Below are 113,176 nucleotides of genomic sequence, written 5' to 3' on the forward strand. Positions count from 1 at the left end.
CCTCCGGGCGCTTCCCTTCGGTCTTTCGTGTTTCCAGCTTAGCAGATCCGTTTTCCGTTTCCGCCACCCGCTGGAGCGGGCTGCCGGGCCGTTCTTCGCTTTCGCGTTTCCCTTTCCGGCGGTTCCGACTCTATCAGATCCTTTCGGGCCTGATTCCCAGTCAGCGGGGCTGTCTTCCCGACCCGTTGGGCCGTTCCGACGTTTCAAACTCTAGCGGATTTCCCGGGCGGCTCATAATCGAGCCTTTCGAAATGCATTTCGGGCATGCCGAAAATACGTCCCGTTCGGGAGATCGTGCTGGGTTTGGTTGCCGCGTTCGCGGCGGGATCGGCTGTCGCAGAACCGTTCCGGCTCCGTGACAACTCGAAGAACCTTACGCATCGGCAAGGGGCGTGTCAAGTGACCTCTAGTCGAGGTCACTCAGCCGCCCGCCCGCGTCCGGCTGGGCGTGCTCGACCCTCCGCAGCAGGCGGATCAAGAGCTCCCCGAGCACGCCGCGCTCCTCGCTCGACAGGTCCTGGAGGAGGTCCTCCTCGAAGGCGGTCGCCATGCGCATCGCCTCCAGCCACTTGGCGCGGCCCTCGTCCGTCAGCTCGACGATGACGCGCACCCGGTTGTTCTCGTCGCGGTCGCGGGTGACCAGACCGTCGGCCGCCATGCGGTCGATGCGGTGCGTCATGGCGGCCGGCGTGAGGCCGAGCCGCTTGGCGAGGTCGCCGGGGCCCAGGCGGTACGGGGCGCCGGAGAGGACGAGGTGCTTGAGGACCTCCCACTCGGCGTTGCTGATGCCGAGCTCGGCGACCTGGCGGCCGTACGCCACGTTCATACGGCGGTTCAGCCGGCCCAGCGCCGAGACCACCTTCTCGACCTGGGGGTCGAGGTCGCGGAACTCGCGCTGGTAGGCGGCGATCTGTTCGTCGAGGGTCGGCTCCTGCGTTGCGGACATGCCGGGAGTATCCCACGGCACGGCTTGGCGTTGAAGTCCTTCCATGTGTAGAGTTAAGGATCGAACTTTAGCGTTGAAGTCTTCCGAGGTAAGTCCTCGCGAACCGAAGTAGGTGAGTGTGTCCAAGGCGATGGGCGCTGCGATGCGCCGGATCCAGGCGGGGAACGTGCTGAGCGCGTTCGGGCTCGGGTTCACCGTTCCGTATCTCTATGTGTATGTGGCTCAGGTGCGGAACCTGGGCGCCGGTACGGCGGGTGTCGTGCTGGCCGTCTTCGCCATGGCCGCACTCGTCGTGCTGCCCTTCACCGGGCGGGCCATCGACCGCCGCGGGCCGCTTCCCGTGGTGGTCGGCGCCGCGCTGCTGGCCGCCGTCGGGGCGCTGGGCATGGGGCTGGCCGGCAGCGTGCCCACCGTCGTACTGGCTGCGGCCCTCCTGGGTGCCGGTACGGCCGTGATGCAGCCGGCCCTCGCCACGATGATCGTGTGGTGCTCCTCCACGGCGACGCGCACGCGCGCCTTCGCCCTGCAGTTCTTCCTGCAGAACCTCGGGCTCGGCATCGGCGGCCTGATCGGCGGGCAGCTGGTCGACGAGAGCCGTCCGGACAGCTTCCTGCTGCTGTTCTCGATCGAGGCGGCGATGTTCCTCGTACTGGCCGTGATCGCCGCGACCGTACGGATGCCGCGTACGCCGTCGATCGCGGACGCGCGGCCGCAGACCGAAGGCGGCGGTGTGCGGGCGCTGCTCGGACACCGGGCCATGGTGCAGCTGTGCGTGCTGGGGTTCGTGCTGTTCTTCGCCTGTTACGGGCAGTTCGAATCGGGCCTCGCGGCGTACGGCACGGAGGCCGCAGGGATCGAGCCGTCGGCGCTCGGCATGGCCCTGGCCGCGAACACGGCGGTCATCGTGGTCGCCCAGTTCCTGGTGCTGCGCTTCGTGGAGCGGCGCCGCCGGTCCCGGATGATCGCGGCGGTCGGGCTGATCTGGACCGTGGCGTGGCTCTTCGCGGGGTACGCCGGGCTCGGGCACGGCAGCCAGACGATGGCGACGGCCGCGTTCATCACCACGTACGGCCTCTTCGGTCTCGGTGAGGCGATGCTGTCGCCGACCGTGGCGCCGCTGGTGGCCGACCTGGCGCCGGAGTCGATGGTCGGGCAGTACAACTCGGCGTTCGCGCTGGTCAAGCAGCTCGCGCTGGCGATCGGGCCGGCCGTGGGCGGGCCCATGGGGGCCGCGCTGCACGGCCCGTACATCGTGACCTTCGTCCTCTTCTCGCTGGGCATCACCGTGCTGGCCCTGCGGCTGGGCCGCAAGCTCACCACGGCGCAGGACCACCCGTACCTCGTGGCGAGGTCCCGGGTGGTCGCCCAGCACACGCCGGACCGGCGGGTGACCGTCCAGCCCGGCGGCTGAGCCGGCCGCCGGCCCGGCGGCTAACCCGGGAGCGCGAACTCGCACCAGACCGCCTTGCCGCCTCCCGGCGTGCGGCGGCTGCCCCAGGACGAGGCGATCGTGGCGATGATCGAGATGCCGCGACCCGCCTCGTCCTCCGTTTCGGCACGGCGGCGGCGCGGCAGGTGGTCGTCGCCGTCCGTCACCTCGATGATCAGGCGGCGGTCGGTGCGGCGGAGCCTGAGGCGCATCGGCGGGGTGCCGTGCTGGAGGGAGTTCGCGACCAGCTCGCTGGTGGCGAGCACCCCCAGGTCGCGCAGTTCGACCGGGAAGCGCCAGCTGGAGAGCACCCCGGAGGCGAAGGCACGCGCGCGGGGCGCCGCTTCCACTCCGCCGAGCAGGTCGAGCGCGGCGTTGTGGAACAGCTCCGCGTCCGGGCCCGTGCGCGTCGGGTGCTGGAGGACCAGGACGGCGACGTCGTCGTCGTGCTCCGCGGTGACGCCGAGGGCGCGCAGCAGGCGGTCGCAGACCACCTGGGGGGTGCCGGTGGCGCCGGCGAGGGCGCGCTCCAGGGCGGCGACGCCCTCGTCGATGTCCTCGCGGCGCCGCTCGACCAGGCCGTCGGTGTAGAGGACGGCGGTGGAGCCGGGCGGCAGGGCGATGGTGCCGGAGGTGTGCAGCCAGCCGCCGGTGCCGAGCGGCGGGCCGGTCGGCTCGTCGGCGCGGCGGACGGTGCCGTCCTCGTCCCTGACCAGGATCGGGAGGTGCCCGGCGGAGGCGTAGACGAGTCGGCCCTCGTTGGGGTCGTGGACGGCGTAGACGCAGGTGGCGATCTGGCTGGCGTCGATCTCGGAGGCCAGGCCGTCGAGGAGCTGGAGCACCTCGTGGGGCGGCAGGTCGAGACGGGCGTACGCGCGTACGGCGGTGCGCAGCTGGCCCATGACGGCCGCCGCGCGCACACCGCGGCCCATGACGTCGCCGATGACCAGGGCGGTGCGGCCCGCGCCCAGGGTGATCACGTCGTACCAGTCGCCGCCGACCGCCGCGTCCGTGCCTCCCGGCTGGTACGTGGCGGCGACGCGCAGGTCGTCGGGCTGCTCCAGCTCCTGCGGGAGGAGAGAGCGCTGGAGGGTGACGGCGGTCTCGCGGTGGCGGCGCTCGCTGGCGCGGAGCCGGGCCGCGGCGTCGGCGTGGTCGGTGACGTCCGCGGCGTGGACGAGGACGCCGCCGCCCTCGTGGCCGGGCGTGTCGACGGGGAGGCAGGTGACCGTGTACGAGCCGCCGTGCGTGCGGCGGGACTTGACCGTGCGGGGCTTCCCGCTGCGCAGCACCTGGTCCATGAGCGGCAGCAGACCCAGCTCGGTCAGCTCCGGGCAGTCGGCCGCGAGGGTGGTGCCGGGGGCGCGGTGGCCGAAGGCGGTGGCGTAGGCGTCGTTGACGTACGCGATGCGGTGCTCGGGGCCGTACGCGACGGCGACCAGGCCGGGGAGGCTGCTGAGGATCTCGGTGACGGAGAAGTCCTCCAGCGCGGGAACGCCGTCGGGCTGGGGCTCCGGTCGGCGGCCGGGCTCACCCGTGCCCGACTCACCGCGCGCGGCGGGGACCGAGCCGTCCCCGCGCTGCGCCGGCGCGACCCCAGGGTCGGAGCCGCGCGCGGCGGCGCGGCGTTGCGTACCGGGGAGCCGGGCGCTCCAACGGGTGAAGTTCACGGATCTGTATGCCTCGTGGTGTCGGTGCCGTGCTGGATCGCTGGGTCACTCTGTGCAGGTGTGAGCCCACCTATGGTCACACGTCCAGTGTGACCGAGCGCACTGACAATGGCGTCGGCCGATGCGTCGGCCAGTGCGTGCGATGCGTGTGGTGCCTGCGGTGCGCGTGCGGTGCAGTGCGGTGCGCGTGCCGTACGTCAGTCGGACTTCGGTGCGCCGTCCGCGGTTCCGCCCTCGGCGACCTCCCTGGGGTCGGGTGGCGGCGGTCCGGCGGCGAGTTCGAACTCGGCACGCGGGTGCTCCAGTGAGCCGAGGGACACGATCTCCCGCTTGAACAGCCCGGCCAGCGTCCATTCGGCCAGCACGCGTGCCTTGCGGTTGAACGTCGGCACCCGGCTGAGGTGGTACGCGCGGTGCATGAACCAGGCGGGGTAGCCCTTGAGTTTGCGGCCGTAGACGTGCGCGACGCCCTTGTGCAGGCCGAGCGAGGCGACCGAGCCGGCGTACTTGTGGGCGTACTGCTTGAGCGGCCGGCCCTGGAGGGAGGCGACGAGGTTCTCGGCGAGGACCTTGGCCTGGCGTACGGCGTGCTGGGCGTTGGGGGCGCACTCCCGGCCCTCCTCCTCGGCCGTGACGTCCGGGACGGCCGCCGCGTCCCCCGCCGCCCAGGCGTGTTCGACGCCCTTGACGGTGAGGAACGGCGTACACGCGAGACGGCCGCGTTCGTTGCGGGGCAGGTCCGTGGCGGCGAGGACGGGTGCGGGTTTGACGCCCGCCGTCCACACGACCGTACGGGTGGGGAGACGCGTGCCGTCGCTGAGGACGGCGACGCGGCCCTCGCACGATTCGAGGCGGGTCTCGAGCCGTACGTCGATGTTGCGGGCGCGCAGCTCGCGCACGGTGTAGCGGCCCATGTCCGCGCCGACCTCGGGGAGGATGCGGTCGGTCGCCTCGACGAGGACCCACTTCAGGTCCGCCGGCTTGATGTTGTGGTAGTACCGCGCGGTGTAGCGGGCCATGTCCTCCAGCTCGCCGAGGGCCTCCACGCCGGCGTAGCCGCCGCCGACGAAGACGAAGGTGAGGGCGGCGTCGCGGATGGCGGGGTCGCGGGTGGAGGAGGCGATGTCCATCTGCTCGATGACGTGGTTGCGCAGGCCGATGGCCTCTTCGACCGTCTTGAAGCCGATGCCGTAGTCGGCGAGGCCCGGGACCGGGAGGGCGCGCGAGATGGAGCCGGGCGCGATGACCAGCTCGTCGTAGGGCAGCTGGACGGGGCCCGCGCCCTCCTCCTCGGTGGCGAGGGTGCTGACGGTGGCGGTGCGCTTGGCGTGGTCGACGGCCGTGACCTCGCCGATGAGGATCCCGCAGTGGTTCAGGACACGGCGCAGCGGGACGACGACGTGGCGGGGCGAGATGTTGCCGGCCGCCGCCTCGGGGAGGAAGGGCTGGTACGTCATGTACGGGTCGGGCGTGACCACGGTGATGCGGGCCGTGCCGCTTCTCAGCCGGTCCTTGAGGTGCCGCTGGAGGTGCAGCGCGGTGTACATCCCGACGTAGCCACCGCCGACAACGAGAATGCGCACAGGTTCGGTCACCATCCCATGACGCAACGGGCTCCGGGGTTTGTCCACAGGCCCGACAACTTGTATGACCGGAGAGCGAGGCGGGCGCGGGGCGCCGCGGCGGGGCGGGGGCGGCGGCCGGGCCGGAAGGTGCGCAGGTCAGGGGAGGGGGCGCGGGTGCGGACGGGGTGGGGTGGGGGGCCGGAATCGGGAGTGTTCCGGTCCTTGCTCCGATCGGGGGGCGCACCGGACGGAACTGCCCCTTCTGAATTGACCCCGACTCAACTATGTTCGTATGTCGTCGGGGTGTCCGGTCGTCGCGCGTGACCTGAGCGATGGATCCGGTCCCCGATCGTCAGGGCGGGGAGTCTCCGGGGGGAGACGTCATAACCGGGGGAACACATGCATGTTCAGGATTCGCATTTGCAGGCCGTCGTCGCGTCGTCGGCGGCGGACGGGACCGTACGGGCGATGGCCGACGGGCGCTCGATGACCGGCGGGGGCGCCATGCCGGGCGGCGGCTCGCTGACCGGCGGGGGCTCCCTGTCCGCCGGGACCGGGCGTACGGCGCCGCTGCGCGTGGACGCGCAGCGGAATCTGGAGCACGTGCTGCGGGCGGCCCGCGAGGTCTTCGGCGAGCTCGGGTACGGGGCGCCGATGGAGGACGTGGCGCGCCGGGCCAGGGTCGGCGTCGGCACGGTCTACCGGCGCTTCCCCAGCAAGGACGTGCTGGTGCGCCGCATAGCCGAGGAGGAGACCTCCCGGCTGACCGAGCAGGCGCGCGCGGCGCTGGGCCAGGAGGAGGACCCCTGGTCGGCGCTCTCCCGCTTCCTGCGTACGTCGGTGGCCTCGGGCGCCGGGCGGCTGCTGCCGCCGCACGTACTGCGGGTGGGCGTGGACGACGCGCCCCAGGGAGACGTGCTCGGTGGTCCGGGCGACCTCGGCGAGCTGGGTGAGCTCGGTGGGTTCGGCGACTCGCGGGTTCCGCACCAGCGTGCGGTGCCGGCGGCGGAGCTGGACGACCCGGGCGCGGCGGAGCTGCTGGAGGTCGTGGGCCGGCTCGTCGAGCGGGCGCGGGAGGCGGGCGAGCTGCGCGGTGACGTGACGGTCGCCGACGTCCTGCTGGTCATCGCGACGGCGGCGCCCTCGCTGCCGGACGCCGCCCAGCAGAGCGCGGCGTCGGCACGGCTCCTCGACATCCTGCTGGAGGGGCTCCGCTCCCGGCCCGCGTAACGGCGGACAGGCGACGCCCGCGCCGCACCGGCTCCGTACCGGCTCCGTACCGGTCCACACCCGAACGGGTGAGGCCTCGTGCGCCGATTCGGGCCGGTTCCCCGGATGAGTGGTCAACGGGCCAACGGCCCCGGGCGGGGCCGGCCCCTGTGGCACGCTTGCCCGGAGGTTCGGTCCGAGCAGTGGTACGGGGGCTTCCGCCATGAGCGGTGAGGGTCGAGACGAGCCGCCGAGCGGCGGCGTGGCCGATGCGGACACCGGTGCGAGTGTGCCCGCGCAGCGCGCGGGCGGATCCGCTAGGGCCTCCGGAGTCTCAGCGGCATCGGAGGCACCGGGGTCCGTGCTGCCACCGCCGGTCGAGCTGCCCCCCTCGGACGCCGAGCTGGTGCGGCGCATGCGCTCCGGCGACGACGGCGCGTACGAGGAGCTGTTCCGCCGCCACGCGGAGGCGGTGCAGCGGTACGCCCGCAGCTGCTGCCGGGACGGGCACACGGCCGACGACCTCACCGCCGAGGTGTTCGCGCGGACGCTGCAGGCCGTGCGCGGTGGCGCGGGGCCGGAGCACGCCGTGCGGGCGTACCTGCTGACGACCGTGCGGCGGGTCGCGGCGGCCTGGGCGAAAACCGCCAAGCGGGAGCAGCTCGTCGAGGACTTCGCGGTGTTCGCCGCCCAGGCGGCGCGTACGGCGGAGGTGTCCGAGGAGGACACCCTCGAGCTCGGTGCCGAGGTGCGGGCGATGCAGGAGGCGGAGCGCTCGCTCGCCATGCGGGCGTTCCGTTCGCTGCCCGAGCGGTGGCAGGCGGTCCTGTGGCACACGACGGTCGAGGAGGAGTCACCGAGCGAGGTGGCACCCCTCTTCGGACTGACCCCCAACGCCACGGCGGTGCTGGCCAGCCGCGCGCGCGAAGGCCTCAAGCAGGCCTACCTCCAGGCGCACGTGAGCCGGGCGCTCACCTCCGGCGGTGACTGCGCGCGGTACGCCGACCGGCTGGGCGCGTACGCCCGGGGCGGGCTGCGGATGCGCGCCGAGCGGGGGTTGCGCAGGCACCTGGAGGAGTGCGCGAAGTGCCGCGTGGCGGTGGGCGAGCTGGAGCAGGTCAACGCCGGGATCCCCGCGCTCCTGCCGGTCGCCGTCATCGGCTGGTTCGCGGCCGGGGCCTCCCTCAAGGCGGCCGGTGTGGTGGCGGCCGGCGGGGCGGCGGGCGCGACCGGCGCCGCGGCGGCGGCCACCGGAGCAGGTACCGGGGCGGGAGCAGGGGCCGGTGGAGCCGCGGGCGGGGCCGCTGCCGAGGGGCTGGGGGCACCGGTGAAGGCGGGCATCGCGGCCGCGGTGGCCGCAGCGGCGACCGCCGGGCTGGTCTGGGCGCTGTCGGGCGACCCGAAGCCCGCGCCGGAACCGCAGGCCAGGCCGCCGAAGGCGGAACCGGTCGCCCCGCGCGAGGAGCCGGCGCCCCGGCCCAGCCCGTCGAAGCCGTCCCCCACTCCGACACCCGCGCCCCCGCCGGCCCCGAGCCCCGCGCCACGCCCGGATCCGGTCCGTACGCCGACGCCGACACCCGGCCCGGCGAAGCCCACACCCCCGTCCCCGCAGCCGACCCCGAAGCCGGCGCCGACGCCGAAACCGGCTCCGACACCCACTCCGCCGCCCGCGCCCGCCGTGTACCGGGTCAACGCGCCGCACTACGGCCTCTTCGGCGACCACACCCGCCCCGAGGTCCGGCTGCACGAGTCCAGCTGGCTGTGGCAGCGCTGGGGGATGTCGATCGGCGGGAAGCGGTACGGCCACGGCGTGACCGTGCACGCGCGGTCGTCCGTCACCATCGACCTCAACCGCCGCTGCTCGGCGTACGACGCCTTCGTCGGCGTCGACGACATGGCGCTGGGCCTGGGCGCGGCGCGGTTCTCGGTGTACGGGGACGGCGGCGTGCGGCTGTGGCGGTCGCCGGTGGTGCGCGGCGGCGACGCGGCGGTGCCCGCGCGCGTGACGATCGCCGGGCACCGCACGATCAGGCTCGTCGTCGAGCCGGACCCCGGCACGCCCCTCGCCGCGGCGGCCCCGGTCGACTGGGCCGAGTCGCGGATCAGCTGCCGCTGACGTTCACGACCGCAGCGTCGGCCGCGGCGGCACCCCCGCGGCGACCGCGCGCTGCCGGGGCGCCGCCGTACCGGTCCAGCAGGTCCCGCGCCGGGCGATGAGGCGGCGCAGCCACAGCTCCGTGGAGACCAGGTCGGCGAGGCCGTCCAGGGGCAGCGCTTCGCCCTCGGAGGCGGCGCGCAGCGCCCTGCGGACGACCCGGGCCTCGATCAGGCCGGCGTCCGCGAGGAGCGGCGCCTCGAAGAGGTCCATCAGCTCCGGCAGGGCGAGGCGCAGCCCCGCGCGCGTGGCGGCGGCCGACGGGGCGTGGGAGGGCGCGCCCCAGCCGGGCGGGAGGTCGCGGATGCCGGCGCCCGCCAGTACGGCGCGCAGGACCGCGGCCCGGGCGCCGGGCTGGACGCGGAGCGACTCCGGGAGGTCGCGGCAGGCGCGTACGACCTGGTTGTCGAGGAAGGGGGCGTGCAGCCGCTGGCTGCGGATCTCGGCGGCCTGCTCCAGGATGCGGTGGTCCGCCGCGTGCCGTGCCAGGGCCGCACGCGCGCGTGCCTCGCCCGGCCGCTGGACGGACGTGGGGCGGGTCGCCGCCTGCCCCAGGCGAACCGATACTTCAGCGAGCGCCTCGCCGGTGAGCCAGCGCGCGGCGGGCCCCGGCCGGGACCAGGCCAGTGCGGAGAGGGAGGCGTCCAGGGGCCCGGCCACGGCCGGCACGGTCCGGTTCGCCGCGAGCAGCCCGTCGGCGGCGGACTCCAGACCTGCGCGGTACGGCGTACGGGCCAGCTTGCGCGCCGCCCGGTACACGGTCAGCGGCACCAGGAGGGAGCCCGCCGAGGGGCCGGCGGCCTTGGCGAGCGCGGTGACCGGACGCAGCAGGTGCCGGCGTCTGCGGTCCAGCAGCAGGTCGGCCAGGCGCGCGGGGTGGGCGTCCAGGACCTGGCGGGCGCCGTGCCCGGTGAAGTGGTCGGCGCTGCCCGCGGCGAGGCGCCGCCGGTGGCGTGCGGCGGTCACCAGGGAGGGGCCCGGTTCGTCGGTCAGGGGCCCCTCCAACTCCAGGAAGGGAAGGGCCTCTTCCCCCGCCGCGACCACCACGTGGTGGAGGCGGGGATTCTCGGCGATGAGCCGGGCCCGTTCCCGCTCGTCGTCGTGGCCGCCCGTGGCCAGGTCGTTGAAGGTGACGGCGAGCAGCCGCTCCCCGGCACCCGTACCGTGCCCCAGGACCGTGCCGGGGGCGCCGGGCAGCCCCGCCGCGAGCAGCGCCAGCGTGCTGGACGCGCTGCCGCCCGACAGGTCGGCACCGATGCCCGGGGCGGGCGCCCCGCGTGCGGCGCGCCGTTCGGCGGGCCCCATCCCGGGCACGGGCCCGGGGTCGGGCGGCGGGGTCTCCGGGGCGTGCCGGGGCGCGGTGAGCCGGGCGCGTACCGCCTCGACCAGCGCTTCCCGTACGCCCTCGACGGCCCGGTCCGGGTCGATGCGGGGCCCCTCGACGGCGAGCGAGGCGACCGGTTCGTAGCCGGTGATCTCGCGCGAGCCCTCGCGCAGCACGAGCGCGTGGCCCGGCGGGACCCGCTTCACCCCGGCGTACGGCGTGGAGTCGCGCAGCGCCTCGGGGGTCTCGGGGCAGGCGAGGAGCGCCGCCAGGTGGCCGATGTCCAGCTGTGCCTCGATGAGGTCGGCGAGCGGCAGGGCGGCGGTCGCGTACGCCGTGCCGTTGGCCCACGGCGTGTGGAACACCGGGCGCGCCCCGGCCAGGTCGCCCGCGACGATGATGCGCCGCCCGGTCTGGACGACGGCGGTGTAGCTTCCCGGCCACGCCGTGAGGTGGCGCATGGCGCCGCCGCGCGCCGCGAACAGCCCGACCCTCAGCTGCTCGTCGCTGGCGGCGCAACAGCCCAGTACGGCAAGGCGCGTGCACGCGTCGACGGAGATGACCCGCACCTCGTCGGGGCGCCAGTCGCCCACCGCCCACAGCGGATCCGGGTCACCCCACAGCAGTTGGGCGCCGACCGGGTGCACGGTGCGTCCGTCGTCGTCCGCCCCTACCGCCCCCGCCGTACCGAAGCTCGCGGCGATACTGCTCCACCCCACCAGCCACCGCATCGCCGCCTCCACCGCCTGTGGACAACATCAGCCTTCGATGAGGACATGCTGCCACGACAACGGCGCACAGGAGGGCTCCCGGGCGCGCCCCCGGGAAAAGGGAACACGCCCCTGGCATGGGCGATATGACGTTGGTTATGACGATGCTTCGGAGTGGGTTCGGAGTCGGAAGGGGGATGGTTCGACCGGTTCGGCGATGGGCATCATCCAGCCAATCTGCCCCGCATCCGTACAGATCCGGTATCGGCTTCGGACCGGATCCGTACGCACGGCATCGGATCCGTACGGAGGTTCGTACGCATGCTCCCTACGTACGGTTCCGTACGCACGGCTCCGGACGGATCGACGGTCCGGGAGGCGCCCTTCGCCTCCCGGACCGGTCCGCCACCCGCGGGGAATGAGGCGGCGGTGTCCCCCAGCCCACTGGTTCCAGTACGCAGCGGGCCGACCCACGCAGGCTCCATGGAAGCGCTCCCCCTCCGACCAGGGCCAGAGCGCACGGCCGGGCGCACGGCCACACGGCCGGAGCACGGAGGACGGGTGGCGCGCGCGCGTCCGGAACACCGCACGCTCCTCACCATCCGCCCGTACGCACAACAATCTCGCCATACGGAACACTGCCTCTTAACGGTCGGGATCCGCCGAACTACGCTGGGTTTACGAATGCCGCGCGCCTATGCCTGGCGTGCGGCGGCCGTCTGGGTGTCGAGGGGTGGCGCATGTCCAGGGAGCAACGCGGGCCGAACGAGAAGCTCGGCACCGTTCTCGCCCTCGCGGGAATCAGCAACGCCGGCCTGGCCCGGCGGGTCAACGACCTCGGGGCGCAGCGCGGTCTGACCCTGCGCTACGACAAGACGTCGGTGGCCAGGTGGGTGTCGAAGGGCATGGTGCCGCAGGGCGCCGCGCCCCACCTCATCGCGGCCGCGATCGGGCAGAAGCTCGGCCGTCCGGTGCCGCTGCACGAGATCGGTCTGGCGGACGCCGACCCGGCGCCGGAGGTCGGTCTCGCCTTCCCGCGCGACGTCGGCGAGGCGGTCAAGTCGGCGACCGAGCTGTACCGGCTGGATCTGGCCGGGCGGCGGGCGGGCGGCGGCGGGATCTGGCAGTCGCTGGCCGGTTCCTTCGCGGTGAGCGCGTACGCGACGCCCGCGTCCCGCTGGCTGATCACCCCCGCCGACTCGTCGGTGGAGCGGTCGGTGCCGCCGGATGACGGGCCGGACGGGACGGGGCTCGTGCGCGTGGGCCACAGCGACGTGGCCAAGCTGCGCGAGGCGGCCGAGGACGCGCGCCGCTGGGACTCCAAGTACGGCGGCGGGGACTGGCGTTCGTCGATGGTGCCGGAGTGCCTGCGGGTGGACGCGGCGCCGCTGCTGCTCGGTTCGTACTCGGACGAGGTGGGGCGGGCGCTGTTCGGGGCGACCGCCGAGCTGACCCGGCTGGCGGGCTGGATGGCCTTCGACACGGGCCAGCAGGAGGCGGCCCAGCGGTACTACATCCAGGCGCTGCGGCTCGCGCGGGCGGCGGCGGACGTGCCGCTCGGCGGGTACGTGCTGGCGTCGATGTCGCTGCAGGCCACCTACCGGGGCTTCGCCGACGAGGGCGTGGACCTCGCGCAGGCGGCGCTGGAGCGCAACCGGGGGCTGGCGACGGCCCGGACCATGTCGTTCTTCCGGCTGGTGGAGGCGCGGGCGCACGCCAAGGCGGGCGACGCGGTGGCGGCCGGAGCCGCGCTCAAGGCGGCGGAGGGGTGGCTGGAGCGGTCGCGGGAGGGCGACGCGGACCCCACGTGGCTGGGCTTCTACTCGTACGACCGGTTCTGCGCGGACGCCGCCGAGTGCTACCGCGATCTGAAGGCGCCGCGGCAGGTGCGCCGGTTCACCGAGCAGGCCCTGTCCCGGCCCACGGAGGAGTTCGTCCGCTCGCACGGCCTGCGGCTGGTGGTGAGCGCGGTCGCCGAGCTGGAGTCGGGGAACCTGGACGCGGCGTGCGCGGCGGGCACGCGCGCGGTGGAGGTGGCCGGGCGCATATCGTCGGCCCGTACGACCGAGTACGTACGAGACCTGCTGCACCGGCTGGAGCCGTACGGCGACGAGCCGCGGGTGGTGGAGCTGCGGGAGCGGGCGCGGCCGCTGCTGATGACACCGGCGTGAGGCCCGGGCACGAGGCCCAGGCGTAAGACCCGGGCGTGAGACCCGGGCTTGAGACCCGGGCGTGACCCGCGTCCCACCGGGTTTAGCGCCATTGTCAGTGGGCCAGTGCACTATCTGGGGTGGGAGGTGGCACGGTGTCCGCGTACGGCAGTGAGGGTTCGACCCAGGTCGACAGGTTCGACCGGTTCGTCCGGTTCGACTGCGACGTGCTCGTGATCGGCGGCGGGATCGTCGGCTTGTCGACGGCGTACGCCCTCACGCGCGCCGCGCCCGGTACGCGTGTGGTGGTGCTGGAGAAGGAATCCGGCCCCGCCCGCCACCAGACCGGCCGCAACAGCGGCGTGATCCACAGCGGCATCTACTACCGCCCCGGCTCCCTCAAGGCGCGGTACGCCGTGCGCGGCGCGGCGGAGATGGTGAAGTTCTGCGCCGAGTACGGCCTGCCGTACGAGGTCACGGGCAAGCTGATCGTCGCCACCGAGCGCGACGAGCTGCCCCGGCTGCACGCGCTGGTCCAGCGGGGCCGGGAGAACGGCATCCCGGTCCGGGAGCTGGGCCCGGCGCAGATCAGCGAGTACGAGCCCCAGGTGCGGGGCCTCGCCGCCATCCACGTCGGCACGACGGGCGTGTGCGACTACGGCGCGGTGGCGGCCCAGCTGGCGGAGTCCTCCGGCGCGGACGTCCGGTACGGCGCGGAGGTGACCGCCGTCGACCGGCGCCCCTGGGGCGTCGCCGTCCGTACGGCCGCCGGGGACGTCGTCCGCGCGCGGGCCATGGTCAACTGCGCGGGCCTGCACTGCGACCGGGTCGCGCGCCTGGCGGGCGACGAGCCGGGCGTGCGGATCGTCCCGTTCCGCGGCGAGTACTACGAACTGGTCCGACCGGAGCTGGTGCGCGGCCTGGTGTACCCGGTGCCCGACCCCGCCTTCCCGTTCCTCGGGGTGCACCTGACCCGGGGCATCGACGGCGGCGTCCACGTCGGGCCGAACGCCGTGCCCGCGCTGGCCCGCGAGGGGTACGGCTGGACCACCGTCCGCCCGCGCGACCTGGCCGGGACGCTGACGTGGCCCGGCTCCTGGCACATCGCCCGCCGCCACTGGCGGTACGGCGCCGGCGAGCTGCGCCGGTCCGCGTCGAAGCGCGCCTTCACGGAGGCGGTGCGGCGCCTGCTGCCCGCGATCGGCCCCGGCGACCTGCGCCGCACCCCGGCAGGCGTCCGGGCGCAGGCGGTCCTGCGCGACGGCACGCTCGTCGACGACTTCCTGATCCACGAGGCGCCCCGCACGGTCCACGTGCTGAACGCCCCGTCGCCGGCGGCGACGGCGTCCCTCCCGATCGGCCGGGAGGTGGCGCGGCGCGCACTGGCGCAGCTGGGGTAGCCCGTCTGCGGAGCGGCCGCGGGGGCGTCCCGGGGCCCTTCGGCCCTGCCGTCCCGGTGGGCGGGGGCCGTAGAATCGGGGCATTGTGTCTGAGATCCGTGAAACCGCCGCGCCCCTCCGGCCCAAGGGTGAACCCCGCTTCCCCGAGGGCCCCGCGCCCGATCCCGCCGGGTCGCACTTCGAGCGGCGGATCCGCAGCTTCCAGCCCCGGCGCAGCCGCGTCACGCCCGGGCAGGCCGACGCACTGCGCCGGCTGTGGGGCCGGTGGGGGCTGGACATCGACGGCCGGCGGGTGCTCGACCTGGACGAGCTGTTCGACGGGCTGCCGGCCGTGCTGGAGATCGGCTTCGGTATGGGCGAGGCCACCGCGCGGATGGCCGCCGACGACCCGACGACCGGCATCCTCGCGGTCGACGTGCACACCCCCGGCCAGGGCAACCTGCTCGCCCTCGCGGACCGGGCCGGCCTCACCAACGTACGCGTGGCCAACGGCGACGCGATCATCCTGCTGCGCGAGATGCTGGCGCCCGACGCCCTCGACGGCGTACGCGTGTACTTCCCGGACCCCTGGCCCAAGAAGCGGCACCACAAGCGGCGGCTGATCCAGCCCGAGTTCCTGACGCTCGCCGCGTCCCGCATGAAGCCCGGGGCCGTACTGCACTGCGCGACGGACTGGGAGCCGTACGCCGAGCAGATGCTCGACGTGCTGAGCGCCCACCCGGACTTCGAGAACACCCAGGCCGACGGCGGCTACGCGCCCCGGCCCGCCTTCCGGCCGCTGACCCGGTTCGAGGGGCAGGGGCTGGACAAGGGGCACGTGGTGCACGACCTGCTGTTCCGGCGGCGGGCGGAGCGCGCGGACTCACAGCCGTAACCAAAGCGTCGCGGGCTGTCAGTGGTCGTCGTTAGGGTCGTTGTGTGACCCACTCGTTCCCGCAACCCGCAGCGCAGGCAGCGCAACCGGCACAAGCGGCGCATCCGGCGTACCCGGGACAGCCGGCCCAGCCGGCCGTCCCGGCGTACGACCCCGAGCCGTCGTTCGAGGCCGTGCCCGAGCGCGCCCGCTGGCGCTACAAACCGCGGCGCCTGTGGCGCAGCCGGGTGGTGCGGCTCGGCTCGGTGTTCACCGTGCTCGCGTTGTGCGGGCTGGTGATCCTGGCGCTGGTGCGGGAGCAGACCGGCACGGAGGGCTTCCTGGTGGGGCTGGGGCTCGCCCTGCTGCCCGTGCCGCTGCTCCTGGCGGCGTTCCGGTGGCTGGACCGGGTGGAACCGGCCCCCTGGCGGAACATGATCTTCGCCTTCTCCTGGGGCGCCTTCGCCGCCGCGCTCGTCGCGATCATCGCGAACACCTTCGCGCACCGCTGGATAGCCACCGCCACCGCCGATCCGACGGCCGCGGACACGATCGGCGCGACGGTCATAGCGCCCGTGGTGGAGGAGACCGCGAAGGCCGTCGCCGTGCTGCTGCTGTTCCTCTTCCGCAGACGGGAGTTCACGGGCGTCGTCGACGGCGTCGTGACGGCGGGTTTCACGGCGACCGGCTTCGCCTTCACCGAGAACATCCTGTACCTGGGGAACGCCTTCGGGGAGGACCAGCAGCTCGGGGCGACCGGCTTCGCCTCGGTCACGGCCGCGACCTTCTTCGTACGGGTCGTGATGTCGCCCTTCGCGCACCCGCTGTTCACGGTCTTCACCGGCCTGGGCTTCGGCATCGCCGCCGTCAGCGCGCGCCGCAAGCGCGTACGCCGCATCGCGCTGCCCCTGCTCGGGCTCCTGCTGGCGATGGGCATGCACGCGATGTGGAACGGCTCGGTGTCGTTCTTCGGCCCCTGGGGGTTCTACGCGGTCTACGCGGCGTTCATGCTGCCCGCCTTCGGGCTGATGACCTGGCTGGTGATCTGGACCCGCCAGCGCGAGCTGCGCACCATATCCGGCGAGCTGCCCGCGTACGCGGCGGCCGGCTGGCTCTCGCCCACCGAGCCGCTGGCGCTGGCCTCGATGCGGGCGCGCGGCCTGGCCCGCGGGTACGCGGCCCGCTCCTTCGGTCCGGCGGCGGCACGGGCGGTCGGGGAGTACGAGGCGTTCGCGACGACGCTGGCGTTCCTGCGCCACCGGGCCCGCAGGGGTGCGGCGGACCCGGACTTCGTGGCGCGGGAGCAGGAGCTGCTGCACCACCTGTGGCAGCGCAAGGCGGTGGCGGGCCCGGCCCTGACGTACGCGGCGCGCGCGACGGGCCGGGTGTGGGCGCCGCCTCCGCACCGGGACTACGACGGCTACAACCCGTACCGGGCCTGAGCGGCGTTACGCGGACGCGGCGGACGGAACAGGGAGACCGGCGGCCCTGGCGTCGGGGGGTGGAACGCCAGGGCCACCGGAGTGCCGGGGCGGCCGGGCCTCAGGGGGCCGGGCCGCGGACTGCCGGGCCTCAGGGGGCCGGGCTGCAGAGGCCGGGCAGGGGCCGGAGCCGCGGACTGCCGGGCTTCAGGCGGGCGGGCCAGGCCTCAGACCGTCAGGCCCTTGCCGCGCAGCCAGGCCAGCGGGTCCACGCCGGCGCCGCCCGCCGTGTGGACCTCCAGGTGCAGGTGCGGCCCGGTCACGTTGCCGGTCGCGCCGACGCGCCCGATGGTCTCGCCCGTGCCGACCTTCTGCCCGGCGCCGACCGTCATCGAGGAGAGGTGGCAGTACCAGACCTCGGTGCCGTCCTCCAGCTCCAGGACGATCCGGTAGCCGTACGAGCCGGACCAGCCGGCCGACTTGATGGTGCCGCCGTGCACGGCCTTGGCCGGGGTGCCGGTGGGAGCCGCGAGGTCGAGGCCGGTGTGGTAGCCGGAGGACCACATGTTGCCGGCCTGGCCGTAGGTGGAGGTGATCGTGTACGAGGAGGTCGGCAGCGCATAGCTGCCGGCGAGCTTGGCCAGGCGCTCGGCCTCCGCCTTGGCCGCGGCGGCCTCCTCGGCCGCCTCGGCCTTCGCCGCCGCCTCCGCCTTGGCCTTCGCCTCGGCGGCGGCCTCCTTCTCGGCGGCGGTCTGCTGGGCCTTGGCCGCGGCGGCCGCCTGCTCGGCGGCCTCCTTCTCGGCCGCGAGCTTCGCCGCCGCGTCCGCGGACGCCTGCTGGTGCTCGGCCTGCTGGAGGATGCGGGCCCGCAGGGCCTCGCCCGCGCTCGCACCGCTCTCGGCGCGGTCCCCGGCGGACCTTTCGGCGGCGGAGGACCCGGCGGTCAGCGGCGCGGCGGCCGGCTGGGCGTCGGCGGAGGCGACGGAGCCGTCGGACCCGTCCGCACCGTCATCGGCGCCGTCGTCGGAGAGCAGGGCGCCGATGCCCGGCATGGACTCGGCGTCCGGGAGGCTGTCGGCTATCGCACCGGGCAGGTCGGGCAGGGATATGGAGACCGGCGGCTTGTCCTGCGCGGTGGCCATTCCGCCCGCGCCGACGGCCGCGATGACGCCCACGCCCAGGACGGTGGAGCTACGGGCCAGCCCGCCGCGCTGCTTGACCACGCGATGGCGGCCGCGGACGGGGCGGACGGTGTCCTCGGTGGGGTTCCACTCCTCCCACTGACCCTGACTCTCAGCGGGGGAACCGGAACCGGGGCCCGGACCGAAGGCATCGACGAAATGAGGGGCCGGGGAGGCCGATGGAGCAGACGGCGCTTCGGGGGCAGGCCTGTTGGACGCCACGGGGGCGCACTCCTTTCCTTCCTTCTCGCCTACCGGGTTAGCTGACGGGTTCGGAGCAGGAAGGTCTCCTTCAGGCCGCGATGCGGCCCGATTCACCCCAAGGTGGTGGTTCCCCGGTTCCCTTGCGGAATTCGGCGCGCGCGCACGGTGCCGTCGCTCTTGCGTCGGCTGGGACGACCGCGCTGCGTTATCGAACGTTAATAGACGCGGGGCCGTGTTTCCAAGCTGTTCCTACTGATCATTAACTACTTAGCCTCTGGCATACCGCCCTACAAACGGGCAATAGCAGCCAAGTTGACTGCCCCTCACACCCCGTGGGCCTCACCACACTTCCTGACGGTTCGTCAATTGTTATGCGGAGCGCTCCACGCCGATCACCCTCCGTGCGGGACCGTCCTGACCCGCTGCCCCTGGGGCTTGTTCACCGCGAGCAGCGCGAGGTCGTCGGTCGTCCCCCCGCCCCCCGTATGCCGCCGTACGTCCTCCACCAGGGTGTCCAGCAGCTCCCCCGGCCCCGCGAAGCTCCGCCCCGCCAGCCACTCCGCCGGTTCGTAGAAGGCCCCGCCCGCGTCCCGCGCCTCGGAGAGCCCGTCCGTGTAGAAGAGCAGCGTCGCCCCGGGCGGGAACGGCACCTCGTCCGCGCGGTCGGGCCACGGCCCCAGGTCCACCATCCCGAGCGGCAGCGCGGGCTCGGTCGGCTCCAGCCGCGCCAGGCCCCCGTCGGCGTACAGCATCAGCGGCTCCGGGTGGCCGCGGTTGACCAGCCGCACCACCGCGTCGCCGCGCGCCACCTCCGCCAGGACGGCGGTGGTGAAGCCCTCGAAGGCGTCGAGCCCGTCACGCCGGGTCCCCTCCCGCGCCAGCGCCCGCTCCAGCCGCTGCGACACCCCCTCCAGCGAGCTCTCCTGCTCGGCCGCCTCCCGGAACGCCCCGAGCACGACCGCCACCGCCTCGACCGCGCCCATCCCCTTCCCCCGTACGTCCCCGACCACCAGCCGCACCCCGTAGGGCGTGTCCTGCACGGCGTAGAGGTCGCCCCCGATGAACGCGTCCGCCTGCGCCGCCTCGTACCGCGCCGCCACCCGCAGGCCACCGATCCGCTCGGCCGGCGTCGGCAGCACGGCGCGCTGGGCGGACTCGGCGATGCCGCGGGCGGAGGCGAGCCGCTCACCGCTGCGCCGCACGACCCGGTTGATCATCAGCGCGAACGCCGAGACCGTGGCCAGGGTGACGAGCTCGGTGACGGACGGGGCCTCGTCCAGGGTGCCGCTGTGGAGGCGCAGCCCGGCCAGCGCCAGAAGGGCGGCGGTCCCGGCCACCAGCGTGATCCGCGCGGTGAAGAACGGCGCGGCGACGAGCGGGGCGGCGGTGAACAGCGGCACGGCCGTGAACCGGGGCGGCGTCAGCAGGTCGAACACCACGCCGCCGACGATCATCAGGACGGGCACCACCCGGAGGAAGCGGCGCACCTTCGCGCGTCGCGCGCTCCGACCCCAGGTCCTGTCGCCGTTGTCACCCACGGTTACGGACGGTAGGCGGGCCCCGCGCACACCGTCCGGAGCCGCGCCGCACGACGCCCCGCCATCGGCCGACCGGGCGACCAGGGCGTACGACATGCGCATACGACGAAGGCCCGGTGCCTTGCGGCACCGGGCCTTCGCCTTCAGTAGCGGGGACAGGATTTGAACCTGCGACCTCTGGGTTATGAGCCCAGCGAGCTACCGAGCTGCTCCACCCCGCGTCGGTGAACACCACCTTACGCCATGCGGAGCAAGATCATCTCCATTTACGCGACCGGCCTCCCGCGACCGGTCTCACGCGACGTCCCGAGTGACGGCCTGAGCGACGGCCTCACGCACCCGGCACCTTCGCGGTGCTGATCGCGATGCGGTTCCAGGTGTTGATGGTGAAGATCAGCGCGAGCAGCCGCCCGAGCTCGCCCTCCTCGAAGTGGGCGGCGGCGCGCGCGTACACCTCGTCCGGCACACCCCCGGCCGCGACCAGCGTGACGGCCTCGGTCAGGGCGAGGGCGGCCCGCTCCCGCTCGGTGAAGAAGTGCGCCGCGTCCCGCCAGACGGCGACCATGTGCAGCCGATCCTCGCTCTCGCCGGCCTTGCGGGCGTCGGTGGTGTGCATGTGCAGGCAGTACGCGCAGCCGTTGAGCTGGGAGGAGCGGATCTGTACGAGCTCGACGAGGGCGGGGTCCAGGCCCTCACGGGCGGCGGCGTCGAAGCCGATCAGGGCCTTGAACGCCTGGGGTGCGGCCTTCGCGAAGTTGATCCGGGAAACGGTGTCCGTGTGCGTGTTCGTCGTCGTCATGACCATGAATCTACGGGCCGGAAAGACCCCCTGTAGGGTGCATTTCCATGCCGGAATCACGGGTCAATTCACCGGGCCGCCCCTGGTCCGAAGCGGCCGAACGCATCGGTGCCGACCTCCACGTGGAGCTGTCCCCCACGGGCAGCCGCCGCGCCGCGCTCACCACCGCCCTGCGCGACGCCGTACGCGACGGCCGGCTCGCCCCCGGCACGCGCCTGCCGCCGTACCGCTCGCTCGCCGCCGACCTGGGCCTGGCCCGCAACACGGTCGCCGACGCGTACGCCGAACTCGTCGCCGAGGGCTGGCTCACCGCCCGCCAGGGCTCCGGCACCCGGGTCGCCGAACGCGCCGCGCCCGCGAAGACACCCCGCGTCCCGAAGAAGTCCCCGGCGCTCCCCGCCGCCACCCCTACGCCCCGCCACGACCTGCGCCAGGGCACCCCCGACGCCTCCTCCTTCCCCCGCGCCGCCTGGCTCACCTCGGCCCGCCGCGCGCTGCACGCCGCCCCGAACGAAGCCTTCGGGCCCGGCGATCCCCAGGGCCGTATCGAACTGCGCACCGCGCTCGCCGCCTACCTGGCGCGCGCCCGCGGCGTGTACACCGACCCCGAGCGCATCGTCGTCTGCTCCGGCTTCGCCCACGCGCTGCGGCTGCTGTTCGGCGGCGACGTCCTGCGCGGGCCGCTCGCGGTCGAGTCGTACGGGCTCGGCTTCCACCGCTCGCTCCTCCAGGCCGCGGGCGTCCGCACGGTTCCGCTCGGACTCGACGAGGACGGTGCGCGTACCGGGGAACTGGCCTCCCTCCCGGGCGGCGTACGGGCGGTCCTGCTCACTCCCGCGCACCAGTTCCCCACCGGCGGCCCGCTCCACCCCGCCCGGCGCGCCGCCGCCGTCGACTGGGCACGCGCGCGCGGCGGCCTCGTCCTGGAGGACGACTACGACGGCGAGTTCCGCTACGACCGCGAACCGGTCGGCGCCGTCCAGGGCCTCGACCCGGCCCGCGTCCTCTACCTCGGCTCGGTCAGCAAGAGCCTGTCGCCCGCCGTACGGCTCGGCTGGATGGTCCTGCCCGAGCACCTCGTCGAGCCGGTCCTCACCGTCAAGGGCGAGCGGGAGGCGTGGGCGAGCGCCCTGGACCAGCTCACCCTCGCGGACCTCATCACCTCGGGCGCGTACGACCGCCACGTCCGCCACATGCGCCAGCGCTACCGGCGCCGCCGCGACCGGCTGGTCGCCGCCCTCGCCGACCGCGCCCCGCACATCACGCCCACCGGCATCGCGGCCGGCCTCCACGCCGTCCTGCGCCTCCCGCCCGGTACGGAGGCCTCCACGGTGAAGGCGGCCACCTGGCAGGGCATCGCCCTCGACGGCCTCGCCGCCTTCCGCCACCCGGCGGCCACCGGGCCGCACACGGACGGCCTGGTCGTCGGTTACGCCACCCCGCCGGACCACGCCTACGGCGCCGCCCTGGAGGCACTGTGCCGGGCGCTGCCGCCGGGCGGCCCGGAGCAGGCCGCCTGGCGCACACCCGAGGGCTACCGGGGCACGGAGTAGGTGACCGTCGCGGTGGCGGCCAGGGTGCCGGTGCTGTCGCGGAGTTCGGCGAGGACGACGCAGAGGCGGTTGCCGAACTTGGCCATCTCCGCGCGGGTGCGGAGCAGGCCCGGACGGGGGCGGCTGAGGTAGCTGATCTGGAGGGAGCTGGTCAGCGCCATGGGGGTCGGGCGGCCCAGGCGCGCGTTGATGAGCAGGAAGGCGGCCAGGTCCACGAGGGCGGCCTGCTCGGGACCGGAGATGGTGCCGCCGGGGCGGGTGCGGAGACGGGTGCCGTCGGCCTCCATGGTGAGGCGGGTTCCGGTGGCCTCGGTGACCTCGCAGGCGGCGTAGTCCTGGAAGTCCCGCGCGATCATGTCGTTGAGCGCGGCGGGGGTCATCGGGGCGTCGTCAACCAGGGTGGCCGACTCGGTGGGCATGGGAATCCCTTCTGGGGCACGTGGAGGACGCGGATCCGGGGCGCGGGTTACGCGAACGCCTTGGCCAGACGGCGCAGGCCCTCGGTGATCTCCTCGGGGGAGTGGGTGGTGAAGGAGAGGCGCAGGGCGGCCGGGTCGGGGTCGCCGGCGAAGAACGGGGCGCCGGGGACGTAGGCGACCTCGTGGCCGATGGCGACGTGGAGGAGCTGGGTGGCGTCGGATCCCTCGGGCAGGCGGGCCCAGACGAACATGCCGCCGGCGGGGTGGTTCCAGCGGCTGCCGGAGGGCAGGGCGGCGGGCAGGCCGTCGAGGAGGGCGTCGCGGCGTTCCCGGTAGGCGTCGCGGATGGTCCGGATGTGGGCGTCCAGGTCGCTGTCGCGCAGATAACGGGCGGCCACGGCCTGGTCGACGGTGGAGGTGTGGAGGTCGGCGGCCTGCTTAGCGATGACGCAGGACCGGCGGATGGCCGCGGGGGCGCGCAGATAGCCGAGGCGCATGCCCGGGGCCATGATCTTGGAGAAGGACCCCAGCAGGATGGTGCGGTCGGACGCGGCGGGGGACGTGGCGATCCAGGGCACCTGCTCACCGTCGTAGCGGAGTTCGCCGTAGGGGTCGTCCTCCACGATCCAGAAGCCGTGCCGGGCGGCCGTCTCGGCTACGGCGGTCCGCCTCGCGGCCGGGAGGGTGCGGCCGGTGGGGTTCTGGAAGGTGGGGACGAGGTAGAGCAGCTTGGCGGGTTCGCGGGCGGCGATCTCGTCCAGGGCCTCGGGGATGATGCCGTCGTCGTCGGTGGGGACGGGGATGACGCGGGCGCCGGCGAAGCCGAAGGTCTGGAGGGCGGCCAGATAGCAGGGGTCCTCGACCAGGACGACGTCGCCGGCCTCCAGGGTGGTCGTGGTGATGAGGGTGAGGGCCTGCTGCGAGCCCGTCGTGATCACCAGGTCGTCGGCGCCGGTCGGCAGCGCACGTGCCGTGAGCCGCCGCGCGATGGCCTCGCGCAGGTCGGCGTCGCCCTCGGTGGTGGAGTACTGGAGGGCCCGGCGGGCCCCTTCGGCCATGACGCGGTCGAATGCGGCCTTGAGGCCATCAACGTCGAACAGTTCCGGAGCCGGAAGTCCCCCCGCGAAAGAGATCACTTCGGGGCGTGCGGTGAGCAACAGGATGTCCCGTACCGGCGAGGAAACGACGCTGGCCAGGCGGGAGGCGACTGCGGGCGGGGGGACAGAAGGCTGCATGCCCCAAGCATAAAGAAATCAGAGGGGCTGTCCAGGCTGCGGATTGGTCAGGAGGCCCTGATACGGGGCGAGTTGTGCCTGTCCACTGGACGCGCTTCGGCTCAGCATTTGAGACTTCGGTGCATAGGGAAGGGATTTTTACGGGGAGCCCTTGGCCGATTTACGATGATGGGGTTCGAGCGCACTCCACCGGTGGCGCTCAGTGGGGAGTCACCGCAGATGGGAGGCGCTGCCACGTGGTGGCGTCCCGGGGTGGCGGAGGTGGCCACGCCCCCTGCCGGGGAGAGGGGAGGGAGAGGGAATCCCGACACCTCTCGGTGGCGTGTCGGCTGCCGTGGCCGAAAGGTTTCCATTGAACAGCCGTTTGGGGTGTGGTTATCGTCGGCCCGCTCTGCTGAAGGCAGCGGTGCCGACCGGCGGCGCGGACAGGTGAAGCGGAACCGGAGTTCCGTTCGGGCGCGTACACAATCCCCATCCCCGATTTCCCCGACCGAGTTTCGGTGATCCGGCATGCCCGGACCCGGTGGGGGCCAGTGAGGTGTAGAAACGCACATGTCATTCACCATCCCGAGCGATGAGGTCGTCGTAGTCCGCACTCCAGACGAATTCCATGCGATGCCCGAGGACTACCGGGAGATCGCGATCCGGGGAATGATCGTCAACACCGAGGGGGAGCTCTCGGGCGCCGACGACTACATACAGGTCTTCCTGCCGCTGGCGCCCAACGCCGAGGAGCGGCAGGTCTGCGCGGAACGCGCGGTCGAGGAGTACGACCACTACAAGATCGGCAAGCGCGTCCTCGCCGACATCGGCATCGACACGTCCTCCATGGAGAAGCAGACGCTCGCCGAGCGGAAGCTCTTCGCCGGCCACGAGTTCCACCAGTGCACCACCTGGGCCGAGCGCGGCGTCTTCTCCTACATCGGTGAGGAGACGGCGATGGTGATGATCTCCGAGTTCGCGCAGAGCAGTTACAAGCCGTGGGCCGAGGCCGTCCGCACCATCATCCTCGACGAGAAGGTCCACATCGCGCACGGGGCGCGGGTCTGCCGCAATCTGGCGCAGACGGACGAGGGGCGTGAGGAACTGCAGCAGGCGCTGGACCGGCTGTGGCCCGGGTTCGAGCGGATCTTCGGCAGCTCGCGGTCCGAGCGCTCCCGCATGGCGGTCCGCTTCGGACTGCGGCAGACGACGAACGGTCAGGCGCGGGACATCTGGCGGGAGAAGGTGACGCCCCGCATCAAGAACCTGGGGCTGAAGGTTCCGGAGTAGGCGGGACGCTCCCCGAGCGTCCCGTGAGGGGAGTGGCAACGACAGCACGTCCCTGAGATCCCGAGAACGAGGAGCACATCCCCATGGCGACACCGGTCACCATCGGCCAGCGCCCCCTTACCCGCAGGGAGGCCAAGGAGCGGACCGCCGCTCTGCTGGCGGAACGGCCCGACCTGGCCGACCGGCTGCACCGTCTGCGCCGACTCGGACGTACCGTCCGCTCGTGCGAGGTGCACCTGACCAACACGTGCAACATTCGCTGCAAGGGCTGCTGGTACTTCGAGGGCGGCTTCGACACGGCGGTCAAGGAACTGTCCGACGTCGACAAGATCAAGGCCTTCGCGAGGAGGCTGCGCGACGACGGCGTCAACCAGGCGACGCTGATCGGCGGCGAACCCACCCTGGTCCTGCGCCGGGTGGAGGCGTTCGTCGAGGAGCTGCCGTACATCACCATCTCCACCAACGGGCTGCGCCCGATGCCCATGCAGGGCTTCGAGCACATCGCCGTGGCCGTCAGCATCTTCGGCGGCGGGCCGCTGGACGACGACCTGCGCGCCATCCGCGTCAACGGGTCGAAGTTCACCGGCCTGTTCGACACGGCGCTCTCCCACTACCGCAACGACCCCCGGGTGCTGTTCATCTTCGCGCTCTCCGAGGCCGGCCTGCGCCATCTGGAACCGACGGTCCGGAAGATCGCGGACAACGGCAACATCGTCACCTTCAACTTCTACAGCGAGCACGGCTCCGACCACCCGATCCAGATCGAGAACGAGCGCCGGGTGCTGGAAGAGGCGCTGCGGGTCAAGGAGCTGTACCCGGAGACGGTGGTGAGCCACCCGTACTTCATCCGCACCCTCATCACCGGCACCTCCCACTGGGGCGCCCGGTTCGGCTACGACGTCTGCCCGAGCCTGAGCGTGGACCACCCCGACCATGAGGAGCGCGTCGCCAACGGCAACCCGGTGATCCCCGGCTTCGCGGCCTGGGGCGCCGACTACGAGACCCTGCAGTTCTGCTGCACCTCCGGCGACTGCGGCGGCTGCCGGGACAGCCAGGCCGTCTACAGCTGGCTGGTGGTCAGCGCCAGCCGGTTCCTGGACAGTGCGGAGCGGCTGGAGGAGTGGCTGGACATCGCGGAGAGCTACTGGCGGCAGTGGCACTGGTCCCCGCTCCACGCCACCAAGGTCGCGGCGTAGCCCGCGAAGCCGACGGCACGCAACCCCCACGACGTCCCGCACGACGTCCCGCACGACGTCCCGCACGAGGAGGGCACATCACCCATGCTTGATCACGCCGCGATCGAGAAGTTCATCCACGAGGCGCTGGTGGAACTCGGTGTCGACGACGGGGACATCCGCCCCGACGCCGCGCTCGACGATCTGGAGATCGACTCGCTCGACATGGTCGAACTGGCACAGGCCATCAAGAAGGACCTCCAGGTCCCGGTGAAACCGAAGGACTTCGACGGGCTCGACACCGTCGGCCAGATACTCGAGCTCTGCTACGCGAAGGCCGGACTTGAGTGACGCCGTGACGGGGGCGGTGGTGACCGGCTTCGGCGCGGTCACCCCGCTCGGTGTCGGCGCCGACGTGCTGCACGAGCGGGCCGTCGCCGGGGAGAGCGGGCTGCACGACGGGCTCGGTACCTGTGACGCTTTCCGCGCCGCCGACCACCTCTCCCGTCACCTCGTACGCCGCACCGACCGGTTCACGCAGTTCACGCTGGTGGCGGCGGAGGAGGCGCTGACGCGCGCCGGCTGGACATCCGGGGCCGCGCCGTACGACGCCGGGCGCGTCGCCTGCGTCATCGGCTGCGGCCTCGGCGGAACGGCCAGCTTCGAGGCGCAGGGCCCGGTCCTCGCCGAGCAGGGCGCCGAGTACGTCTCGGCGCTCATGGTGCCGCAGATGATGGCCAACGCCGCCGCCTCGCACCTGTCGATGCGGTACGGCTTCCGGGGCGAGTCGCTGTGCGTGGCGTCCGCGTGCAGCAGCGGCGCGCAGGCCATCGGTGCGGGGCTGCGGCTGCTGGCGGCCGGCGCGGCGGACGCCGTGGTGGTGGGCGGCGCCGAAGCGTCGACGTCGGAGCTCGTCAGCGCCGCCTTCCGCAACGCCGGGGCGCTCTCGCCCACCAGCCGCTGCCGGCCGTTCGACGCGGAGCGCGACGGCTTCGTCATCGGGGAGGGCGCCGGCGTCCTCGTCCTGGAGACGGCCGCCGGAGCCACCCGGCGCGGGGCCGAGGTCCTCGGCGTCGTACGGGGCTACGGCGCCACCTCCGACGCCCACCACCTCACCGCCCCCGATCCCGGCGGCCGCCCCGCCGCCGAGGCCGTCTCCCAGGCCCTGCGGCACGCCGGGACGGCCCCCGGGGAGCTGGACTACGTCAACGCCCACGGCACCGGCACCCTGCTCAACGACCGGCTGGAGTGCGACGCCCTGCGCCTCGCCCTCGGCGACGACACCCTGGCCGGCATCCCGGTGTCGTCCAGCAAAGGCGGCATCGGGCACCTCTTCGGCGCGGCCGGAGCGGTGGAGGCCATCGTCACCTTGCAGGCGCTGCGCCACGCCGTCGCACCCCCGACCGCCGGCCTCCGGCAGCCGGACGAGCGGCTCGGCGGGCTCGACCTGATCCGGACGGCACGCGAGCTGCCCGGCGGCGACCGGCCGCGGGTGGGCCTGTCCACGTCGTTCGGTTTCGGCGGCCACAACGCGGCGCTCGTCCTCTCCACCCCCTGACCGACGAAAGGCCACAGCGTGATGCTCGGCTTCGCAGGACGCCGCTATCTCGTGACCGGGGTCCTCAACGACGACTCCATCGCCTGGCACACCGCCAAGGCCCTCCAGGAGGCGGGCGCGGAGGTCCTGCTGACCGGGTTCGGCCGGACGCGGCGGATCACCGAGGCCGCGGCGGCCGGGCTGCCGCACCCCACGGACGTCCTGGAGCTGGACGTCACCCGGCCGGACGACCTCACCCGGCTGGCCAAGGAGCTGGAGGGCCGATGGGGTGCGGTCGACGGCGTCCTGCACGCCATCGCCGCCGCCCCGCAGTCCGCACTGAGCGGCAACTTCCTCACCACCCCCGTGGAGAGCGCCACGCACGCCCTCCACACGGCGGCCGTCTCCCTGCACGGGCTTACCGCCGCACTCGCCCCCCTGCTGGCCAGGAAGCGCGGCAGCGTCGTCGGGCTGGACTTCGACTCCACCGGCGCCTGGCCCGGCTACGACTGGATGGGCGTCAGCAAGGCCGCCCTCGGCGCCGTCTGCCGCTACCTCGCCCTCTACCTCGGTGACAGCGGCATCCGCGTCAACCTCGTCGCCGCCGGACCCGTGGAGACGGTGGCGGGGTCGGCCATCAGCACCTTCGACGCCATCGCCGACCGGTGGGAGCAGGAGGCGCCGCTCGGCTGGGACCGCGCGGACGTCCAGCGCCTCACCGGGCCCGTCCTCTTCCTGCTCTCCGATCTCGCCGCCGCCGTCACCGGCGAGATCGTGCACGCCGACGGCGGAATGCACGCCGTCCGCATGGGCGTGGGCGGCGGCCGGACCTCCGGGAAGGAGACCGCACGATGACAGCGGCGATCACCGGTATCGGGGCGGCGCTGCCCGAACGCACCGTGCCGAACAGCCACTTCGAGGCGATCGGTTCCTCGGACGAATGGATCGTCAAGCGGACGGGGATCAGGGAGCGCCGCTTCCTGCCCGAGGACGGCCGGCTCGCCGACCTCGCCGTCACCGCCGCCCGGACAGCGCTGCGGCAGGCCGGGCGGGACGCCGCCGCCCTGAGCCACGTCGTCGTCGCGACGACCACCCCCGACCGGACGACGCCCGGGCTGGCGGTGGAGGTGGCCGCACGGCTCGGCACACCGCAGGCCGCCGCCTTCGACCTGCACGCGGCCTGCGCCGGATTCGTCTACGCGCTGGACCACGGGACGGCGCTGATCGAGTCCGGGCGGGCGGAGGCCGTCCTCGTCTGCGGGGCGGAGGCGCTCACCCGCATCACCGACGCCCAGGACCGGTCGACGGCCGTCCTGCTCGGCGACGGCGCCGGTGCCGTCGTCCTCACCGACCTCCCGGACGCCCCCGTCGCGCCCGCCTTCCACCTCGCCTCCGACGGCGAGCAGATCCCCCTGCTCTTCGCCGACCGCCATGACCGCAAACTCCGCATGAACGGCCCCGAGATCTTCGTCCACGCCGTGGAGAAGATGAGCGACGCGGCCCGACGGGTACTGGAGCGACGCCACCTGACCTGCGACGACGTCGACCTCTTCGTCGCCCACCAGGCCAACGCCCGCATCGTGAGAGCCGTCGGCAAGGAGATCGGGGTGCCACCCGAGAAGCTGTTCCTCAACGTCGACCGGGTGGCCAACACCTCGTCGGCGTCCATCCCCATCGCCCTGGCCCACGCCCAGGAGGCCGGCCGGCTCGGGCCGTCCGGGGTGCTGGGCGTGGCGGCCTTCGGCGCGGGGATCACCTGGGGTGCCGGTGTGCTCGGCTGGCGGCTGGGATGAGCGCCAAGCAACCCCGCCTGCCGCTGCTGGGCGAGATCACGGCCCCCGACGGCGCGCGGCTCACCGTGCGCGTGCGGGCGCGGGACGACGACGCCGGTGCGCCCGTCATCGTCCTGCTGCCCGCGATGGGGACGCCCGCGCGGAACTACCTCCCGCTCGTGCGGGCGCTGCACCGGCGGGGCATGACGGTGGTGACGACGGACCTGCGCGGGCAGGGCGAGAGCGTGCCCCTGCCCGCCCGCGGCGTCCGGTTCGGCTACCGCGACATCGTCGAGCACGACATCGGGGCCGTGCTCGACGTCGTCGACGCCGCGTACCCCACGGCACCGCGGCTGCTGCTCGGGCACAGCCTGGGCGGGCAGCTGGGGCTGGTGCACTGCGGGCTGTTCCAACCCGCGCGGCTCGACGGCGTCGTGCTCGTCGCCAGCGGCTCCGCCTGGTACCGGGCGCTGGGGCGGGACGGCGCGCGGTGGCTGGTACGGAGTCAGCTCAGCGCCGTCGGGGCCGGGATACTCGGGTACTGGCCGGGGGAGCGGTTCGGCTTCGGCGGCCGGGAAACGGCGCGGCTCATGCGGGACTGGGCCCGCCAGATGCGCACCGGCCGCTACACCGTCCCCGGGGCGCGGGTGGACTACGAGCAGGCGCTGCGGACGGTGACGCTGCCCGTCCTCGCCGTCGACGTCGAAAACGACACCATGGCGCCGCCGTCGGCCGTGGACCATCTGTGCGCCAAGATGCCCGCCGCCCGGGTCGAACGCCTCCACTACGCGTGCGCCGACGCGGGCGGCCGCCCGCTGGACCACTTCCGCTGGATACGGCACCACGGCGGCCTCGTCGAACGCATCGGGGCCTGGGCGGAGCGAGTCGTCCTCGCCTCCGACCGGGCGGCCTGATGCCGGGCGGCCAGACCGGGCGAGCGATGCCACCGTGACGCCCTGCCGACGGCCGCGACCGCCCTGAGCCGCCGATGCCCGTTCGCTTCGACCCGCCGTACGGGAACCCCGTACGCGAACCGCCGTACTGGAACCGCCGCACTGGAACCGCCGCACTGGAACCGCCGCACTGGAGGATGACCCGATGCAGCCCGAGCCTGCCCTCGACCCCGGCACCGTCCCCGCCCTCCTGGCCCGCGCGGCCGCCGCGTACCCCGACCGGCCGGCCCTGCGGTTCGACGGCGACGAGCTGACGTTCGCCGAGCTGGACGACCTCAGCTCCCGTGCCGCCGCCCGGCTCCGCGCCCTGGGCACGGCACCGGGCGACCGCGTCGCCGTCCTGCTCCCCAACACCCCCCTCTTCGCGGTGCTGTACTACGGCATCCTCCGCGCCGGGGCGATCGTCGTGCCCATGAACCCGCTGTTGAAGGCCGGGGAGATCGAGCACTGCCTGAACGACGCGGGAGCGGCCCTCCTCTTCGCCTGGCACCAGGACGGGGACGAGGCGGCTGAAGGCGCCCGCCGGGCCGGCACCCCGCGCATCGTGGTCGAACCCGAGGCGTTCCTCGCCACGCTGCGCACCCACCTCCCGTCGGCCCACAACGAGCCGCGCTCACCCGCGGACTCCGCCGTCGTCCTGTACACCTCCGGAACCACCGGCAAGCCCAAGGGCGCCGAACTCACCCACCACAACCTGCGCCGCAACATCGACGAGGGCGCACGCGTGCTGCGCCTCGGCCCCGCCGACGTCATCTTCGGCGGGCTGCCGCTCTTCCACTCCTTCGGACAGGTCATGGGGCTGAACTGCGCGGTGTCGGTGGGCGCCTGCCTCACCCTGCTGGCCCGCTTCACCCCGGAAGCCGCCTTCTCCGTGATCCAACGGGACCGGGTGACCGTCCTCCTGGGCGTCCCCACGATGTACACGCTGATGCTGCGGCTGGCGGAGAGCCCCGAGTCCGGTCCGTACGACCTCTCCACCCTGCGCGTCGGCCTGTGCGGCGGCTCCCCGCTGCCCGTGGAGGTGCTGCACGGGTTCGAGAAGGTGTTCGGCTGCGCCGTACTGGAGGGGTACGGGCTCTCCGAGTCGTCGCCGCTCGCCTGCGTGAACCGCCTCGACCGTGAGCGCGTCGCCGGCACGGTCGGCATCCCCGTCGACGGCGTCGAGATGCGCGTCGTCGACCGCGAGGGCGGGGAACTGCCCGACGGCGAGGTGGGCGAGATCGTCATCCGCGGGCACAACGTCATGCGGGGCTACTGGCGCCGTCCGCAGGAGACCGCGGAGACGGTACGCAACGGCTGGCTGCACACCGGTGACCTCGGCACCCGGGACGCCCGCGGGGACTTCCGGATCGTGGACCGCATCAAGGACCTGGTCATCCGCGGCGGGTACAACGTCTATCCGCGCGAGGTGGAGGAGGTGCTCTACGCCCACCCAGCGGTCGCGGAGGCGGCGGTCCTCGGCGTCCCGCACCCCGTCCACGGCCAGGAGGTCGCCGCCGCCGTGGTGCTGCGTGACGGAGCGTCCGCCACACCCGACGAACTGCTCGGCTTCGTCCGTGAGCGCGTCGCACCCTTCAAGTACCCGCGCATCGTGTGGATCGCCGACTTCCTGCCGAAGGGCCCCACCGGCAAGATCCTCAAACGCGAGATCGTCCGGCCCGACCCGGCCGCCGGCTGAGAAACGTGCACGCCCCACCTGCGGCCACCGGATCGAGATCCAGGGGCCGCAGATAGGGCGTTCCGCCGCCCTGTCCCGCGTCTACGCAGGTCAGGGCATTTTCGGCGGTACCTCGACGGTAGGCCGTGTGGGACTCGAACCCACAACCAACGGATTAAAAGTCCGCTGCTCTGCCAATTGAGCTAACGGCCCGTAACCCGCAGCATAGCCCGGGCGCGGAGCGTCATGCCGAGCATAGTCCCCCCGCGTCGGGGAGCCGATCGAGTATCGGCCCTCCCTCGCGATGCGGAACGGGCCCGTACGGCACCGGAGTGCTGTACGGGCCCGTCTCAGGCGCGCGGATCAGGCGTACGGATCAGGCCGTACGGATCAGGGCGTACGGATCAGCCGTTGCGCTTCCAGCGCGGCTTGTCGTCGCGGCGGAAGCCGCCGCTGGAGGGACGGTCGTTGTCCCGGCGGAAGCCACCCGACGGGCGGTCGTCGCGGCGGTCGCGGTTGAACGGGCGGTCGCTGCCACGGTGGCCGCCGGAGGGGCGGTCGTCGCGGCGGAAGCCGCCGCTGGAGGGACGGTCGTTGTCGCGGCGGAAGCCACCCGACGGACGGTCGTTGTCACGGCGCTCGAAGGAGCGGCCACCACGGTCGTCACGGTCGCGGTTGAACCCACCACGGTCGTCACGGTCACGGCGGAAGCCGCCGGAGGGACGGTCGTTGTCGCGGCGGAAGCCGCCCGACGGACGGTCGTTGTCCCGGCGGAAGCCGCCCGACGGACGGTCGTTGTCCCGGCGGAAACCACCGGACGGACGGTCGTTGTCACGGCGCTCGAAGGAACGGCCACCACGGTCGTCACGGTCGCGGTTGAACCCACCGCGGTCACCGCGGTCGTCACGGTCGCGGCGCTGGAAGTTGCCCCGCTCGTCGCGGCGCTGGAAGCCACCCTCGCGGCGGTCGTCGCGGCGGTCGTCACGGTCGCGGCGCTCGTCGCGCGGCTGCTCCGGTACGGAGAGGGCGGCGGCCACCTCGGCGAGCTCGGCCTCCGCGGCCTCCGTCACCTCGGCGACGGCGGCCTCGGGGTCCTCGCCCCGCTCGCGGGCGGCGCGGGCCACCAGGCGGTCGGCCTCCTCGCGCAGCTCGGCGGCACGGCGCTGCACGCGCTCCAGCTGCTTGGTGAGCTCGGCGACCTCGCGCTCGGCCTGCTTGGCGGCGTTGTTCGCGGAGTCGGCCTGCACCTCGGTCAGGGACCGGGCGCCGGTGATCTCGGCGACCTCCGGGTCGAAGGCGCCGGCGCCGCCGACGATGTGGCGCGAGGCGTCGACGCCCGCGTCCTCCATCAGGCGGAAGATCTGGCGCCGCTGGTGCGGCAGGGCCAGCGAGACCACCACGCCGGACTTGCCCGCACGGGCCGTACGACCCGAGCGGTGCAGGTAGTCCTTGTGGTCACCGGCCGGGTCCACGTTCAGGACCAGGTCGATGCCGTCGACGTGGATACCGCGCGCGGCGACGTCGGTGGCGACGAGCGCGTTGACGTAACCGTCCTTGAAGTCGGCCAGGGTGCGGGTACGGGCGCCCTGCGTCATGCCGCCGTGCAGCGCGTCGGCCTTCACGCCGGCCTCGCGCAGCTGCTCCGCGATGCGGTCGGCGCCCAGCTGGGTGCGGACGAAGATGATGGTGCGGCCCTTGCGCGCGGCGATCGCGGCGGTGACCGGCGCCTTGTCCTTCGGCTTCACGACGAGGACGTGGTGCGTCATGGTCGTGACGTTGCCCTGGGCGCTGTCGACCTCGTGGACCACCGGGTCGGTCAGGTAGCGCTTGACCAGCGTGGCGATCTCGTTCTCCATCGTGGCGGAGAAGAGCAGGCGCTGGCCGCCGGCCGGCACCTGGTCGAGCAGCTCGGTGACCTCGGGCAGGAAGCCCAGGTCCGCCATCTGGTCGGCCTCGTCAAGGACCGCGACCTGGACGGCCTCCAGGGAGCAGGCGCCGCGGTTGATGACGTCGCGCAGGCGGCCCGGGGTGGCGACGAGGACGTCGACGCCACGCTCCAGCGCGTAGATCTGGTTGCCCATGGACGTACCGCCGCAGACGACCTTCATCTTGAGGCCGAGCACGTCGCCGTACGGCTGGAGGGCGTCCGCGACCTGCATCGCGAGCTCACGGGTGGGCGTGAGGATGACGCCGCGGGGCTTCTTCTTGTCGGTGTGGCCGCCGGCCAGGGTGGCGAGCAGCGGCAGACCGAAGGAGAGGGTCTTGCCGGAGCCGGTGCGGCCGCGGCCGAGGATGTCCTTGCCGGCCAGGGCGTCCGGGATGGTCGCGGCCTGGATCGGGAAGGGGGTGGTCACGCCGTTCTGCGCGAGCTTGCGGACGACACCCTCGGGCAGACCGAGGTCCGCGAAGGTGATGGTCGGCTCGTCGTCGGCGACGACGTCCGCGAGGGCGTCGGTCTCGACGGCCTCTACGGCCTCGACGAGCGCCTCGTCGGCCTCGGGCAGGACAGCGTGGTCAGAACTGAAAATGGACATGCGAAATGCGAAACCTTCCGGAGTCTCGGCACGCGCCCGTCAACTCCGTGTTTCGCAATTCGACCGCCTCGATGCGGTCAGCCACGGCTGGGAGTACGCGCCACACGCGGCGCGCTTCTGTCGGCGCCGGGCAAATGGGAAATGGGATCAAACGATCTACCACCATACGCACCTACCCCCCTCTGACGCAAACCGACCCCTCTCAGGCGGGCGCGACCTGCGGCGATGCGTGCGGCTCGGCCGACCAGTCCGGCGCCCTGAGCGCATGCGTCCGGGTCGTGTCCGCCGCCGGCGACGCGGACGGCGAGTCGGACGGCTTCGGGCCCGGACCGGGGTCCGTGGGCGGGTCGGCCGGGGTCGGCGTGGGGTCCGCCGGGGTGGGCGCGGGCGGTGTCGGCGCCTGGCTGGGCGAGGCCTCCCCACCGCCGGGCCCGCCGGAGTCCCCCGGCCCGCCGCCCTGGCCACCGCCGGACCCGCCGGCCGGGGGCGTGGGGTCCTGCGGCCGTCCCGGCCGGCCGCCGTCGCCGGGGCCGCCCGCGGACGGCTTGGCCGACGGCGCCGCCGAGGCGCTCGGCTCCGCGGAGGCGCCGGCCTCGCCGGCCTCCTCCGCCGCGCCGGGCCTCCCGTCCGCGCCGAGGCCCTCGGCGCGCGCCCCCGGCCGGACTCCCGGCCCGGCGGCGCCACCGTCCACGTCGGCCGCCGCCGCGCCGGAGGGGCCGACCGAACCGGACGGCACGGGCTTGGCGCTCTCGTCGGACACGCTCATGCAGCCGCTGAGCGAGCCTGCGGACGCCGCGACCGCCAGTGCGGTCACGGCCCATCGGACGGGGGCGGGCAACTGGCGCACGCGGGCACCTCCACAGGCACGGGTCAGGGTTTCCCTGCCCAACTCCCCACGCCCGTCAAGGACACGCCCGAAAGCGGGGGCCGTGGCCACCGGCGCCACCCGTACGGGCCGCCACCGGTCAGCCGTAGCCCAGCTCGTGCAGCCGCTCGTCGTCGATCCCGAAGTGATGGGCGATCTCGTGCACCACCGTGACCTCGGTCTCCGCGACCACGTCCTCGCGCGAGTCACACATCCGCAGCGTCGGCCCCCGGTAGATCGTGATCCGGTCCGGCAGCACGCCGGCGTACCACTCGCCCCGGTCGGTCAGCGGCGTCCCCTCGTACAGCCCCAGCAGATCGGGGTCGTCCGGGGACGGCTCGTCCTCCACGAACACCGCGACGTTGTCCATCAGCCGCGTCAGCTCCGGCGGGATCCTGTCCAGCGCCTCGGCGACCAGTTCCTCGAACTCCTCGCGCGTCATCTCCAGCACCCGGCCATTGTCCCGGATGACCCGGACGTACGGGCATAGCCGCCCGTGCGCATAGCCGCCCGCGCGCCCGGGCATACGGCGGCCATGGTCGCCCCAGCCGCTCTCCGCACCGCCTACGACCGCCTCCGCCGCCACTACCGCTCGCGCCGCACCGGCCCCACGCCCGCCCTGGTCCACGCCCCGCACCCGTACGCACGCGCCCTCGGCCTGATCACCGTCGTCCTGTTCGGCGCCTGGCTGGGCCTCCTGGCCGTCGGCAGCGTCCGTACGCCGGTCGGGCCGATGGACACGAGCATGACCCTGCGCCCGTCCCTCTCCGGCGGCACGAAGATCAACGTCTCACCGCTCGGCGCGCTCACGCTCGACTCGCACCACGCGCCCATCCGCCTCGACGTGGACGTCGAGCAGCTCGACCCCGTACGCGCCCAGGCCCTGGTCAAGCACCCCGAGCGGCTCGCCGGGCTCCAGGACGAGATCACCCGGGACGTCGCGGACGGCACCCGCGAGCTGGCGCTGCGCTCGTGCGTCGCCGTCGTCACCGGCGCCACCGCCCTCGGTCTCGCCGTCTACCGCCGCCCGCGCCGCGCGCTCGCCGCCGGCGGCCTGGCGCTGGCCCTGCTCGCCGCCTCGGGCACCTCCGCCTTCGCCACCTGGAACCCGAAGTCCGTCCTTGAGCCCAAGTTCTCCGGACTCCTCTCCTCCGCACCCTCCGTGGTCGGCAACGCCCGCTCGATCGTCAGCGAATTCGACGTCTACCAGAAGGAGTTGGCGCGGCTCGTCACCAACGTGACCAAGCTGTACGAGGCGACCTCCACGCTCCCGACGTACCAGCCCGACCCGGCGACCATGCGGGTGCTGCACGTCTCGGACATCCACCTCAACCCGGCGGCGTGGGAGATCATCCGCTCGCTCGTCGAGCAGTACAAGATCGACGTGATCATCGACTCCGGCGACACCATGGACCACGGCACCGCCGCCGAGAACGGCTTCCTCGACCCCATCAGCGACCTCGGCGCGCCGTACGTCTGGGTACGCGGCAACCACGACTCCGCGGCCACCCAGCGCTACCTGGAGGAGCTCGACAACGTCCACGTCCTCGACCAGGGGCGCGCCGTCACGGTCGCGGGCCTGCGGGTGGCCGGCACGGGCGACCCCCAGTTCACGCCCGACCGCTCCGTCGCCCCGGCGGGCGACGACGCCGAGCGCGCGGCGGGGGCGCGGCTGGCGGACGCGCTGCGGCAGCAGCGGCTGGCGGGCACGCCCGTCGACATCGCGGTCGCCCACAACCCCGTGGCCGCGCAGGAGACCGACGGCGAGGTCCCCCTCGTCCTGGCGGGCCACGTCCACCGCCGCGTGACCAAGATCCTCCCGGACGGCACCCGCCTCAAGATCGAGGGCTCCACGGGCGGCGGCGGCCTGCGCGCCCTGGAGCGGGACGAACCCGAGAAGGTCCACGCCTCCGTGCTCTACCTCGACCGGGACACCCGCCACCTCCAGGCCTGGGACGAGATCACCCTGGGCGGCCTGGGCCTGACGACAGCCGAGGTCAGCCGCCACCTCCCGGACGAGAACCGCCCCGGCGCCCCCTCCCCCAGCCCGTCCCCCACCCGGCCCTCCACTGCGCCCACCAGCCCCTCGCCGACCGCCTCCCGGTAAAGCGTTTTGGCGAACCGTCCCCGCATCCCATATGCTTCTCACGTCCCCGACGCGCTGACGAAGCGCCCAGGCGGGCCATCAGCCCTCATCGTCTAGTGGCCCAGGACGCCGCCCTTTCAAGGCGGTAGCACGGGTTCGAATCCCGTTGGGGGCACGCATTACCGTGTGCGAGACTGGTTCTCGCACAGTGCTTGGTCCTGTGGAGCAGTTTGGAGTGCTCGCCACCCTGTCAAGGTGGAGGCCGCGGGTTCAAATCCCGTCAGGACCGCTGCGGCTCGCAAGAGCCGCGTGGCTGGGTAGCTCAGTTGGTACGAGCGTCCGCCTGAAAAGCGGAAGGTCGCCGGTTCGACCCCGGCCCCAGCCACCACCACGAAGGCCCCGTCCCCTGGACGGGGCCTTCGGCGTGTGCCCCGAGGCGGCCATGGGGCCGGGCCGGCCCCACAGCCGCTCCGGGCGGCGCCTCACGCCCCCCGCCGGTGGCGCCACCCCCGCGCCCCCAGGACCACCGCCGCCACCGCCACCGCGCCCAGCAGCAGCGCCCAGTCCGGTACCGCGCGGCCCAGCGCGGCGACGCGGGTTTCCAGCGCGTACGAGTCGTCCACGGACAGCAGACCCGGCAGGGCGGTCGTGCCGTCGAAGGCGAGGAACAGCACGCCCAGGGCGATGAAGAAGAGGCCCGACAGCACCGACGTGCTGTGCAGGGTGAAGCGGCCCACCCGCAGCGCCCGGCCCCGGAGCCAGGTGCGGCGCCCCAGGTCCCAGCGCTCCCAGAACACGGCCAGGAGGAACAGCGGTACGGCCATTCCGAGCGCGTACACCGCCAGCAGCAGGCCCCCGTAGACCGGGTTGCCGCCGAGCGCCGCGACCGTCAGGACGCTGCCCAGGATCGGCCCCGCGCAGAAGCCCGCCAGGCCGTACACCAGGCCCAGCGCGTACACCGACACCGCCGAGACCGGCCGGATCCGGCCGCTGGCCTCGGCGAGGCGCCGGGAGGCGAAGCCCAGGCCCACCACCTGGGCCACGCCCAGCGCGATGATCAGCCAGCCGCCCACCGCCACCAGCAGGTCCCGGTGGCCGTAGAAGAGCCGGCCCGCGACGGAGCCGGCGGCGCCCAGCGGGACGAGGGTGGTGGCGAGGCCCGCGTAGAAGATCCCGGTACGGGCCAGCAGCCGGCCCGGGCTGTCGACCGAGTACGCGAAGAACGCCGGGAGCAGCAGCGCGCTGCACGGGCTCAGCAGCGCGAGCAGGCCGCCCAGCAGGGCCGCGAGGTAGCCGATACCCGTCACTTCGCCGCCCCGCGGCGAGCGGACGCGTGCGCGGATTCGATTGCGCTCGCGAACGTCTCCATCGGCTGTGCACCCGCGATCGGCCGCCCGTTCACCAGAAAGGACGGCGTCGAGGTCGCCCCCAGCGACCAGCCCTGCTCCTGGTCGGCCGTCACGGCGGCCCGCGCCCCCGCGCTGTCGAGGTCCCGCCCGAACCGGTCCAGGTCCGGCACGCCCGCCTCCCGCGCCAGCGCCAGCAGCCGGCCCTTCGCGAAGCCGCGCTCCTTGGCGCCCTCGGCGTACGCGGCCTTGTGGAACTGCCAGAACCGGCCCTGCCGCCCGGCCGCCCACGAGGCCCGCGCCGCGCGCTCCGACTCCTCGCCGAAGATCGGGAAGTTGCGCCACTCGATGCGCAGCACCCCGGCCTCGACGTACTTCTCGATCAGCGCGGGCTCGATGTCTCGGGCGAACTTCCCGCAGTACCCGCACGCGAAGTCGGCGTACTCGAGCATGACGACGGGCGCGTCGGCGCGCCCCACGGCGAGCGGGTCGGCGGCGTCGCGGCGGGCGTACTTCTCCAGCTCGGGGTAGGCGGCGACCTGCTGTTCGGCGACCGCGGGAGGGCCGGGCTTGGTCGCGGCGTAGGAGGCAAGGCCGGCCAGCGTGGCGACGACGGCGACCCCCGCGCCGATCAGGTACGGCGCGGTCCTGGACTTCGTGGACTTCTTGGACATGGACATGGTGGAGCGACTCCTGGGCGAGCACGAGGAAGGGGGAGACCAGCGGTACGGCGTACGCACCGGCGGCTATACGCGCAGGATCGACAGCTCCACGGGCGACGGCCCCGACGACCACGGCGGCGCCCGCTCCGGCCGGACGCCCGGCACCACCGGCTCGGCCTGCCACAGGGGCACCCGCGTGTCGGTGTGCGGGACGGACGGCAGGCAGTCCGCCGTCAGGGCGCGCGGCGGAACGCCCGGCTCCAGCCCGCCCTCCCCGTCGGACGGATCGCAGGAGGAACCCTGGCCGGCCGCGGCCACCACGTCGTGCGGGACACCGGTCCCGGACCCGTGGACCAGCAGCGCGCCGACCACCAGCACCAGTACGGCGGCCACCACACGGCACCACCGCCACCGGCCGCCGGTGCACCGCATGCGGACCGCCCCTCCATGACGCAAGATCGTCGACGGCTCGTCGACTCGCCGGAAATGGTACGGGGAAATCGGTTCGCCACTCCGTCGCCGCGAGTGAGATCCTGGAGCAGGTATGTCTACTTCCCTCGCCGACCTCCAGACCCTGCTGGCCGAGGTATCGCTGCGCGACGCGCACCGGCTCGGCCGCCGTCTCGAAGGCACCCGCCGCATCCGCAAGCCCGAGGCCCGTCAGGCCGTACTGGACGAGATCGCCGCCGAGGCCACGAAGGCCGCCGTCCGCACGGCCGAGCGGGCGGCGCGCAGGCCGGAGGTCACGTACCCCGAGCAACTGCCGGTCAGCCAGAAGAAGGACGAGATCGCGGAGGCGATACGCGACCACCAGGTCGTGATCGTCGCCGGTGAGACGGGTTCCGGCAAGACGACCCAGATCCCCAAGATCTGCCTGGAGCTGGGGCGCGGCGTACGCGGCATGATCGGCCATACGCAGCCGAGGAGGATCGCCGCCCGCACGGTCGCCGAGCGCGTCGCGGACGAGCTGAAGACCCCGCTGGGCGAGGCGGTCGGCTGGAAGGTCCGCTTCACCGACCAGGTCAACCCGGACGCGACCTTCGTCAAGCTGATGACGGACGGCATCCTGCTCGCCGAGATCCAGACGGACCGCGAGCTGCGCGCGTACGACACGATCATCATCGACGAGGCCCACGAGCGCAGCCTCAACATCGACTTCCTGCTCGGGTATCTGGCCCAGCTGCTCCCCAAGCGCCCCGACCTCAAGGTCGTGATCACCTCCGCGACCATCGACCCGGAGCGCTTCTCCCGCCACTTCGGCGACGCGCCGATCGTCGAGGTCTCCGGCCGTACGTACCCGGTCGAGGTCCGCTACCGCCCCCTCCTCGAAGAGGACTCCGAGGACTCCGACCGCGACCAGATCACCGCGATCTGCGACGCGGTCGACGAGCTCCAGGCGGAGGGCCCGGGCGACATCCTGGTCTTCCTCTCCGGCGAGCGCGAGATCCGCGACACGGCGGACGCGCTGGAGAAGAAGCGGCTGCGCAACACCGAGGTCCTCCCGCTCTACGCGCGCCTCTCGCACGCCGAGCAGCACCGCGTCTTCCAGGCGCACCCGGGCCGCCGGATCGTCCTCGCCACGAACGTCGCCGAGACGTCGCTGACCGTCCCCGGCATCAAGTACGTCATCGACCCCGGCACCGCCCGCATCTCCCGCTACAGCCACCGCACGAAGGTGCAGCGCCTGCCGATCGAGCCGGTCAGCCAGGCCAGCGCCAACCAGCGCAAGGGCCGCTGCGGCCGTACGTCCGACGGCATCTGCATCCGGCTGTACTCGGAGGACGACTTCCTCGCCCGCCCCGAGTTCACGGACGCCGAGATCCTCCGTACGAACCTGGCGTCGGTCATCCTCCAGATGACGGCGGCGGGCCTCGGCGACATCGAGAAGTTCCCGTTCATCGACCCGCCGGACCACCGCAACATCCGCGACGGCGTGCAGCTCCTGCAGGAGCTCGGGGCCATCGACCCGACGCAGAAGGACCCGAAGAAGCGCCTCACGGAGCAGGGCCGCAAGCTGGCCCAGCTGCCCGTCGACCCACGCCTGGCCCGCATGGTCCTGGAGGCGGACAAGAACGGCTGCGTGCGCGAGGTCATGGTCATCGCGGCGGCCCTCTCCATCCAGGACCCGCGCGAGCGGCCGGCCGAGAAGCAGGCGCAGGCCGACCAGCAGCACGCCCGCTTCAAGGACGAGACCTCCGACTTCCTCGCCTTCCTCAACCTCTGGCGCTACATCCGCGAGCAGCAGAAGGCGCTGTCGTCGTCGGCGTTCCGCCGGATGTGCAAGTCCGAGTACCTCAACTACCTGCGCATTCGCGAATGGCAGGACATCTATACGCAGTTGCGTACGGTCGCGAAGCAGATGGGCATCCACCTCAACGACGAGGACGCCCCCGACGACCGCGTCCACGTCTCGCTGCTCGCCGGCCTGCTCTCCCACATCGGGATGAAGGACATCAAGGAGGGCGCGAAGAACGAGTACCTGGGCGCCCGCAGCGCCAAGTTCGCGATCTTCCCCGGCTCGGCGCTCTTCAAGAAGCCGCCGCGGTTCGTGATGTCCGCCGAGCTGGTGGAGACCTCCCGCCTGTGGGCGCGGGTCAACGCGAAGATCGAGCCCGAGTGGATCGAACCGCTGGCGGAGCACCTGCTCAAGCGCACGTACTCCGAGCCGCACTGGGAGAAGGACCAGGCTGCGGTCATGGCGTACGAGAAGGTCACGCTGTACGGCGTGCCGATCGTGGCCCAGCGGAAGGTCAACTACGGCCGCATCGACCCCGAGACCAGCCGCGAGCTGTTCATCCGGCACGCGCTGGTGGAGGGCGACTGGCGCACGCACCACAAGTTCTTCGCGGACAACCGCAAGCTGCTGACCGAGGTCGAGGAGCTGGAGCACCGCGCCCGGCGCCGCGACATCCTCGTGGACGACGAGACGCTCTTCGACTTCTACGACCAGCGGGTGCCCGAGCACGTGGTGTCGGGCGCGCACTTCGACTCGTGGTGGAAGCACAAGCGGCACGAGGCCCCGGACCTGCTCGACTTCGAGCGCGAGATGCTCATCAACGAGAAGGCGGGCGCGGTCACCAAGGCCGACTACCCCGACTCGTGGCGGCAGGGTGCGCTGAAGTTCCGTGTGACGTACCAGTTCGAGCCGGGTGCGGACGCGGACGGCGTGACCGTCCACATCCCGCTCCAGGTGCTGAACCAGGTGACGGACGACGGCTTCGACTGGCAGATCCCGGGGTTGCGGGAGGAGGTCGTCACGGAACTGATCCGCTCCCTGCCGAAGCCGATCCGCCGCAACTACGTGCCCGCGCCGAACTTCGCGAAGCGCTTCCTGGACACGGCGGTCCCGCTGCAGGAGCCGCTGGACGTGACGCTCGCCCGTGAGCTCCAGCGGATGGTCGGCGTCCCGGTCGCCGCCGACGACTTCGACTGGTCGCGGGTACCGGACCACCTGAAGATCACCTTCCGGATCGTCGACGAGCGGCGCCGCAAGCTCGCCGAGGACAAGGACCTGGAGACCCTGAAGCTCCAGCTGCGCCCGAAGGCCCGCCAGGCCCTCTCCAAGGCCGCCGCGGCCGCCACGGCCGGTCCCTCGGGCTCCGGGCAGTCCCTGGAGCGCACGGGCCTGACGGACTGGACGATCGGCACGCTGGTGAAGGTCTTCGAGACCCGCCGCGCCGGCCAGCCGGTCAAGGCGTACCCGGCGCTCGTCGACGCGGGCGACACCGTCTCCGTACGGCTCTTCGACACGGAGGCCGAGCAGGAGCAGGCGATGTGGCGCGGCACGCGCAGGCTCATCATGCTGAACATCCCGGTGAACCCGGCGAAGTTCGCGGCCGACAAGCTGACGAACCAGCAGAAGCTGGCGCTGTCCCGCAATCCACACGGCTCGGTGCAGGCGCTCTTCGAGGACTGCGCCACCGCGGCGGCCGACCGGCTGATCGCCGAGCACGGCGGACCGGCGTGGGACGAGGAGTCCTTCCGCAAGCTGTACGACAAGGTCCGGGCCGACCTCGTCGAGCTGACCATCCGCACGGTCGGCCAGGTGCAGCAGATCCTGGCCGCCTGGCAGTCCTGCGAGCGGCGCCTGAAGGCCACGAACAGCCTGGTCCTGGTGCGCAACGTCCAGGACGTGCGGGAGCAGCTGGCGGCCCTCGTGCCGGCCGGCTTCGTGACGAAGACGGGCCTGCGGCGCCTGCCGGACCTGATGCGCTACCTGGTGGCGGTGGACCGGCGGCTCCAGCAGATGCCGACGGCCGTCCAGCGCGACACCACGCGCATGGAGAAGGTCCACGAGATGCAGGACGAGTACGCCTGGCTGCTGGAGCAGCTGCCCAAGGGCCGCCCGGTGCCGCAGGAGGTCCTGGACATCCGCTGGATGATCGAGGAGCTGCGGGTCAGCTACTTCGCCCACGCCCTGGGCACCGCCCACCCGGTCTCCGACAAGCGCATCCTGAAGGCGATCGACGCGGCCGCGCCGTAGTCCGCGCTGATCGCCACGGCGCGAGTTCGACCGGACCCTCCGACCTGCTGTACAGTCTCTCTCGCAGCCAAACGCAGAACTCACCGGCTGCGAAACCTGGTCCTGTGGAGCAGTTTGGAGTGCTCGCCACCCTGTCAAGGTGGAGGCCGCGGGTTCAAATCCCGTCAGGACCGCAGTAAGCAGTGACGAAAAGGCCCGGATCTCAGGATCCGGGCCTTTTCGTCGTATTGACGTCGGCATCCGCCAGGGGTACCCAAGCAACAAGGGGTACGGGGTCCTTCGGCGGAGGTGACGCGGATGCCCAGCACACCGGTCCGGCCGGCCTCAGCGGCCCAGCCGGTCGCAACGGCCCGGCCGGTCGTGTCCGTACGGCCGGAGCGGCCGGTCAGGCACGCGACCCACGCACTCCTCCGTGCCCATCTGGCGGCCGCTTCCGGCTATCGCCACGCCACACCCCGCTGCGTCGTCTGCCGGCACCTCCAGCGGCTCGCCATGGAGGCCCAGGACGACAGCGGAAACGACCCTGCCGAAGGCGCCGAAGACCCCCTCCCGGAGCCCTCCGCCGTGTGACGCGAGTCACGAAATCGGTTTTGAAAACTGCTCAACTTACGCCCCGCCTACAACGGCCCCATTTAATATGTGCAATTGCACCAGTCGGCAGGGGCCCGGCAGCCGGTTCCCGCAGCCCCTCCAGGCGGGCGGACGCGGGCGAACACGGACAGCCAGGCGCTCTCCGCGGGCACAAAAAAGATCGCGCTGGACCCGGCGGAGTCCAGCGCGATCGATGACGAAGACCCGTTGGGGCGGGCACCCGTCGGTGGAGCTATGGGTGGGCGGACCGGGTTGGGGGATCCGGATGTGCCCGGTTCAGCGGGGTGTTCAGGGTGTTCAGGCCTCGCTGCGCTGCTGCGGAATGCCCGCCAGCAGTGCGCGGACCTCTGCCTCGCGGTACCGACGGTGTCCACCCAGGGTGCGGATGGACGTGAGCTTGCCCGCCTTAGCCCAGCGGGTCACCGTCTTCGGGTCCACGCGGAACATCGTGGCAACCTCAGCGGGGGTCAGCAGCGGCTCGGCATCAGGGGTGCGAGCGGTCATGAGCGGCCTCCTCGGGAGAACCGAACCTTCTCGGTTCTTTCCTCTAAATTCTGCACCTTGACCCGCGTTGCCCGAAATGGCGGACGCGAGCCGAGTCGGTTATAGGACGAACGGCTTGTCCTCGGCACTACAACTACACCATCTGTCCAGCCACGTTCGGCCAAACCGACGGAATTGCCCTCTCAGGTGTTCATCAGCGACGGAAGCCGATGGACCATGCCATAGCGGACAGTCACGTCACAGTGACGATCAGTCACAGAGCGATCAGGAGCCACCAGACCCCCCATAGCGTGCAATGCTTAGCCTTCCGCCCACACTTGGACGGAAGGAGCCCCTCCCGGACTCCTTGTCCTATTTTGGCATGAGGTTGGGTGATGGGCGCAAGAGCCCGGTTAGTGCTGTCCGTCACGCTTGACACAAAGGCCCGGATCGGGACCTAGGGCCCGGTCCATCCGCGCGGACCGCGAGAGCGAGATCATCTCAGTTGGCGAACTGCCGGTCCCGCACGGACCGCCACCTCTCCATCAGCCGCTCGTACGCCGCACCCGCGCCCGCGGCGTCCTCGGCCCGCAGCGCCGCGATCCCCTCGGCCACATCAGCCGCCGACCGGTCCGCGGCGAGCTGCTCGGCGGAGAGGGCGTACACCAGCCCGCCGTAGTCGAGCTCCACCAGCGCACGCGGGTGGAACTCCTCCAGCCACCGCCCCACGTCCACCAGGCCCTCGATCAGCGGGCCCTCGTCGATCGACTCCCGCAGGGTCTTCAGCGCCCGCGCCACCCGCCGCCGCGCCTGCACCATCGGTGTCCGGTAGCGCAGCACCGGCGCCTTGTCGGGGCCGGCGGCCTCCACGTACTCCCGCTCCTCGTCGGAGAAGAGCGCGAACCAGCGCACCGGCACCTGCCACACCGAGGTGCGGATCCACGGGCGCGCGTCCGGGTTCTCCTCGCGCCACCGCTCGTGGTCCGCCTCCGCCTGCCCGCGCACCACCGGCGGCAGCGCCGCGTCCAGGACCACCGCCGGCAGCAGGCCCGGCAGCTCCTCCAGCGCCAGCCACCCGCGCATCCGCGTGCGCCACGGGCAGACGCACACCACGCCGTCCACCTCCACCACGAAGGCGTCGCCGCTCTCGTGCACCGGGACCGGGACCGGCGGCGTCCCCACGAGCCCGGCCAGCGAGCGGCGCAGCTCGTCCTGCGCCGTCGGGGCGGCCCCGTCGGCGACACGGCGCGCGTAGCGGGCCCAGTGGCCCCGCTCGGGCTCCGGGAAGGCCGCCAACGGCTCGTACACGCGCAGGTAGGAGGCGTACGGGACGAGGACCGAAGTGACCGCTGGCATGTCGTAAATCCTTCCACGCCGGTACTCCGGGAGGGGGTGATCCTCGGCACTGGGTCCCCTCTACGCCCAGGTAGGACTTACTCTCTTGCCGTCAAGGCCCTCCCCCACCCGCCGGGGGGCCTCCTCCGCCGCTTCGTACTTGGGAGTCACCACCGTGACCGATGTGACCGACGGCGTCCTGCACACCCTGTTCCACTCGGAGCAGGGGGGCCACGAACAAGTCGTGCTCTGCCAGGACCGTGCCACCGGCCTCAAGGCCGTCATCGCCCTCCACTCGACCGCCCTGGGCCCGGCCCTCGGCGGTACCCGTTTCTACCCGTACGCCTCCGAGGCCGAGGCCGTCGCCGACGCGCTCAACCTCTCCCGGGGGATGTCGTACAAGAACGCCATGGCCGGTCTGGAGCACGGCGGCGGCAAGGCCGTGATCATCGGCGACCCGGACAAGATCAAGACCGAGGAGCTGTTGCTGGCCTACGGCCGGTTCGTCGCCTCGCTCGGCGGCCGGTACGTCACGGCCTGCGACGTCGGCACCTACGTGGCCGACATGGACGTCGTCGCCCGGGAGTGCCGCTGGACCACCGGCCGCTCCCCCGAGAACGGCGGCGCCGGCGACTCCTCCGTCCTCACCGCCTTCGGTGTCTTCCAGGGCATGCGCGCCTCCGCCCAGCACCTGTGGGGCGACCCGACCCTGCGCGGCCGCAAGGTCGGCGTCGCGGGCGTCGGCAAGGTCGGCCACTACCTGGTCGAGCACCTGCTGGAGGACGGCGCCGAGGTCGTCATCACGGACGTGCGCGAGGAGTCGCTGCGGCGCGTGACCGACAAGTTCCCGCAGGTCGCCGTGGTCGCGGACACGGACGCGCTGATCCGTACCGAGGGCCTGGACATCTACGCGCCGTGTGCGCTCGGCGGTGCGCTCAACGACGACACCGTGCCCGTCCTGACGGCGAAGGTGGTGTGCGGCGCGGCCAACAACCAGCTGGCGCACCCGGGTGTCGAGAAGGACCTCGCCGACCGCGGGATCCTCTACGCGCCCGACTACGTCGTCAACGCCGGCGGCGTGATCCAGGTCGCCGACGAGCTGCACGGCTTCGACTTCGACCGGTGCAAGGCGAAGGCCACGAAGATCTTCGACACCACGCTGGCAATATTCGCACGTGCGAAGGAAGACGGGATTCCGCCGGCCGCGGCGGCCGACCGGATCGCCGAGCAGCGGATGGCCGAGGCTCGACGCCGGTAATCCCGGAAATCGGGCGTTCAGGTGAGTTGACAGGGGTGCCCCGCCGACGGGGCGTGAGCCTCTCCCGGGGAGATCCGGAGAGAGACAAGACTCACGCCGGTCGGCGGGTCGCCCGCTGGGAAGAGGTTAAAATCGCAGCTGACCAGCGAGGACAGGGCACCTCGTCGGTCCGGCTCCGAGGCGCCTCGTGTGGGCGACGTACCGTATGGCGGCGGAAGCAGGTACCGTTGAAGCCCTACGGGCCGGTCTCTCCACGGAGAGCCCGTTCCGAATCATGAACGCGTGTCAAGACTCTGGGGCCGTCGAGCCCCGTCACCGAGGGGGTCGAGCCATGGGGCGCGGCCGGGCCAAGGCCAAGCAGACGAAGGTCGCCCGCCAGCTGAAGTACAACAGCGGTGGGACGGACCTCGCACGCCTGGCCAGCGAGCTGGGCGCATCTTCGAGTCAGCCACCGAACGGCGAGCCGTTCGAGGACGACGACGAGGAAGACGACCCGTACGCCCGCTACGCGGAGTTGTACAACGACGACGAGGACGAGGACGAAGAGTCCGGTCCGTCGTCCCAGCGTCGCGGCGCTTGACGCCTGCACTCTTCTTCACCCGGTCCGGGGCCCTGCCCCGGACCGGGTTCTGTGCTGTCCGCGGTCTGAGACGCCTTGGCTGACCGGCGGCTCCGGGCACGGGGTGCGGGAGCCGCCGTTCGCGTCCGCCGGGTCGGCGGCCTCAGGCCGTGGCGTACTCCCCGACCAGCTCGGCACCGGTCGTGTGGTCACCGCGCTCGGTGATCTCGCCGGCGACCCAGGCGTCGACGCCCCGGTCCGCCAGGGTGGTCAGCGCCACATCGACGGAGTCGGCGGGGACGACGGCCATCATGCCGACGCCCATGTTCAGGGTCTTCTCCAGCTCCAGCCGCTCCACCTGCCCGGCCTTGCCGACCAGGTCGAAGATCGCGTCCGGCGTCCAGGTCGAACGGTCGACCGTGGCGTGCAGCGCGTCCGGGATCACCCGGGCCAGGTTGGCGGCGAGACCGCCGCCGGTGATGTGGCTGAAGGCGTGCACCTCGGTCGTCCGGGTGAGCGCCAGACAGTCCAGCGAGTAGATCTTGGTGGGCTCCAGCAGCTCCTCGCCGAGCGTCCGGCCGAGCTCCTCGACCCGCTGGTCCAGGCTCATGCCCGCGCGATCGAAGAGCACATGGCGTACGAGCGAGTACCCGTTGGAGTGAAGGCCGGAGGACGCCATGGCGATGACGGCGTCACCCGTACGGATGCGATCGGGGCCGAGCAGCCGGTCCGCCTCGACCACGCCCGTACCGGCGCCGGCGACGTCGAAGTCGTCCGGGCCCAGCAGGCCGGGGTGCTCGGCGGTCTCGCCGCCGACCAGGGCGCAGCCGGCGAGGACGCAGCCTTCGGCGATGCCCTTGACGATGGCGGCGACCCGCTCGGGGTGGACCTTGCCGACGCAGATGTAGTCGGTCATGAAGAGCGGCTCGGCGCCGCAGACGACGATGTCGTCCATGACCATCGCGACCAGGTCGTGGCCGATCGTGTCGTACACGCCCATCTGGCGGGCGATGTCGACCTTGGTACCGACGCCGTCGGTGGCGGAGGCGAGGAGCGGACGCTCGTAGCGCTTGAGGGCGGACGCGTCGAAGAGGCCGGCGAAGCCGCCGAGGCCACCGAGTACCTCGGGGCGCTGCGTCTTCTTCACCCACTCCTTCATCAGCTCGACGGCGCGGTCGCCCGCTTCGATGTCGACGCCCGCGGCTGCGTAGCTGGCACCGGTGGTCTCAGTCTCAGACATGACTGTGAGAGCTTTCGTGTCGTACTGCAGGGATTGCGGGGTGCTGTTACGGGCGGCGGAGCGCATCGGCCGCGGCCGTGGCGGCGGGGCCGGCGGCCAGCTCGGTCTCCAGCAGCTGCTTGCCGAGCAGCTCGGGATCGGGCAGCTCCATCGGGTACTCACCGTCGAAGCAGGCGCGGCAGAGCTTCTGCTTCGGGATGGTGGTGGCCTCGATCATGGCGTCGATGGAGATGTACGAGAGGGAGTCGGCCCCCAGCGACGTGCCGATCTCCTCGACCGACATGCCGTTGGCGATCAGCTCCGCGCGGGTGGCGAAGTCGATGCCGAAGAAGCAGGGCCACTTCACCGGCGGCGACGAGATCCGGATGTGGACCTCGGCGGCGCCCGCCTCGCGGAGCATCCGGACGAGTGCGCGCTGGGTGTTGCCGCGGACGATCGAGTCGTCGACGACCACGAGGCGCTTGCCCTTGATGACTTCCTTCAGGGGGTTCAGCTTCAGGCGGATGCCCAGCTGGCGGATGGTCTGGGAGGGCTGGATGAAGGTCCGGCCCACGTACGCGTTCTTGACCAGGCCCGCGCCGAAGGGGATGCCGCTGGCCTCCGCGTACCCGATGGCGGCGGGGGTGCCGGACTCCGGGGTCGCTATGACCAGGTCGGCGTCGACCGGGGCTTCCTTGGCGAGGCGCCGGCCCATCTCCACGCGGGAGAGGTAGACGTTCCGGCCGGCGATGTCGGTGTCGGGACGCGCCAGGTAGACGTACTCGAAGACACAGCCCTTGGGCTTCGCTTCTGCGAATCGCGAGGTGCGGATGCCGTTCTCGTCGATGGCGATCATCTCGCCCGGCTCGACCTCGCGGACGTACGCGGCGCCGCAGATGTCGAGGGCGGCGGACTCGGAGGCGACGACCCAGCCGCGCTCCAGGCGGCCGAGGACCAGCGGGCGGATGCCCTGCGGGTCACGGGCGGCGTAGAGAGTGCCCTCGTCCATGAAGACGAGCGAGAAGGCTCCCCGGACCTTGGGAAGCACCGTGGCGGCGGCTTCCTCGACGGTCAGCGGCTTGCCGTCGTCGTCGACCTGGCCCGCGAGGAGCGCAGTGACGAGGTCGGTGTCGTTGGTGGCGGCCACCTGCGTGGCGCGGCCGTCCATCTTGGGGAGGTCGGCGACCATCTCGGCGAGCTGCGCCGTGTTCACCAGGTTGCCGTTGTGGCCGAGCGCGATGGAGCCGTGGGCGGTGGCCCGGAAGGTCGGCTGCGCGTTCTCCCACACGGAGGCGCCGGTGGTCGAGTAGCGGGCGTGTCCGACCGCGATGTGGCCCTGGAGGGAGCCGAGGGAGGTCTCGTCGAAGACCTGGGAGACCAGGCCCATGTCCTTGAAGACGAGGATCTGGGAGCCGTTGCTGACCGCGATTCCCGCGGATTCCTGGCCCCGATGCTGGAGGGCGTAGAGCCCGAAGTACGTGAGCTTTGCGACCTCTTCACCCGGAGCCCAGACACCGAAGACGCCACAAGCGTCCTGGGGGCCTTTTTCGCCGGGAAGCAGATCGTGATTGAGTCGACCGTCACCACGTGGCACGCCACCGAGTGTAGGCGAGATCGACCACTGGTCCGAATTGGGGAACGGGCCGCAGACCCGAAGCGGAGCCCGTGCTTTCGCCGGTCACCGCGCTGACCAGCGGGCTTTGCCGGATGGCGCGATGCAGGGGGTGTGACGGACCTCGCAGTGGCCCCGGAGCTACTTCTCGCTCGCCCGGGCGGCGAAGCCGGTGCCGTCAGGGGCGGTGAGGGTCAGGGTGCGGTGGTCGATCGTGTACGTGGCCGTCCCCTCCAGCACCTTGAGCAGGGCGCGCTCGACGTCCATCGCGGGTCCGGGACACAGCTTCCGGGTGGAGGTCACGCGGCCGAAAGTGATCGCCGAGCCCTCGGTGGTGACGGTGGCGCTGAAGCTGTTGCAGCCCAGGTTGCCCCGGATGGAACCCTCCTTGCCGCGCACCTTGCCGGTGCTCTTGCCGCCGTCCTCGGTGACGACGAAATGGGCCTTGCCCTCGGCGCCGGCGGGCAGCGAGGTGGCCGTCCCGTCCGAGGTGAGCGACTCGACGGTCCAGGTGGTGCCGGTGAGCGGCGCCGGGCGCTGCTCGCTCAGCAGGACGGAGTCGCCCTGGGCGGTGGTGAGGGTCAGTCGGCCGCCGTCCAGCGTGGCCTTGAGCCTGCCGTCGAGCGCGGCCCGCAGGGCGTCCTCGAAGCGCTGGACGTCGCCGGAGCAGGCCATCTCCGTCATGCCCGGATCACTGATGGTGATGTGGTCGCCGTCGATGTCGGCCTTGGCGTTGAAGTGGTTGCAGCCGTAGTTGCCCGTGACCTTGCCCTTGGCGTCGACCTGGACGTGCGCCCGGGCCGGGGCGGTGTGCTTGCGGCCGTCGACGGTGACGCTGTCGACGGCCCAGGTCACGCCGGTGACCGGCACGTCCGGACGCTTGGAGCCGCCGCCGTCGCCCCCGCCGGACCCCGGTTCGGTGCCGCAGGCGGTGAGGGCGAGGAGCGCGACGAGCGCGGCTGTCGCGGTGAGGTGGTGCTTGTGCGTGGTCGGCATGCCTCTGGGACGGTCCAGGCCGCCGACCGGTTCCGCCGCGGCTCCCGATCAGCCGAGGATCGGCAGCAGGGCCGCCAGGTCCGCGCGCTCGCCGCTGGCCCGCACCTGGGCGGCGGAGAGGGCCTCCTGCCAGCTCGTACGGCCCGTGGCCAGGCGGATCCAGGTCAGCGGGTCGGTCTCCACGACGTTCGGCGGGGTGCCCCGCGTGTGCCGGGGGCCCTCGACGCACTGCACCACCGCGTACGGGGGCACCCGCACCTCCACGGAACCGCCCGGGGCCTTCACCGCGAGCGCGTCGGCGAGCAGCCGGGTGCAGGCGGCCAGGGCCTGGCGGTCGAACGGGACGGTGAGTCCGGTGGCGTCGTTGAGGTCGTCGGTGTGGACCACCAGCTCGACGGTGCGGGTCACCAGGAAGTCCCCGAGGCGCACCCCGCCGAACCGCGTCTCGATCAGCCGCTCGTCCGAGGCCGCCGCCAGCGCGTCCGCGAACTGCCGCCCGGCCTCGTCGTACAGCGCGGCGAGCCCGGCCGGGTCGACCGCCGCCGTGTCGGCGATCTCGCGCGCGGCCGCGTCGACGTCCTCGGCGTACTTCCGGGTGGCCGGCGCCCACTCCATCAGCTCCAGGTCCCGGCTCGTCGGCTCCGGCGCCGCCACGCCCCGGATGATGGAGCCCAGCCCCATGCTGATGTGCGCGGCGAGCTCCCGCACCGTCCACTCCCCGAGCCGGGTCGGCAGGGCGAGCTGCTCGGGCGTGAGGGTGAGGACCGCGTCCCGTACGTGACCGAACTGCGCGAGTACGGCCGCGCGGGTTTTGGCGGAGTCGTAACCACGGGTGCGCTTCTTGGCAGTTGGCATGGGCCGAGGTTAGTTCAGGGCATGTGGTCAGGGTGGGTGTTCAGGGCTGTGACCGCAGGGCCGGGACGTCGGCGGTGACGGTGAAGACCTCGCCGTTCTTCGGCACGCCCACGCCCCGCCAGGTGAACGGCACACCTCGCGCGGTGCGCGCGACGGGACCGTCCGTGAGCTGGAAGTGGAGGTGCGGCTCGGTGGAGTTGCCGGAGTTCCCGCACTGGGCGATGACCTGCCCCGCGGTGACCCGGTCGCCCGCGCGGACCACGAGCGAGCCGCGCCGCAGGTGCGCGTAGGTCGCGTACGTACCGTCACCGAGGTCCAGCACCAGGTGGTTGCCCAGGATCCGGCGGGGTCCGCCCAGCCAGCGGAACAAGCCCTCGATCACCATGAAGTAGAGGAACCCGGGCAGGGAGTTGCGGCTCAGGTGGTCGCGCTGGCCGTCCTCCGCGTACACCACCGTCCCGTCGGCCACCGCGAACAGCGGCGCCCCGAAGGCCGGGAAGTCACCACTGGGCCGGGCTATCGGCCACAGCCAGGCGAACCCCGGGCGGGGGCGCTGCTCCGACTCGGCGACGATGTCGATGGCGTGCGACTGGCCGAGGTGGTGGGTGCCGTGGCTGGGAACCCGGTCGGCGGGGCTGTTCAGTGCGCTCCAGGTGCCGGTCACAGGCGGCTCGACAGCGACCGCCTCCCGGCCCTCGGTGGCGATACGGCGGCTCTCCGCGCGGTGCAGCGCGACCTGGAGCGCGATGGCCGCGACGGCCGGCAGCCAGCCCAGCCGGGCGTCGTACGGAGGCTCCACCCAGACCGAGACGACGGCCTGGACGATGAAGACGAACCACAGCAGACGCGCGAGCAGCACGCCCCGCCTGCGGGTGGGTGCGGACATGGTTGTTCCCCCGATGGTCGATGGGTCGATCGCTTACGGTCGCGCCGCGGCCAGCGCCACCAGCAGCGGCACCACGCGGCCCGCCGGGACCTCGTAACGGCCGCGTCCGGCGGTGTGCAGCCAGCCGGCGCCGGTGAGTTGGCGCAGGTGGTGGTAGATCTGGCCGGTCGTGCCGATCTCCTCCACGAGGGCCAGCTCGGCGGCGGTGCGCCGGCCCCCGACGATCTCGCGCAGCAGCCGGAGCCGTATCGGATGGCCGAGCGCCGCGAAGGACTCCGCCACCTCCGTCCAGTCCTCCTCCATCTGGCGCTCGGTCAGGGCGCCGTCCTGCCACTCGTACTGCTCCCCCGTCGGCAGCCGTATGGCTCCGGTGAACAGCACCCCGCCATCGGGCGCGTCCGCCTCCGCGAGCTGCGCCTTGAGCCCTTCCAGGGCCCAGAAGTCGCTCTCGTGCGGCGGTCGTGGTGACGGCGGGTCGATGCGCGGGTCGATGCGCTCCAGGGCGGCGAGCCGCCGTTCGAGCGCGGTGAGGCGTTCCTCCAGCTCCATGCCGTCCATTGTTACGTAATTACGTAATCCCGTGCAAGGGCGATGGCGAGTGAACGCCACCGGCAGCCCGCGGCAGTCGTCCAGAAGCCCACGGAGCCCGGGTAAACGACGGAGTTCGGTAAACGACGGAGCCCCCGCCGAACCCTTCTCGGGTCCGGCGGGGGCTCCGGTCGAAGACGAACGTCAGGCCAGCAGGCCCGGGATCGTCGCCTCGTGCGCCGTGCGCAGCTCGCTCAGCGGGATGCTGAACTCGCCCTGGACGTCGACCTCGTCGCCGTCCACCACACCGATGCGGGTCGCGGGCAGGCCGCGCGCGCCGCACATGTCGGTGAAGCGGAGCTCCTCGCTGCGCGGGACGGCCACGACCGCGCGGCCGGCCGACTCGCTGAAGAGGAACGTGAACGCGTCCAGGCCGTCCGGGACGATCAGCCGCGCCCCGTTCCCACCCCGCAGGCAGGACTCGACGACCGCCTGGATCAGACCGCCGTCGGAGAGGTCGTGCGCCGCGTCGATCATGCCGTCGCGGGAGGCCGAGATCAGGATCTCGCCCAGCAGCTTCTCCCGGTCCAGGTCCACGGCCGGCGGCAGACCGCCCAGGTGCCCGTGCACGACCTCGGACCACGCCGAACCGCCGAACTCCTCACGCGTGTCGCCCAGCAGGTAGAGGAGCTGGCCCTCTTCCGCGAAGGCGATCGGCGTGCGCCGCGTGACGTCGTCGATCACGCCGAGCACCGCGACCACGGGGGTCGGGTGGATGGCCACGTCACCGGTCTGGTTGTAGAGGGAGACGTTGCCCCCGGTCACCGGCGTACCGAGCTCCAGGCAGCCGTCCGCCAGACCGCGCGTGGCCTCGGCGAACTGCCACATCACCGCCGGGTCCTCCGGCGAGCCGAAGTTCAGGCAGTTGGAGATCGCGAGGGGCTTGGCGCCGGAGGCGGCGACATTGCGGTACGACTCCGCCAGCGCCAGCTGCGCACCCGCGTAGGGGTCGAGCTTGGCGTACCGGCCGTTGCCGTCCGTCGCCATCGCCACGCCGAGGTTGGTCTCCTCGTCGATGCGGATCATGCCGGAGTCCTCGGGCTGCGCGAGGACGGTGTTGCCCTGCACGAAGCGGTCGTACTGGTCGGTGACCCACGCCTTGGAGGCCTGGTTCGGGTGCGCGACCAGCTGGAGGACCTGCTCGCGCAGCTCCTCGGCGGAGGACGGCCGGGGCAGCTTGTTCGCGTCGTCGGCCTGGAGCGCGTCCTGCCACTCCGGGCGCGCGTACGGCCGCTGGTAGACCGGGCCCTCGTGCGCGACCGTGCGCGGCGGCACGTCGACGATCTGCTCGCCGTGCCAGAAGATCTCCAGCCGCTCGCCGTCCGTCACCTCACCGATGACGGTGGCGATGACGTCCCACTTCTCGCAGATCTCCATGAAGCGGTCGACGTACTGCGGCTCGACGATCGCGCACATCCGCTCCTGCGACTCGCTCATCAGGATCTCCTCGGGGGAGAGCGAGGAGTCGCGCAGCGGCACGGTGTCCAGCTCGACGCGCATGCCGCCGGTGCCGGCGGAGGCGAGCTCGCTGGTCGCGCAGGACAGACCCGCGCCACCCAGGTCCTGGATGCCCGCGACGAGCTTCTCCTTGAAGATCTCAAGGGTGCACTCGATGAGGAGCTTCTCCTGGAACGGGTCGCCCACCTGGACCGCCGGCCGCTTCGTCGGCTTGGTGTCGTCGAAGGTCTCCGAGGCCAGCACGGACACGCCGCCGATGCCGTCGCCGCCCGTCCGGGCGCCGTACAGGATGACCTTGTTGCCGGGGCCGGACGCCTTCGCGAGGTGGATGTCCTCGTGCTTCATCACGCCGATGCAGCCGGCGTTGACCAGCGGGTTGCCCTGGTAGCAGGAGTCGAAGACGACCTCGCCGCCGATGTTCGGCAGGCCCAGGCAGTTGCCGTAGCCGCCGATGCCCGCGACGACACCCGGCAGGACGCGCTTGGTGTCGGGGTGGTCGGCCGCGCCGAACCGCAGCGGGTCGACGACCGCGACCGGACGGGCCCCCATGGCGAGGATGTCGCGGACGATGCCGCCGACGCCGGTGGCCGCGCCTTGGTAGGGCTCGATGTACGAGGGGTGGTTGTGCGACTCGACCTTGAAGGTCACGGCGTACCCCTGGCCGACGTCCACGACGCCGGCGTTCTCACCGATGCCGACGAGCAGGGCGTCGTTCTCGGGGGCCTTCTCGCTGAGCTGCTTCAGGTGCACCTTGCTGCTCTTGTACGAGCAGTGCTCGGACCACATGACGGAGTACATGGCGAGCTCGGCGCCGGTCGGCCGCCGCCCGAGGATCTCGCGGATGCGCTCGTACTCGTCCTGCTTCAGGCCGAGCTCGGCCCACGGCTGCTCGACGTCCGGGGTCTCACCGGCGTGCTTGACGGTGTCGAGGGTCATGAGGCGCTGACCAACTTCTTGAGGATCGAGGTGAAGAAACCGAGGCCGTCGGTACGTCCCGTACCGACCAGCGGCTCGACGGCGTGCTCGGGGTGCGGCATGAGGCCCACGACGTTCCCGGCGGCGTTGGTGATGCCGGCGATGTCGCGCAGCGAGCCGTTGGGGTTGCCGTCCAGGTAGCGGAAGGCGACCCGGCCCTCGGCCTCGAGCTCGTCGAGCACGCGCTCGTCGGCGACGTACCGGCCGTCGATGTTCTTGAGGGGTACGGAGATCTCCTGGCCCTCGGTGTAGTCGCTGGTCCAGTCCGTACCGGCGTTCTCCACCCGCAGCTTCTGGTCGCGGCAGATGAAGTGCAGATGGTTGTTGCGCAGCATCGCGCCCGGCAGCAGGTGCGACTCGGTGAGGATCTGGAAGCCGTTGCAGATTCCCAGGACCGGCATACCGGCCTTCGCCTGCTCGATGACCGTCTCCATCACCGGCGAGAACCGCGAGATGGCGCCGGCGCGCAGGTAGTCGCCGTAGCTGAAGCCGCCCGCGAGAACGACCGCGTCGACCTGCTTGAGGTCCTTGTCGCGATGCCAGAGCGAAACGGGCTCGGCGCCCGCGAGCCGGGCGGCGCGCAGCGCGTCCCGGTCGTCGAGCGTGCCGGGGAAAGTGACGACTCCGATACGAGAGGTCACGACTCCACCTTTACGACGAAGTCCTCGATGACGGTGTTGGCGAGGAAGGTTTCGGCCATCTCGTGGATGCGGGCGAGGGCGGCGTCGTCGACCGGCCCCTCCACTTCGAGCTCGAAGCGCTTTCCCTGGCGGACGTCGGCGATCCCGTCGAATCCGAGGCGGGGCAGTGCACGCTGCACCGCCTGTCCCTGCGGGTCGAGGATCTCCGGCTTGAGCATGACGTCGACTACGACGCGTGCCACTGGCACTCCCGGTGGTGTGTTGCGTGGGCGGTTCCCTCAGCGTACCTGTCTCCAAATTCTACGCGAGTAGACATCTGGAGGACCCTACAAGTGCCACCTCCCGCAGGCTTCCGGAAAACGCCGTGATCACGCCCTGCGGCGCCGTCACACCACCACCACATCGCCCGGGAAAAATCCCGGAAAAGAAACGCCCACGGCATTGCGGCCAACACGCTGATGCAATTGGCTGGGCTTCACAATGTGACGACTTTCGCTGTACAAAGGAAACCAGAGGAAAGCGGCATTGCCTCTCAACAGCCGTAAAGTCGGTATCTCCGCACGTCAGGGCGGCGATACCGCAGGAAAGGACCGATATCCGTGGCTCAGCGCGTAGTGGTCACGCTCTTCGACGACATCGACGGAGGCGAAGCGGCGGAAACGGTCATGTTCGGCCTCGACGGTAAGACGTACGAGATCGACCTCAATGCAGCCAACGCAAAGAAACTGCGCAAGGCACTCGCCCCGTACGTGGCAGCCGGCCGCAAGCGCTCCGGCGGAGGCGGGGCCGGTGCGGGCGGGGGCTCGGGCGCGGGCAAGGCGCGGACCGCGCGCTCGGCCTCGTACACGCACACCTCCCTCGAGCCCGACCCGGCGGCGGTACGCGCCTGGGCGCAGGCCCACAAGATGGACGTGCCGGCCCGGGGCCGCATCCCCAAGCGGGTGTACGAGGCCTTCCGCGAGGCGAGCTGAGACCACCCGACGATCTTCGACTTGCGCGACACCCCGGGTGATCCGCTAGAGTCTGGATCACGCCGAGGGGCGAGGCCGGAAAAAGGCCCCACCTCACGGAGCGTGCGGGTGTAGTTCAGTAGTAGAACATCCCCCTTCCAGGGGGAAGGCGCAGTGTGCGATTCCTGTCACCCGCTCTCCATCACGTACCAACCACTCATGTGGATCAGGTACAGTGGTGTTCGCACCGCCCGGTGAAAGCCGGTCGGGAGCACTGCGGACGTGGCTCAGTTGGTAGAGCATCACCTTGCCAAGGTGAGGGTCGCGAGTTCGAATCTCGTCGTCCGCTCAGTGTACGAAGGCCCCGGTCATCACGACCGGGGCCTTCGACGTATGTGCGGCACGCCTCATGACATTTGTCATCGGGGACCGGTGACAGCCCGGCCTGCCGCCGCCCGTCGTGCGGCGACAGCCTTGAGGCATGACCACCCACGTGATTGAGGCGGAGGGCCTCCAACGCCGGTACGCCGGCGGCTTCGAGGCTGTGAAGGGGATCACCTTCTCCGTGGCACGCGGCGAGATCTTCGCCCTGCTCGGTACGAACGGCGCCGGCAAGACCTCCACCGTCGAGCTGCTGGAGGGCCTCGCCGCCCCGAGCGACGGCCGGGTGCGGGTCCTCGGCCACGACCCGTACCGCGAACGGCCCGCCGTACGCCCGCGGATCGGCATGATGCTCCAGGAGGGCGGCTTCCCCTCCGACCTGACGGTCGCCGAGACCGTACGGATGTGGTCGGGGTGCACCAGTGGGGCCCGGCCGGCCGGGGAGGCGCTGGAGATGGTGGGCATGTCCGCCCGCTCCCGCGTACGCGTCAAGCAGCTGTCGGGCGGTGAGCGGCGGCGGCTCGACCTGGCGCTGGCGCTGCTCGGGCGGCCCGAGGTCCTGTTCCTCGACGAGCCGACGACCGGGCTGGACGCCGAAGGGCGGCGCGACACCTGGGAGTTGGTGCGGGCGCTGCACGAGGACGGCACCACCGTGCTGCTGACCACGCACTACCTGGAGGAGGCCGAGACGCTGGCGGACCGGCTCGCGATCCTGCACGAGGGACGGATCGTGACGTCCGGAACCCCGGCGGAGGTCACCGCCTCCCGGCCGGCCCGCATCCGCTTCGTCCTGCCCGACGGCGTGCCCGCCGGGCGGCTGCCGCTGTCCCTGCTCGCGGCCGCCGAGGGACGGCGGGTCGAGATCCGGACGCACGCGTTGCAGGAGGCGCTCGGCGAACTGCTGCTGTGGGCGCGGGAGAACGACGTACGGCTGGACGGGCTGGACGCCCGGTCGGCCTCACTGGAGGAGGCCTTCCTCGAGATCGCCTCGCGGAACGCTTCGCAGGACGTCTCGCAGCACGCCTCGCAGGACGCTTCCCCGGAAAGGGCGGGTGTGTGACATGACCTCGATGACCGACCGCATGGGGGCCCTGGGGCGGGCCGAGCTGACGCTGCTCGTACGCAACCGGTACGCCCTCTTCGTCGCCCTCGGCATGCCCCTGCTCATGGTCGCCTTCATGCACAGCTCAATCGACCGGATCGGCCTGGAGGAGGCCGGCATCAGCGCGCTCGAAGCCTCGCTGAGCGGCGGCATCGTGATGGCGCTGCTGCTCGTGGTGTACCTGAACCTCGTCTCGGCGTACGTGGCCCGGCGCGAGGAGCTGGTGCTCAAGCGGCTGCGTACGGGCGAGGCGTCGGACCGGGAGATCCTCGCCGGGACCGCGCTGCCGGCGGCGGTGCTCGCGGTGGCGCAGTGCGCGCTGATGGTGGCGGCCGGGGCGGCGTTCCTCGACGTGCGGGCTCCGCAGCGGCCCGATCTGCTGGTGCTGGGGACGCTGTTGGGGGTGGTGCTGCTGGCGGGGCTCGCGGCGGCTACGGCCGGGTTCACCAGGACCGTGGAGAGCGCCCAGATCACGACGATGCCGCTGTTCGTGGTGTCGTCGATCGGGTCCGGGCTCTTCCTGCCGCTGGAGGTGTTCCCGGAGAACGTGGCCTCGGTGTGCGAACTGCTGCCGCTGACCGGCGTGATGACGCTCGTACGGGCCGGATGGCTGGGCGGCGGCGACGCGGGCGGGCTGGCCGGTGCGGCCGCCACGGCGCTGGTCTGGATCGCCGTCTCGGTGTTTGCTGTGCGGCGGTGGTTCCGCTGGGAGCCGCGGCGCTGACGGCTCGCTGAGGGCTCGCTGGGGGGGGACGCATGAAGCTGACGGGGTGGTGGAGCCGGCGCAGCAATCCGGAGAAGGTCGAGCTCTACACCCGCTGGTCGTACCACACCTTCGCCGTGATCGAGGTTCTCTCCGTCGGGCTGGGGATGCTCAGCGGGACGCCGAACCCGCTGGGCGGCTGGCTGTTCCTGCTGGTGGGCGGGCACTCCGTCCTGGGCGGCGTGCTCGCCTCCCGGGCCCTCGACTGGACCGTGGGGCGGCGGGCGCGCCCGGACCGGCTGATGACGGCGTACGGCGTTCTCTCGTGCGTGCTCGCGGTGGGCGCGCTGGCCCTGCGGCGGTTCGGCGTCCTGGAGGACACGGAGGCCGCCGGATACCTGGTGGCGGGGGTGCTGGGCTTCGGCATCGGCGGGCTGGTGCTGGGCCTGACGAAGGTGCGGCACATGCTGTACCTGGTCCTGGCGGCTTCGATGGGCACCGGGCTGGTCGCGTACGCGCTGGGGATGCCGCTCGCGGAAGTCGTCGGTTTCTCGGTGGGGAGCGTGATCGCCGGGCTGTTGCTGGCCTTCACCAGCGGCTTCTCGGGGTGGCTGCTGCGTGCGGTGTGGGAGCTGGACGCGGCGCGCGAGCTCCAGGCCCGGCTGGCGGTGGCGGAGGAGCGGCTGCGGTTCGGGCGCGACCTGCACGACGTGATGGGCCGCAACCTCGCGGTGATCGCGCTCAAGAGCGAGCTGGCGGTGCAGTTGGCGCGGCGCGGCGTGACCGAGCAGGCGGTGGAGCAGATGGCGGAGGTCCAGCGCATCGCGCAGGACTCGCAGCGGGAGGTGCGGGACGTGGTGCGCGGCTACCGGGAGGCGGACCTGCACACCGAACTGGACGGCGCGCGCAGCGTCTTGGCGGCGGCCGGGATCGCCTGTGGGGTCAGGGCCGAGGCGGCGGACACGGCGCTCCCGGTGCAGGTGCAGTCGGCGCTGGCGTGGGTCGTACGGGAGGCCACGACGAACGTGCTGCGGCACGGGGACGCGCGGCACTGCACGGTGGCGGTGGGCGCGGAGGAGGACTACGCGGTGCTGGTGGTCGAGAACGACGGAGCGGGGGCAGGGGCGGGGCCGGGTACGGGGCCGGGTGCCGACGCCGTGGGGGCCGGGTCGGGGCTGGCGGGGCTCCGGGAGCGGCTCGCCGCGCTGGACGGCACGCTGGAGGCCGGCTGGGTGCGGGGCGGCCGGTTCCGGGTGACGGCCCGGGTGCCGGCGGCCGCGGGCTCTCCGAAGGAGACCGCGAAGGAGACCACGGGGGAGGTGCCCGCACAGTGACCGGGGAACCGACGGGGGCGCCCGTGCGCGTGCTGCTCGCCGATGACGAGCACCTGATACGCGGCGCGCTGGCCGCGCTGCTCGGCCTGGAGGACGATCTCGTGGTGGTCGCCGAGGCGGCGTCCGGCCCCGAGGCGCTCGCCATGGCGCTGGCCCACCGGCCCGACGTGGCGGTGCTGGACCTCCAGATGCCGGGCGCCGACGGTGTGAAGGTCGCCACATCGCTGCGCACCGAGCTCCCGGCCTGCCGGACCATGATCGTGACGAGTCACGGCCGCCCGGGGCACCTGAAGCGGGCGCTCGCGGCGGGCGTGCGCGGCTTCGTGCCGAAGACCGTCAGCGCCCAGCGGCTCGCCGAGATCATCCGTGCCGTCCACGCCGGGAACCGTTACGTGGACCCGGAATTGGCGGCCGACGCGATCTCCGCCGGGGACTCGCCGCTGACCGCGCGCGAGGCCGAGGTGCTGGAGCTCGCGGCGGACGGGGCGCCGGTCGCGGAGATCGCGGAGCGGGCGTCGCTGTCACCGGGGACCGTACGGAACTACCTCTCCTCCGCCGTCTCGAAGCTGGGGGCCGAGAACCGTCATACGGCGGTGCGTCTCGCACGCGAGCGAGGTTGGGTATAGTGGTTCCGCGCGACAGCGCATGCGGACGTAGCTCAGTTGGTAGAGCGCAACCTTGCCAAGGTTGAGGTCGCGAGTTCGAGCCTCGTCGTCCGCTCCACAGTGAAAGCCCCCGGCCGGTCGGCCGGGGGCTTTCGCGCGTTCACGCTCAGCGCGCTCACGTCCAGGTGGTGCCGGTCAGCCGCTCGTACGCCTCGATGTACTTGCCGCGCGTCGCCGCCACGACCTCTCCCGGGAGGGCGGGGGGCGGGCGCTCGCTCGTGCGGTCCCAGCCGGAGGCCGGGGAGGTCAGCCAGTCGCGTACGTACTGCTTGTCGTACGAGGGCTGGGCGTGACCCGGCTCCCAGGAGTCGGCGGGCCAGAAGCGGGAGGAGTCCGGGGTCAGGACCTCGTCGGCGAGGACCAGGCCGCCGTTCCCGTCGTGGCCGAACTCGAACTTGGTGTCGGCGAGGATGATGCCCCGGTCGCGGGCGATGTCGCGGGCGCGGGAGTAGACGGCGAGCGTCGTCTGGCGCAGCTGGGCGGCGGTCTCCGCGCCGACCTGCCGGGCGACCTCCTCGTACGACACGTTCTCGTCGTGGTCACCGACGGCCGCCTTGGTGGCGGGCGTGAAGATCGGCGCGGGGAGTTCCGAGCCGTCGGTGAGGCCCTCGGGGAGCGCGAGGCCGCAGACCGTGCGGCTCTCGACGTACTCGGTGAGGCCCGAGCCGGTGAGGTAGCCGCGGGCCACGCACTCGACGGGGATCATGCGCAGGGACTTACAGATGAGGGTGCGGCCGGCCCAGTCGGCGGGGGCGCCGGCCGGGAGCTCGGTCGACAGCACGTGGTTCGGGATCAGGTCGGCGAGCTGGTCGAACCACCACAGCGACAGCTGGGTGAGGACGCGGCCCTTGTCCGGGATCTCGGTGGGGAGCACCCAGTCGTACGCGGAGATGCGGTCGCTGGCGACCATGACGAGGTCGCCCGCCTCGTTCTGGTACAGGTCGCGCACCTTCCCGGTGTGCAGATGTACCAGGCCCGGGACCTCGACTGGCTCGGGCTTTTCTACGAATCCGGACACGGTTCCTCCCCGTGGTTCTGTCCCAACGCTCCGATTGTCCCGCATGCGGAGGCGCCGGCCTCGGCCAGGGGGTTCAAGGGGCTTTCAGGGGGCTGTTTAGTCCCGTTTGCAGATCCGGTCCAGGAGGTTGGCCGTGGCGCGCTGGATGCGGAGGTCGACATGACCCGGGCGGTCCAGGGCCGGTGACCAGGCGAAGGTGCCCGAGGCGAAGACGAGGGCGCCGGAGGGGGCGCGGTAGAGGGAGGTCTCCTGGTGGCGCAGGGAGCCCTCGCGGTCGCGGTACGGGGAGTGGGCGAGCAGGATGCGGCGCTGATGCTCGGGGAGGGCGGTGCGCGGGAAGTAGCGGTCGGCCTCGCCGGCGACCAGGCCCGGCAGCTCGTCGCCCTCCCCCGCGCCGGTGGCCTCCCAGAGCCAGTGGTCGGCGTTGCGCACGACCATGGGGTGGGGCTCGGGCACGTGGCCCGCGTACTGGATGCCGAGGAGCTGCTGCTCGGGGCGGTCCACCTCGCGCCAGAGGGCCGGTTTGCCCGGGCCGCGGCGTTTTCGGCAGGTGAGGAGGCGGTCGGGGACGCCGGAGGGCGACGGGCCGAGCTCGACCTGCCAGTACATGGTGTTGGCGGAGAGGAAGACGAGCGAGGTGCCGTGGTCGCGCGCGGACTCGACGGTACGGCGCATGGGGACCGACCAGTACTCGTCGTGGCCAGGGAAGACCAGGCCCCGGTAGCGGGTCGGGTCGACGCGGCCGGCGTGCAGGTCGCGGGCGTCGGCGTAGGCCAGGTCGTAGCCGTACCGCTCGGCCCAGCGGATGAAGTCGTAGGCGTGGCCGACGTGGAGCGGGAGGCCGGCCCCGGCGTACGGGCGGTCGAAGGAGACGGTCGTCGCCGCGTCCTCCTCGCCGAGCAGACGGCCGTCCTCGTCCCAGGCGTGGTAGAGGCTGGCGCCCGTGCGGCCGTCCTCGGGGTAGAGGTTGTACGCCTGCCAGGTGATGTCGGGGAGGAGCAGGAGCAGGTCGGCGGGGTGCTGGTCGCGGACCGTGAAGGGGATGTGGGAGCGGTAGCGGCCGTCGACGGTGGTCAGGACGGCGACGTACGCGCCGATCGACCAGTACGACGGCACCTGGAGGCGCCAGGAGAGCCACCAGTGGTGGCAGGAGACCGTGCGGTCGGCGGTGAGCGGGTCGGGCTGGACGATGCCGGGCAGGCGCGGGCTGGTGGCGATCTTCGAGGCGCCGTCCCCGGCGTAGTGACCGATGCGATAGATGTCGACCGAGAACGGCTGGGGCGGGTCCACGGTGATGTGGAAGTCGATCGCCTCGCCGGGCGCGACGGCGCCGGTGGAGGCGAAGCCCTTGATCTGGCGGTGTACGTCGTCGGCGGAGCGTGGTCCGCCGTGGCCGCCGCGCGCAAGGGCGGGGTCGGCGTACCAGGGGACGACCTGGCCGGTGTCTCCGATGTACTGCTCGCTGCCGCGGAGCCAGGGCAGCGGGCCCTGACCGAACGGATCGGTCACGGCGTGGGCGGCCGCTCCCGATTCCCACCGCCGGATCTGTTCCGCCCCCATGGTGCGCCCCTCCTTTGATTCCCCCGCGGTCCGATGATCGACTCGTGCACCGCTCGTGCGGTGGCTGTCAGTGCCGGTCCCCAGCACATCACATAACGCACGCAGTCCGTCACCGTTCGTCGTTAATTGGCGGGAACGGAGCACGGCATTCCGGTCTTACGGGGTTGATCCGGGCGCCGCCGTAAGGGGGGTGGGTGCCGTCAGGCGAGGCGGACGGGCTTCTCGGGGCGTACGCCCACGGCGGCGAGCCAGGCGCGCAGGGGCTCGGGGTCGGCGTCCTCCACGAGCGTGAGGACCGGCCCGGCGAGGTCGGCACGCCGCTTGCCGTCGACGAGCAGGGCGGGCCCGTCCAGCCAGTCGAGGCCGGGTGCGGCACCCGCCGTGTCGACGGCGGCGCAGCAGACCATGGCCGTGACGTGATCGACGAGCAGCTCGCGCCCGCTGCGGGGCGGCTGGAGCGGGAAAAGCGGCAGCTGTTCGCCGCCGGCCGTCGGCCAGCCGAGCGCGAGCTCGGCGGCGGTGGCGGTGGCGGTGGCGTTGGATACGGATGCGGGCAGTGGGGATCCCGGAGGGGGCGCGGGGGTGGGCGCGGGCGCGTCCGGCGCCTCGGGACCGCGCGGGGCCGGAGCCTCGGGGTCGGCGTCCGCCGCGGCACCGGACGACCCGGCGGTACCTGTGGCACCTGCGGCACCTGCGGCACCTGCGGCACCTGCGGGATCCGGCCAGGCAGCCACGGCCTCGGGGGCCGGGCCCTCGGGGTCGGCCCCCGAGGAAGGGGCCGGTGGGTCCACACCGGCAGCACCGGCGGGATCCGGCCACACGGCCGCAGTGGCAGGCCCATGCGCGGGCTCAGCCACCGGCACAGGCGCGGGCCCAGTCGCGGGCTCGGGCGCGGGCTCAGGCGACCGGGGGGCGGCCTCCTCGGCGGCGAGGGCCGCGGTGATGGCCTCCGCCAGGGGGTCGGCGGTCTGCGGGGCCGCAAGGTGGTCGAGGACGCGCTCCAGCGAGGGCTCGGTGGCCCCGCGGCGGACACCCAAGCCGTCCAGGGCGCGGTGCAGGCGGGCCGCCTCGGTGCGCCACTTGCGGTCGACGACCTCGTCCGGATACTGCTGCCAGTCCACCGGGGCCCAGTCGGGGCCCGCCATCGCGGGACCGCCGTGGAAGAGGCGGGCGGCGAGCAGCGAGGCGGCCTCGTCGACGAGACCCGGCTCCTCCAGCAGGTCGCACGCGGGCCGCTCGCCCAGCCGGGAGGCGAACCCCTCGGCGAGCCGGTCGCGCCGCGACAGCTCGGTGAGCGCGGAGACCACGCCCGCGTCCAGCCGGCACGGCCAGCGGCCCATGCGCCACGCGGGCAGCGCGACCCGCGTCAGCAGCCGGTCCCAGCCCGCATAGGCGAGCCCGACCTGCTCCTGGGCGACGATCCGCAGACCGTAGTCCACCGCCTGTGCACGCTCGGACGCGGCGGACGCGACACCCCGCTCCATCTCCGCGACATGCGCCTGGCACCCCCGCAGCAGCAGCCGGGCGACCGCCCCGACGAACCGCGCCCCCGCCCTCCGTACCGGATCGAGCCCCGGTCGGCCCGCGACCGCGACGGCCGCGTCCAGGCCGCGCACGAAACGGCGCGCCGCGGCTATGTCGGGGTGCGCGGACGGTCCCGTACCGGCCACGACCGGCGCCAGCACCGCCCGCAGCTCGGCCACGCGCATCCACCACAGGAAGGGCGAGCCGATGACGAGGACGGGCGCCGTGCCCTGACGGTGGGCGCCGGGTATGCCGTGCGCCCGGTGCGTACGGTCCTCGAGCCAGCTGTCGCAGTCGGGGGTCAGCGCTATCGCGGAGGGCACGGGCACCTCCAGCCGCCCGGCCAGGTCCTCGACGAGCCGGTACAGATCGGGCGCCGACTCCTCCGCGATCTCCACCGTCGGACTCAGGGCGGGCCGGGCCCGGGTGATCACGGCCCCGACGGCCACGGCCGCGAGCAGCACGATCACGGCGACGGCCGTCACGACCCAGCGCACCGCGTCCCAGCCGCCGGCGGCCAGGTGTCCGGTGGCGCCCCCGGCCCACAGGACGACCGCGAGGGCCGCGGGCAGCAGCGCGACGGCCACGGCGCGGCCGCGGAGGCGCAGCACAGCGAGGGCGCGGGCGCGTGCGGCCCGCGCACCCCGCTCCTCACCCATTCCGGCATCGGACATGGACATGGCCGTACGTCACCCCCTCCTGCCCTGCGGCGGACTGCCCTGCGGTGGCGTTGCTCACTCCCCCACTGTGGCACCCGCCACTGACATCGCAATGCCGGTGGGCCAAGTGCCGGAACGCCTGCGCGGCACCCTAGTTGGGGTGTCGGCAGGCGTCATCCGGATGGCCCAGCCGTCACTCGATGGAATGGCTTTGGGCAAAGGTGTGGACGGCTCAAGCCGTCCCGGGGTTCACTGCGCGGTTACTCCCCGGCCGGGTGTTCGGCGGCCTTGCGTGCGATGTCCGTGCGGTGCTGCGCGCCCTCCAGACGGATGCGCCCGACCGCCGCGTACGCCCGCTCGCGCGCCTGCGCGAGGTCCTTGCCGGTCGCGGTGACCGACAGCACGCGGCCACCGGCGCTCATGACGGCGTCCCCGTCCCGCTTGGTCCCGGCGTGCAGGACGTACGCGTGCGGCGCGTCCTCGGCCGCGACCTCGTCCAGGCCCTCGATCACGTCGCCGGTACGCGGCGTGCCGGGGTAGTTGTGCGCGGCGACGACCACGGTGACGGCGGCGTCGTCGCGCCAGTTCAGCGGCGGCTCGGTGTCGAGGGTGCCCTGGGCGGCGTTCAGCAGGACGCCCGCCAGCGGCGTCTTGAGGCGGGCCAGCACGACCTGCGTCTCGGGGTCGCCGAAGCGTGCGTTGAACTCGATGACGCGGACGCCGCGCGAGGTCATGGCGAGGCCCGCGTACAGCAGCCCTGTGAAGGGCGTGCCGCGGCGGCGCAGCTCGTCGACGGTGGGCTGGAGCACGGTCGCCATGACGTCGTCGACCAGCTTGGGGTCGGCCCAGGGCAGCGGCGAGTACGCGCCCATGCCGCCGGTGTTCGGGCCCTCGTCGCCGTCGAGGGCGCGCTTGAAGTCCTGCGCAGGGGTGAGCGGCAGGACGGTGCGGCCGTCGGTGATCGCGAAGAGGGAGACCTCGGGGCCGTCGAGGTACTCCTCGATGACGACGCGGTCGCAGGAGAGCGCGTGCGCGCGGGCCTGCTCGACGTCGGTCGTGACGACGACGCCCTTGCCGGCCGCGAGACCGTCGTCCTTGACGACGTACGGAGCGCCGAAGGCGTCGAGCGCCGCGTCGATCTCGTCGGGCGTGGTGCAGACGTACGAACGGGCCGTGGGCACACCGGCGGCGGCCATCACGTCCTTGGCGAACGCCTTGGAGCCCTCCAGCTGGGCAGCCTCCTTGGAGGGGCCGAAGCAGGGGATGCCGGCCGCCCGTACGGCGTCGGCGACACCGGCGACGAGCGGCGCCTCCGGGCCGACGACGACCAGGTCGGCCTCCAGGCCGGTGGCGAGGCGGGCCACGGCGGCGCCGTCGAGGGCGTCCACCTGGTGGAGCTCGGCGACCTCCGCGATTCCGGCGTTGCCGGGCGCGCAGTGCAGAGCGGTGACGTCGGGATCGAGGGAGAGGGAGCGGCACAGGGCGTGTTCGCGGGCGCCGCCGCCGATGACGAGGACCTTCACGCCAGCCAGGGTAGCCCGCGGGGGCGGGTGCCCCTTGTGCGGGATGCCGAGGCGCCCCCTCCTACTCGTTCGTATATTCCTCCACCACGGTGGCGCCGAGCTCGCGGACGATCAGCTCGTGGCCGGAGAGGGCCGAGTCGACGAGGTCGGGATCGTCGTCCTCCGGCATGTCGTCCTCGGGCGCAACCTGCCGCGGCGCGGACGGGGACTCGCCGGACCGCTGGGGCTGGGTTGAGGGCGTCTGCGACCGGGGAGCCGAGGCGGCCTGGGACTGAGGCGACTGCTGTACGGGTCGGGGGGCGGGCGCCTGCGGGGCGGGCGCGGCCGGGCCGGGCGCCTGGGGCGGGCGGTTGCCGTAGCCGCCACCGCCCGCGCCGCTGCCACCGCCGTACGCCGGCGGGGGCGCGGCGCCGCCCGACGGGTCGATGATCGCCTCGATCTTCCACTGGACGTGGAACTGCTCGGCGAGCGCCTGCTTGAGCACGTCCTCGCTGCCGCTGCTCGCGAAGTTGTCCCGGGCGCCGGCGTTGAGGAAGCCGAGCTGGAGAGTGGTGCCGTCGAACCCGGCCACCTGGGCGTTCTGGCTCAGGAGGATCCAGGTGAAGCGGCGGCGGTTCTTAACCGCCTCCAGGATGTCGGGCCACATGTTCCGCACCTGGGCGGCGCCCTGGGCCGAGCCTCCGGGCGCGGGCGCGGGGGCCGGGGCGGCCGCGGGGGCCGGAGCCGCCGGGGCGGCGGCCTCGGGCTGCGGGGGGGCCGCCTGAGCCGTGGGCCAGCCACCGGGGCGCCGGGCCTCGCCCTGCGAACCGGGCGCGGAGGCGGTCGGCCAGGCGCCGGGCCGCGAGCCGGACTCCCGGGAGCCGGGGGCCGCGGCGGAGGGCCAGGCACCGGGACGGGCCTCGGCGGGGGGCTGCGGGGCGGGGGCAGGCGCGGGGGCGGGGGCGGGTGCGGGTGCGGGGGCGGCCTCCGCCGCCACAGGGGCGGGAGGAGCGGCGGGCGCGTCGCCGCGCACCGCCGCACGGGCGGCGGCGGGCCCGCCCCCCGGGGGCACCGGGGCGGCCGGGACCACGGGGGCGGCCTGGACATGGGCCTCGGGGCCGGGCACGTACCCCATGGCGGGCCCGGGGCCGCTCGGCTGGAAGGCGGTGGAGGGCACGACGGAGCCCCGCTCGAGCCGGTCGAGCCGGGCCATCATCGAGCGCTCGTCGCTGAACGCGGCCGGCAGCAGCACGCGCGCGCAGATCAGCTCCAGCTGCAGCCGCGGCGAGGTGGCGCCGCGCATCTCGGTCAGCCCGGTGTTGACGATGTCCGCCGCGCGGCTGAGCTCGGCGGCCCCGAACACGGAGGCCTGCGCCTGCATGCGCTCGACCACATCGGCCGGCCCGTCGATGAGCCCCTTCTCCGCGGCATCCGGCACGGCGGCCAGGATCACCAGGTCGCGCAGCCGCTCCAGCAGATCGGCGACGAACCGCCGCGGGTCGTTGCCTCCCTCGATGACCCGGTCCACGACCTCGAACGCCGCGGCGCCGTCCCCGGACGCGAAGGCGTCCACGACCGCGTCGAGGAGCGAGGCGTCGGTGTAACCGAGGAGGGCGGTCGCCATGGCATAGGTCACACCCTCCTCCGTGGCGCCGGCCAGCAGCTGGTCCATGACGGACATCGAGTCACGTACGGACCCGGCCCCCGCCCGTACGACCAGCGGCAGGACGCCGTCATCGACGGGGATCTGCTCCTTGCCGCACACCTCGGCGAGGTAGTCCCGCAGGGTCCCGGGCGGTACGAGCCGGAACGGATAGTGGTGCGTCCGCGAACGGATCGTCCCGATGACCTTCTCGGGCTCGGTCGTCGCGAAGATGAACTTGAGGTGCTCCGGAGGCTCCTCGACCACCTTCAGCAGGGCGTTGAAGCCCGCCGGGGTGACCATGTGGGCCTCGTCGATGATGTAGATCTTGTACCGGCTGCTCGCCGGTCCGAAGAAGGCCTTTTCCCGCAGGTCACGGGCGTCGTCCACGCCACCGTGCGAGGCGGCGTCGATCTCGATGACGTCGATCGACCCCGGCCCGTTCCGCGCGAGGTCCCGGCAGGACTGGCACTCCCCGCAGGGCGTGGGCGTGGGCCCCTGCTCGCAGTTCAGGCAGCGGGCGAGGATGCGCGCACTGGTCGTCTTGCCACATCCCCGCGGCCCGCTGAACAGGTACGCGTGGTTGACCCGGTTGTTCCGCAGGGCCTGCTGCAGCGGGTCGGTGACATGCTCCTGCCCGATGACCTCGGCGAAGGTCTCGGGACGATAGCGGCGGTACAGCGCAAGGGACGACACCCTTACGACGATATCGGGCCCCACCGACAACCGGCCCGCCCCGCGAAGGCCGGGACAAGGCCGGGACCCGCACACGCAAGCGCCCCCCACGCACCCGCCAGAGCCGACCTACCCTTGCTGCCTTCCGGCCCTGGGGGAGTTCAGTCAGATAGCGCCACGTGAGGGGCTGCGCCCAGCGTACCCGATCCCACGGGCCTGCGGGCCACCCCGGGGTGGCCTGCGGGCGGGCTTCGCGAGGGTTCCGGGATCGGGTTCGCGAGCACTCCTCAACGTCTTGTATTGTTTGCGGCGGAGGATTCGCCTAGAGGCCTAGGGCGCACGCTTGGAAAGCGTGTTGGGGGCAACCCCTCACGAGTTCGAATCTCGTATCCTCCGCCAGTGCCTCACCGGGCACGATGTCGAAGGGCCCCACCGCTTGCGGTGGGGCCCTTCGACGTTGTCCGTCCCGGTCTCGGTTTCCGGCACGGTTTCCGCCCCGGTTCTCGTACAACCACTCGACCCCCTCCTGAGTCTGATCATGCACGGCAGTTCCGTTTCCAGCCTTCTCATGGGGGTTCACCTTGCAGGTCCGCTCCACCGGCGCCCGTCTCGCCGCGGCCGTCACGGCCGTCCTCGCCGTCACGGCCCTCGGCGCCGGCACGCTGGCCACCGCCCCGGTCGCCTTCGCCGCCGCTCCGGGCTCCGTCCCCGGCGCCTTCTCCGGCGCCGGGTCGGCCGAGGCGGCCGACGCCTTTCCCGTCTACCCGGAGGGCACCAACCTCGGAGGTGTGGGCACCTCCGGTTTCCTCACCTACTCGTTCGCGCAGAACGGCGACCGTGAGCTGCTCTGGACGCCGTTCGACGGCGGCGCCCCGACCCCGCTCCAGGAGCCCGAGGGCGGCGGCTGGACCCTGGGGGCCGGCGACGTGGTGGTCCTCGGTGACGACAACTGGTCCTCCCAGATGCGTTCGCTCACCCTGCGCAACATGGCCGTCCCCTCCGCCCCGGGCGTCGGCATCGACCTCGGCGCGCTGAACGGCAACTACGTGGCCGTGCTGAGCCCGACGAGCGTCCTCGCGCAGCTGACGAAGGACGACGGCACGGCGGAGCTGCACGTCGTGACCAAGGACGGCACCGCGACGACCACCCGCAAGGTGGCCGGGCTGCCCGCGGACGCCACCGACTTCTTCGGCTCGAAGGTCCGGGACGGTTCCGTTCTGGTCGGCTACGAGACCGGTCCGGCGGGCGCGCGGACCGGCGGCCGGGCCATGGTCGACGTGGCGGCCGGGACGGTGACCGCGACATACGCGGCCGCGGAGTCCGGGATCGGCTACGGCGGTCTGGAGTTCTCCGGTTCGCACGTGACCTGGTACGAGTACGAGGCCGGCACCGGCGGGCTCATCCGGTCCGTCGACCGCACGTCGGGCGAGGTGAAGCGGACCGTCCTGGGCGCCCACACCGCCGAGTGGTACACCTCGCTCGTGGGCGACTGGCTGGTCTACGGCAACCCCACGACGCCGGTCAAGGCCGTCTCCCTGACCACCGGCGAGACCCGCGACCTGCTGGACTCCGGCTCCGCGTCGATGACCACGGGTGACGGCAGCGCGGTGGTGCACGGCGCGCGGGCCGCCGACGGCGAGGGGCTGTTCCGGATCGCGGCCGGAGCGGACGGCGCCCCGACGGTCACCAAGGTGGCGGCGACCGGCACCCCCGTCGCCGCCGGTGTGAAGATCGAGCAGATCCACATCCCCGAGGTGGCGTACCTCGACAAGACCGGCGGAAAGGTCACGCTGGGCTGGACGCTGTCGCGCCGCGACGCCTACCTGGACGTCACGCTCACGCACACCGTCACGGGCAAGGAGTTCCGGCAGCGTGTGAACGCCCCGGCCACCGGCACCCTCTTCAGCTACACCTGGGACGGCATCATCGGCGGAGTGGACGCGCCGAACGGCACGTACGCGGTGGAGGCCGAGGCGACGCCGCTCGACGGCGTCGGAGAGTCCGCCTACGAGGGCTTCCTCATGGCGGTCGCCCGGACGGCCAACCCCCACGACTACACCAACAACGGCTCCACCGACGTCCTCGCCCGGGACTCCGCCGGCGTGCTGTGGCGCGACGACCTGCTGGACCGGCCGGTCAACGGCCAGGTCAAGCCCGCCCAGCGCACGCGGATCGGCGCGGGCTGGCAGACGTACAAGCAGATCGAGGCCGTCGGCAACATCGCCGGGAACGAGGTCGGCGACCTGGTCGCCCTCGACGGCTCCGGTGTGCTCTGGCACTACCTCGGCAAGGGCGACGGCACCTTCACGAGCCGCGCCCGCGTCGGCAGCGGCTGGGGCATCTACAACAAGCTCACCGGCGGCTCGGACCTGAACGGCGACGGCCGCGCCGACCTCCTCGCCACGGACACCGCCGGCGTGCTGTGGTTCTACAAGGGCACGGGCTCCGCCACCGCCCCCTTCGCCGCCCGCGTGCGCGTCGGCGGCGGCTGGGGCGTCTACAACCAGCTCACCGCCGTCGGGAACATCGCCGGTACGGCCGCCGGTGACCTGGTCGCCCGCGACACCGCCGGAGTCCTCTGGCTGTACCAGGGCAACGGCAGCGGCGGCTTCTCCACCCGCGTGCGCGTCGGCAGCGGCTGGGGTGCCTTCACCCAGCTCGTCGGCGCCGGTGACGTCGACAGCGACGGGCGGCCGGACCTGATCGCGTACGGGGCGGGCGGCACGTACGTCTACCGCTCGACGGGCTCCACCACCGCGGTCTTCAGCCGTCAGGCGACGTCGCTGTACGCGGGCGAGGGCTCCAAGTTCAACAACATCGCATAACCGTCCGGCTTCCCGCGCCGGCACGGAGGGCCGGACCGCTCCTGCGGTCCGGCCCTCTGGCGTCTGCTCGACGGCAAAAGACCGGCCGCAAAAGACCGGCGGCAAAAGACCGGCGGCAAAAGACCGGTGGGGGGCCGGAGAGGTCCGGCCCCCCACCGGGGGTTCAGCTGGGTACGCGCGCGGCTCAGCCGTTCGCGTCGGCCTTGCGGCGGCGGACGACGATCATCGCGCCGGCGCCCAGGGCCACCGCGACGCCGCCCGCGAGGGCGATCTGCGGCATGGCCGAGGAGGAGCCCGTCTTGGCGAGGCTGCCCGTGGTGGTGGACACCGGCTGGGTGGACGTCACGCCCTGCGGCGTCGCGGCCGGGGTGCGCGGGGTGGTGCCGCTGGGCTTGGCGTCGTCGACCTTGCCCGGCTTGGTGCCCGCGGCGGCGATCGTGAAGGGGTACTCCTCGAGCTCCGGGGTACCGCCGCACGTGTCGTCGTCGTTGTAGTAGTCACCCGCCGCCAGGGCGATGCCCTCACCCGCCGGGGCCTTGGGGTCGACGGTCAGGCGCAGCTTGATGTCGGCGTGGGTGCCGGCCTTCAGCGGGCTGATGGTGTCGATGTCGCCGAAGCCCTCGACGTCGTGCCACGTGGGGGAGGCGGCGGAGGACCACTGCAGGCGCAGCAGGTCGTCGATCGGCTCCTCACCGGACGCGTCCGTGGCGTGGACGGCGACGAGCGGGTACACCTCGTCCATCGTCTCGTCGGTGCCGTTGGTGACGCGCAGGGTGAAGTTCACCGTCGTACCGGCGACGACCTTGGACGGCAGGCCGGTCACCACGGTGGTGAGCTCCGGCTCGGGGACGCAGTACCCCGAGTCGTCGTCATCCTCGTCGCCCTCGTCGCCCTCGTCGCCTTCGTCGCCCTCCTCCGCCTTGGCCTCGGCGAGCGCCTTGTCGGCGGCCTCCTTCGCCTTCAGGGCGTCGGCGGTGGCCTTCTGGGCCTGGCCGTAGGCGCGGACCGCTGCGACACGGGCGTCGTCCGCCGCCTCGTCGGCAGCCGCGGCCTTGGCGTCGGCGGCGGTCTTGGCCTCCGCGGCCGCCTTGGCCGCGGTCTCCGCGTCGTCGACGGCCTTCTGGGCGGCGGCCTTCTCCTCGTCCGTGGCCTCGGCGGGCAGCGCCTGCTGCTTGGCCTTGGCGTCGGCGAGGGCCTGGTCTGCGGCGGTCTTCGCGGCGGCGGCTTCCTCCGCCTCCTTCGCGGCGGCCTTGTCGGCGACGGCGTGCGGAGCGGTGTCCGACAGCGCCGCCTCCACGGCGGCGTAGGCGGCCTTTTCCGCGGCGACAGCGGCGTCGTACGCCTTCTGCGCCTCGGCAGCGGCCTTCTCCAGCTCCTCGATGGAGGCCTTGGCAGGCTTGGACTGCGACGCCGTCGGCTTGCTGTCGGCGTACGCGGGGGTGACGGACAGCATCACGACGGGCGTCGTCACGGCAGCGGCGACAGCCGTTGCGAGAATGCGTCGGATCTTCACTAGAGCCCTTTTCTGGGTCCGAAAGAGTGGGAGCGGCCACGGCGGGGTGGAGCTCACGCAGCGCGGCCGACGATGGGGGTGATCGTATGGCCGCGATAAAGGGGCGGAAAGCTCAATTCCCTGGGGATTTCCGGCCGGACACGGCCCCGGCGACAGACATAGAAGGGCAACGGGGGCAGTTGCCCACGTTTCCGTGATTTCTCTGTGACTCATGTCACCAAGCGGGCTGGCCGGAGCCGGGATCCCCTGTGAGAGTGGCCCTGAGGGGGCGGCACCGCATCCGAGGAGCGACGGCATGAAGTATCTGGTCATGGTGCAGGGCTCGCAGGCGGACTACGAGGCGATGAACGGCGATGCCTCCGAGCGGTATCCCGCCTGGACCGAGGACGACGTCCAGACGATGTTCGCCTTCATGGAGAAGCTCAACGAGGCCCTCGTCCGCTCGGGCGAGATGCTGGACGGGCAGGGCCTGGCCGAGCCCGCCCGCACCCGCTTCGTCACGGCGGGCGAGGACGGGCGGCCGGTGGTCAGCGACGCTCCGTACGACCGGACCGAGACGCTGATCGCCGGCTACTGGGTGCTCGACTGCGACAGCCTCGACCGCGTCACCGAGATCGCCGCGCGCATCGCCCAGTGCCCCGTGCCCGAGGGCTCGCCCGACTATCCGGTCGTCATCCGGCCCATCCTGGAGAGCGGCCGCGACATCTGAGCCCCCCTCCTTCCCGGCCGTCAGTGCGCGTGCACGCCCGTCATCCGCGGCTTCGCCCGGGGTACGAGGGCGAGGGCGACGACCGCGCTCGCCGCGCCCACCGCCGCACACACGGCGAACGCGGTGGCGAAGCCACCCGCCGTGCCGCCCTCGATGCCCGCCGCGGCGACGGTCGACAGCACCGCGACCCCGACCGAACCGCCCACCTCGTGGAAGGTGTTGACGACGCCCGACGCCAGCCCGGCCTCGTGGTGGCCCGTCAGCGCGAGCGCCGTGGCCGTGGCGGTGACGAAGACGGCCCCGATGCCGAACGACGCGACGACCAGCCCCGGCAGCAGCCCCGCGTACACGCTCGGACGGTCACCGAGCCAGGTCAGCGGTACGCACCCGGCGGCGGCGATCAGCAGCCCCGCGACGGCCGTCGGCCTGCTGCCGAGCCGCCCCACCAGCCGCGACCCGAGGTGCGCGCCGAGTCCGGTGGCGAGGGCGACCGGCAGGAAGACGAGCCCGGTGCGCAGGGCGCTGAACCCCCGCACGTGCTGGAGGTAGACCGAGCCGAGGAAGAAGAAACCGATCAGCAGCGCGGTCGCGACCAGCATCAGGAACGCCCCCGCGGCCACCGGCCGCCGCGCGAACATCCGCAGGTCCATCAGCGGCGCCCGGCTCGCCCGCTCGACCGCGGCGAACGCCCCGTACAACGCGAGCGACCCGAGCAGCGGCACCAGCGTGGCGGCCGCACCCCAGCCGGAGTCGCCGGCCTCGACCAGGCCGTAGATCAGGGCGCCGGTACCGGCGGTGACGAGCAGCGCGCCCGGCAGGTCCACCCGCGCGGACGGGGACGGCCGGGACGGGCGGGGCGGGCGCGGCGGTACGACGGCGGGCAGCGCCACCAGCAGCGCCAGGCCCACCGGGACGTTGACGTAGAAGACCCACGGCCAGCCCGGCCCGTCCGTCAGGGCGCCGCCGAGCAGCACCCCGGCGGCGGACCCGGTGCCGCCGATCGCCGCCCACACGCCGAGCGCCTTGTTCCGCTCGGCGCCGTGGAAGGTGGTGGTCACGAGGGCCAGGGCGGCGGGCGAGAGCACGGCCGCACCGACGCCCTGCGCGACGCGCCCGCCGATGAGCGCCACGGCGCTCTCCGCGAGCCCGGTGGCCAGCGAGGCGGCGGTGAAGAGCGCCAGCCCGGCGAGGAGCGTGCGGCGGGCGCCGAGGGCGTCGGCGAGCCGGCCGCCGAGCAGCATGAGGCCGCCGAAGCACAGCGTGTACGCGGTGACCACCCAGGTCAGGGTCGTCCGGTCCAGGCGCAGATCGGCGGCCATGTCGGGCAGTGCGACGTTCACGACGGTGACGTCGAGGATCAGCATGAACTGCGCCAGGCAGATCAGCGCCAGGGCGGCCCAGCGGCGTGGCTGCGGCGCACCGTCCGGCGCCTCGTGCGGCGCCCCGTGCGCCGCCTCGTGCGCGGTCCCGTGCGACGGCGGGTCGGCGTGAGAAGGGGAAGGGGAAGAGGTATGCGTCATGAAGTGAACTGTACGGTTCGGTTCACATGAACTCAACAGTTCAGTTGAACTCATCCGTACACTTCCCGGTGCTAGCCTCACCGCATGCCAGCCGACGCCAAGCAGCCCCCCACCGGCCCGCGCGCCGCCCGTAAGCGGCAGGCCATCGTCGAGGCCGCCCGCGCGCTCTTCCTGCGCGAGGGCTTCGGTGTCGGCATGGACGCCATCGCCGCCGAGGCAGGCGTGTCCAAGGTGACCGTCTACAACCACTTCGGCAGCAAGGAAGCGCTCTTCACCGCCGTCATCGCGGGCGCGCTCGACGAGACCCTCGACGACGACTCCTCCGCCGCCCTCGCCCGGCTGGCCGACACCGAGGGCGCTGGTGACCTGCGCACCGCCTTCCTCGACGCCGCGCGCGCCTGGGTCCACGCCGTCCGCGCCAACCAGGACGTCGCCGCCCTGCGCACCCTCGTCGCCACCGAGCTCCACCGCTTCCCGCAGCTCGGCGAGGCCTGGCGCACCCGCGGCCCGGCCGGCCATCACCCCGCCGTCGCCGACGCGCTGCGCACGCTGGCCGACCGGGGCCGGCTCGCCGTACCGGACCTGGAGGCGGCGGTGGTCCAGCTGTACGCGCTGCTGGTCTTCCCGCACATGGTGTTCGGCCAGTACGGCGCCGATCTCGACGACGACCTGACGGAGCGGCTCCTCACGAGCGGCGTCGACATGTTCCTGGCGTACTACGGCACCTGACGGCGCCGGCCCCCGCCCGTACTCCGTACGCCGTAAGCCACACCCGCCGTGCGGCCGCCACGCCCGGGCGGGATCATCGGGCCATGACGATCACCATCCGCCTCGCCCAGCAGCCGGAGGCCGACGAGCTGCTGGCCCGCAGCCCCCTCGCCGCGCTCGTCGGGATGCTGCTCGACCAGCAAGTGCCCATGGAGTGGGCGTTCTCCGGCCCGTACACGATCGCCCGACGGCTGGGCGCCGACGACCTCGACGCGCACGAGATCGCCGCGTACGACCCGGAGGAGTTCGTCGCGCTGCTGTCCGCCAAGCCGGCCGTGCACCGCTACCCCGGCTCGATGGCCAAGCGCGTGCAGCAGCTGTGCCAGTACCTGGTGGACGAGTACGACGGTGACGCGCGCGCCGTCTGGTCGGACGCCGCCACCGGCCGGGAACTGCTCGACCGGCTCCTCGCACTGCCCGGGTTCGGCAAGCAGAAGGCGCAGATCTTCCTGGCGCTGCTCGGCAAGCAGTACGGCGTACGGCCCGAGGGGTGGCGGGAGGCGGCGGGGGCTTACGGCGAGGAGGGCTCGTACCGTTCGGCGGCCGACATCACCGGGCCGGAGTCGCTCGCCAAGGTGCGCGCGTACAAGCAGGAGGCCAAGCGCGCGGCCAAGACCGCCAAGGCCGCCAAGACGACCGGAAGTTCGGAGGCGGAGTGACATGTTCCGCAGCGAATCGTACGGAATAACCCGTGAGTTGTGGCACATCTGTTCACAGATGGGGCGGAGATCGCTAGCTTCCCTTCAACCTCGTTCGTACCGGGAAGGACCTCTGTGAACGCAACCCCTCGCAGAGCCGTGGCCACCCTGGCCGCAGCCGCACTCGCGACCCCGCTCCTGCTGGCCTCCGCCTCCCCCGCTTCCGCCGGCCGCCCCACGCCCGACGCCGCCGCCGCCAAGGACGCCGCCAAGCTGTCCAAGAAGCTGGTCAGGGAGGCGTCCGCCAAGGACGCCTACAAGCACCTGCAGATGTTCCAGCGCATAGCCGACTCGGCCGGGGGCCACCGCGCCGCCGGCTCGCTCGGGCACGACGCCTCCGCGGCGTACGTGTACCAGCAGCTGAAGAAGGCCGGATACCAGGTCGAGTACCAGAAGTTCGACTTCGTCTACACCGAGACGCAGGCCGAGAAGCTCGCGGTCGTCTCGCCCTCGCCCCGCACCGTCGACATCAAGGCGATGACGTACACCGCGTCGACGCCCGTCGGCGGCATCAAGGCGGCCGTGGCCGCCGTCCCGGCCCCGGCGAGCGACACGACGCCCGGCTGCGAGCCCACCGACTACGCGACCGGCACCTTCACCGGCAAGATCGCCCTGATCAAGCGCGGCGGCTGCACCTTCGCCGACAAGCAGACCCAGGCCGCCGCGGCGGGCGCGGTCGGCGCGATCATCTACAACAACACCGAGGGCGCCATGTCCGGCACCCTGGGCGACCCGGCCGTCGGCAAGATCCCGACCGGCGGCATCACCAAGGCGGACGGCGAGAAGCTCGCCGCCGACGCCGCCGCCGGGCCGGTGGAGGTGAACTTCGAGATCCGCCAGCTCCGCGAGACGCGCTCCACCAACAACGTCATCGCCGAGACGCAGCGCGGCAACGCCGCCAACACCGTGATGCTCGGCGCCCACCTCGACTCGGTGACCGCCGGCCCCGGCATCAACGACAACGGCTCCGGCTCCGCCGGTCTGCTCGACGTCGCCCTGAAGTTCGCCAAGTCCAAGGAGAAGGACCGCACCACCAACAAGGTGCGCTTCGCCTGGTGGTCGGCGGAGGAGAACGGCCTGCTCGGCTCCGAGCACTACGTCGAGCAGCTCAGCGAGCTCGACCGCAAGGAGATCAAGCTCTACCTGAACTTCGACATGATCGCCTCGCCGAACTACGGCCTGTTCGTGTACGACGGCGACAACTCCGACGGCGTCGGCGCGCCCGCCGGCCCGACCGGTTCCGCGCAGATCGAGCGCGACATCAACGAGTTCATGGACAAGCAGGGCCGCCCCCACGAGGGCACCGACTTCACCGGCCGCTCCGACTACGGCCCGTTCATCGCGGTCGGCATCCCCTCCGGCGGTACGTTCACGGGCGCCGAGGGCACCAAGACGGCCAAGCAGGCGGAGAAGTTCGGCGGCACGGCGGGGGTCGCGTACGACGCCTGCTACCACGCCGCGTGCGACGACATCGACAACGTCAACATGACGGCGTTCGACGCCAACATCGACGTCATCGCCCACAGCGTGGGTACGTACGCCCACGACCTCAGCTCGCTGCGCAAGCCGGTCGAGTTCGTCCCGACCGACGGTGACGCGGGCAGCGGCGGCGGCCTGCACGAGGACCACGACCACGAGGTGACGGAGTAACCCTCCGGCCGAGGCACCGCACCGAGCCCCCGCGCCCGCGCGGGGGCTCGGCTTTTGCCGGGTCGGGTTTTTTCGGCACCACATCGGCCCCACGTGGCTGCGCCCGGCGCCGCTCGCCCGGTAGGCTTTCCGTGTGATCTTCAAGCGCATCGGTAACGGGCGGCCGTACCCCGACCACGGCCGGGAATCCACCCGCGCGTGGGCGGACGTCGCGCCGCGCCCGGTCCGCCTCGACCAGCTGGTGACCACCAAGGGCCAGCTGGATCTGGAGACGCTCCTCGCCGAGGACTCGACGTTCTACGGCGACCTCTTCGCGCACGTCGTGAAGTGGCAGGGCGACCTCTACCTCGAGGACGGACTGCACCGCGCCGTACGCGCGGCCCTCCAGCAGCGTCAGGTCCTGCACGCGCGCGTGCTGGAGCTCGACTGAGCCTTCCGCCCCCCTGGGCCCTCAGCCTTTCGGGGGTATTCCCACCCATCCGGCCGCATCGGTTGATCGTTTAGTAGGCATAGTCACCGGGTCGCATTACGCTGCGCCCATGAGCATGCTCACTCCCCCGGGTATGGGCGGAAAGTACCGCATCACGGGTAACGCCTACCCGCGCATGCGCCGCCCCCGTCGCCGCCGCCGGATCGTGCTCGCGGCGGTCGCCGCGGTGGTCACCCTCGGCCTGGCCGGCTGGGGAACGCTCCAGCTCATCGACGTCTTCGGTGGCGGTGGCCCCGGCGCCGACGGCAGGAAACGCACCACGGCGGCCGGCGCCGCCTGCAAGCCGCACAAGAGCCCCGCCGCGGTGGTGCGGGTCCCGCTCCAGCCGGCCCAGATCACGGTGAACGTCTACAACGCGACCCCGCGCGCGGGCCTCGCCAAGACGACCGCCGACGAGCTGAAGAAGCGGGGCTTCGCCATCGGCAAGGTGGGCAACGCGCCGGCGGCGTACGACAAGAAGGTGCCGGGCGCGGGCCTCCTGCTGGGCGCCGCGGACGCCACCAAGGGCGCCTTCCCGGTCCTCGCCACACAGCTGAAGGGCGCGGCACTGCGGACGGACACCCGCCAGACGGCGGATGTCGACCTGATCATCGGTACGGCGTTCACGGCGCTGACGCCCCCGCAGGACGCCACCGCCGCGCTCACCGCCCTGTCCCGCCCCGCCCCGGCCCCCTCCGGCTGCCCGGCGTAGGACCGGGGACGGCCCCCGGGCCTCGGCCTCGGGCCTCGGGCCTCGGTCGTCAGTCGGCGGTCGTCAGTCGGCGGTGCCGTACATCCGGTCACCGGCGTCGCCGAGGCCCGGCACGATGTAGCCGTGCTCGTTGAGCCGCTCGTCGACCGAGGCGGTGACGACCGTGACCGGCGTGCCCGCCAGCTCGCGCTCCATCACCTCGACGCCCTCCGGCGCCGCCAGCAGCACGACCGCCGTCACATCGTCGGCGCCGCGCTTGATCAGCTCCTGGATCGCGGCGACCAGCGTGCCGCCGGTGGCCAGCATCGGGTCGAGGACGTACACCTGGCGGCCGGAGAGGTCCTCCGGCATCCGGGTGGCGTACGTCGACGCCTCCAGCGTCTCCTCGTTGCGGATCATGCCGAGGAAGCCGACCTCGGCGGTGGGCAGCAGCCGCACCATGCCGTCGAGCATGCCCAGACCGGCCCGGAGGATCGGCACGACCAGCGGCTTCGGGCTGGACAGCTTCACGCCGGCCGTCCGGGTCACGGGGGTCTCGATGTCGACCTGCTCCGTGCGCACGTCCCGGGTGGCCTCGTACGCGAGCAGGGTGACCAGCTCGTCGGCGAGCCGCCGGAAGGTCGGGGAGTCGGTGCGCTTGTCGCGCAGCGTGGTGAGTTTGTGCGCCACCAGCGGGTGGTCGACGACGTGGATCCGCATGGACTCCACAGTAGCCCGCACTGGCATCAACCCCGTCCGTGGAGGGAAGGTGGGGAGGTCAGGACGTCAGACACCTGGGGGTGGTGGTCGCGATGCCGGACCCGGTAGAGCCGGAAGGACCGGAACAGCCCGACGCCCCGGACGACCGCGACGACGCGCGCGGGAAGAGGGACGAGACCGACGCCGAGCGACGCCGCCGCCGGGCCCAGTTCCTCCGCGAGCTGAACGAGGCCAAGGCCCTGCGCGACCGCGTCCAGCCGCGCCGCGCGAGGGCCGCCAGGATGCGCCAGGCGATGCGGATGCGGACCTTCCGCTGGTGATGCCTGGTGACACGGACCGGCGATCGGGCTCAGACTGGTGCACGACGCAAGAGCGGAACACCTCTCCTGAAGCCCTCGTATCTGCCACGATGCCGAGTGGGCGGGGCATTCAGGAGCGTGCCGCCCGATCGTCACACCTCTGATCAGTGGGAGAGTCACGGTGTACTTCGCCGCACTGCTCGCGCGCACCGAAGACGGGTGGGAAGCGAGCGACACAGAGCTCGACGATGTGGAGACCTTGTCGGATCTGACCGAGCTTGCCCGCGAGGCCTCGGTGGACGACGACACAGTGCTCGTCTTCATCGAGCAGGAGGACGCATGGTTCGGCATCGTCCGCGTGGAGGGTGAGGACGACCCTCGCATCTTCGTCTCGGACGGCGCGGCCGCCGCCCGCTCCTCGTACGGGGAGATCCTCACCAAGGAACTGCTCGGCGACGAACTGGACGATGACACCCCCGACCTGGACGCGCTGGACCTCGACGGCACCGAGGACGGCGAACCGGCCGAGGACGAGGACGAGGAGGAGACGGAGCCCGCGGGCGAGACCGTGCCGGCCGAGCCGCTCGGCGACCTGCTGATCCTGGACGATCTGGGCATGTCCGAGAAGGAGCTGCTGAAGCTCGGCACCGACGCGCTGTCCGACATCGCGGACGCGCTCGGCGCCGCGGAGGTCCTGGAGGCGGTCCGCTAGTGCGGCCCCCGCACCACCCCGCGATGACCATGACGACCGTTCCCGACCACGGCCCGGGCCCCGGCCCCGATCCGGATCCCGTACGGGAGCCGTGGCGGAGCGCCATGCGCCGGGCGCTGGAGGAGGCCGAGCGCGCCGCGCTGGCCGGCGACGTACCGGTCGGCGCGGTCGTGCTGTCCCCGGACGGCACGGAGCTCGCCGCCGGCCACAACGAGCGTGAGCTGACCGGCGATCCGACGGCGCACGCCGAGGTGGTGGCGCTACGCCGGGCGGCCGAGCGGCTCGGGGAGTGGCGGTTGCCCGGGTGCACGCTCGTCGTCACGCTGGAGCCCTGCGTGATGTGCGCCGGCGCGCTGGTGCAGTCGCGCGTGGAGCGGGTGGTGTTCGGGGCGCTGGACGAGAAGGCCGGCGCGGTCGGCTCGCTCTGGGACCTCGTACGCGACCGACGGCTCAACCACCGGCCCGAAGTGGTCCACGGGGTGCTGGCGGACGAGTGTGCGGCGCTGCTGACGCGCTTCTTCCGCGACCGCTGAGGAGTCGCCGGCGCGACCGTCGGCGGGATCGTGTCGCGACCGCTGACGCACCACCGACGCACCGCCGACGCACCGCCGACGACGGTCCCGGCTATCGATTTCAGCGAACCGGCACCCTTGGGCTAAGCTCTCTCTCGGTAGCGTGTCCGAGCGGCCGAAGGAGCTCGCCTCGAAAGCGAGTGTGGCGCAAGTCACCGAGGGTTCAAATCCCTCCGCTACCGCTCTCTTGTGAAGGGCCCCGTGCGCAGGACGCGCCGGGGCCCTTCCTCATGCGCTCGGTTAGACTCACCCGACCACTGGGACGATCACAGGGGAAGACGGGGGACACCGGGCCGATGGCGCAAGCGAAGAAGGTTACGCTCTACATCCTCGTCGTCTTCGTCCTGTACTCGATCATCAACTCCCCCGAGCGCTCCGGCGAACTCGTGAAGGTAGGGTTCGAAGGCATTTCGAGCGCCGCCCAGGGTGTCGGCGACTTCATGACCGAGCTCATCAAGTAGGAGTCCGCTGTGATCCGCCACCTGGTCCTGTTCAAGCTCAACGACGGCGTGCAGCGCGACGAACCGCGCGTGGTCGAGGGCGTGAAGGCGTTCGAGGAGCTCGGCGGACTCATCCCCGAGCTGAAGGTCTGGGAGTGCGCCTGGAACATCACCGACCGGCCGATCGCGTACGACTACGCCATCAACTCGGCGGTCGAGGACACGGACGCGCTGAAGCGGTACATCGAGCACCCGGCCCACCAGGCGGCCGCCGGCCGGTGGCGCGAGTTCGCCACCTGGGTGATCGCCGACTACGAGTTCTGAGCCCGCCGCAGCCCCGCGCCTTCGCGGCACCGCGTTTTCCGAGCCCCGCACCGGTCACTTCCGGTGCGGGGCTTGCCGTATGCCCCCACACCGCCCCCACAACACGGCGTTATCAGGTGCTTGCACACAGTGGACATGTCTTGTGATGCTATGACCGCTTTTGACGGATCGGTTGACCGTACTTGATCGCGAAGGGGTGGCGTGAACGTGCCGGCCAGTACGACGCCTCACCAGGTGCCGCCCCAGAACGAGTCGAACGAGTCCGAGCCCCGCCCCCGCCCGTCGGGGCGGGCCGCCGACACCCGCGCACTCACCCAGGTGCTCTTCGCCCAGCTGAAGGAGCTGGAGCCGGGCACACCGGAGCACAACCGGGTGCGCGGGGCGCTCATCGAGGCGAACCTCCCCCTGGTGCGGTACGCCGCCGCCCGCTTCCGGTCCCGCAACGAGCCGATGGAGGACGTCGTCCAGGTCGGCACGATCGGGCTGATCAACGCGATCGACCGCTTCGACCCGGACCGGGGCGTGCAGTTCCCGACGTTCGCGATGCCGACCGTCGTCGGCGAGATCAAGCGGTACTTCCGCGACAACGTACGCACCGTCCACGTGCCGCGCCGGCTGCACGAGCTGTGGGTGCAGGTGAACGGCGCGACCGAGGACCTGACGACCGCTCACGGGCGCTCCCCGACGACCGCCGAGATCGCCGAGCGGCTGAAGATCTCCGAGGAGGAGGTCCTCTCCTGCATCGAGGCCGGGCGTTCGTACCACGCCACCTCGCTGGAGGCCGCCCAGGAGGGCGACGGGCTGCCGGGGCTGCTGGACCGGCTCGGGTACGAGGACCCCGCGCTGGCGGGCGTCGAGCACCGCGATCTCGTACGCCACCTCCTCGTACAGCTGCCCGAGCGGGAGCAGCGGATCCTGATGCTCCGCTACTACAGCAATCTGACGCAGTCCCAGATCAGTCAGGAGCTCGGCGTCTCGCAGATGCACGTGTCAAGGCTCCTCGCGCGGAGCTTCGCCCGATTGAGATCCGCAAACAGGATCGAGGCGTAGCTGAAACGGGTAGACCCTTTCAGCCCCACTTCAGGCGGTGGAAAAGCCGCACACCCCCTGTTTCCTGCGCAGATTTGTCACCATCTTGTCGACAAGTCACTACAGCGTGTTGCCGACATGTGACATTCTGCTGGAACCGCGTTTGCCGCAGTCTCGGCTCCGGTATTCAGGTGGAGGCTGCGTTCCTCCGATGGTCGCGGCCCACGCGACCGTCCGCGACCTCAAGGGGGTGGCATGTCCGCAGAACAGGGCAGCTCGAAGGTGCTCACGCTCACGCCCGTGCCGGAGCTCATGTCCGCGCCCGGGCTCGCGTCGGTACCGGTACCGGCACAGGTCGGGATCGCCGAGGTCCCGGACACCGTGGAGGCCATGGCGGCCATGGACGCCCCGCAGCCGGTCGGCGAGGTCACCGAGGTCGCCGTCGTCCCGCACGCCGTGAGCGCGCCGGAGGCCATCGACACCCGCACGCTGTCCCGCTCCCTGTTCCAGCGGCTCGCCGTCCTCGGCCAGGACAGCCCCGAGCGCACGTACGTCCGGGACACGCTCATCGAGCTGAACCTGCCGCTCGTGCGGTACGCCGCCGCCCGCTTCCGCAGCCGCAACGAGCCCATGGAGGACATCGTCCAGGTCGGCACGATCGGCCTGATCAAGGCGATCGACCGGTTCGACTGCGAACGCGGCGTGGAGTTCCCGACCTTCGCGATGCCGACCGTCGTCGGCGAGATCAAGCGCTTCTTCCGCGACACCTCGTGGTCCGTGCGCGTGCCGCGCCGGCTCCAGGAGCTCCGCCTGGCGCTGACGAAGGCGAGCGACGAGCTGGCGCAGAAGCTCGACCGCTCACCGACCGTCCCCGAACTGGCCGCCGTGCTCGGCGTCTCCGAGGAGGACGTGGTCGACGGTCTCGCGGTCGGCAACGCCTACACGGCCTCCTCGCTGGACTCCCCGTCCCCGGAGGACGACGGCGGCGAGGGCTCGCTCGCGGACCGCCTCGGGTACGAGGACAGCGCCCTGGAGGGCGTCGAGTACCGCGAGTCGCTCAAGCCGCTCCTCGCCAAACTCCCGCCCCGCGAGCGGCAGATCATCATGCTGCGCTTCTTCGCCAACATGACCCAGTCGCAGATCGGCGAGGAGGTCGGCATCTCGCAGATGCACGTCTCGCGGCTGCTGACGCGGACGCTGGCGCAGCTGCGCGAGGGGCTCATCTCCGACTGAGGTGCAGCCCCTCCCGACGTCGAAGGGGGCTCACCGGTGCGGACCGCACCGGTGAGCCCCCTTCGTCATGCGCGCGTGTACGGGGATCAGGCCAGCGCCAGCCAGGCCACCGCCGCGACGATCACCACGACCGCCACGACGCCGGCGATCAGGCCGACCCGGGGGCCGGACGAGGTCGTCGCCGCCGGCTGCTGCCGCTGCGGCGTGCCCTCGTCGACGAAGGCGCGGAACATCTGGGTGCTGCCCGCGGGGTCGTAGTTGCCGTCGGAGCCCTGCGGGGCGTGGGGGTTGTGTGCCATGGGGCAGGACCCTAGCGAACCGGTGTGCCGCGCCCCAACCTCCGTCCGCACTCCACCCGAACTCGGCTCGAAGTCCGCCCACAGCCCGCCCGTCACCGCCCTCCTTTGCCAGGACTTTAGGCGCCTTCGCCCCTTTTTAGTTTGCCTGTAGCAACCAACATCTTCTATGGTTGCCCTAAGCAACAAGATGTTCGGGGGTGCCTGCCCATGGCCGAGCGGAGTCAGTACGAGGAACTGGCCCGGCAGCTGAGCGCCATCGGCGCCGTCAAGCGCGGACTCTCACGGCTCCTGCCCGCCGAGTGCCCCGCCGGCTCCGCCGCCGTCCTGGCGCTGCTCGACCGCTACGGAGAGATGCGGATGAGCCGCCTGGCCGAACTGCTCGCCGTCGACATGTCGGTGACCAGCCGCCATGTGGCCCACGTCGCCGACCGCGGCTGGATCGAGCGGCTGCCCGACCCGGGCGACCGGCGCTCCCGCATCCTGCGGCTGACGGGCCCGGGCAAGGAGCTGCTCGACGACCTCGGGCGGCGGTCGGCGGACCTGTTCGCCCACCACCTCCAGGACTGGTCCGACGACGAGGTCGGACAGCTGAACGCGATGCTGGCCCGCCTCCGGAGCTCCTTCGGAGACTGCCGGCCCCACGCCACACGTACACAAGCGTAAGGAAGTTCATGGCTACGACCACACCATCCGGTGTGCGGGGCGGCCACCACGCCAAGACCCGAGACGGTGGCGGCGACGGCACGCCCATGACGCACCGGCAGATCATGGAGGCGCTGTCCGGGCTGCTGCTCGGCATGTTCGTCGCCATCCTGTCCTCGACGATCGTCTCCAACGCCCTGCCGGAGATCATCTCCGACCTCGGCGGCGGCCAGAGCGCGTACACCTGGGTCGTCACGGCCGCTCTGCTGTCGATGACCGCCACCACCCCGCTGTGGGGCAAGCTCTCCGACCTCTTCTCCAAGAAGCTGCTGGTGCAGCTCGCCCTCGTCATCTACGTGGCGGGCTCGGTCGTCGCCGGTCTGTCCCAGAACACCGGCATGCTCATCGCCTGCCGCGTCGTCCAGGGCATCGGCGTCGGCGGTCTGACCGCCCTCGCCCAGATCATCATGGCCGCGATGATCTCCCCGCGGGAGCGCGGCCGTTACAGCGGCTACCTCGGCGCCACCTTCGCCGTCGCGACCGTCGGCGGCCCGCTGCTCGGCGGCGTGATCACCGACACCGACTGGCTCGGCTGGCGCTGGTGCTTCTACGTCGGCGTGCCCTTCGCCGTCATCGCGCTCATCGTGCTGCAGAAGACGCTGAAGCTGCCCGTGGTGAAGCGGCAGGTCAAGGTCGACTGGGCGGGCGCCCTCTTCATCAGCGCCGCGGTCTCGCTGCTGCTGGTCTGGGTCACCTTCGCCGGTGACAAGTACGACTGGCTGTCGTGGCAGACGTACACCATGGTCGCCGGCTCGGTCGTGCTCGGCGCGGTCTTCCTCCTCGTCGAGTCCCGCGCCAGCGAGCCCATCATCCCGCTGCGGCTGTTCCGCAACCGCACGATCGCGCTCGCCTCGCTGGCCTCGCTCTTCGTCGGCGTCGCGATGTTCGCGGGCACGGTCTTCTTCAGTCAGTACTTCCAGCTGGCGCGCGACAAGTCGCCGACGATGTCCGGCGTCATGACCATCCCGATGATCGCCGGCCTGTTCGTCTCGTCGACCGTCTCCGGCTGGATCATCACGCGCACCGGCCGCTGGAAGGCGTGGCTGGTCGTCGGCGGTGTGCTGGTGACGGCGGGCCTCGGCCTGCTGGGCTCCATCCGGTACGACACCGAGTACTGGCACATCGGGGTCTTCATGGCCGTCCTGGGCCTCGGCCTCGGCATGATGATGCAGAACCTCGTCCTGTGCACCCAGAACCAGGTCGCCCCCGCCGACCTCGGCTCGGCGTCCTCCGTGGTCACCTTCTTCCGCTCGCTCGGCGGTGCCGTCGGCGTCTCCGCGCTGGGCGCGGTCATGGCCAACCGGGTCACCCACTACGTCAAGGACGGCCTCGCCGACCTCGGCCCCCAGGGCGCGGCCCTCGGCCACGGCGGCACGGGCGGCGGCTCCATCCCCGACCTGGACGCGCTGCCCGCCCCCATCCGCACCGTCATGGAGAGCGCGTACGGGCACGGCGTCGCCGACGTCTTCCTCTACGCGGCGCCCTTCGCGCTCATCGCGTTCCTCGTCACCCTGTTCATCAAGGAGGTCGCCCTGAAGAGCAACGCGACGCCCACGCCCGAGCCCGCTGCCGCGACCGCTCCGGCTGCTCCGGCCTCCGAGGCGGCCTCCCCGGTCGCCGCTCCCACGGGCGGAACCCCCGGCAGCGGAACCCCCGTCACCGGCACCGTCCGCACCGCCGACGGCACGGCCGTCGCCCGCGCCGCCGTCACCCTCATCTCCCTCGGGGGCCGGCAGCTGGGCCGCTCGGTCGCCCACGCCGACGGCACGTACGCGCTCGAAGCCCCCGGCTCCGGCTCGTACGTCCTGATCGCCTCCGCCGACGGCTACCAGCCGCAGGCGTCCACGGTCGTCGTCGGCGCGGAGCCGCTGGGCCACGACATCCTGCTCTCCGGTACGAGCGGCCTCGCCGGCGCGGTCCGGGCCGCCGAGGGCGGGGAGCCCGTCGAGGGCGCGATGGTCATCGTCACCGACGTACGCGGCGACGTCCTCGCCTCCGGTACGTCGGCGCAGGACGGCACCTTCGCCTTCGGCGAGCTGGTGCCCGGCACCGTGACCGTCGCGGTGAACGCCGACGGCTACCGGCCGCTCGCCCTGCCGGCCGAGATCGGCGGCCAGGGCGTGACCCGGGTCGAGGCCCTCCTGGAGGCGGGCGCCCGGCTCCAGGGCACCGTACGGGCCGGGGCCGACCGCCGCCCGCTCGCCGACGCGCGCGTGACGCTCGTCGACGCGGCCGGCAACGTCGTCGCCACGGCGACGACCGGCGAGGACGGCGCGTACGGCTTCGCCGACCTGAACGCGGGCGAGTACACGCTCATCGCGACCGGCTACCCGCCGGTGGCCGGCGCGCTCACCGTGACCGGACACGGCCTCGACGGCCACGACGTAGAACTCGCCCACCCCGGCGAGTGACCCACAGCTCGGGTGGATCGAGCGGAGACACCCGATGAGGGGGCGGCAGGCAGGGGACGGCCTGCCGCCCCTGCTTTCTTTCGTACGAGGAGAGAACCCGCATGGCACTGCACGCACACGTACGCACCCGCGACGGCTGGCCGGTCCAGCACGCGGTGGTGACCGTGACCGACATGACGGGCGCCCAGGTGGCGCGGGCCGACGCCGACCCGGACGGAGCCGTCGTCGCGGAGGCGCCGCTCGCGCCGGGCCCGTACACCGTGGTCGTCACGGCGCTCGGTTACGCCCCGGCCGCGCGCACCGCGCTGGTCACCGGGCACGGCCGGGCGGAGCTCGGCACGGTGGTCCTGGCCCGCGCGGGCGGCGTCGAGCTGCCGCCGCCCGGCGCCTGGACCCTGGACCCGGCGCACTCGTCGGTCGGCGCGGTGGCGCAGCACCTGGGCATCTCCAGCGTGCACGGCCGCTTCACCGACTTCGGCGGCCGCATCGAGATCGCGCCGGACCTCGCGGCGTCGCGCGTGGACGCGGTGATCGCGGCGGCCTCCATCGACACGGGCAACGGCCTGCGCGACAAGCACCTGAAGTCGCCGGACTTCCTGGACGTGGAGGCGTACCCGGAGATCACCTACCGCAGCCACGGCCTGACCCCGGCGGGCCCGGACCGCTGGACGGTCCACGGCTCCCTCACCCTGCGCGGCATCGCGCGCGAGGTGGACCTGTCGCTGACGTACCTGGGCACGGGCCCGGACCCGTGGGGCGGGACGCGCGCGGCGTTCCACGCGACGGCGGAGCTGCGGCGCGAGGACTTCGCGATGAACTACAACCAGGTGGTGCAGGCGGGCATCGCGGCGATCGGCACGACGGTGCGGGTGGAGCTCGACGTCCAGGCCGTACGGGGCGAGCGGCTGCCCTAGGGCCTGTCCTGGGGCTCCTGCGGGGCGGTCATCGCCTCGATGCCGGCGATCAGGAGCTTGAGCGCGAAGTCGAAGTCGCGCTCGCGCATCTCGTCGACGGTGTCGCCGCCGCGGGCCTCCATCAGCTCGGTGGCCCGCCGGAAGTCCTCCTCGAAGCCGGGCCGTTCGTGGATCGCGGCCAGCGCCTCGCGGTAGTACTCGTCCTGGCTCATGCCCGCGCTCGCGCACCGCTGCATGAACTGGCCCTCGACCGTGCCGAATCCGTACACGAACTGGAAGACCGCCTGGGTCGCGCCCGTCTGGGCGTACGTGGGCAGCCCGGTGTTGCCGATGACCCGCTGGACGCAGAGCGCGAACGCCAGCGAGTTGGGGCCGATGTTGAGGAACCGGCCGACCAGCGGCGCCACCCAGGGGTGGCGGACCAGCAGGGCGCGGTAGCCGACGGCCAGCGCGCGGAGCTCGACCCGCCAGTCCGCGTCGCCGGTCGTGGCGGCGGGCAGGTCGAGCTCGCCGAAGACCGCGTCGATGGCGAGCTCCAGCAGGTCGTCCTTGGTGTCGACGTACCAGTAGACCGACATCGCCGTGACGTCGAGCTCCGCGGCGAGCCGCCGCATGGAGAACTTCTCCAGCCCTTCGGCGTCCAGCAGCCGGACCGCCGCGGCGGTGATGCGGTCCCGGTCGAGCCCGGAGGGCTGGTCGGCGGTGCGCTCCGCCCCGCGTTCGGCCTGGCGCTCGGCCTTGCGGCCCGCCGATCGCGCGGCTCTGCCGCCCTCCAGCCAGACGCTCGCACGGGCCGGGTGCTTCGCGCGGTCGGCTGCCGACACCATGGGCTGTCCTCCTCGAATCCTGGCCCTGATGCTATGCCCGCCGCCTGCTGTGCCCGGCCCCCGCTATGCCCGGCCCCCGCTATGCCCGATCGCGCTCGGCGGGGTCCGGTGCGGCCCGGTCCGGTGCGGCCGGGCCCGGTCGGGCGCTTCCGCGCTCCGCACCGCCCCGCTCGGCGCGGTGCAGCAGCACCGCCGCCAGCAGGCCGCCCGCCAGCACCGCGACCGCGCCGACCAGCTGGCTGGTCTCCAGACCGGCGGCGAACGCGTCCGCGACACGCGCCCGGTCGGCCGGCCCGTCGGCCGCGGCGAGCGCCGCAGGGAGGGAGACGGCCGCCACCCCCGCCCCGGCGACCGCCGCCGTGAACCGCGCGTTGAGGACGGCTCCCAGGACGGCGACGCCGAGCCCGTTGCCGAACTCACCGAGCGTGCCGTTGATCCCCGCGCCCACGCCCGCCTTCTCCGGCGGTATCGCGCTCATGATGGCGTTGCCCATCGCGGGCATGGCCAGCGCGACACCCGCGCCCATGACCACGAGACCGAGCAGCATGCCGCCGTACCCGTGCGCCCCGCCCAGGACGGCGATGGCGGCGAGCCCGGCGGCGACCAGGGCCATGCCCAGCGCGATGGTCCGCGGCGTACCGAGCTTCGGCAGCAGCCGGGCGCCGACGCCCGTCAGGTTGAGGACGACGATGGTCAGCGCCAGCGGCGCCGTCCGCAGGCCCGCGTCGAGCGGCCCGTACCCGAGCACGAACTGCAGGTGCTGCGTCAGCAGGAAGAGCGAGCCCGTCATGCCGAACGCGACGAGGATCGCGCCCGCGACGGCGCCGACGAAGCGCTGGTTGCGGAAGAAGTGCATGTCCAGCATGGGGTGCGGGGTGCGCAGCTCCCAGACCGCGAAGACACCGAGGACGGCGGCGCCGAACCCGGCGGCGACCACGACCCGGCCGGACGCCCAGCCGTGCTCGGGCCCGGCGATGATCGCGTACACGACGGCGGTCATGCCGAGGGTGGACAGCACGGCGCCGAGCACGTCGGGCCGGTCGCCCTGCTTGTGCTTCGACTCCGGTACGAGCGCGGCGACGGCGGCCAGCCCGAGGACCGCGACCGGGATGTTGACGAGGAAGATCGCGCCCCACCAGAAGTGGTCGAGCATGAACCCGCCGAGCAGCGGCCCGGCGGCGAAGCCGAGCGAACTGACCGTGGCCCACAGGCCGATGGCCCTGACCCGCTCGGCCTCGTCGAAGACCTGGACGACGACGGCGAGGGTCGTGGTCATCAGCAGCGCACCGCCGATCCCCATACCCGCGCGGGCGGCGATCAGCTGCGCGGACGACTGCGCGAGCCCGGCGGCGAGCGAGCCGACCCCGAAGAGGGCGAGACCGAGGAGCAGCATCTTCCTGCGGCCGTAGCGGTCGGCGGCGTTGCCGGCGGTGAGGAGGAGGCCGGACTGGACGAGGGAGTACGCGTTGATCATCCACTGCACGTCGGAGGTCGAGGCGTGGAGCTCGTCGGTGAGGGAGGGGATCGCGACGTTGAGGACGGTGTTGTCGAGCAGCACGGTCAGCTGGGCGAGGCAGATGACGCCGAGGATCAACCAGCGCTGCGGGTGCCCGCCGCTGCCGGTGGGCGGCGCGGCGGGATGGGGATCGGCGCTTGTCGCCGTCATGACGGGAGCTCCTTATACGGTGTACGAGACTCAGGCCCGTACACCGTACAAGTGAGCCTTCTACGCCGTACAACGATTTATGCGCCCGGCTTGATGAGGTACCCCGCACCCCGCCGGGTGTGGATCATCGGCGGCCGTCCGGCGTCGAGCTTCTTGCGGAGGTAGGAGATGTAGAGCTCGACGACGTTGGCGTGTCCGCCGAAGTCGTAGCTCCAGACCCGGTCGAGGATCTGGGCCTTGCTCAGCACCCGCCGCGGGTTGCGCATGAGGTAGCGCAGCAGCTCGAACTCGGTGCCGGTCAGGTGGACGGCCTGCCCGCCGCGCGACACCTCGCGGCTGTCCTCGTCCAGGACCAGGTCCCCGACGACGAGCCGCGAGCGCCGCGTGGCGCCGGACCGCCGGGTCAGCGCGCGCAGCCGCGCGACGACGTCCTCGATGCCGAAGGGCTTGGTGACCTGATCGCCCGCGCCGGCCGCGAACCCCGCGACCCGCACCGCCGCCCCGCTCGGGTCCCTCGGCGTCAGGAACAGCACGGGCACGCCGGGCAGTTCGCGCCGTACGCCGCCGACCACGGCGGGCCCGTCCATGTCCGGCAGCGTCACGTCCAGGACGACGGCGTCGGGCCGGAACTCCCGGGCGGCGCGCACCGCCCCGGCGCCGTCCCCGGCGCAGCGCACCTCCCACCCCTCGTACCGCAGGGCCGTGGACAGCAGTTCGGCGAGCGATGCCTCGTCGTCGACGACGAGGACGCGGAGTCCGGTCTCGGTAGCCATGGACTCACGATGGCGAAGGAGCCTGAGAGAAGCCTTGGCCGTCCCTGTGATTTCCCTGAGAAAGGCCAGAAAGGCCAGCAAGGCCAGAAGGCCGTCGGACGCCCCCTCAGAAGAGCCCGGGCTGCTCCCCACGCGGCACGTGGACGACCGGCACGGTGACAGCGGCGTCGGCATCACTCGGAACGAGGTCCCACCCACTGATCAGCCGGGTGTCGAGGACGATCCGGCGTCCGTCCCCGGCGAGGAGGTGCACGTCGGGCCCCGCGACGGCGACGACCGTCCCGCGCACGCTCCCTCCGGCGACGAGCTCGCCGACGACACCGTCCACGGCGTCGACCCGCTCCAGGCCGAAGACCTCGGCGAGGTCGACGACCCGCGGCTCGGCCGCCCGTTCCAGGGTCTCGCCCCAGCCGGGCACCCCGGCGGCCCGCCGGTACAGCGCCTCCACCTCCGCCGCCCGCTCGGCCGCGTCGGGCAGCCGTACGCGCGCGGCGCGCTTGGCGGCGTACGGGATGCGGTCCGGCACCCCCAGCGCCGTACCGAGCACCTCCTCGGTCCGCCGCGCCGCCATCAACGGCCCGCGCCCGAGCCAGGTGTACGCCACGGCCCCCTGCTCCAGCAGCCGCGCGTCACCCCGCTCCTCCGCGGTGATGCCGACCTTGACCATGCCGGGGCCGAACCACGCGAGGTACACCCGGTACGTCCTCGGGTCGTCCGCCGCGGCGTCCGCCGCCACGGAGTGCGCCCGGTCCAGCCGGGCGCACTCGGCGCACCGCCCCCCGGTACTGCGCCCGCCCACGACGGCCCCCACGACACACGGCCGCCCGCGCGCCCCGGCGCACCGCCGCTCCCCGACGGCCCGGAAACCGATCTCGCGCCCGTACGACAGCGGGCTGACCCGCCCCCGCTCCCACACGAGCACGGGCCGGCGCTCCTGCCACCGCAGCCCGACGGCCCTGGTCACCCCCGGTACCTCAGCCCCGGTACCGCAGGCGCGGCGCGGACCCGGTGTCGTGCAGGTCCCGCAGCACGGGCCGCGCCTCGCGCGCCGCGCGCAGCACGGCCGGGTCGAGGTCCGCCACGACGACCTCCCGCTTGTCGGGCCCGGCCTCCACCACGAGCCGCCCGTCGGGTCCCCACACCCCGCTGCCGCCGCAGGCGTGCCAGCCGCCGGTCACGCCCACGTGGTTGGCGAGCACGGTGTACACGGTGTTGTCGAACGCCCTGGCCGGGAACCACATGCGCGACTCGTGGTACCCGTTCCCCACCCCGAACAGCGCCCCCACGACGTACGCGTGACACCCGTCGAGCGCGGCGGCCCGGGCGTGCTCGGGGAACCCGGAGTCGTAACAGACCCCGATGCCGAGCCGCCACCCGTCCACCTCGACCGTGCAGCCGGCCTCCCCCTGCCGGTACACCTCGCGCTCAGTGGCGAACAGCGTCTGCTTGTCGTACCGCCCGGCGAGCCGCCCTTCGTCGTCGACGACGAGCGCCGACACGTACAGCTCCCCCGCCTCGTACACGGCGGCCCCCACCACCCCGACGACCCCACCGTCCCGGCACGCCTCCCGCACCGGATCCAGCCGCCCGTCCTCGGCCTGTACGGCACACCGCTCCGGCTCGGCGGCGATCAGCCCGGGCTCGTACCCGGTCAGGAACTTCTCGGGGAACACCACCACCCGCGCCCCGCTCCCGGCGGCCTCCCGCACCATGTCCGCGACGACGGCGGCATTCGCCTCGACGTCCCCGCCGACGGGACAGGCCTGCGCGGTGGCGACACGCAGGACTTGTGAGGGCAGCTGATCACTTCGCATGCCGGCCAACCTAGCGGCCGGAGGCGTCTTCACCACGACCGGCGGAATCGATCAGTCGGGCGCGGTGGCAGAGGTCTGGTAGTCCAGGTCCGGATCGGGCGGCCCGCACTGCAGGATCGCGTCCACCGCGGGCCACACGGCGAGAGGCACGTCGTAGCAGTACAGCATCCAGGGGTCGTCCGCGTCCGGCTGGATCACCTCCCGCAACTGCACTATCTGCTCCGGGCTGATGGGGCGCTGCGTGCGCAGGAACTCGTCTTCCTTGCTGTACCCGTCCAGCCACCAGACGACATCCGGCTGTTCCCTGTCCATCGGTGAATCGTAAGAGGAGATGCCGAAAGCCGATCGAGCGGTCCCGGCCCTCTCAACGCATATCGAGCAGCATCACGTCATGGAGGTCCGCACCCTCGCCCCCGGGACGCGCCTCGCCGATCTTGCGGTATCCCCACGCCCGGTAAACGGCCGACGCCGCCTGGTTCGCCGGGTGGACGTTCAACAGGACCCGCTCTGCTCCGAGGCCGTCGAGCAGCGTCTGGTGCAGACGCCGCGCGACACCCCGTCCGCGCCACGGTCCGCGTACGGCGAGTTCCATGAGCCCGAAGGTGCGCTGCCCGTCCTCGCGCCGCATGTCGTCGGGCACGGGCTCGATCAGCTCGTCCCACCACACGGTGTCGGGCCTGAGGGGGTGGCCGTAGGCCATGCCGATCGGCTCACCGTCCCCGGCACGGGCCAAGGCGGCGCGGAAGGCGCGGTTGCGGGCCTGCGCGGGGAAGCGGCGGAAGGCGGCGGCGACGTCGTCCGCGGTCTCGTTGTACGGGGGCTCGGCGAAGGCTTAGGCGTAGATCAGCTTGAACGCTTCCTCGGCCCTCACCGCGGCCGACCCGTCCATGCGCTCTACCGCGATGGCTCCCTGGTGCGCCATGTGGTCCCTCCTGGCTCTTCTTCGGCCGCCCGGCCCCCGGAGGGCCGGGCGGCTGCGTACGCCTCGTGGGCGGCTGCCGCCTCGGCCGGTCCGGAGCGTGGGCGGCTCAGCGGATCACGCGTCGGGGTTCATGCCCAGGGCGGTCTTCTTCAGCCGGTCGATCTGGAGCTTCGCGAGGTCGTTGTAGTTCGGCTTCTGCGCGAAGGTGCCGTCGCCGTTCACCACGGCGACGACGCTGCCGATCCGCATCATGATCATGGTCTCGCCGTCGGCGTCCTCGAAGGCCTCGGTCTCCTCGGCACCCGCGTCGACCTTCACCATCTTCGCGTTCTTCCCGTCTTGCCCCGCCTTGCGGCGCTCCTCGGCGGTCAAGGCCTTGTACGTGGCCCTGGCGTCGTCCGGGCTCTGGAAGGCGAGGAGGCCGAAGATGACCTCACCGTCGTACTCGGAGCTGTCGCCCCGGTTGCCGGCGTCCGTATCGAAGTCGGTGCTGCCCATGCTGAGCAGCCCGCCGCAGTTGGACTCGGTCGAGTCGCTGCACGCCTCGACGGCCTCGTCGCCGACCTCGACCTCGATGTCGTCACCCGTGAAGCCCTGGGGAGCGCTCGCCTTGCTGGGGAGGGCGGTGCGGACCATGTCCGGCGTCAGTGTGACCGGGGGCTTGTCGTCGTCCCCGCGGAAGGCGTCCAGACCGTCGTCCGAACTACCACACCCCGTCAGTACGGCCATCAGCACCGCTCCGGCCGCGATCCCCCGTGTCGCCTTGCTCAACGTCAACCCCTCGTAGCTCTTGATCACTTGACGTGGACACTCAAGCGCATGAGCCCTGAGCGCACCAAATGCGTCTCACGTCTCACAGGAGGCCGGCGGGGAACGGGGGATGGGAATGGGGGAACGCCAGAGGCCCCGGACTTCCGTCCGGGGCCTCTGGCTCACTGTGCACTCGGCAGGATTCGAACCTGCAACCTTCTGATCCGTAGTCAGATGCTCTATCCGTTAAGCTACGAGTGCTTGTGCTTCCCGGGTTTTTCTTCCCGGTCGGCGTTGCGGGAACAACATTACATGACCTGCGCCGGGACGCGAAATCCATTGTCCAAACCGCCTCTGACCTGGGCAAATCCCCCCACCTGAAGATCCACGGGGCGGGAGATCGGGAGTCCGGGGACCCAGGATCCCGGAAGAAGAGGGCCGCGCGGGCACCCCGGGGCCACCAGGCCGCCGAGCCGGCCTGCAGGCAGGCGATCGGGTGAAACAGCCGCCGCCCGGCGATCACGGCCCGGGAACGACCGAAGCCCCGGCCGTGGGGCCGGGGCTTCGGGTGGGACTGGCGGAGGCGGAGGGATTTGAACCCTCGATGGGCTTTAAGGCCCAAACCGCATTAGCAGTGCGGCGCCATAGACCGGACTAGGCGACGCCTCCAAGCCTGCACACCCACGCGAGCGCGAGTGGTGCGTGCGTGCAGATGATGACACAGCCCAGGGGGGTGTCACCAATCGCTCCCCACGGTACTAGGCGCGCAGGGCGCAGAGCAAAGGCTTACGGGTTGCGCAACGCGCGGGGTGGTGGAGCGTTAGTGAGGTGAGGGATGCCAGGGCCTCCGGACCCCTGTCCGGCAGCGAGGCGTCCCGACGGTTTCGTGGTTCCGTACCCCTGGAGTTCGTATGCTGCGCCGTCTCGTCCTCACCACCGCCGCGTCCCTCGCCGCCCTCGGCGCCGCCGCGCCCGCCGCACTGGCCGGTACGACCGGGCCCCTCGTCCCCGACCTGCCCAGGCTGCCGCTGCTCGCGGCCACCGACAAGCTCACCGTCACCGTGGCCGACTCCGGGAACGCCGCGCTGGACGGCACCTTCGAGCTGGAGTGCGGGGCGCGTACCGCCAGCGGCACCCACCCCAGGGTGCAGGGCGCCTGCACCCGGCTGGAGGAGCTGTCGCGGGAGGGCAAGGACCCGTTCGCACCCGTCGGCAAGGACCAGCTGTGCACCATGCAGCACGGCGGCGACGCGACCGCGCACATCACCGGCACCTGGCACGGACGGCAGGTCGACGCCCACTTCCAGCGGACCGACGGCTGCGAGATCCAGCGGTGGGACGCCCTTGAGCCCGTACTGCCGAAGCCCGGCGCATAAGCGCGTTATAGGGGCGACAATCGTGCCGGTCCTGGCCGGAACCCGCACAGAACCTCCGCCGCGCCCGTCGCGCCTGCCTTTAGACTCCCTCCAGTGACAGGCCCCGGCCCGGGGGGTGGCAGTAGGTCAGTGGGAGGAAGCGTCGTCGTGAGCAGCAGGCCATCCCGAGGCGCTGCTCGCCTCGCAGCCATACTCGACGCGCTGCCGGACGGGCTCGTCCTCGTCAACGCGAACGGCACGGTCGTCAACGCCAACACCATCGCCCTGGAGATGTTCGAGACCCCGGGGACCGCCCTGGTGGGGCGCGGGTTGCTGGACCTGCTGCCGGCCTTCGACTCCCGGCTCATCCCCGGCTCCATGCGCCGCCCCGAGGCCGCCGACGCGCGCGGACGGACCAAGCCCGCCCGCATGATCGCGCGGCGGACGGACGGGAGCGAGTTCCCGGTCGAGGTCACCAGCGCCAGCCTCGAGGACGGGCGCGAGGCGTACGACTCGTACGGCGCGAACCCCCGGCCGTACACCGGCGACGAGCTGCTCATGCTCGTCGTGCGCGACCTGTCCGGGACCGTCGACACCGAGGCCGAGCTGGCCCGTTCGCAGCGCCAGACCGAGATGATCCTGCGCGCCGCGTCCGAGGGCGTCGTCGGCACGGACACCGACGGGCGGATCGTGCTCGTCAACCCGGCCGCCGCGCAGATCCTCGGCTGGCGCGCCAGCGACCTGGGCGGCAAGGAGCTGCATCCGCTGATGCTGCACTCGCGTGCGGACGGCGAGCCCTTCCCGTACGACGACTCGCCCCTCGCCGACACGCTCCGCTCCGGGCGCAAGCACCGGGTGCGCGGCCAGGTGGTGTGGGCGAAGGACGGGTCGCCGGTGCCGGTGGACCTGACGACGGCGCCGGTACGGGACGGGGACCAGCTCGTCGGCGCGGTGATGACCTTCACCGACCGGCGGCCGTACGAGGAGCTCGTCGAGAAGCACACCGCTGAGGTCACCGAGCTGACCGAGAAGCACACCGCCGAGGTCACCGAGCTGACCGAGAAGCACGCCACCGAGATGGCCAACCTCAGCGAGCGGCTCTCCGTCGAGGTCGAGCGGCGCGAGGAGCGGTACGCCGCGCTCGCCGCCCGGCACGCCCAGCTGACCGCCGTGCTCGGCGAGTCGCTGCGCGGTCCGCTGGAGGAGCTGCGCACCGAACTGGGCACGCTCGCCGCCGATCCGGCCGGGCAGCTGTGGCCCGAGGCCAACCAGATCCTGCACCACCTGGCCGCCGGGTACGCCCGGATGACGACCCTGGTCGACAACGTCCTGGGCTACCAGCGGCTGGACGTCGGCGACGAGGAGCTGCGCAAGGACAAGACGCTCCTCGACGCGATCGTCGCGGCCGGTGTCGAGGGCGCGGTGGAGCTCATCGGCCCCGGGCGCGTGCAGTTCGCCGTGCACGCACCGCCCATCGAGGCCGAGGTCGACGGCGTACGGATCTCGACGGCGCTCGCGCACCTGATCGCGGACGTGGCCGGGGTCGACTCCACCGGCAAGGCCCGGGTCGCCCCGGGCGCGGGCGGCGGGTACGTCGACTCGACGATCGTCGTCGCCGCCGCTCAGCGCGGTGACGTCGTACGCATCGAGGTGCGCGGACCGTACGCCGGGGGCGACCCGGTGCACGAGCCGATCGTGCGCGGGATCGTACGGGCGCACGGCGGCGTGCTGCAGCCGCACGACGTGCCGGGCATGAGCGGGCACGCGTACGTACTGGAGGTGCCGCTGGGAGCCGGGGCCGGGGCCGTGAAGCCCACCTCGTCGGCACTGGCCATCGCGGGGCCCGAACGGGCTGCGGGCGACGCGCCGGAGGGCGGGACCGCGGACACCGAGGCCGCGCAGACCGGGCCGAAGGCGGCTGCCGCTCCTCCCGCTACTCCCGTCGTGCCTGCTCAGCAGTCGGGCGACACCTCCGGTGGCGGTACGTCCGGCGGCGGGCGGCGGCGGGCGCGGCGCGCTTCGACGGACGCGTTCCTGGAGAGCCCGGTGCGCGCCGAGGACCCGGTGGCCGTGCCGCCGACCGGGCGCCGGCGCGGGAAGCCGAGCCCGGCGGAGGCCGGGGCTCCGGCCGAGGGCGCGGTCATGACGGCCGCCGAGAGCGCCCAGGGGCGCGCGGCGCGCGGGCAGACCGTGCCGCCGCAGGGTGTGCCCGTGGACGCGGCGTCGCCGGTACCGGCCGCGGGGCTCGCGGCCCTGCCCGCGCCCGCGCAGCACCCACAGTCCCCGCAGTCCCCGCAGTCCGCTCCGACCGGGCGCCGTGCCCGGCGGGCGCTCGGCACCGCGCAGGAGCGTCCGGCGTCGCCGCCCGAGGGCGCGCGCACCGCGTTCGCGCTGCCGCCCGCCCAGGCGGACCGCCGCGCCGACGACGAGGGCCGCCACGACGCGGTACGCGATGCCGCAGCCGGCACCGAGGCCGTACGCCCGGAGCCGGAGGCCGATCACACGCCGCCGCAGCCGCACCCGGTGCAGCCCCCGGCGCCCGCGCCGTCGGGCCGGCGCCGCGCGGTGCAGGACCCGGCCTCGGGAGCAGGGGCCGGGACCGGGACCGGGACCGGGACCGGGACCGGTTCCGTACCGCTGCCGCCGGAGACGCCGGCCGGCGCCGCACCGGACGACACGGGCAGTTCGACGCAGGGCCGCGCGTTCAGCGTGCGCACGCTCGGGCAGGGCGTCCCGTTCGCGCAGCAGATCCAGCCGCCGGTCCCGCCACAGGCCCAGCCGCCCGCGCAGCCCGCCGCGGCCACGCCCTCCGGACGCCGCCGCAAGCTGGCTACGCCGCCCGCGGAGGGCGAGCGCCCCGTACCCCCGCAGCCGCAGCCCCAGGCCCAGCCGCAGCCGCAGCCGCTGCTGTCCCCGCCCGCCGAGGGCCGCGCCTACGAGATAGGAGCGCCCGACGCGAACGCGGCCGAGGGCCCCGAGCCGCTCGACGGTCCCGGTGGCGCGGTGGAGGTGGCCAACCAGCCCGCCCCGCAGCCCGTCGACGACGAGCTGCCGCCCGAGCCGCTGGACAACCCGCGCCGTCTGCTGGTCTGGCCCGCGCCGGACGTCTCCACGCAGGAGGCGCTGAGCGAGCGCGGCTACCGGCCGGTGATCGTGCACTCGCGCGAGGAGGTCGACGCGCAGATCGCCGCGTTCCCGGCGGCACTGTTCGTGGACCCGCTGACGGGGCCGATCACGCGCACGGCCCTCCAGTCCCTGCGCCAGGCGGCGGTGGCGGCCGAGGTGCCGGTGCTGCTCGCCGCGGGCCTCGGGCAGGCGACGCGCGAGGCGGCGTACGGCGCCGATCCGGCCGTACTCCTCAAGGCCCTGGCTCCGCGCGACAGTGAGCAGCACCCGTCCCGCGTGCTGCTGATCGAGCAGCACGAGGAGATCGCGCTCGCGCTGACGGCGGCGCTGGAGCGGCGCGGGATGCAGGTCGCGCGGGCGGACGCCGACACCGACGCGGTCACGCTCGCCGCGCAGATGCGGCCGAACCTGGTGGTGATGGACCTGATGCAGGTACGTCGCCGGCGCGCCGGGATCATCGACTGGCTGCGCGCGAACGGGCAGCTGAACCGCACCCCGCTCGTCGTCTACACCTCGGCCGGCCTGGACGAGGCGGAACTGCCGAAGCTGGCGTCCGGCGAGACGGTGCTGTTCCTCGCGGAGCGGTCGACGAGCCCCGAGGTGCAGTCGCGGATCGTGGACCTGCTGGCGAAGATCGGCACGAACTAGGGCGGACACCCTGGGATCGGGGCGCCCCCGCCACGCGGGAGCGCCCCGATTCAGGTCGTCAGAGCTGGGTGACGTCCAGCTCCCCGGCCGCGTACTGGCGGCGGATGACCTTCTTGTCGAACTTCCCGACGCTCGTCTTCGGAACCGCCGGGACCGTCGCCCACCGCTCCGGCAGCTGCCACTTGGCGATCGCCATCTCGTCGGCGAGGAAGGCGCGCAGCGCCGCGTAGTCCGCGCTCGCGCCTTCCTTCAGGACCACCGTCGCCAGCGGGCGCTCGCCCCACTTCTCGTCCGGTACGGCGACGACGGCCGCCTCCGCGACCTCCGGATGGGCCATGATTGCGTTCTCCAACGCGACCGACGAGATCCATTCGCCGCCGGACTTGATGACGTCCTTGGCGCGGTCGGTGAGCGTGAGGAAGCCGTCCGTGCTGATGACCCCGACGTCGCCGGTCTTCAGCCAGCCGTCCGCGCTGAACTTGTCCTCCGGGCGGAGCGGTTCGCCGTTCGCGCCGCCGTAGTACGCGCCCGCGATCCAGGGGCCGCGTACCTCCAGCTCGCCCGCCGACTCGCCGTCCCACGGCAGGTGGTCGCCGCCGGGGCCGACGAGCCGGGCCTCGACGCCGGCCGGGAAGCGGCCCTGGGTGATGCGGTACGGCCACTCCTCCTCGGCGGAGAGGCCGGCCGGCGGGTTCGCCATGGTGCCGAGCGGCGAGGTCTCGGTCATGCCCCAGGCGTGGCAGAGGCGTACGCCCAGCTTGTCGTAGGCCTCCATGAGCACGGGCGGGCAGGCGGCGCCGCCGATGGTGACGCGGGCCATGGAGGTGAGGTCGCGGGGGCGGGCGGTGACCTCGGCGAGCAGGCCCTGCCAGATGGTGGGGACGGCGGCGGCGTGCGTGGGCCTCTCGCTCTCGATCATCTCGGCGAGCGGGGCGGGCTGCAGGAAGCGGTCGGGCATCAGCATGTTGACGCCGGTCATGAAGGTGGCGTGGGGCAGACCCCATGCATTTACATGAAATTGGGGCACAACGACCAGGGTGGTGTCCTTGTCGGTGAGCCCCATGGATTCGGCCATGTTGACCTGCATGGAGTGCAGGTAGATGGAGCGGTGGGAGTACACCACACCCTTGGGGTCGCCGGTGGTGCCGGAGGTGTAGCACATGGCGGCGGCGGCCCGCTCGTCCAGCTCGGGCCAGTCGAAGGTGTCGGGGCGGTCCGCGATCAGCTCCTCGTAGTCGTGGACCCGGGGCGCGGCACCGTCGAGGAGGGAGCGGTCGCCGGGGCCGGAGACGACGATGTGCTCGACCGTGGGGAGGTGCGGCAGCAGCGGGGCGAGGAGCGGGAGGAGGCTGCCGTTGACGATGACGACGCGGTCTTCGGCGTGGTTGACGATCCAGATCAGCTGCTCGGCGGGCAGGCGTAGGTTGAGGGTGTGGAGGACGGCGCCCATGGACGGGATCGCCAGGTATGCCTCGATGTGTTCGGAGTTGTTCCACATCAGGGTGCCGACCCGTTCGTCGCCCGTGACGCCGAGCTCGTCCCGCAGGGCGCCCGCCAGCCGGGCGGCACGCGCCCCGGCCTCCGCGAAGCTGCGGCGGTGCGGCGCGGCGGGGTCGCCGGTCCAGGTGGTGATCTGCGACGTCCCGTGGATCGTCATCCCGTGGTGCAGGATGCGGGTCACCGTCAGCGGTACGTCCTGCATGGTGCTCAGCACGGCGTCCTCCCGTTGGGCGCAACGTGGCGTTAAGGGTGTGCAGATTCTGCGCACATACCACGCGGTATGTCACTACCCGGGAGTAGACCGGCCGATGGAAGTCGCGGGAGTCACCGTACGGGCGACAGCTCCGGGTCCTCGCGGAGCTTGCCCAGCGCCCGCGAGACGGCGCTCTTGACGGTGCCCACCGACACCCCGAGCACCTCCGCCGTCTGCGCCTCGCTGAGGTCCTCGTAGTACCGGAGCACCACCATCGCCCGCTGGCGGTCGGGCAGCTTCACCACCGCGCGCCACATCGCGTCGCGCAGCGCCTGCTGCTCGGCCGGATCGGGCTCGGGCAGCCCGTGCGGCTCCGGCAGCTCGTCGCAGGCGAACTCCTCGACCCGGCGCTTGCGCCACTGCGAGGTACGGGTGTTGATGAGGGCGCGGCGCACGTACCCGTCGAGGGCGCGGTGGTCCTCGATGCGCTCCCACGCGACGTACGTCTTGGTGAGCGCGGTCTGCAGCAGGTCCTCGGCGTCGTTCGGGTTGGCGGTCAGCGACCGCGCGGTGCGCAGCAGCACGGGGCCCCGGGCCCGTACGTACGAGGAGAACGACGGGTATCCGGTGGCGGCGGTGGAGGCTCCGGTACAGACGGTGCCGGCGGTCGCGGTCATGGGTCCACGCTAGGTTCGGCCACTACCCCGCAGAATCGCCCGCAGGTCCCGACCCGGGCTCCGCCTCAAGTTGTAGGGCCGCGTCGGAACCCACCTCCTGTGGGTGGAGGTGCGGCATGCCGATGGTCAGGGTTCACCCGCGTGAGCCCGGCCGCCCGGCCGCCCCGACGGCCGGAACAAGAAGCGGAACCGGCCGGATTCGAACCGGCGTCCTCGCGGTTTTGGAGACCGCGCGCGACGACCTCTGCGCTACGGCTCCGCCTCGACGGGCATCCTAGGCGCGGGCGGCCTCCGGGAACACGGAGGGCGGACCCCTCACCGGGGCCCGCCCTCCAAAGGTTCTTCTCCGAACTGCTGCGGTGGGTGTGGGATTTGAACCCACGGTGACATCGCTGCCACGACGGTTTTCAAGACCGTTCCCTTAGGCCGCTCGGGCAACCCACCATGCTCCGCCCCAGCCGCCCGGAAGCGGCTGTGGAGCGGGCTACAGCCTACCGGCTGACGGGGGCTCGGTGGTGAGGTGCAAGGGGGTCAGCTGTCGCCCTCGCGTTCGCCGAGGGTGACCTGGACCGTGGTTTCCTTGCCGGCGCGCTGGTACGTCAGGGGGATCGTGTCGCCCGGCTTGTGGGTCCAGATCTCGCTGATCAGGGTGGGGCCGCTGTCGATCACGCGGGTGCCGAACTTGGTGATCACGTCGCCCGGCTTCAGGCCCGCCTTCGCCGCCGGGCCGCCCGGGGTGACCGCGGGGGTGCCGCCGGCGCCCTGGTCGGCGATGGTGGCGCCCTCGCCCTCCTCCGTCATGTTCACGGTCGCGCCGATGACCGGGTAGACCGGGCGGCCGGTCTTGATGAGCTGCTCCGCGACGTTCTTGGCCTGGTTGACGGGGATCGCGAAGCCGAGGCCGACCGAGCCCGCCTGGGAGGAGCCGAGGCCGCCGCTGCCCGGGGACTGGATCGCGGAGTTGATGCCGATCACCGCGCCCCGCGCGTCCAGGAGCGGGCCGCCGGAGTTGCCGGGGTTGATCGAGGCGTCGGTCTGCAGGGCGCTCATGTACGAGTTCTTGCCGCTGGAGCCGTCGCCGGAGGCGACCGGGCGGTTCTTGGCGCTGATGATGCCCGTGGTGACCGTGTTGGAGAGGCCGAAGGGCGCGCCGATCGCGATCGTCGAGTCGCCGACCGCCACCTGGTCGGAATTGCCGAGGGGGAGCGGAGTCAGGCCGGAGGGGGCGTTCTTGAGCTTGATGACCGCCACGTCGTAGCCCTGGGCGCGGCCGACGACCTCGGCGTCGTACTTCTTGCCGTTCGAGAACGTCGCGGAGAGGGTGCCGCCCTCCGCCGCCGACGCCACCACGTGGTTGTTGGTGAGGATGTGGCCTTCCTTGTCGTACACGAAGCCGGTGCCCGTGCCGCCCTCGGCGTCCGAGCCGCCGGCCTTGGCCTCGATGGTCACGACGCTCGGCAGCGCCTTGTTCGCCACCGCCGCGACCGTGCCCGGGTCCCGCTTGAAGGCGGGCGCGTCACCGGCGGCGACGGTGGTGGAGGAGATGGAGCTGTCGTTGCGCTCCGCCGCCCAGTAGCCGATGCCGCCGCCGACACCGCCCGCGACCAGGGCCGCCACCAGCACGGCCGCGGCCAGGCCGCCCCGGCGGCCGCGGCCGGGGGTACGGCCGGGGGCCGGGGCGGGCGGGACCGGGGTGCCCCAGCCGCCGGTGGCGGGCGTGACCGGTGGGGCGGGGGGCGGCGGGGGCAGGGGCACACCCCCCGCGGGCGCGGCCGGAACGGCCGTGGTCTCCGCGGGCGCGGCGGGGGTGCCCGCGGGCGCCGTCGGCACCGCCGCGGTCTCCGCCGTGGGCGACGCGAACGGCGCGGACGGCGCGGACGCCTGGTCGGAGGGCGTGGACGGGGAAGGCGGAGAGGGCGGGGCAGGCGGCACGGGAGGTGTGGACGCAGTGCCCTCGTTCTCGGTGCTCACAGCTCGGTCTCCTCGGTTTCCACGTCGTCTTGCGGCAAGGGTTCCAGTCAGCTTTTCCCACAGGCCGTCAGGCCACTGTAAGCCGGAGCTGTGCGTTGCGCCCCCCTCCTTTACATGGGGCGAATCGGGCACCCACCTGGCGTCTGGCACCATGACGCGGTGACCCACGCACGGCAGCAGCCCCCGATCCAGGTCGTCGCTCACCGAGGCGCCTCCGAGGACGCACCGGAGCACACGCTGGCCGCGTACATCAAGGCCATCGAGGACGGGGCCGACGCCCTCGAGTGCGATGTGCGGCTCACCGCCGACGGCCACCTCGTCTGCGTCCACGACCGCCGCGTCAACCGCGTCTCCAACGGCCGGGGCGCCGTCTCCGCCCTCGAGCTCGCCGACCTCGCCGCCCTCGACTTCGGCGCCTGGAAGGACATGGAGGAGAGCCCGGACTGGCGCGACCCCCAGTTCACCTCCGTCCTCACCCTCGAACGGCTCCTGGAGCTGGTCGCCGACGCCGGCCGCCCCGTCGAGCTCGCCATCGAGACCAAGCACCCCACCCGGTGGGCCGGCCAGGTCGAGGAGCGGCTGATCGAGCTGCTCCGCCGCTTCGGGCTGACCCAGCCCCGGCCGGGAGCGGCCTCCCCCGTACGGGTCATGAGCTTCTCCGCCCGCTCACTGCACCGCATCGCGGCGGCCGCGCCCGCCCTCCCGACCGTGTACCTGATGCAGTTCCTGTCGCCCCGGGTCCGCGACGGGCGGCTGCCCGCCGGTTCGCGGATCGCCGGGCCGTCCATCCGGATCCTGCGCAACAACCCCGCGTACATCTCCCGTCTCCACCGCGCCGGCCACCGCGTCCACGTCTGGACGGTGGACGAGCCGCGGGACGTCGAGCTGTGCGTGGCCCTCGGCGTGGAGGCCATCATCACCAACCGCCCCCGGCAGGTTCTGTCCCAGCTCGGCCGGCTGTAACAGCGGCCACTTCCGTTACGGGGAGTGCTCCGGCGCGTTCGGACCGTAGGCCTACGTGTCGAATGCGTCACCGTATGCGGACTGGCCGGTTTCCGGTCCAGGCCAATGGGGCATCCACACCGTGGCGTGGGGCGAAGGAGGTCTCGGGGGTGGCGTTGGTGGTGGCACAGGAGGTGCCCACGTCGTCGAGCATGGCCGTACCCCATGGCCCTGCGGGCGTGGGGGAAGCGCGACACCGGATGCGGCGGGAACTGCGCCGCAGCGGGATGTCGGAATCGGTCGTCGACGACGCCGTACTCGTCCTATCGGAACTGCTCAGCAATTCCTGCCGGCACGGCAGGCCGCTGGGCCGGCGGGAGGTAGGGGACGGTGACGTCCTCGCCGCCTGGCGCGTCGACGCCAGCGGCGCGCTGACGGTCGAGGTGACGGACGGGGGTGGTCCCACCCGGCCGGTTCCGGCCACGCCATCGGTCACCGCACGCGGCGGCCGCGGGCTGAACATCATCAGCTCCCTCGCCCAGGACTGGGGCGTACGCGACGGCGCGGCCGGCGAGGTCACCGTGTGGGTCCTGCTGACGGAGGGGCACCGCCGCGACGATTTCGCTACGCGCGTCACCGGGCCGGCGACCGCGACGACCGGACCGGGCTTCGATTTCCTCGACGCGTACGACGCGTACGACCCCCTGTGAGCGCGGTGAACGTGGTGAGCGCGGCGACCGTGGCGAGCGCCGGAAGCGCTGCGGCCGGCGTGAGCCCTGCGGCCGGCGTCAGCACCGCGGCCGACGTGAGCCCTGCGGCCGGCGTCAGCACCGCGGCCGGCGTGACCGCCGCGGTGGGCGGGCAGGTCCGTCGCTGAGCCTGCCGGCCGCCGCGTGCGGCTAGGCTCACGGCCGGCAACACACCACCGCACCGCCACCACGGGAGAAGCCACACCATGGGCAAGAAGCGACCCCAGACCAAGGCCGGGAAGCCGCAGGCTCAGCTGAAGGACGGGGCCCGCGCCGGAGGCGCCGATGAGCACGTTCCGGTCGTCGGGGCCCGCGAGCCCTGCCCGTGCGGTTCCGGCCGCCGCTACAAGGCCTGCCACGGCCGCGCCGCCGCCCACGCGGTGACCGAGCTCGTCCAGCGGCCCTTCGAGGGCCTGCCCGGCGAGTGCGACTGGGTCGCCCTGCGCGAGCTGGTCCCGGCCGCGACCGCCACGCTGCACCTCAAAGACGGGCTGCCGGAGGGCGTGCCGTCCGTGACGCTCGCGACCGTCCTGCCCATGGCCTGGCCGGCGCTGCGCCGCGACGACGGCTCGGTCCTCCTCGCGCTCCAGAACGACACCTCGTCCGGCGACCTGAGCCGGGACCTCGCCGACACCCTCCAGCGCGCCCTGGCCGCCCAGCCCGGCACGCCGGTCCCCGCGCAGAGGGTTTCGGCCGAAGGCCCGCGCCTCCAGGACCTGCTGGATCCGGACGCCTCCTTCGAGCCGGCCGTCCACACGGGCTTCGAGTTCTGGGTGCCGGACTCCGAGCAGAGCGCGTCGCCCGAGGTGGCCGCGTCCCTGGAGCGGGCCAACGCCGCCGCCATCCCCACGGTCCGGCTCTCCGGCGTGGACGCCGCCTACTGGTGCGAGACGCCCGAGAAGAACCACCTGCGCTGGGTCATGCCGCACCCCGAGGAGCAGCTCCTCGACGCCCTCGCCCGGCTGCACGCCGCCGGAACGTCCTCGCTGGGCGAAGGCACCCGCCTGGTCGGCTCGTTCCGCGCGCACGGCCTGGTGGTCCCGGTGTGGGACCTGCCGAGCGCGATGGGGGCGAAGGAATGCGAGCAGCCGGCCGCCGAGTTCGCCGAGCGACTGGCGGGGGCGCTCGCGGTGGACGCGCCGCTGAGCCCCGAGGAGCGCCGGGCGCGCGGTGGCCTCACCAACCGCCAGGTGACGCTGAGCTGAACACGGCGTGGCGGTCGCGACATGCCGATCGGTCGGTGACGTCCGCCACAATGCCCTCAATCGCAGGTAAATACCTGACCGAATAACAGAGATCGAATTTGCGAACAGCCGATCTCTTGTTACGGTGCTGGAAGCCCGGTCGCTGGTGCATCCCCCGTCGCCAGCGACCGGGCGCTTCACTTTTTGCGGAATGTCATCTTCCGCTTCTTCGCCGCCGGTCGCGTCAATGCCCGGACCGCGCGGGCGAGTTGGCCACCGCGCTCCCCGATCGCAGCAGCAGCGGACTCGTCTCCGCATCACCGCTCGCCGCGAACTCCGCCACCGCCGCGTATTCGCCCGGCTTTCCCCGCCGCGGCTCCCTCGGCGTCTCACACGCGCCCGGCTCATCGTCCGCCGGCACCGCGCAATGCGTGCGCACGGTACGGCCGCCCGGGCCCATCAGCGCCAGTACGGCGACCAGTTCGCCACCCGTCGCATTGCGGTAATACGTCCGCGCCCACGTCTCGGGGCCCTCGTCGAGGACGCACGTCTGCGCCTCGACGCCGTCCGGTGAGAGGAGCTCGGGGCCGCACCGGGCGGTGGCGCCCCGTACGGCCGCACCGCCGGGCGCGGAGGAGTCGGGGCCGGGGTCCGGAGACCCGGCCGGGCCCGCGGACGCCGCCAGCGGCAGCGACGCGGCGAGAACCACGACGGCCCCGATCCCGATCGTGCGGAGATTCATGGCGGCCCCTTCTCGACGGTGCGCCGACGATATCGACGGACGGCGGGCGCCCGGCGAACCGCGCACCCGATTCCCGTACAACTCGCCCCCGCTCGCACCCGTACGAGTGACACCGGGGTGCCTCAGTACGTCAGGACCTCAGTACCGCAGCCGGCTGCCGCCGTCCGGCGTGCTCGTGCTCGCCTCGACCAGCGCGTCCACGACCGCCTCCACGTCCGGCAGCCACGGCGACGCGGACCCGGCGAGAGGCGCCCGCTCCCAGCGCACCTGGTCCGTGCCGGCAGCGGACGGCGGCAGCAGCAGATAGCCGCCCTCCCCGTGGAAGCGCAGCGAGCTCGGCACCCGGTCCTTGGCGTAGAGCAGCTCCCCGAGCCGTTCGAGCGTGTACGGGGCGACCAGCAGCGACCACCGCGTCGGCGTGGCCACCACCGGGCCGAGCCGGACGCCCATCGCGTCCAGCGCCGCCACGGCGCGCGCGCCCGCGACCGCGGGCAGGCTCAGCGCGCACGGCGCGCGGCCCCCGGTGGCGAGGACGACCGGGGCGTCGGGGCGGTTGGTCCACCACCAGCGCACCATGCGCGGGTCCGTGGTGGCCGCGAAGAGCTCCGGGTCGAAGGGGTGTGCGCCGGGTACGACGCACTCGGGGTCCGGGCAGGCGCAGGCGCCGCCGCGCTGCCGCTCACCGCGACCGCCGGCCGCCGCGAGTCCCACGCCGGGGAGTACGGGCCAGCGCCATTCGGTGGCGTACAGCAGCGCCGCGTCCACGTGGGCAGGCCTCCTCTCGCGCCGGAACCGGAGCCTGCGTCGCCTTCCGAGGATCTCGCGCATGAGCGCTCGTTCCTTTCCGTTGAACGCCGAGGTCCACATCTTCACGTGCTGTGCGTGCGTCGTGCGTGCAGGGCAGCACGTGCGTGTTTCTTCACCGTGCGTACGAGCCGTCGTGCCGCCACCCGGCCTGGTGCTCCTGCCGGTGGCATACGCCGGCCCCTCTTCGCCTGCGGCAAGCAACACCGCTGGGGGCCGAGCGGGGGCTGTCATCCCCCCGGGCCGTCGTCCCGTGGGCTGTCGTGCGTTTCACGCGTGGCGAGGGGTGGCACGCTCATGGCGCTCGCTGCCGCCCCGTTCGGCTCCGCCCCGCACTCGGGGGCGGGGTGAGGCCTTTGGTGGTAGGGACGCCGGGGCTTCCCTCGAAGGTTCCGAGCCCGCCCCAACTGCCCCTGGCCGTCACCGTCTACGTACCCGGTTACGTACCCAGCCCGCTCGGAATGACGCTCGGCCCGGACCGTCGTCCCCCGACTCGGGTCCCGGGCAGGGCCCCTTTCGAACGGGCTCAGTCGACCGCAAAAGCCGTCCACAGGGGGCATTTTTGAGCCAAGTTCGGCCTCTTGTAAATACGTCGGTGAACACCGCGCGTCCCGCCGGGACAATGCTGGACATCCCCTTACTTCTGCGTGTACATGTGGTTGCAGTGATAGCGGCGCAGAATGACATGGGGGTTTGCGATGCTATTGAGCGAAACGCACCAGCCGGAAAGCCGGCTGCCATGAGCGCCCCTCACGTGCCGA

Annotated in this window: 96 protein-coding genes, 15 tRNA genes, 1 other RNA gene, 1 pseudogene and 1 riboswitch (1 of these 114 cut by a window edge); of the genes and pseudogenes, 58 read left to right on the forward strand and 55 right to left on the reverse strand. The window is 72.6% G+C overall.

What is annotated here, in order from left to right; translation table 11 throughout:
* Positions 1-406 precede the first annotated feature (406 nt).
* Positions 407-946: a MarR family winged helix-turn-helix transcriptional regulator gene (locus tag ACZ42X_RS08155; RefSeq protein ID WP_361429748.1), complete on the reverse strand. Its 540-nt coding sequence runs from the start codon at positions 944-946 to the stop codon at positions 407-409.
* Positions 947-1,076: 130 nt separating this feature from the next.
* Between ACZ42X_RS08155 and ACZ42X_RS08160 the strand changes: the two genes are divergently transcribed.
* Positions 1,077-2,357 carry an MFS transporter gene (locus tag ACZ42X_RS08160; RefSeq protein WP_468287408.1) on the forward strand — a complete coding sequence of 427 codons (1,281 nt, stop codon included), beginning with the start codon at positions 1,077-1,079 and terminating at the stop codon, positions 2,355-2,357.
* 20 nt (positions 2,358-2,377) lie between these two features.
* Here the strand turns inward: ACZ42X_RS08160 and ACZ42X_RS08165 are convergent, their stop codons facing one another.
* Positions 2,378-4,045, reverse strand: a complete 1,668-nt coding sequence (locus ACZ42X_RS08165) for an ATP-binding SpoIIE family protein phosphatase (RefSeq protein WP_468285703.1) — start codon at positions 4,043-4,045, stop codon at positions 2,378-2,380.
* Between the two features lie 197 nt (positions 4,046-4,242).
* The gene (locus ACZ42X_RS08170) at positions 4,243-5,643 is read right to left on the reverse strand and encodes an NAD(P)/FAD-dependent oxidoreductase (protein ID WP_468285706.1); all 1,401 of its coding nucleotides are present in this window, start codon (positions 5,641-5,643) and stop codon (positions 4,243-4,245) included.
* Positions 5,644-6,009: 366 nt separating this feature from the next.
* Between ACZ42X_RS08170 and ACZ42X_RS08175 the strand changes: the two genes are divergently transcribed.
* Both ACZ42X_RS08175 and ACZ42X_RS08180 read left to right on the forward strand, forming a co-directional pair.
* Positions 6,010-6,840 (forward strand): TetR/AcrR family transcriptional regulator, encoded by an 831-nt coding sequence (locus ACZ42X_RS08175; protein WP_468285708.1) that lies wholly within the window; start codon positions 6,010-6,012, stop codon positions 6,838-6,840.
* A gap of 202 nt (positions 6,841-7,042) precedes the next feature.
* The gene (locus ACZ42X_RS08180) at positions 7,043-8,935 is read left to right on the forward strand and encodes a sigma-70 family RNA polymerase sigma factor (protein WP_468285710.1); all 1,893 of its coding nucleotides are present in this window, start codon (positions 7,043-7,045) and stop codon (positions 8,933-8,935) included.
* 3 nt (positions 8,936-8,938) lie between these two features.
* Here ACZ42X_RS08180 and ACZ42X_RS08185 read toward each other — a convergent pair whose 3' ends face one another.
* The gene (locus tag ACZ42X_RS08185; protein ID WP_468285712.1) at positions 8,939-11,029 is read right to left on the reverse strand and encodes an asparagine synthase-related protein; all 2,091 of its coding nucleotides are present in this window, start codon (positions 11,027-11,029) and stop codon (positions 8,939-8,941) included.
* 719 nt (positions 11,030-11,748) lie between these two features.
* Here ACZ42X_RS08185 and ACZ42X_RS08190 point away from each other — a divergent pair.
* From ACZ42X_RS08190 to ACZ42X_RS08205, 4 genes are all read left to right on the forward strand, one after another.
* The gene (locus ACZ42X_RS08190; RefSeq protein ID WP_361429760.1) at positions 11,749-13,179 is read left to right on the forward strand and encodes an MFS transporter; all 1,431 of its coding nucleotides are present in this window, start codon (positions 11,749-11,751) and stop codon (positions 13,177-13,179) included.
* 134 nt (positions 13,180-13,313) lie between these two features.
* The gene (lhgO, locus tag ACZ42X_RS08195) at positions 13,314-14,558 is read left to right on the forward strand and encodes an L-2-hydroxyglutarate oxidase (protein WP_468285714.1); all 1,245 of its coding nucleotides are present in this window, start codon (positions 13,314-13,316) and stop codon (positions 14,556-14,558) included.
* An 85-nt stretch (positions 14,559-14,643) separates the two neighbouring features.
* Positions 14,644-15,432, forward strand: coding sequence for a tRNA (guanosine(46)-N7)-methyltransferase TrmB (gene trmB, locus ACZ42X_RS08200; protein WP_468285716.1), 789 nt, complete (start codon positions 14,644-14,646; stop codon positions 15,430-15,432).
* 173 nt (positions 15,433-15,605) lie between these two features.
* Complete coding sequence (locus tag ACZ42X_RS08205) at positions 15,606-16,853, forward strand: PrsW family intramembrane metalloprotease (protein WP_468287411.1); 1,248 nt, start codon at positions 15,606-15,608, stop codon at positions 16,851-16,853.
* A 206-nt stretch (positions 16,854-17,059) separates the two neighbouring features.
* Here ACZ42X_RS08205 and ACZ42X_RS08210 read toward each other — a convergent pair whose 3' ends face one another.
* The 4 genes from ACZ42X_RS08210 to ACZ42X_RS08225 all read right to left on the reverse strand — a co-directional run bounded on the left by ACZ42X_RS08210 (position 17,060) and on the right by ACZ42X_RS08225 (position 20,554).
* Positions 17,060-18,235, reverse strand: coding sequence for a M23 family metallopeptidase (locus ACZ42X_RS08210; protein ID WP_468285719.1), 1,176 nt, complete (start codon positions 18,233-18,235; stop codon positions 17,060-17,062).
* Positions 18,236-18,246: 11 nt separating this feature from the next.
* Positions 18,247-18,382: riboswitch (cyclic di-AMP (ydaO/yuaA leader) on the reverse strand.
* A 227-nt stretch (positions 18,383-18,609) separates the two neighbouring features.
* The gene (locus ACZ42X_RS08215) at positions 18,610-19,851 is read right to left on the reverse strand and encodes a PP2C family protein-serine/threonine phosphatase (protein ID WP_468285721.1); all 1,242 of its coding nucleotides are present in this window, start codon (positions 19,849-19,851) and stop codon (positions 18,610-18,612) included.
* 51 nt (positions 19,852-19,902) lie between these two features.
* A tRNA-Met gene (locus ACZ42X_RS08220) sits at positions 19,903-19,976 on the reverse strand.
* Positions 19,977-20,086: 110 nt separating this feature from the next.
* A complete protein-coding gene (locus tag ACZ42X_RS08225) occupies positions 20,087-20,554 on the reverse strand; it encodes a carboxymuconolactone decarboxylase family protein (RefSeq protein WP_468285724.1) in 468 nt (155 codons plus the stop codon).
* A 47-nt stretch (positions 20,555-20,601) separates the two neighbouring features.
* Here ACZ42X_RS08225 and pdxR point away from each other — a divergent pair, with 47 nt between their 5' ends.
* Complete coding sequence (gene pdxR / locus ACZ42X_RS08230; RefSeq protein WP_468285727.1) at positions 20,602-22,107, forward strand: MocR-like pyridoxine biosynthesis transcription factor PdxR; 1,506 nt, start codon at positions 20,602-20,604, stop codon at positions 22,105-22,107.
* Here the strand turns inward: pdxR and ACZ42X_RS08235 are convergent.
* Together ACZ42X_RS08235 and ACZ42X_RS08240 are read right to left on the reverse strand one after the other, a co-directional pair.
* Positions 22,089-22,526, reverse strand: coding sequence for a PaaI family thioesterase (locus ACZ42X_RS08235; RefSeq protein ID WP_468285730.1), 438 nt, complete (start codon positions 22,524-22,526; stop codon positions 22,089-22,091). The two genes, pdxR and ACZ42X_RS08235, sit on opposite strands and share 19 nt — an antisense overlap.
* A gap of 47 nt (positions 22,527-22,573) precedes the next feature.
* On the reverse strand, positions 22,574-23,761 hold the full coding sequence (locus tag ACZ42X_RS08240; RefSeq protein WP_468285733.1) for an aminotransferase-like domain-containing protein: 1,188 nt from the start codon (positions 23,759-23,761) through the stop codon (positions 22,574-22,576).
* Positions 23,762-24,313: 552 nt separating this feature from the next.
* Between ACZ42X_RS08240 and ACZ42X_RS08245 the strand changes: the two genes are divergently transcribed.
* From ACZ42X_RS08245 to ACZ42X_RS08280, 8 genes are all read left to right on the forward strand, one after another.
* Complete coding sequence (locus tag ACZ42X_RS08245) at positions 24,314-25,033, forward strand: Phenylacetic acid catabolic protein (RefSeq protein ID WP_468285736.1); 720 nt, start codon at positions 24,314-24,316, stop codon at positions 25,031-25,033.
* A gap of 83 nt (positions 25,034-25,116) precedes the next feature.
* A complete protein-coding gene (locus ACZ42X_RS08250) occupies positions 25,117-26,229 on the forward strand; it encodes a radical SAM protein (protein WP_468285739.1) in 1,113 nt (370 codons plus the stop codon).
* 84 nt (positions 26,230-26,313) lie between these two features.
* Positions 26,314-26,559, forward strand: coding sequence for an acyl carrier protein (locus tag ACZ42X_RS08255; protein ID WP_403547842.1), 246 nt, complete (start codon positions 26,314-26,316; stop codon positions 26,557-26,559).
* Positions 26,552-27,766 carry a beta-ketoacyl-[acyl-carrier-protein] synthase family protein gene (locus ACZ42X_RS08260; RefSeq protein ID WP_468285743.1) on the forward strand — a complete coding sequence of 405 codons (1,215 nt, stop codon included), beginning with the start codon at positions 26,552-26,554 and terminating at the stop codon, positions 27,764-27,766. The genes ACZ42X_RS08255 and ACZ42X_RS08260 overlap by 8 nt, the downstream gene beginning before the upstream one ends.
* Before the next feature lie 21 nt (positions 27,767-27,787).
* On the forward strand, positions 27,788-28,600 hold the full coding sequence (gene fabI, locus ACZ42X_RS08265) for an enoyl-ACP reductase FabI (protein ID WP_468285746.1): 813 nt from the start codon (positions 27,788-27,790) through the stop codon (positions 28,598-28,600).
* Positions 28,597-29,538, forward strand: a complete 942-nt coding sequence (locus ACZ42X_RS08270) for a beta-ketoacyl-ACP synthase 3 (RefSeq protein ID WP_468285748.1) — start codon at positions 28,597-28,599, stop codon at positions 29,536-29,538. Before fabI ends, ACZ42X_RS08270 begins: the two co-directional genes overlap by 4 nt.
* Complete coding sequence (locus ACZ42X_RS08275; RefSeq protein WP_468285750.1) at positions 29,535-30,431, forward strand: alpha/beta hydrolase family protein; 897 nt, start codon at positions 29,535-29,537, stop codon at positions 30,429-30,431. The genes ACZ42X_RS08270 and ACZ42X_RS08275 overlap by 4 nt, the downstream gene beginning before the upstream one ends.
* Positions 30,432-30,615: 184 nt before the next feature.
* Positions 30,616-32,148 carry a long-chain-fatty-acid--CoA ligase gene (locus ACZ42X_RS08280; protein ID WP_468285753.1) on the forward strand — a complete coding sequence of 511 codons (1,533 nt, stop codon included), beginning with the start codon at positions 30,616-30,618 and terminating at the stop codon, positions 32,146-32,148.
* Positions 32,149-32,267: 119 nt separating this feature from the next.
* Here ACZ42X_RS08280 and ACZ42X_RS08285 read toward each other — a convergent pair.
* From ACZ42X_RS08285 to ACZ42X_RS08300, 4 genes are all read right to left on the reverse strand, one after another.
* Positions 32,268-32,340: transfer RNA gene (locus ACZ42X_RS08285), tRNA-Lys, on the reverse strand.
* A 191-nt stretch (positions 32,341-32,531) separates the two neighbouring features.
* Positions 32,532-34,661 (reverse strand): DEAD/DEAH box helicase, encoded by a 2,130-nt coding sequence (locus ACZ42X_RS08290; RefSeq protein ID WP_468285755.1) that lies wholly within the window; start codon positions 34,659-34,661, stop codon positions 32,532-32,534.
* A gap of 202 nt (positions 34,662-34,863) precedes the next feature.
* Entirely contained in the window at positions 34,864-35,508 is a 645-nt protein-coding gene (locus tag ACZ42X_RS08295; protein WP_468285758.1) for a hypothetical protein, read from the reverse strand.
* 118 nt (positions 35,509-35,626) lie between these two features.
* Positions 35,627-35,977 (reverse strand): metallopeptidase family protein, encoded by a 351-nt coding sequence (locus tag ACZ42X_RS08300; RefSeq protein WP_064072095.1) that lies wholly within the window; start codon positions 35,975-35,977, stop codon positions 35,627-35,629.
* Between the two features lie 84 nt (positions 35,978-36,061).
* Here ACZ42X_RS08300 and ACZ42X_RS08305 point away from each other — a divergent pair, with 84 nt between their 5' ends.
* The 4 genes from ACZ42X_RS08305 (at position 36,062) to ACZ42X_RS08320 (ending at position 38,000) form a co-directional block, all read left to right on the forward strand.
* Positions 36,062-37,633, forward strand: a complete 1,572-nt coding sequence (locus tag ACZ42X_RS08305; RefSeq protein WP_468285760.1) for a metallophosphoesterase family protein — start codon at positions 36,062-36,064, stop codon at positions 37,631-37,633.
* Between the two features lie 81 nt (positions 37,634-37,714).
* Positions 37,715-37,787 (forward strand) — tRNA-Glu (locus ACZ42X_RS08310).
* Positions 37,788-37,826: 39 nt separating this feature from the next.
* Positions 37,827-37,901, forward strand: a tRNA-Asp gene (locus ACZ42X_RS08315).
* A gap of 22 nt (positions 37,902-37,923) precedes the next feature.
* Positions 37,924-38,000 (forward strand) — tRNA-Phe (locus ACZ42X_RS08320).
* A gap of 94 nt (positions 38,001-38,094) precedes the next feature.
* On the opposite strand, the gene ACZ42X_RS08325 is transcribed toward ACZ42X_RS08320, so the two are convergent.
* The 3 genes from ACZ42X_RS08325 to ACZ42X_RS08335 all read right to left on the reverse strand — a co-directional run bounded on the left by ACZ42X_RS08325 (position 38,095) and on the right by ACZ42X_RS08335 (position 40,052).
* The gene (locus ACZ42X_RS08325) at positions 38,095-38,919 is read right to left on the reverse strand and encodes a cytochrome c biogenesis CcdA family protein (protein ID WP_468285764.1); all 825 of its coding nucleotides are present in this window, start codon (positions 38,917-38,919) and stop codon (positions 38,095-38,097) included.
* Positions 38,916-39,638, reverse strand: a complete 723-nt coding sequence (locus tag ACZ42X_RS08330; RefSeq protein ID WP_468285766.1) for a DsbA family protein — start codon at positions 39,636-39,638, stop codon at positions 38,916-38,918. The genes ACZ42X_RS08325 and ACZ42X_RS08330 overlap by 4 nt, the downstream gene beginning before the upstream one ends.
* A 66-nt stretch (positions 39,639-39,704) precedes the next feature.
* A complete protein-coding gene (locus ACZ42X_RS08335; RefSeq protein WP_468285769.1) occupies positions 39,705-40,052 on the reverse strand; it encodes a hypothetical protein in 348 nt (115 codons plus the stop codon).
* A 112-nt stretch (positions 40,053-40,164) separates the two neighbouring features.
* On the opposite strand from ACZ42X_RS08335, the gene hrpA reads away from it, so the two are divergent.
* The 3 genes from hrpA (at position 40,165) to ACZ42X_RS08350 (ending at position 44,673) form a co-directional block, all read left to right on the forward strand.
* The gene (gene hrpA, locus ACZ42X_RS08340) at positions 40,165-44,103 is read left to right on the forward strand and encodes an ATP-dependent RNA helicase HrpA (protein WP_468285771.1); all 3,939 of its coding nucleotides are present in this window, start codon (positions 40,165-40,167) and stop codon (positions 44,101-44,103) included.
* 98 nt (positions 44,104-44,201) lie between these two features.
* Positions 44,202-44,276: transfer RNA gene (locus ACZ42X_RS08345), tRNA-Asp, on the forward strand.
* A 124-nt stretch (positions 44,277-44,400) separates the two neighbouring features.
* Positions 44,401-44,673, forward strand: coding sequence for a DUF6274 family protein (locus ACZ42X_RS08350; protein ID WP_468285774.1), 273 nt, complete (start codon positions 44,401-44,403; stop codon positions 44,671-44,673).
* 318 nt (positions 44,674-44,991) lie between these two features.
* Here ACZ42X_RS08350 and bldC read toward each other — a convergent pair whose 3' ends face one another.
* Together bldC and ACZ42X_RS08360 are read right to left on the reverse strand one after the other, a co-directional pair.
* Complete coding sequence (gene bldC / locus ACZ42X_RS08355) at positions 44,992-45,198, reverse strand: developmental transcriptional regulator BldC (protein ID WP_003949541.1); 207 nt, start codon at positions 45,196-45,198, stop codon at positions 44,992-44,994.
* 480 nt (positions 45,199-45,678) lie between these two features.
* Positions 45,679-46,533, reverse strand: coding sequence for a DUF8083 family protein (locus ACZ42X_RS08360; protein WP_468285777.1), 855 nt, complete (start codon positions 46,531-46,533; stop codon positions 45,679-45,681).
* 154 nt (positions 46,534-46,687) lie between these two features.
* Here ACZ42X_RS08360 and ACZ42X_RS08365 point away from each other — a divergent pair, with 154 nt between their 5' ends.
* Positions 46,688-47,770, forward strand: coding sequence for a Leu/Phe/Val dehydrogenase (locus ACZ42X_RS08365; protein ID WP_361423835.1), 1,083 nt, complete (start codon positions 46,688-46,690; stop codon positions 47,768-47,770).
* A 331-nt stretch (positions 47,771-48,101) separates the two neighbouring features.
* Positions 48,102-48,350 carry a DUF3073 domain-containing protein gene (locus ACZ42X_RS08370; protein ID WP_361423838.1) on the forward strand — a complete coding sequence of 83 codons (249 nt, stop codon included), beginning with the start codon at positions 48,102-48,104 and terminating at the stop codon, positions 48,348-48,350.
* A gap of 142 nt (positions 48,351-48,492) precedes the next feature.
* On the opposite strand, the gene purM is transcribed toward ACZ42X_RS08370, so the two are convergent.
* From purM to purS, 9 genes are all read right to left on the reverse strand, one after another.
* Positions 48,493-49,569: a phosphoribosylformylglycinamidine cyclo-ligase gene (gene purM, locus ACZ42X_RS08375; protein ID WP_468285781.1), complete on the reverse strand. Its 1,077-nt coding sequence runs from the start codon at positions 49,567-49,569 to the stop codon at positions 48,493-48,495.
* A gap of 46 nt (positions 49,570-49,615) precedes the next feature.
* Entirely contained in the window at positions 49,616-51,142 is a 1,527-nt protein-coding gene (gene purF / locus ACZ42X_RS08380) for an amidophosphoribosyltransferase (protein ID WP_468285784.1), read from the reverse strand.
* Positions 51,143-51,301: 159 nt separating this feature from the next.
* Positions 51,302-52,156 carry an META domain-containing protein gene (locus ACZ42X_RS08385; RefSeq protein ID WP_468285787.1) on the reverse strand — a complete coding sequence of 285 codons (855 nt, stop codon included), beginning with the start codon at positions 52,154-52,156 and terminating at the stop codon, positions 51,302-51,304.
* A gap of 48 nt (positions 52,157-52,204) precedes the next feature.
* Positions 52,205-53,011 carry a maleylpyruvate isomerase family mycothiol-dependent enzyme gene (locus tag ACZ42X_RS08390; RefSeq protein WP_468285790.1) on the reverse strand — a complete coding sequence of 269 codons (807 nt, stop codon included), beginning with the start codon at positions 53,009-53,011 and terminating at the stop codon, positions 52,205-52,207.
* Positions 53,012-53,051: 40 nt separating this feature from the next.
* Entirely contained in the window at positions 53,052-53,897 is an 846-nt protein-coding gene (locus ACZ42X_RS08395) for a M23 family metallopeptidase (RefSeq protein WP_468285793.1), read from the reverse strand.
* A gap of 33 nt (positions 53,898-53,930) precedes the next feature.
* Entirely contained in the window at positions 53,931-54,446 is a 516-nt protein-coding gene (locus ACZ42X_RS08400) for an ArsR/SmtB family transcription factor (protein WP_468285796.1), read from the reverse strand.
* A gap of 183 nt (positions 54,447-54,629) precedes the next feature.
* Positions 54,630-56,879, reverse strand: coding sequence for a phosphoribosylformylglycinamidine synthase subunit PurL (gene purL / locus ACZ42X_RS08405; protein ID WP_468285799.1), 2,250 nt, complete (start codon positions 56,877-56,879; stop codon positions 54,630-54,632).
* The gene (purQ, locus tag ACZ42X_RS08410; RefSeq protein WP_468285801.1) at positions 56,876-57,559 is read right to left on the reverse strand and encodes a phosphoribosylformylglycinamidine synthase subunit PurQ; all 684 of its coding nucleotides are present in this window, start codon (positions 57,557-57,559) and stop codon (positions 56,876-56,878) included. The genes purL and purQ overlap by 4 nt, the downstream gene beginning before the upstream one ends.
* Positions 57,556-57,801 carry a phosphoribosylformylglycinamidine synthase subunit PurS gene (gene purS, locus ACZ42X_RS08415; RefSeq protein WP_215092426.1) on the reverse strand — a complete coding sequence of 82 codons (246 nt, stop codon included), beginning with the start codon at positions 57,799-57,801 and terminating at the stop codon, positions 57,556-57,558. The genes purQ and purS overlap by 4 nt, the downstream gene beginning before the upstream one ends.
* A gap of 357 nt (positions 57,802-58,158) precedes the next feature.
* Here purS and ACZ42X_RS08420 point away from each other — a divergent pair, with 357 nt between their 5' ends.
* From ACZ42X_RS08420 to ACZ42X_RS08455, 8 genes are all read left to right on the forward strand, one after another.
* Positions 58,159-58,530 (forward strand): histone-like nucleoid-structuring protein Lsr2, encoded by a 372-nt coding sequence (locus ACZ42X_RS08420; RefSeq protein ID WP_468285804.1) that lies wholly within the window; start codon positions 58,159-58,161, stop codon positions 58,528-58,530.
* A 104-nt stretch (positions 58,531-58,634) separates the two neighbouring features.
* Positions 58,635-58,706 (forward strand) — tRNA-Gly (locus ACZ42X_RS08425).
* 79 nt (positions 58,707-58,785) lie between these two features.
* Positions 58,786-58,858 (forward strand) — tRNA-Gly (locus ACZ42X_RS08430).
* 132 nt (positions 58,859-58,990) lie between these two features.
* Positions 58,991-59,950 carry an ABC transporter ATP-binding protein gene (locus tag ACZ42X_RS08435; RefSeq protein WP_468285807.1) on the forward strand — a complete coding sequence of 320 codons (960 nt, stop codon included), beginning with the start codon at positions 58,991-58,993 and terminating at the stop codon, positions 59,948-59,950.
* Position 59,951: 1 nt separating this feature from the next.
* Complete coding sequence (locus ACZ42X_RS08440; RefSeq protein ID WP_468285809.1) at positions 59,952-60,716, forward strand: ABC transporter permease; 765 nt, start codon at positions 59,952-59,954, stop codon at positions 60,714-60,716.
* Between the two features lie 32 nt (positions 60,717-60,748).
* The gene (locus ACZ42X_RS08445) at positions 60,749-62,029 is read left to right on the forward strand and encodes a sensor histidine kinase (RefSeq protein ID WP_468285812.1); all 1,281 of its coding nucleotides are present in this window, start codon (positions 60,749-60,751) and stop codon (positions 62,027-62,029) included.
* Entirely contained in the window at positions 62,026-62,655 is a 630-nt protein-coding gene (locus tag ACZ42X_RS08450) for a response regulator (RefSeq protein ID WP_468285815.1), read from the forward strand. The genes ACZ42X_RS08445 and ACZ42X_RS08450 overlap by 4 nt, the downstream gene beginning before the upstream one ends.
* 21 nt (positions 62,656-62,676) lie before the next feature.
* A tRNA-Gly gene (locus ACZ42X_RS08455) sits at positions 62,677-62,752 on the forward strand.
* Positions 62,753-62,809: 57 nt separating this feature from the next.
* Here ACZ42X_RS08455 and ACZ42X_RS08460 read toward each other — a convergent pair.
* The 6 genes from ACZ42X_RS08460 to ffs form a co-directional block, all read right to left on the reverse strand.
* Positions 62,810-63,712 carry a phosphoribosylaminoimidazolesuccinocarboxamide synthase gene (locus ACZ42X_RS08460; protein WP_468285818.1) on the reverse strand — a complete coding sequence of 301 codons (903 nt, stop codon included), beginning with the start codon at positions 63,710-63,712 and terminating at the stop codon, positions 62,810-62,812.
* Positions 63,713-63,808: 96 nt separating this feature from the next.
* Positions 63,809-65,272, reverse strand: a complete 1,464-nt coding sequence (locus tag ACZ42X_RS08465) for a N,N-dimethylformamidase beta subunit family domain-containing protein (RefSeq protein WP_468285819.1) — start codon at positions 65,270-65,272, stop codon at positions 63,809-63,811.
* A gap of 200 nt (positions 65,273-65,472) precedes the next feature.
* Positions 65,473-67,470, reverse strand: a complete 1,998-nt coding sequence (locus ACZ42X_RS08470; protein WP_468285822.1) for a M48 family metalloprotease — start codon at positions 67,468-67,470, stop codon at positions 65,473-65,475.
* A gap of 245 nt (positions 67,471-67,715) precedes the next feature.
* Positions 67,716-68,978, reverse strand: coding sequence for a phosphoribosylamine--glycine ligase (purD, locus tag ACZ42X_RS08475; protein WP_468285824.1), 1,263 nt, complete (start codon positions 68,976-68,978; stop codon positions 67,716-67,718).
* A 61-nt stretch (positions 68,979-69,039) separates the two neighbouring features.
* Positions 69,040-71,295: a DNA polymerase III subunit gamma and tau gene (locus ACZ42X_RS08480; RefSeq protein ID WP_468285826.1), complete on the reverse strand. Its 2,256-nt coding sequence runs from the start codon at positions 71,293-71,295 to the stop codon at positions 69,040-69,042.
* Positions 71,296-71,367: 72 nt separating this feature from the next.
* Positions 71,368-71,466, reverse strand: an RNA gene (gene ffs, locus ACZ42X_RS08485) — signal recognition particle sRNA small type.
* 119 nt (positions 71,467-71,585) lie between these two features.
* Between ffs and ACZ42X_RS08490 the strand changes: the two genes are divergently transcribed.
* Positions 71,586-71,673 (forward strand) — tRNA-Ser (locus ACZ42X_RS08490).
* A gap of 182 nt (positions 71,674-71,855) precedes the next feature.
* A complete protein-coding gene (locus ACZ42X_RS08495; RefSeq protein WP_468285828.1) occupies positions 71,856-74,099 on the forward strand; it encodes an FG-GAP repeat domain-containing protein in 2,244 nt (747 codons plus the stop codon).
* Between the two features lie 184 nt (positions 74,100-74,283).
* Here ACZ42X_RS08495 and ACZ42X_RS08500 read toward each other — a convergent pair whose 3' ends face one another.
* Positions 74,284-75,612, reverse strand: a complete 1,329-nt coding sequence (locus tag ACZ42X_RS08500; protein WP_468285831.1) for an LPXTG cell wall anchor domain-containing protein — start codon at positions 75,610-75,612, stop codon at positions 74,284-74,286.
* Positions 75,613-75,907: 295 nt separating this feature from the next.
* Here ACZ42X_RS08500 and ACZ42X_RS08505 point away from each other — a divergent pair, with 295 nt between their 5' ends.
* A complete protein-coding gene (locus ACZ42X_RS08505) occupies positions 75,908-76,321 on the forward strand; it encodes a YciI family protein (protein WP_468285834.1) in 414 nt (137 codons plus the stop codon).
* 20 nt (positions 76,322-76,341) lie between these two features.
* Here ACZ42X_RS08505 and ACZ42X_RS08510 read toward each other — a convergent pair whose 3' ends face one another.
* Entirely contained in the window at positions 76,342-77,841 is a 1,500-nt protein-coding gene (locus ACZ42X_RS08510) for an MFS transporter (protein ID WP_468285837.1), read from the reverse strand.
* Positions 77,842-77,925: 84 nt separating this feature from the next.
* Between ACZ42X_RS08510 and ACZ42X_RS08515 the strand changes: the two genes are divergently transcribed.
* The 5 genes from ACZ42X_RS08515 (at position 77,926) to ACZ42X_RS08535 (ending at position 82,138) form a co-directional block, all read left to right on the forward strand.
* Positions 77,926-78,570, forward strand: a complete 645-nt coding sequence (locus ACZ42X_RS08515) for a TetR/AcrR family transcriptional regulator (RefSeq protein ID WP_468285839.1) — start codon at positions 77,926-77,928, stop codon at positions 78,568-78,570.
* 83 nt (positions 78,571-78,653) lie between these two features.
* Positions 78,654-79,268 (forward strand): HhH-GPD-type base excision DNA repair protein, encoded by a 615-nt coding sequence (locus ACZ42X_RS08520; RefSeq protein ID WP_468285841.1) that lies wholly within the window; start codon positions 78,654-78,656, stop codon positions 79,266-79,268.
* A 138-nt stretch (positions 79,269-79,406) separates the two neighbouring features.
* On the forward strand, positions 79,407-80,957 hold the full coding sequence (locus tag ACZ42X_RS08525) for a M28 family metallopeptidase (protein ID WP_468287414.1): 1,551 nt from the start codon (positions 79,407-79,409) through the stop codon (positions 80,955-80,957).
* A 133-nt stretch (positions 80,958-81,090) separates the two neighbouring features.
* Positions 81,091-81,387 carry a type II toxin-antitoxin system VapB family antitoxin gene (locus ACZ42X_RS08530; protein WP_289921192.1) on the forward strand — a complete coding sequence of 99 codons (297 nt, stop codon included), beginning with the start codon at positions 81,091-81,093 and terminating at the stop codon, positions 81,385-81,387.
* A gap of 109 nt (positions 81,388-81,496) precedes the next feature.
* On the forward strand, positions 81,497-82,138 hold the full coding sequence (locus ACZ42X_RS08535; protein ID WP_468285844.1) for a LytR C-terminal domain-containing protein: 642 nt from the start codon (positions 81,497-81,499) through the stop codon (positions 82,136-82,138).
* A 63-nt stretch (positions 82,139-82,201) separates the two neighbouring features.
* Here the strand turns inward: ACZ42X_RS08535 and upp are convergent, their stop codons facing one another.
* On the reverse strand, positions 82,202-82,837 hold the full coding sequence (upp, locus tag ACZ42X_RS08540; protein WP_361423917.1) for a uracil phosphoribosyltransferase: 636 nt from the start codon (positions 82,835-82,837) through the stop codon (positions 82,202-82,204).
* A 92-nt stretch (positions 82,838-82,929) separates the two neighbouring features.
* Between upp and ACZ42X_RS08545 the strand changes: the two genes are divergently transcribed.
* From ACZ42X_RS08545 to ACZ42X_RS08580, 8 genes are all read left to right on the forward strand, one after another.
* Positions 82,930-83,157: a hypothetical protein gene (locus ACZ42X_RS08545; protein ID WP_468285846.1), complete on the forward strand. Its 228-nt coding sequence runs from the start codon at positions 82,930-82,932 to the stop codon at positions 83,155-83,157.
* Positions 83,158-83,317: 160 nt separating this feature from the next.
* The gene (locus ACZ42X_RS08550) at positions 83,318-83,848 is read left to right on the forward strand and encodes a tRNA adenosine deaminase-associated protein (protein WP_468285849.1); all 531 of its coding nucleotides are present in this window, start codon (positions 83,318-83,320) and stop codon (positions 83,846-83,848) included.
* Between the two features lie 23 nt (positions 83,849-83,871).
* Entirely contained in the window at positions 83,872-84,381 is a 510-nt protein-coding gene (gene tadA, locus ACZ42X_RS08555; RefSeq protein ID WP_468285851.1) for a tRNA adenosine(34) deaminase TadA, read from the forward strand.
* Positions 84,382-84,517: 136 nt separating this feature from the next.
* Positions 84,518-84,602 (forward strand) — tRNA-Ser (locus ACZ42X_RS08560).
* A gap of 114 nt (positions 84,603-84,716) precedes the next feature.
* Entirely contained in the window at positions 84,717-84,881 is a 165-nt protein-coding gene (locus ACZ42X_RS08565) for a hypothetical protein (protein ID WP_356644878.1), read from the forward strand.
* A 9-nt stretch (positions 84,882-84,890) separates the two neighbouring features.
* On the forward strand, positions 84,891-85,184 hold the full coding sequence (locus ACZ42X_RS08570; RefSeq protein ID WP_468285854.1) for a Dabb family protein: 294 nt from the start codon (positions 84,891-84,893) through the stop codon (positions 85,182-85,184).
* 234 nt (positions 85,185-85,418) lie between these two features.
* Positions 85,419-86,234 (forward strand): RNA polymerase sigma factor SigF, encoded by an 816-nt coding sequence (locus tag ACZ42X_RS08575; protein ID WP_361424326.1) that lies wholly within the window; start codon positions 85,419-85,421, stop codon positions 86,232-86,234.
* 234 nt (positions 86,235-86,468) lie between these two features.
* On the forward strand, positions 86,469-87,446 hold the full coding sequence (locus ACZ42X_RS08580; RefSeq protein ID WP_468285856.1) for an RNA polymerase sigma factor SigF: 978 nt from the start codon (positions 86,469-86,471) through the stop codon (positions 87,444-87,446).
* An 86-nt stretch (positions 87,447-87,532) separates the two neighbouring features.
* Here the strand turns inward: ACZ42X_RS08580 and ACZ42X_RS08585 are convergent, their stop codons facing one another.
* A complete protein-coding gene (locus ACZ42X_RS08585) occupies positions 87,533-87,745 on the reverse strand; it encodes a hypothetical protein (RefSeq protein ID WP_361423935.1) in 213 nt (70 codons plus the stop codon).
* A 207-nt stretch (positions 87,746-87,952) separates the two neighbouring features.
* On the opposite strand from ACZ42X_RS08585, the gene ACZ42X_RS08590 reads away from it, so the two are divergent.
* The 3 genes from ACZ42X_RS08590 (at position 87,953) to ACZ42X_RS08600 (ending at position 91,772) form a co-directional block, all read left to right on the forward strand.
* Positions 87,953-88,408 (forward strand): MarR family winged helix-turn-helix transcriptional regulator, encoded by a 456-nt coding sequence (locus ACZ42X_RS08590; RefSeq protein ID WP_361423938.1) that lies wholly within the window; start codon positions 87,953-87,955, stop codon positions 88,406-88,408.
* 86 nt (positions 88,409-88,494) lie between these two features.
* Positions 88,495-90,858: an MFS transporter gene (locus ACZ42X_RS08595; protein WP_468287418.1), complete on the forward strand. Its 2,364-nt coding sequence runs from the start codon at positions 88,495-88,497 to the stop codon at positions 90,856-90,858.
* Between the two features lie 101 nt (positions 90,859-90,959).
* Entirely contained in the window at positions 90,960-91,772 is an 813-nt protein-coding gene (locus ACZ42X_RS08600) for a YceI family protein (RefSeq protein WP_468285859.1), read from the forward strand.
* Here ACZ42X_RS08600 and ACZ42X_RS08605 read toward each other — a convergent pair.
* The 10 genes and pseudogenes from ACZ42X_RS08605 to ACZ42X_RS08650 all read right to left on the reverse strand — a co-directional run bounded on the left by ACZ42X_RS08605 (position 91,769) and on the right by ACZ42X_RS08650 (position 99,193).
* The gene (locus ACZ42X_RS08605; RefSeq protein WP_468285861.1) at positions 91,769-92,599 is read right to left on the reverse strand and encodes a TetR/AcrR family transcriptional regulator; all 831 of its coding nucleotides are present in this window, start codon (positions 92,597-92,599) and stop codon (positions 91,769-91,771) included. The two genes, ACZ42X_RS08600 and ACZ42X_RS08605, sit on opposite strands and share 4 nt — an antisense overlap.
* Positions 92,600-92,678: 79 nt before the next feature.
* A complete protein-coding gene (locus ACZ42X_RS08610; RefSeq protein ID WP_468285864.1) occupies positions 92,679-94,265 on the reverse strand; it encodes an MFS transporter in 1,587 nt (528 codons plus the stop codon).
* Positions 94,266-94,342: 77 nt separating this feature from the next.
* Complete coding sequence (locus ACZ42X_RS08615) at positions 94,343-95,038, reverse strand: response regulator transcription factor (RefSeq protein ID WP_468285865.1); 696 nt, start codon at positions 95,036-95,038, stop codon at positions 94,343-94,345.
* 106 nt (positions 95,039-95,144) lie between these two features.
* Positions 95,145-96,002 carry a DUF2797 domain-containing protein gene (locus ACZ42X_RS08620; protein ID WP_468285868.1) on the reverse strand — a complete coding sequence of 286 codons (858 nt, stop codon included), beginning with the start codon at positions 96,000-96,002 and terminating at the stop codon, positions 95,145-95,147.
* Between the two features lie 10 nt (positions 96,003-96,012).
* A complete protein-coding gene (locus ACZ42X_RS08625) occupies positions 96,013-96,852 on the reverse strand; it encodes a carbon-nitrogen hydrolase family protein (RefSeq protein ID WP_468285871.1) in 840 nt (279 codons plus the stop codon).
* Between the two features lie 51 nt (positions 96,853-96,903).
* A complete protein-coding gene (locus ACZ42X_RS08630; protein WP_468285873.1) occupies positions 96,904-97,164 on the reverse strand; it encodes a DUF7683 domain-containing protein in 261 nt (86 codons plus the stop codon).
* A gap of 52 nt (positions 97,165-97,216) precedes the next feature.
* A pseudogene (locus ACZ42X_RS08635) lies at positions 97,217-97,774 on the reverse strand (GNAT family N-acetyltransferase).
* 114 nt (positions 97,775-97,888) lie between these two features.
* Positions 97,889-98,545, reverse strand: a complete 657-nt coding sequence (locus tag ACZ42X_RS08640) for a hypothetical protein (protein ID WP_468285876.1) — start codon at positions 98,543-98,545, stop codon at positions 97,889-97,891.
* A gap of 167 nt (positions 98,546-98,712) precedes the next feature.
* Positions 98,713-98,785, reverse strand: a tRNA-Arg gene (locus tag ACZ42X_RS08645).
* A 314-nt stretch (positions 98,786-99,099) separates the two neighbouring features.
* A tRNA-Ser gene (locus ACZ42X_RS08650) sits at positions 99,100-99,193 on the reverse strand.
* A gap of 242 nt (positions 99,194-99,435) precedes the next feature.
* Here ACZ42X_RS08650 and ACZ42X_RS08655 point away from each other — a divergent pair.
* Both ACZ42X_RS08655 and ACZ42X_RS08660 read left to right on the forward strand, forming a co-directional pair.
* Positions 99,436-99,900 carry an SSI family serine proteinase inhibitor gene (locus tag ACZ42X_RS08655; RefSeq protein ID WP_468285878.1) on the forward strand — a complete coding sequence of 155 codons (465 nt, stop codon included), beginning with the start codon at positions 99,436-99,438 and terminating at the stop codon, positions 99,898-99,900.
* 147 nt (positions 99,901-100,047) lie between these two features.
* Entirely contained in the window at positions 100,048-103,653 is a 3,606-nt protein-coding gene (locus ACZ42X_RS08660) for a PAS domain-containing protein (RefSeq protein WP_468285880.1), read from the forward strand.
* 58 nt (positions 103,654-103,711) lie between these two features.
* Here the strand turns inward: ACZ42X_RS08660 and ACZ42X_RS08665 are convergent, their stop codons facing one another.
* The 5 genes from ACZ42X_RS08665 to ACZ42X_RS08685 form a co-directional block, all read right to left on the reverse strand.
* On the reverse strand, positions 103,712-105,367 hold the full coding sequence (locus ACZ42X_RS08665; protein ID WP_468285883.1) for a long-chain fatty acid--CoA ligase: 1,656 nt from the start codon (positions 105,365-105,367) through the stop codon (positions 103,712-103,714).
* A 110-nt stretch (positions 105,368-105,477) separates the two neighbouring features.
* Positions 105,478-106,023, reverse strand: a complete 546-nt coding sequence (locus tag ACZ42X_RS08670; protein ID WP_468285885.1) for a SigE family RNA polymerase sigma factor — start codon at positions 106,021-106,023, stop codon at positions 105,478-105,480.
* Positions 106,024-106,207: 184 nt separating this feature from the next.
* Positions 106,208-106,282: transfer RNA gene (locus tag ACZ42X_RS08675), tRNA-Trp, on the reverse strand.
* A 98-nt stretch (positions 106,283-106,380) separates the two neighbouring features.
* Positions 106,381-106,467, reverse strand: a tRNA-Ser gene (locus ACZ42X_RS08680).
* A gap of 87 nt (positions 106,468-106,554) precedes the next feature.
* Complete coding sequence (locus tag ACZ42X_RS08685; RefSeq protein ID WP_468285887.1) at positions 106,555-107,994, reverse strand: S1C family serine protease; 1,440 nt, start codon at positions 107,992-107,994, stop codon at positions 106,555-106,557.
* Between the two features lie 114 nt (positions 107,995-108,108).
* Between ACZ42X_RS08685 and ACZ42X_RS08690 the strand changes: the two genes are divergently transcribed.
* From ACZ42X_RS08690 to ACZ42X_RS08700, 3 genes are all read left to right on the forward strand, one after another.
* The gene (locus tag ACZ42X_RS08690) at positions 108,109-108,957 is read left to right on the forward strand and encodes a glycerophosphodiester phosphodiesterase (protein ID WP_468285890.1); all 849 of its coding nucleotides are present in this window, start codon (positions 108,109-108,111) and stop codon (positions 108,955-108,957) included.
* 62 nt (positions 108,958-109,019) lie between these two features.
* On the forward strand, positions 109,020-109,646 hold the full coding sequence (locus ACZ42X_RS08695) for an ATP-binding protein (protein WP_468285892.1): 627 nt from the start codon (positions 109,020-109,022) through the stop codon (positions 109,644-109,646).
* A 245-nt stretch (positions 109,647-109,891) separates the two neighbouring features.
* Positions 109,892-110,890 carry a DUF5926 family protein gene (locus tag ACZ42X_RS08700; RefSeq protein WP_468285895.1) on the forward strand — a complete coding sequence of 333 codons (999 nt, stop codon included), beginning with the start codon at positions 109,892-109,894 and terminating at the stop codon, positions 110,888-110,890.
* Between the two features lie 223 nt (positions 110,891-111,113).
* Here ACZ42X_RS08700 and ACZ42X_RS08705 read toward each other — a convergent pair whose 3' ends face one another.
* Entirely contained in the window at positions 111,114-111,611 is a 498-nt protein-coding gene (locus tag ACZ42X_RS08705; protein ID WP_468285898.1) for a hypothetical protein, read from the reverse strand.
* 138 nt (positions 111,612-111,749) lie between these two features.
* Positions 111,750-112,439: a bifunctional DNA primase/polymerase gene (locus ACZ42X_RS08710; protein WP_468285900.1), complete on the reverse strand. Its 690-nt coding sequence runs from the start codon at positions 112,437-112,439 to the stop codon at positions 111,750-111,752.
* Between the two features lie 598 nt (positions 112,440-113,037).
* Here ACZ42X_RS08710 and ACZ42X_RS08715 point away from each other — a divergent pair.
* Positions 113,038-113,176: the 5' end (the start) of a PP2C family protein-serine/threonine phosphatase gene (locus tag ACZ42X_RS08715; RefSeq protein WP_468287421.1), read on the forward strand. 1,430 nt of this gene lie beyond the right edge of the window; only the first 139 of its 1,569 coding nucleotides appear in the window; its start codon is at positions 113,038-113,040; its stop codon lies beyond the right edge, outside the window.

The organism is Streptomyces sp. NPDC030862, assembly GCF_055571835.1.

Bases quoted from the DNA above. Each gene is read 5' to 3' on its own strand.
- ACZ42X_RS08155 (WP_361429748.1), bottom strand. From the start codon at position 946: ATGTCCGCAACGCAGGAGCCGACCCTCGACGAACAGATCGCCGCCTAC.
- ACZ42X_RS08160 (WP_468287408.1), top strand. From the start codon at position 1,077: ATGGGCGCTGCGATGCGCCGGATCCAGGCGGGGAACGTGCTGAGCGCG.
- ACZ42X_RS08170 (WP_468285706.1), bottom strand. From the start codon at position 5,643: ATGGTGACCGAACCTGTGCGCATTCTCGTTGTCGGCGGTGGCTACGTC.
- ACZ42X_RS08175 (WP_468285708.1), top strand. From the start codon at position 6,010: ATGCATGTTCAGGATTCGCATTTGCAGGCCGTCGTCGCGTCGTCGGCG.
- ACZ42X_RS08180 (WP_468285710.1), top strand. From the start codon at position 7,043: ATGAGCGGTGAGGGTCGAGACGAGCCGCCGAGCGGCGGCGTGGCCGAT.
- ACZ42X_RS08185 (WP_468285712.1), bottom strand. From the start codon at position 11,029: ATGCGGTGGCTGGTGGGGTGGAGCAGTATCGCCGCGAGCTTCGGTACG.
- ACZ42X_RS08190 (WP_361429760.1), top strand. From the start codon at position 11,749: ATGTCCAGGGAGCAACGCGGGCCGAACGAGAAGCTCGGCACCGTTCTC.
- ACZ42X_RS08215 (WP_468285721.1), bottom strand. From the start codon at position 19,851: ATGTCGTACGCCCTGGTCGCCCGGTCGGCCGATGGCGGGGCGTCGTGC.
- ACZ42X_RS08225 (WP_468285724.1), bottom strand. From the start codon at position 20,554: ATGACGACGACGAACACGCACACGGACACCGTTTCCCGGATCAACTTC.
- pdxR (WP_468285727.1), top strand. From the start codon at position 20,602: ATGCCGGAATCACGGGTCAATTCACCGGGCCGCCCCTGGTCCGAAGCG.
- ACZ42X_RS08235 (WP_468285730.1), bottom strand. From the start codon at position 22,526: ATGCCCACCGAGTCGGCCACCCTGGTTGACGACGCCCCGATGACCCCC.
- ACZ42X_RS08240 (WP_468285733.1), bottom strand. From the start codon at position 23,761: ATGCAGCCTTCTGTCCCCCCGCCCGCAGTCGCCTCCCGCCTGGCCAGC.
- ACZ42X_RS08245 (WP_468285736.1), top strand. From the start codon at position 24,314: ATGTCATTCACCATCCCGAGCGATGAGGTCGTCGTAGTCCGCACTCCA.
- ACZ42X_RS08250 (WP_468285739.1), top strand. From the start codon at position 25,117: ATGGCGACACCGGTCACCATCGGCCAGCGCCCCCTTACCCGCAGGGAG.
- ACZ42X_RS08255 (WP_403547842.1), top strand. From the start codon at position 26,314: ATGCTTGATCACGCCGCGATCGAGAAGTTCATCCACGAGGCGCTGGTG.
- fabI (WP_468285746.1), top strand. From the start codon at position 27,788: ATGCTCGGCTTCGCAGGACGCCGCTATCTCGTGACCGGGGTCCTCAAC.
- ACZ42X_RS08270 (WP_468285748.1), top strand. From the start codon at position 28,597: ATGACAGCGGCGATCACCGGTATCGGGGCGGCGCTGCCCGAACGCACC.
- ACZ42X_RS08275 (WP_468285750.1), top strand. From the start codon at position 29,535: ATGAGCGCCAAGCAACCCCGCCTGCCGCTGCTGGGCGAGATCACGGCC.
- ACZ42X_RS08280 (WP_468285753.1), top strand. From the start codon at position 30,616: ATGCAGCCCGAGCCTGCCCTCGACCCCGGCACCGTCCCCGCCCTCCTG.
- ACZ42X_RS08290 (WP_468285755.1), bottom strand. From the start codon at position 34,661: ATGTCCATTTTCAGTTCTGACCACGCTGTCCTGCCCGAGGCCGACGAG.
- ACZ42X_RS08305 (WP_468285760.1), top strand. From the start codon at position 36,062: ATGGTCGCCCCAGCCGCTCTCCGCACCGCCTACGACCGCCTCCGCCGC.
- ACZ42X_RS08330 (WP_468285766.1), bottom strand. From the start codon at position 39,638: ATGTCCATGTCCAAGAAGTCCACGAAGTCCAGGACCGCGCCGTACCTG.
- ACZ42X_RS08335 (WP_468285769.1), bottom strand. From the start codon at position 40,052: ATGCGGTGCACCGGCGGCCGGTGGCGGTGGTGCCGTGTGGTGGCCGCC.
- hrpA (WP_468285771.1), top strand. From the start codon at position 40,165: ATGTCTACTTCCCTCGCCGACCTCCAGACCCTGCTGGCCGAGGTATCG.
- ACZ42X_RS08350 (WP_468285774.1), top strand. From the start codon at position 44,401: ATGCCCAGCACACCGGTCCGGCCGGCCTCAGCGGCCCAGCCGGTCGCA.
- bldC (WP_003949541.1), bottom strand. From the start codon at position 45,198: ATGACCGCTCGCACCCCTGATGCCGAGCCGCTGCTGACCCCCGCTGAG.
- ACZ42X_RS08360 (WP_468285777.1), bottom strand. From the start codon at position 46,533: ATGCCAGCGGTCACTTCGGTCCTCGTCCCGTACGCCTCCTACCTGCGC.
- ACZ42X_RS08370 (WP_361423838.1), top strand. From the start codon at position 48,102: ATGGGGCGCGGCCGGGCCAAGGCCAAGCAGACGAAGGTCGCCCGCCAG.
- purM (WP_468285781.1), bottom strand. From the start codon at position 49,569: ATGTCTGAGACTGAGACCACCGGTGCCAGCTACGCAGCCGCGGGCGTC.
- ACZ42X_RS08385 (WP_468285787.1), bottom strand. From the start codon at position 52,156: ATGCCGACCACGCACAAGCACCACCTCACCGCGACAGCCGCGCTCGTC.
- ACZ42X_RS08390 (WP_468285790.1), bottom strand. From the start codon at position 53,011: ATGCCAACTGCCAAGAAGCGCACCCGTGGTTACGACTCCGCCAAAACC.
- ACZ42X_RS08395 (WP_468285793.1), bottom strand. From the start codon at position 53,897: ATGTCCGCACCCACCCGCAGGCGGGGCGTGCTGCTCGCGCGTCTGCTG.
- ACZ42X_RS08400 (WP_468285796.1), bottom strand. From the start codon at position 54,446: ATGGAGCTGGAGGAACGCCTCACCGCGCTCGAACGGCGGCTCGCCGCC.
- purL (WP_468285799.1), bottom strand. From the start codon at position 56,879: ATGACCCTCGACACCGTCAAGCACGCCGGTGAGACCCCGGACGTCGAG.
- ACZ42X_RS08435 (WP_468285807.1), top strand. From the start codon at position 58,991: ATGACCACCCACGTGATTGAGGCGGAGGGCCTCCAACGCCGGTACGCC.
- ACZ42X_RS08440 (WP_468285809.1), top strand. From the start codon at position 59,952: ATGACCTCGATGACCGACCGCATGGGGGCCCTGGGGCGGGCCGAGCTG.
- ACZ42X_RS08445 (WP_468285812.1), top strand. From the start codon at position 60,749: ATGAAGCTGACGGGGTGGTGGAGCCGGCGCAGCAATCCGGAGAAGGTC.
- ACZ42X_RS08465 (WP_468285819.1), bottom strand. From the start codon at position 65,272: ATGGGGGCGGAACAGATCCGGCGGTGGGAATCGGGAGCGGCCGCCCAC.
- ACZ42X_RS08470 (WP_468285822.1), bottom strand. From the start codon at position 67,470: ATGTCCGATGCCGGAATGGGTGAGGAGCGGGGTGCGCGGGCCGCACGC.
- ACZ42X_RS08505 (WP_468285834.1), top strand. From the start codon at position 75,908: ATGAAGTATCTGGTCATGGTGCAGGGCTCGCAGGCGGACTACGAGGCG.
- ACZ42X_RS08510 (WP_468285837.1), bottom strand. From the start codon at position 77,841: ATGACGCATACCTCTTCCCCTTCCCCTTCTCACGCCGACCCGCCGTCG.
- ACZ42X_RS08515 (WP_468285839.1), top strand. From the start codon at position 77,926: ATGCCAGCCGACGCCAAGCAGCCCCCCACCGGCCCGCGCGCCGCCCGT.
- ACZ42X_RS08520 (WP_468285841.1), top strand. From the start codon at position 78,654: ATGACGATCACCATCCGCCTCGCCCAGCAGCCGGAGGCCGACGAGCTG.
- ACZ42X_RS08535 (WP_468285844.1), top strand. From the start codon at position 81,497: ATGAGCATGCTCACTCCCCCGGGTATGGGCGGAAAGTACCGCATCACG.
- upp (WP_361423917.1), bottom strand. From the start codon at position 82,837: ATGCGGATCCACGTCGTCGACCACCCGCTGGTGGCGCACAAACTCACC.
- ACZ42X_RS08545 (WP_468285846.1), top strand. From the start codon at position 82,930: ATGCCGGACCCGGTAGAGCCGGAAGGACCGGAACAGCCCGACGCCCCG.
- tadA (WP_468285851.1), top strand. From the start codon at position 83,872: ATGACCATGACGACCGTTCCCGACCACGGCCCGGGCCCCGGCCCCGAT.
- ACZ42X_RS08565 (WP_356644878.1), top strand. From the start codon at position 84,717: ATGGCGCAAGCGAAGAAGGTTACGCTCTACATCCTCGTCGTCTTCGTC.
- ACZ42X_RS08580 (WP_468285856.1), top strand. From the start codon at position 86,469: ATGTCCGCAGAACAGGGCAGCTCGAAGGTGCTCACGCTCACGCCCGTG.
- ACZ42X_RS08585 (WP_361423935.1), bottom strand. From the start codon at position 87,745: ATGGCACACAACCCCCACGCCCCGCAGGGCTCCGACGGCAACTACGAC.
- ACZ42X_RS08590 (WP_361423938.1), top strand. From the start codon at position 87,953: ATGGCCGAGCGGAGTCAGTACGAGGAACTGGCCCGGCAGCTGAGCGCC.
- ACZ42X_RS08595 (WP_468287418.1), top strand. From the start codon at position 88,495: ATGACGCACCGGCAGATCATGGAGGCGCTGTCCGGGCTGCTGCTCGGC.
- ACZ42X_RS08600 (WP_468285859.1), top strand. From the start codon at position 90,960: ATGGCACTGCACGCACACGTACGCACCCGCGACGGCTGGCCGGTCCAG.
- ACZ42X_RS08605 (WP_468285861.1), bottom strand. From the start codon at position 92,599: ATGGTGTCGGCAGCCGACCGCGCGAAGCACCCGGCCCGTGCGAGCGTC.
- ACZ42X_RS08610 (WP_468285864.1), bottom strand. From the start codon at position 94,265: ATGACGGCGACAAGCGCCGATCCCCATCCCGCCGCGCCGCCCACCGGC.
- ACZ42X_RS08615 (WP_468285865.1), bottom strand. From the start codon at position 95,038: ATGGCTACCGAGACCGGACTCCGCGTCCTCGTCGTCGACGACGAGGCA.
- ACZ42X_RS08625 (WP_468285871.1), bottom strand. From the start codon at position 96,852: ATGCGAAGTGATCAGCTGCCCTCACAAGTCCTGCGTGTCGCCACCGCG.
- ACZ42X_RS08630 (WP_468285873.1), bottom strand. From the start codon at position 97,164: ATGGACAGGGAACAGCCGGATGTCGTCTGGTGGCTGGACGGGTACAGC.
- ACZ42X_RS08655 (WP_468285878.1), top strand. From the start codon at position 99,436: ATGCTGCGCCGTCTCGTCCTCACCACCGCCGCGTCCCTCGCCGCCCTC.
- ACZ42X_RS08670 (WP_468285885.1), bottom strand. From the start codon at position 106,023: ATGACCGCGACCGCCGGCACCGTCTGTACCGGAGCCTCCACCGCCGCC.
- ACZ42X_RS08690 (WP_468285890.1), top strand. From the start codon at position 108,109: ATGGGGCGAATCGGGCACCCACCTGGCGTCTGGCACCATGACGCGGTG.
- ACZ42X_RS08695 (WP_468285892.1), top strand. From the start codon at position 109,020: ATGCGTCACCGTATGCGGACTGGCCGGTTTCCGGTCCAGGCCAATGGG.
- ACZ42X_RS08700 (WP_468285895.1), top strand. From the start codon at position 109,892: ATGGGCAAGAAGCGACCCCAGACCAAGGCCGGGAAGCCGCAGGCTCAG.
- ACZ42X_RS08705 (WP_468285898.1), bottom strand. From the start codon at position 111,611: ATGAATCTCCGCACGATCGGGATCGGGGCCGTCGTGGTTCTCGCCGCG.
- ACZ42X_RS08710 (WP_468285900.1), bottom strand. From the start codon at position 112,439: ATGCGCGAGATCCTCGGAAGGCGACGCAGGCTCCGGTTCCGGCGCGAG.